At 61.1% G+C, this 115077-nt stretch carries 104 protein-coding genes and 1 tRNA gene (2 of these 105 cut by a window edge); 52 read left to right on the plus strand and 53 right to left on the minus strand.

Annotated features, from left to right (window positions below; translation table 11 throughout):
- From ACXYMO_RS01980 to guaB, 3 genes are all read right to left on the minus strand, one after another.
- A protein-coding gene (locus ACXYMO_RS01980) for a two-component system sensor histidine kinase NtrB (RefSeq protein ID WP_458876968.1) crosses the window boundary here: on the minus strand, positions 1–1983 show its 5' portion. Its footprint begins 324 nt before the window's first position; the window shows 1983 of its 2307 coding nt (coding positions 1–1983); its start codon is at positions 1981–1983; its stop codon lies off the left edge, out of view.
- 81 nt (positions 1984–2064) lie between these two features.
- The gene (locus ACXYMO_RS01985) at positions 2065–3252 is read right to left on the minus strand and encodes an RsmB/NOP family class I SAM-dependent RNA methyltransferase (protein ID WP_458876969.1); all 1188 of its coding nucleotides are present in this window, start codon (positions 3250–3252) and stop codon (positions 2065–2067) included.
- A gap of 30 nt (positions 3253–3282) precedes the next feature.
- On the minus strand, positions 3283–4731 hold the full coding sequence (gene guaB, locus ACXYMO_RS01990; RefSeq protein WP_458876970.1) for an IMP dehydrogenase: 1449 nt from the start codon (positions 4729–4731) through the stop codon (positions 3283–3285).
- Positions 4732–4950: 219 nt separating this feature from the next.
- Here guaB and ACXYMO_RS01995 point away from each other — a divergent pair, with 219 nt between their 5' ends.
- The 4 genes from ACXYMO_RS01995 to ACXYMO_RS02010 all read left to right on the plus strand — a co-directional run bounded on the left by ACXYMO_RS01995 (position 4951) and on the right by ACXYMO_RS02010 (position 9153).
- Complete coding sequence (locus tag ACXYMO_RS01995) at positions 4951–6993, plus strand: ASKHA domain-containing protein (protein ID WP_458876971.1); 2043 nt, start codon at positions 4951–4953, stop codon at positions 6991–6993.
- A gap of 80 nt (positions 6994–7073) precedes the next feature.
- Positions 7074–8474, plus strand: coding sequence for a T6SS phospholipase effector Tle1-like catalytic domain-containing protein (locus ACXYMO_RS02000; RefSeq protein WP_458876972.1), 1401 nt, complete (start codon positions 7074–7076; stop codon positions 8472–8474).
- A 52-nt stretch (positions 8475–8526) separates the two neighbouring features.
- Positions 8527–8600 (plus strand) — tRNA-Gly (locus tag ACXYMO_RS02005).
- Between the two features lie 142 nt (positions 8601–8742).
- Positions 8743–9153: a hypothetical protein gene (locus tag ACXYMO_RS02010; RefSeq protein ID WP_458876973.1), complete on the plus strand. Its 411-nt coding sequence runs from the start codon at positions 8743–8745 to the stop codon at positions 9151–9153.
- Between the two features lie 61 nt (positions 9154–9214).
- Here ACXYMO_RS02010 and ACXYMO_RS02015 read toward each other — a convergent pair whose 3' ends face one another.
- The gene (locus ACXYMO_RS02015) at positions 9215–10837 is read right to left on the minus strand and encodes a long-chain-fatty-acid--CoA ligase (RefSeq protein WP_458876974.1); all 1623 of its coding nucleotides are present in this window, start codon (positions 10835–10837) and stop codon (positions 9215–9217) included.
- A 189-nt stretch (positions 10838–11026) separates the two neighbouring features.
- On the opposite strand from ACXYMO_RS02015, the gene ACXYMO_RS02020 reads away from it, so the two are divergent.
- The gene (locus ACXYMO_RS02020) at positions 11027–11515 is read left to right on the plus strand and encodes an acyl-CoA thioesterase (protein ID WP_458876975.1); all 489 of its coding nucleotides are present in this window, start codon (positions 11027–11029) and stop codon (positions 11513–11515) included.
- Positions 11516–11586: 71 nt separating this feature from the next.
- Here the strand turns inward: ACXYMO_RS02020 and ACXYMO_RS02025 are convergent, their stop codons facing one another.
- The 4 genes from ACXYMO_RS02025 to zwf all read right to left on the minus strand — a co-directional run bounded on the left by ACXYMO_RS02025 (position 11587) and on the right by zwf (position 16135).
- Entirely contained in the window at positions 11587–12111 is a 525-nt protein-coding gene (locus tag ACXYMO_RS02025) for a PEP-CTERM sorting domain-containing protein (RefSeq protein ID WP_458876976.1), read from the minus strand.
- Between the two features lie 272 nt (positions 12112–12383).
- Positions 12384–13997, minus strand: coding sequence for a glucose-6-phosphate isomerase (pgi, locus tag ACXYMO_RS02030; protein ID WP_458876977.1), 1614 nt, complete (start codon positions 13995–13997; stop codon positions 12384–12386).
- Between the two features lie 3 nt (positions 13998–14000).
- The gene (gene pgl / locus ACXYMO_RS02035; RefSeq protein ID WP_458876978.1) at positions 14001–14672 is read right to left on the minus strand and encodes a 6-phosphogluconolactonase; all 672 of its coding nucleotides are present in this window, start codon (positions 14670–14672) and stop codon (positions 14001–14003) included.
- Positions 14669–16135 (minus strand): glucose-6-phosphate dehydrogenase, encoded by a 1467-nt coding sequence (gene zwf, locus ACXYMO_RS02040; RefSeq protein ID WP_458876979.1) that lies wholly within the window; start codon positions 16133–16135, stop codon positions 14669–14671. The genes pgl and zwf overlap by 4 nt, the downstream gene beginning before the upstream one ends.
- 194 nt (positions 16136–16329) lie before the next feature.
- Here zwf and ACXYMO_RS02045 point away from each other — a divergent pair, with 194 nt between their 5' ends.
- A complete protein-coding gene (locus tag ACXYMO_RS02045) occupies positions 16330–17283 on the plus strand; it encodes a radical SAM protein (RefSeq protein WP_458876980.1) in 954 nt (317 codons plus the stop codon).
- A gap of 6 nt (positions 17284–17289) precedes the next feature.
- Here ACXYMO_RS02045 and ACXYMO_RS02050 read toward each other — a convergent pair whose 3' ends face one another.
- Positions 17290–17559: an usg protein gene (locus tag ACXYMO_RS02050; protein ID WP_458876981.1), complete on the minus strand. Its 270-nt coding sequence runs from the start codon at positions 17557–17559 to the stop codon at positions 17290–17292.
- Positions 17560–17780: 221 nt separating this feature from the next.
- Between ACXYMO_RS02050 and gyrA the strand changes: the two genes are divergently transcribed.
- Both gyrA and ACXYMO_RS02060 read left to right on the plus strand, forming a co-directional pair.
- Positions 17781–20510 carry a DNA gyrase subunit A gene (gene gyrA, locus ACXYMO_RS02055; RefSeq protein WP_458877873.1) on the plus strand — a complete coding sequence of 910 codons (2730 nt, stop codon included), beginning with the start codon at positions 17781–17783 and terminating at the stop codon, positions 20508–20510.
- Positions 20511–20756: 246 nt separating this feature from the next.
- A complete protein-coding gene (locus ACXYMO_RS02060; RefSeq protein ID WP_458876982.1) occupies positions 20757–22781 on the plus strand; it encodes an amidohydrolase in 2025 nt (674 codons plus the stop codon).
- Positions 22782–23121: 340 nt separating this feature from the next.
- Here ACXYMO_RS02060 and ACXYMO_RS02065 read toward each other — a convergent pair whose 3' ends face one another.
- From ACXYMO_RS02065 to ACXYMO_RS02075, 3 genes are all read right to left on the minus strand, one after another.
- Positions 23122–24591 (minus strand): carboxypeptidase M32, encoded by a 1470-nt coding sequence (locus ACXYMO_RS02065; RefSeq protein ID WP_458876983.1) that lies wholly within the window; start codon positions 24589–24591, stop codon positions 23122–23124.
- Positions 24588–25742, minus strand: coding sequence for a heme A synthase (gene ctaA, locus ACXYMO_RS02070; protein WP_458876984.1), 1155 nt, complete (start codon positions 25740–25742; stop codon positions 24588–24590). The genes ACXYMO_RS02065 and ctaA overlap by 4 nt, the downstream gene beginning before the upstream one ends.
- A 64-nt stretch (positions 25743–25806) precedes the next feature.
- Positions 25807–26553 (minus strand): RNA methyltransferase, encoded by a 747-nt coding sequence (locus tag ACXYMO_RS02075; RefSeq protein ID WP_458876985.1) that lies wholly within the window; start codon positions 26551–26553, stop codon positions 25807–25809.
- Between the two features lie 139 nt (positions 26554–26692).
- On the opposite strand from ACXYMO_RS02075, the gene ACXYMO_RS02080 reads away from it, so the two are divergent.
- Positions 26693–27313, plus strand: a complete 621-nt coding sequence (locus ACXYMO_RS02080) for a thiamine phosphate synthase (RefSeq protein ID WP_458876986.1) — start codon at positions 26693–26695, stop codon at positions 27311–27313.
- Here ACXYMO_RS02080 and ACXYMO_RS02085 read toward each other — a convergent pair.
- Positions 27310–28458, minus strand: coding sequence for a HupE/UreJ family protein (locus ACXYMO_RS02085; RefSeq protein ID WP_458876987.1), 1149 nt, complete (start codon positions 28456–28458; stop codon positions 27310–27312). The genes ACXYMO_RS02080 and ACXYMO_RS02085 overlap by 4 nt on opposite strands.
- Here ACXYMO_RS02085 and ACXYMO_RS02090 point away from each other — a divergent pair.
- The 4 genes from ACXYMO_RS02090 (at position 28457) to ACXYMO_RS02105 (ending at position 31880) form a co-directional block, all read left to right on the plus strand.
- The gene (locus ACXYMO_RS02090; protein ID WP_458876988.1) at positions 28457–29260 is read left to right on the plus strand and encodes a DUF4198 domain-containing protein; all 804 of its coding nucleotides are present in this window, start codon (positions 28457–28459) and stop codon (positions 29258–29260) included. The genes ACXYMO_RS02085 and ACXYMO_RS02090 overlap by 2 nt on opposite strands.
- 45 nt (positions 29261–29305) lie before the next feature.
- On the plus strand, positions 29306–30199 hold the full coding sequence (locus ACXYMO_RS02095; protein ID WP_458876989.1) for a PfkB family carbohydrate kinase: 894 nt from the start codon (positions 29306–29308) through the stop codon (positions 30197–30199).
- Positions 30196–31110: a pseudouridine-5'-phosphate glycosidase gene (locus tag ACXYMO_RS02100; RefSeq protein ID WP_458876990.1), complete on the plus strand. Its 915-nt coding sequence runs from the start codon at positions 30196–30198 to the stop codon at positions 31108–31110. The genes ACXYMO_RS02095 and ACXYMO_RS02100 overlap by 4 nt, the downstream gene beginning before the upstream one ends.
- Positions 31111–31187: 77 nt before the next feature.
- Entirely contained in the window at positions 31188–31880 is a 693-nt protein-coding gene (locus tag ACXYMO_RS02105; protein WP_458876991.1) for a DUF502 domain-containing protein, read from the plus strand.
- On the opposite strand, the gene ACXYMO_RS02110 is transcribed toward ACXYMO_RS02105, so the two are convergent.
- Positions 31873–32904 (minus strand): patatin-like phospholipase family protein, encoded by a 1032-nt coding sequence (locus tag ACXYMO_RS02110; RefSeq protein ID WP_458876993.1) that lies wholly within the window; start codon positions 32902–32904, stop codon positions 31873–31875. The two genes, ACXYMO_RS02105 and ACXYMO_RS02110, sit on opposite strands and share 8 nt — an antisense overlap.
- Before the next feature lie 170 nt (positions 32905–33074).
- Between ACXYMO_RS02110 and ACXYMO_RS02115 the strand changes: the two genes are divergently transcribed.
- A complete protein-coding gene (locus ACXYMO_RS02115) occupies positions 33075–33641 on the plus strand; it encodes a L,D-transpeptidase (RefSeq protein WP_458876994.1) in 567 nt (188 codons plus the stop codon).
- Between the two features lie 8 nt (positions 33642–33649).
- Here ACXYMO_RS02115 and ACXYMO_RS02120 read toward each other — a convergent pair whose 3' ends face one another.
- Positions 33650–34423 carry a 3-hydroxybutyrate dehydrogenase gene (locus ACXYMO_RS02120; RefSeq protein ID WP_458876995.1) on the minus strand — a complete coding sequence of 258 codons (774 nt, stop codon included), beginning with the start codon at positions 34421–34423 and terminating at the stop codon, positions 33650–33652.
- Between the two features lie 511 nt (positions 34424–34934).
- Here ACXYMO_RS02120 and ACXYMO_RS02125 point away from each other — a divergent pair.
- Positions 34935–36653: an extracellular solute-binding protein gene (locus ACXYMO_RS02125; RefSeq protein ID WP_458876996.1), complete on the plus strand. Its 1719-nt coding sequence runs from the start codon at positions 34935–34937 to the stop codon at positions 36651–36653.
- Positions 36654–36656: 3 nt separating this feature from the next.
- On the opposite strand, the gene ACXYMO_RS02130 is transcribed toward ACXYMO_RS02125, so the two are convergent.
- Positions 36657–37280, minus strand: coding sequence for a helix-turn-helix domain-containing protein (locus ACXYMO_RS02130; protein WP_458876997.1), 624 nt, complete (start codon positions 37278–37280; stop codon positions 36657–36659).
- Positions 37281–37345: 65 nt separating this feature from the next.
- Here ACXYMO_RS02130 and ACXYMO_RS02135 point away from each other — a divergent pair, with 65 nt between their 5' ends.
- From ACXYMO_RS02135 to ACXYMO_RS02155, 5 genes are all read left to right on the plus strand, one after another.
- Complete coding sequence (locus ACXYMO_RS02135) at positions 37346–38863, plus strand: class I adenylate-forming enzyme family protein (RefSeq protein WP_458876998.1); 1518 nt, start codon at positions 37346–37348, stop codon at positions 38861–38863.
- Positions 38860–39510, plus strand: a complete 651-nt coding sequence (locus ACXYMO_RS02140; protein ID WP_458876999.1) for a DsbA family oxidoreductase — start codon at positions 38860–38862, stop codon at positions 39508–39510. Before ACXYMO_RS02135 ends, ACXYMO_RS02140 begins: the two co-directional genes overlap by 4 nt.
- Positions 39507–39872 (plus strand): potassium channel family protein, encoded by a 366-nt coding sequence (locus ACXYMO_RS02145; protein WP_458877000.1) that lies wholly within the window; start codon positions 39507–39509, stop codon positions 39870–39872. The genes ACXYMO_RS02140 and ACXYMO_RS02145 overlap by 4 nt, the downstream gene beginning before the upstream one ends.
- Before the next feature lie 69 nt (positions 39873–39941).
- Complete coding sequence (locus ACXYMO_RS02150) at positions 39942–41141, plus strand: multidrug effflux MFS transporter (RefSeq protein WP_458877001.1); 1200 nt, start codon at positions 39942–39944, stop codon at positions 41139–41141.
- Positions 41142–41198: 57 nt separating this feature from the next.
- Positions 41199–42881 (plus strand): hypothetical protein, encoded by a 1683-nt coding sequence (locus ACXYMO_RS02155; RefSeq protein ID WP_458877002.1) that lies wholly within the window; start codon positions 41199–41201, stop codon positions 42879–42881.
- 90 nt (positions 42882–42971) lie between these two features.
- Here the strand turns inward: ACXYMO_RS02155 and mfd are convergent, their stop codons facing one another.
- Together mfd and ACXYMO_RS02165 are read right to left on the minus strand one after the other, a co-directional pair.
- Complete coding sequence (gene mfd, locus ACXYMO_RS02160) at positions 42972–46433, minus strand: transcription-repair coupling factor (protein ID WP_458877003.1); 3462 nt, start codon at positions 46431–46433, stop codon at positions 42972–42974.
- A gap of 31 nt (positions 46434–46464) precedes the next feature.
- A complete protein-coding gene (locus ACXYMO_RS02165) occupies positions 46465–46986 on the minus strand; it encodes a component of SufBCD complex (protein WP_458877004.1) in 522 nt (173 codons plus the stop codon).
- A 118-nt stretch (positions 46987–47104) separates the two neighbouring features.
- Here ACXYMO_RS02165 and hemB point away from each other — a divergent pair, with 118 nt between their 5' ends.
- From hemB to ACXYMO_RS02180, 3 genes are all read left to right on the plus strand, one after another.
- The gene (hemB, locus tag ACXYMO_RS02170; RefSeq protein ID WP_458877005.1) at positions 47105–48103 is read left to right on the plus strand and encodes a porphobilinogen synthase; all 999 of its coding nucleotides are present in this window, start codon (positions 47105–47107) and stop codon (positions 48101–48103) included.
- Between the two features lie 186 nt (positions 48104–48289).
- Entirely contained in the window at positions 48290–50176 is a 1887-nt protein-coding gene (locus ACXYMO_RS02175; protein WP_458877006.1) for a M10 family metallopeptidase, read from the plus strand.
- A 163-nt stretch (positions 50177–50339) separates the two neighbouring features.
- Entirely contained in the window at positions 50340–50915 is a 576-nt protein-coding gene (locus tag ACXYMO_RS02180) for a lipid-binding SYLF domain-containing protein (protein ID WP_458877007.1), read from the plus strand.
- 65 nt (positions 50916–50980) lie between these two features.
- Here the strand turns inward: ACXYMO_RS02180 and ACXYMO_RS02185 are convergent, their stop codons facing one another.
- A complete protein-coding gene (locus tag ACXYMO_RS02185; protein WP_458877008.1) occupies positions 50981–51304 on the minus strand; it encodes a hypothetical protein in 324 nt (107 codons plus the stop codon).
- A gap of 347 nt (positions 51305–51651) precedes the next feature.
- On the opposite strand from ACXYMO_RS02185, the gene ACXYMO_RS02190 reads away from it, so the two are divergent.
- Together ACXYMO_RS02190 and ACXYMO_RS02195 are read left to right on the plus strand one after the other, a co-directional pair.
- A complete protein-coding gene (locus ACXYMO_RS02190; RefSeq protein ID WP_458877009.1) occupies positions 51652–54117 on the plus strand; it encodes a penicillin acylase family protein in 2466 nt (821 codons plus the stop codon).
- 9 nt (positions 54118–54126) lie between these two features.
- Complete coding sequence (locus tag ACXYMO_RS02195) at positions 54127–55320, plus strand: cation:proton antiporter (RefSeq protein ID WP_458877010.1); 1194 nt, start codon at positions 54127–54129, stop codon at positions 55318–55320.
- Here the strand turns inward: ACXYMO_RS02195 and hflX are convergent.
- The 4 genes from hflX to trkA form a co-directional block, all read right to left on the minus strand.
- On the minus strand, positions 55305–56579 hold the full coding sequence (gene hflX, locus ACXYMO_RS02200; RefSeq protein ID WP_458877011.1) for a GTPase HflX: 1275 nt from the start codon (positions 56577–56579) through the stop codon (positions 55305–55307). The genes ACXYMO_RS02195 and hflX overlap by 16 nt on opposite strands.
- Complete coding sequence (gene hfq, locus ACXYMO_RS02205; protein WP_008204623.1) at positions 56579–56818, minus strand: RNA chaperone Hfq; 240 nt, start codon at positions 56816–56818, stop codon at positions 56579–56581. Before hfq ends, hflX begins: the two co-directional genes overlap by 1 nt.
- A gap of 133 nt (positions 56819–56951) precedes the next feature.
- The gene (locus tag ACXYMO_RS02210) at positions 56952–58481 is read right to left on the minus strand and encodes a TrkH family potassium uptake protein (RefSeq protein WP_458877012.1); all 1530 of its coding nucleotides are present in this window, start codon (positions 58479–58481) and stop codon (positions 56952–56954) included.
- Positions 58482–58484: 3 nt separating this feature from the next.
- Entirely contained in the window at positions 58485–59876 is a 1392-nt protein-coding gene (gene trkA, locus ACXYMO_RS02215) for a Trk system potassium transporter TrkA (protein WP_458877874.1), read from the minus strand.
- A gap of 90 nt (positions 59877–59966) precedes the next feature.
- On the opposite strand from trkA, the gene ACXYMO_RS02220 reads away from it, so the two are divergent.
- On the plus strand, positions 59967–60455 hold the full coding sequence (locus ACXYMO_RS02220; protein WP_458877013.1) for a hypothetical protein: 489 nt from the start codon (positions 59967–59969) through the stop codon (positions 60453–60455).
- Between the two features lie 24 nt (positions 60456–60479).
- Here the strand turns inward: ACXYMO_RS02220 and ntrX are convergent, their stop codons facing one another.
- The 5 genes from ntrX to dusB all read right to left on the minus strand — a co-directional run bounded on the left by ntrX (position 60480) and on the right by dusB (position 67712).
- The gene (gene ntrX / locus ACXYMO_RS02225; protein ID WP_458877014.1) at positions 60480–61892 is read right to left on the minus strand and encodes a nitrogen assimilation response regulator NtrX; all 1413 of its coding nucleotides are present in this window, start codon (positions 61890–61892) and stop codon (positions 60480–60482) included.
- Complete coding sequence (locus tag ACXYMO_RS02230) at positions 61885–64086, minus strand: sensor histidine kinase NtrY-like (protein ID WP_458877875.1); 2202 nt, start codon at positions 64084–64086, stop codon at positions 61885–61887. The genes ntrX and ACXYMO_RS02230 overlap by 8 nt, the downstream gene beginning before the upstream one ends.
- 196 nt (positions 64087–64282) lie before the next feature.
- Positions 64283–65650 (minus strand): response regulator, encoded by a 1368-nt coding sequence (locus ACXYMO_RS02235; protein WP_458877015.1) that lies wholly within the window; start codon positions 65648–65650, stop codon positions 64283–64285.
- On the minus strand, positions 65650–66732 hold the full coding sequence (locus ACXYMO_RS02240; protein WP_458877016.1) for a two-component system sensor histidine kinase NtrB: 1083 nt from the start codon (positions 66730–66732) through the stop codon (positions 65650–65652). Before ACXYMO_RS02240 ends, ACXYMO_RS02235 begins: the two co-directional genes overlap by 1 nt.
- Positions 66729–67712, minus strand: coding sequence for a tRNA dihydrouridine synthase DusB (gene dusB, locus ACXYMO_RS02245; protein ID WP_458877017.1), 984 nt, complete (start codon positions 67710–67712; stop codon positions 66729–66731). Before dusB ends, ACXYMO_RS02240 begins: the two co-directional genes overlap by 4 nt.
- Positions 67713–67907: 195 nt before the next feature.
- On the opposite strand from dusB, the gene ACXYMO_RS02250 reads away from it, so the two are divergent.
- From ACXYMO_RS02250 to ACXYMO_RS02265, 4 genes are all read left to right on the plus strand, one after another.
- A complete protein-coding gene (locus ACXYMO_RS02250; RefSeq protein WP_458877018.1) occupies positions 67908–69044 on the plus strand; it encodes a bifunctional 2-C-methyl-D-erythritol 4-phosphate cytidylyltransferase/2-C-methyl-D-erythritol 2,4-cyclodiphosphate synthase in 1137 nt (378 codons plus the stop codon).
- Positions 69041–69541, plus strand: a complete 501-nt coding sequence (locus tag ACXYMO_RS02255) for a phosphatidylglycerophosphatase A family protein (protein WP_458877019.1) — start codon at positions 69041–69043, stop codon at positions 69539–69541. Before ACXYMO_RS02250 ends, ACXYMO_RS02255 begins: the two co-directional genes overlap by 4 nt.
- Positions 69538–70017, plus strand: coding sequence for a CinA family protein (locus ACXYMO_RS02260; protein ID WP_458877020.1), 480 nt, complete (start codon positions 69538–69540; stop codon positions 70015–70017). Before ACXYMO_RS02255 ends, ACXYMO_RS02260 begins: the two co-directional genes overlap by 4 nt.
- Positions 70018–70162: 145 nt before the next feature.
- The gene (locus ACXYMO_RS02265; RefSeq protein WP_458877021.1) at positions 70163–71344 is read left to right on the plus strand and encodes an ammonium transporter; all 1182 of its coding nucleotides are present in this window, start codon (positions 70163–70165) and stop codon (positions 71342–71344) included.
- 53 nt (positions 71345–71397) lie between these two features.
- Here ACXYMO_RS02265 and ACXYMO_RS02270 read toward each other — a convergent pair whose 3' ends face one another.
- On the minus strand, positions 71398–72699 hold the full coding sequence (locus ACXYMO_RS02270) for an MmgE/PrpD family protein (protein WP_458877022.1): 1302 nt from the start codon (positions 72697–72699) through the stop codon (positions 71398–71400).
- An 18-nt stretch (positions 72700–72717) separates the two neighbouring features.
- A complete protein-coding gene (locus tag ACXYMO_RS02275) occupies positions 72718–73167 on the minus strand; it encodes a type II toxin-antitoxin system RatA family toxin (protein WP_458877023.1) in 450 nt (149 codons plus the stop codon).
- Positions 73168–73241: 74 nt separating this feature from the next.
- On the opposite strand from ACXYMO_RS02275, the gene hpt reads away from it, so the two are divergent.
- Positions 73242–73814 carry a hypoxanthine phosphoribosyltransferase gene (hpt, locus tag ACXYMO_RS02280; RefSeq protein ID WP_458877024.1) on the plus strand — a complete coding sequence of 191 codons (573 nt, stop codon included), beginning with the start codon at positions 73242–73244 and terminating at the stop codon, positions 73812–73814.
- Positions 73815–73817: 3 nt separating this feature from the next.
- Positions 73818–73994, plus strand: coding sequence for a hypothetical protein (locus tag ACXYMO_RS02285; RefSeq protein WP_458877025.1), 177 nt, complete (start codon positions 73818–73820; stop codon positions 73992–73994).
- Here the strand turns inward: ACXYMO_RS02285 and ACXYMO_RS02290 are convergent.
- Positions 73991–74860 (minus strand): LysR family transcriptional regulator, encoded by an 870-nt coding sequence (locus ACXYMO_RS02290; protein WP_458877026.1) that lies wholly within the window; start codon positions 74858–74860, stop codon positions 73991–73993. The two genes, ACXYMO_RS02285 and ACXYMO_RS02290, sit on opposite strands and share 4 nt — an antisense overlap.
- Positions 74861–74943: 83 nt before the next feature.
- On the opposite strand from ACXYMO_RS02290, the gene ACXYMO_RS02295 reads away from it, so the two are divergent.
- Together ACXYMO_RS02295 and ACXYMO_RS02300 are read left to right on the plus strand one after the other, a co-directional pair.
- Positions 74944–75426, plus strand: coding sequence for a c-type cytochrome (locus ACXYMO_RS02295; RefSeq protein WP_458877027.1), 483 nt, complete (start codon positions 74944–74946; stop codon positions 75424–75426).
- A gap of 36 nt (positions 75427–75462) precedes the next feature.
- Complete coding sequence (locus tag ACXYMO_RS02300; protein ID WP_458877876.1) at positions 75463–76377, plus strand: c-type cytochrome; 915 nt, start codon at positions 75463–75465, stop codon at positions 76375–76377.
- 2 nt (positions 76378–76379) lie between these two features.
- Here ACXYMO_RS02300 and lipA read toward each other — a convergent pair whose 3' ends face one another.
- Complete coding sequence (gene lipA, locus ACXYMO_RS02305) at positions 76380–77333, minus strand: lipoyl synthase (protein ID WP_458877028.1); 954 nt, start codon at positions 77331–77333, stop codon at positions 76380–76382.
- Positions 77334–77513: 180 nt separating this feature from the next.
- Positions 77514–78674, minus strand: a complete 1161-nt coding sequence (locus ACXYMO_RS02310) for a DUF6456 domain-containing protein (RefSeq protein WP_458877029.1) — start codon at positions 78672–78674, stop codon at positions 77514–77516.
- Between the two features lie 238 nt (positions 78675–78912).
- Between ACXYMO_RS02310 and ACXYMO_RS02315 the strand changes: the two genes are divergently transcribed.
- Positions 78913–79212, plus strand: coding sequence for a DUF6477 family protein (locus ACXYMO_RS02315; protein ID WP_458877030.1), 300 nt, complete (start codon positions 78913–78915; stop codon positions 79210–79212).
- 7 nt (positions 79213–79219) lie between these two features.
- Here the strand turns inward: ACXYMO_RS02315 and ACXYMO_RS02320 are convergent, their stop codons facing one another.
- Positions 79220–80764: a trimethylamine methyltransferase family protein gene (locus ACXYMO_RS02320; protein WP_458877031.1), complete on the minus strand. Its 1545-nt coding sequence runs from the start codon at positions 80762–80764 to the stop codon at positions 79220–79222.
- A gap of 341 nt (positions 80765–81105) precedes the next feature.
- Between ACXYMO_RS02320 and ACXYMO_RS02325 the strand changes: the two genes are divergently transcribed.
- From ACXYMO_RS02325 to ACXYMO_RS02370, 10 genes are all read left to right on the plus strand, one after another.
- The gene (locus tag ACXYMO_RS02325) at positions 81106–82320 is read left to right on the plus strand and encodes an OmpP1/FadL family transporter (RefSeq protein WP_458877032.1); all 1215 of its coding nucleotides are present in this window, start codon (positions 81106–81108) and stop codon (positions 82318–82320) included.
- A 73-nt stretch (positions 82321–82393) separates the two neighbouring features.
- A complete protein-coding gene (guaA, locus tag ACXYMO_RS02330) occupies positions 82394–83956 on the plus strand; it encodes a glutamine-hydrolyzing GMP synthase (protein ID WP_458877033.1) in 1563 nt (520 codons plus the stop codon).
- A gap of 48 nt (positions 83957–84004) precedes the next feature.
- Positions 84005–84874 (plus strand): DMT family transporter, encoded by an 870-nt coding sequence (locus ACXYMO_RS02335; RefSeq protein WP_458877034.1) that lies wholly within the window; start codon positions 84005–84007, stop codon positions 84872–84874.
- 28 nt (positions 84875–84902) lie between these two features.
- Complete coding sequence (locus ACXYMO_RS02340) at positions 84903–85811, plus strand: DMT family transporter (protein ID WP_458877035.1); 909 nt, start codon at positions 84903–84905, stop codon at positions 85809–85811.
- 53 nt (positions 85812–85864) lie between these two features.
- Positions 85865–86725 carry an ATPase gene (locus tag ACXYMO_RS02345; RefSeq protein WP_458877036.1) on the plus strand — a complete coding sequence of 287 codons (861 nt, stop codon included), beginning with the start codon at positions 85865–85867 and terminating at the stop codon, positions 86723–86725.
- A 49-nt stretch (positions 86726–86774) separates the two neighbouring features.
- Positions 86775–87698, plus strand: coding sequence for a homoserine O-acetyltransferase MetA (gene metA, locus ACXYMO_RS02350; RefSeq protein ID WP_458877037.1), 924 nt, complete (start codon positions 86775–86777; stop codon positions 87696–87698).
- On the plus strand, positions 87682–88641 hold the full coding sequence (locus ACXYMO_RS02355; RefSeq protein ID WP_458877038.1) for an alpha/beta fold hydrolase: 960 nt from the start codon (positions 87682–87684) through the stop codon (positions 88639–88641). Before metA ends, ACXYMO_RS02355 begins: the two co-directional genes overlap by 17 nt.
- A gap of 41 nt (positions 88642–88682) precedes the next feature.
- Positions 88683–89552 (plus strand): polyphosphate kinase 2, encoded by an 870-nt coding sequence (ppk2, locus tag ACXYMO_RS02360; RefSeq protein ID WP_458877039.1) that lies wholly within the window; start codon positions 88683–88685, stop codon positions 89550–89552.
- Complete coding sequence (locus tag ACXYMO_RS02365) at positions 89545–90162, plus strand: TetR/AcrR family transcriptional regulator (protein ID WP_458877040.1); 618 nt, start codon at positions 89545–89547, stop codon at positions 90160–90162. Before ppk2 ends, ACXYMO_RS02365 begins: the two co-directional genes overlap by 8 nt.
- Before the next feature lie 88 nt (positions 90163–90250).
- Positions 90251–90994 (plus strand): FkbM family methyltransferase, encoded by a 744-nt coding sequence (locus ACXYMO_RS02370; protein WP_458877041.1) that lies wholly within the window; start codon positions 90251–90253, stop codon positions 90992–90994.
- Positions 90995–91090: 96 nt separating this feature from the next.
- Here the strand turns inward: ACXYMO_RS02370 and rpsI are convergent, their stop codons facing one another.
- The 3 genes from rpsI to ACXYMO_RS02385 all read right to left on the minus strand — a co-directional run bounded on the left by rpsI (position 91091) and on the right by ACXYMO_RS02385 (position 93605).
- Positions 91091–91588, minus strand: coding sequence for a 30S ribosomal protein S9 (rpsI, locus tag ACXYMO_RS02375; RefSeq protein WP_458877042.1), 498 nt, complete (start codon positions 91586–91588; stop codon positions 91091–91093).
- Positions 91589–91592: 4 nt separating this feature from the next.
- Positions 91593–92051: a 50S ribosomal protein L13 gene (gene rplM, locus ACXYMO_RS02380; RefSeq protein WP_458877043.1), complete on the minus strand. Its 459-nt coding sequence runs from the start codon at positions 92049–92051 to the stop codon at positions 91593–91595.
- A 159-nt stretch (positions 92052–92210) separates the two neighbouring features.
- Complete coding sequence (locus tag ACXYMO_RS02385) at positions 92211–93605, minus strand: aminotransferase-like domain-containing protein (protein ID WP_458877044.1); 1395 nt, start codon at positions 93603–93605, stop codon at positions 92211–92213.
- Between the two features lie 97 nt (positions 93606–93702).
- Here ACXYMO_RS02385 and ACXYMO_RS02390 point away from each other — a divergent pair, with 97 nt between their 5' ends.
- The gene (locus ACXYMO_RS02390; protein ID WP_458877045.1) at positions 93703–93930 is read left to right on the plus strand and encodes a DUF1127 domain-containing protein; all 228 of its coding nucleotides are present in this window, start codon (positions 93703–93705) and stop codon (positions 93928–93930) included.
- Between the two features lie 66 nt (positions 93931–93996).
- On the opposite strand, the gene ACXYMO_RS02395 is transcribed toward ACXYMO_RS02390, so the two are convergent.
- Entirely contained in the window at positions 93997–94419 is a 423-nt protein-coding gene (locus ACXYMO_RS02395) for a PaaI family thioesterase (protein ID WP_458877046.1), read from the minus strand.
- Positions 94420–94477: 58 nt separating this feature from the next.
- On the opposite strand from ACXYMO_RS02395, the gene ACXYMO_RS02400 reads away from it, so the two are divergent.
- The 3 genes from ACXYMO_RS02400 to gluQRS all read left to right on the plus strand — a co-directional run bounded on the left by ACXYMO_RS02400 (position 94478) and on the right by gluQRS (position 97770).
- Positions 94478–95263: an enoyl-CoA hydratase gene (locus tag ACXYMO_RS02400; RefSeq protein ID WP_458877047.1), complete on the plus strand. Its 786-nt coding sequence runs from the start codon at positions 94478–94480 to the stop codon at positions 95261–95263.
- 253 nt (positions 95264–95516) lie between these two features.
- Complete coding sequence (gene trmFO / locus ACXYMO_RS02405; protein ID WP_458877048.1) at positions 95517–96872, plus strand: methylenetetrahydrofolate--tRNA-(uracil(54)-C(5))-methyltransferase (FADH(2)-oxidizing) TrmFO; 1356 nt, start codon at positions 95517–95519, stop codon at positions 96870–96872.
- Positions 96873–96897: 25 nt separating this feature from the next.
- Positions 96898–97770, plus strand: a complete 873-nt coding sequence (gene gluQRS / locus ACXYMO_RS02410; RefSeq protein ID WP_458877049.1) for a tRNA glutamyl-Q(34) synthetase GluQRS — start codon at positions 96898–96900, stop codon at positions 97768–97770.
- A 3-nt stretch (positions 97771–97773) separates the two neighbouring features.
- Here gluQRS and hisI read toward each other — a convergent pair whose 3' ends face one another.
- Positions 97774–98136 carry a phosphoribosyl-AMP cyclohydrolase gene (gene hisI / locus ACXYMO_RS02415; protein ID WP_458877050.1) on the minus strand — a complete coding sequence of 121 codons (363 nt, stop codon included), beginning with the start codon at positions 98134–98136 and terminating at the stop codon, positions 97774–97776.
- A 67-nt stretch (positions 98137–98203) separates the two neighbouring features.
- Here hisI and ACXYMO_RS02420 point away from each other — a divergent pair, with 67 nt between their 5' ends.
- Positions 98204–98656, plus strand: a complete 453-nt coding sequence (locus tag ACXYMO_RS02420; RefSeq protein ID WP_458877051.1) for an iron-sulfur cluster assembly scaffold protein — start codon at positions 98204–98206, stop codon at positions 98654–98656.
- Between the two features lie 190 nt (positions 98657–98846).
- On the opposite strand, the gene ACXYMO_RS02425 is transcribed toward ACXYMO_RS02420, so the two are convergent.
- The 5 genes from ACXYMO_RS02425 to sciP form a co-directional block, all read right to left on the minus strand.
- Positions 98847–98969, minus strand: coding sequence for a hypothetical protein (locus tag ACXYMO_RS02425; RefSeq protein ID WP_458877052.1), 123 nt, complete (start codon positions 98967–98969; stop codon positions 98847–98849).
- Positions 98970–99079: 110 nt separating this feature from the next.
- Positions 99080–101170 (minus strand): ATP-dependent DNA helicase RecG, encoded by a 2091-nt coding sequence (gene recG / locus ACXYMO_RS02430; protein ID WP_458877053.1) that lies wholly within the window; start codon positions 101168–101170, stop codon positions 99080–99082.
- A complete protein-coding gene (gene ligA, locus ACXYMO_RS02435) occupies positions 101167–103287 on the minus strand; it encodes an NAD-dependent DNA ligase LigA (protein ID WP_458877054.1) in 2121 nt (706 codons plus the stop codon). Before ligA ends, recG begins: the two co-directional genes overlap by 4 nt.
- 157 nt (positions 103288–103444) lie before the next feature.
- Positions 103445–104161, minus strand: a complete 717-nt coding sequence (ctrA, locus tag ACXYMO_RS02440) for a response regulator transcription factor CtrA (protein ID WP_458877055.1) — start codon at positions 104159–104161, stop codon at positions 103445–103447.
- 99 nt (positions 104162–104260) lie between these two features.
- A complete protein-coding gene (gene sciP, locus ACXYMO_RS02445) occupies positions 104261–104539 on the minus strand; it encodes a CtrA inhibitor SciP (RefSeq protein ID WP_458877056.1) in 279 nt (92 codons plus the stop codon).
- Between the two features lie 129 nt (positions 104540–104668).
- On the opposite strand from sciP, the gene mnmA reads away from it, so the two are divergent.
- Both mnmA and ACXYMO_RS02455 read left to right on the plus strand, forming a co-directional pair.
- Positions 104669–105814, plus strand: a complete 1146-nt coding sequence (gene mnmA, locus ACXYMO_RS02450) for a tRNA 2-thiouridine(34) synthase MnmA (protein WP_458877057.1) — start codon at positions 104669–104671, stop codon at positions 105812–105814.
- Positions 105807–106334: a GNAT family N-acetyltransferase gene (locus tag ACXYMO_RS02455; protein WP_458877058.1), complete on the plus strand. Its 528-nt coding sequence runs from the start codon at positions 105807–105809 to the stop codon at positions 106332–106334. Before mnmA ends, ACXYMO_RS02455 begins: the two co-directional genes overlap by 8 nt.
- On the opposite strand, the gene lpxB is transcribed toward ACXYMO_RS02455, so the two are convergent.
- The 9 genes from lpxB to dxr form a co-directional block, all read right to left on the minus strand.
- The gene (lpxB, locus tag ACXYMO_RS02460; RefSeq protein ID WP_458877059.1) at positions 106303–107475 is read right to left on the minus strand and encodes a lipid-A-disaccharide synthase; all 1173 of its coding nucleotides are present in this window, start codon (positions 107473–107475) and stop codon (positions 106303–106305) included. The two genes, ACXYMO_RS02455 and lpxB, sit on opposite strands and share 32 nt — an antisense overlap.
- Complete coding sequence (locus ACXYMO_RS02465; RefSeq protein ID WP_458877060.1) at positions 107475–108275, minus strand: LpxI family protein; 801 nt, start codon at positions 108273–108275, stop codon at positions 107475–107477. Before ACXYMO_RS02465 ends, lpxB begins: the two co-directional genes overlap by 1 nt.
- A gap of 3 nt (positions 108276–108278) precedes the next feature.
- Positions 108279–109064: an acyl-ACP--UDP-N-acetylglucosamine O-acyltransferase gene (gene lpxA, locus ACXYMO_RS02470; protein WP_458877062.1), complete on the minus strand. Its 786-nt coding sequence runs from the start codon at positions 109062–109064 to the stop codon at positions 108279–108281.
- A gap of 4 nt (positions 109065–109068) precedes the next feature.
- Positions 109069–109533 (minus strand): 3-hydroxyacyl-ACP dehydratase FabZ, encoded by a 465-nt coding sequence (fabZ, locus tag ACXYMO_RS02475; protein WP_458877063.1) that lies wholly within the window; start codon positions 109531–109533, stop codon positions 109069–109071.
- Between the two features lie 69 nt (positions 109534–109602).
- Positions 109603–110190: an OmpH/Skp family outer membrane protein gene (locus tag ACXYMO_RS02480; protein WP_458877064.1), complete on the minus strand. Its 588-nt coding sequence runs from the start codon at positions 110188–110190 to the stop codon at positions 109603–109605.
- An 8-nt stretch (positions 110191–110198) separates the two neighbouring features.
- Positions 110199–112520, minus strand: coding sequence for an outer membrane protein assembly factor BamA (gene bamA, locus ACXYMO_RS02485; RefSeq protein WP_458877065.1), 2322 nt, complete (start codon positions 112518–112520; stop codon positions 110199–110201).
- A gap of 168 nt (positions 112521–112688) precedes the next feature.
- A complete protein-coding gene (locus tag ACXYMO_RS02490; protein WP_458877066.1) occupies positions 112689–112814 on the minus strand; it encodes a hypothetical protein in 126 nt (41 codons plus the stop codon).
- A 97-nt stretch (positions 112815–112911) separates the two neighbouring features.
- Positions 112912–114270 (minus strand): RIP metalloprotease RseP, encoded by a 1359-nt coding sequence (gene rseP / locus ACXYMO_RS02495; RefSeq protein ID WP_458877067.1) that lies wholly within the window; start codon positions 114268–114270, stop codon positions 112912–112914.
- 5 nt (positions 114271–114275) lie between these two features.
- Positions 114276–115077 carry the 3' portion of a 1-deoxy-D-xylulose-5-phosphate reductoisomerase gene (dxr, locus tag ACXYMO_RS02500; RefSeq protein WP_458877068.1) on the minus strand. It continues 371 nt past the right edge of the window, so the window shows 802 of its 1173 coding nt (coding positions 372–1173); its start codon lies off the right edge, out of view; its stop codon occupies positions 114276–114278.

Genomic DNA, 115077 nt, shown 5'->3' on the forward strand with positions numbered 1-115077 from the left:
CACCGGTGCTTCGTCCTCAACCAGCAGCACAACACCTTCGCCATGCAACGGGGCGCTGACCTTGGTGGGGACCGGCGCGGCGGGAACATTCTCATCGCGGCCCTCATACACGGGGAAATACAGCGTAAAGGCCGTGCCGGAGCCGGGAACACTGTCGACAAAGATGTAACCCCCGGTCTGCTTGATGATACCGTAAGCCGTCGACAGGCCCAGACCTGTCCCCTCGCCGGTACGTTTGGTCGTGTAGAAGGGTTCAAACACCTTGGGCAGCTTGTCCGAGTCGATGCCGATGCCTTCATCCGTCACCTTGACGGTCACGTAATCGCCCGCCGGCACGGTGGCGCGGTCGCGTGTCAGTGTTTCGCGCAACGTGGTGACCTCGGTTTCGATCCGGATCTCGCCGCCCTGGGGCATTGCATCACGCGCATTGACCACGAGATTCATCAAGACCTGTTCCAGTTGCCTCTTGTCGGCCCGGATCGAGCGCAGCACCGGATCGTGGCTGAGGGTCAGGGTGACCTTTTCCCCCACCAGCCGGTTCAGCAGGTGTGTCAGGTCCGACAGGGTATCGCGCAGGTCCAGAACCTCGGGGCGCAGCGTTTGCTTGCGGGAAAAGGCCAGAAGCTGGCTGACCAGCGCGGCGGCCCGGTTTGCGTTCTGGTTGATCTGGACCAGATCCCCGTAGTCCTGATCGCCCTGATCATGGCGCAGCAGCAGCAGGTCGCAATGGCCTGAAATGGCCGTCAGAAGATTGTTGAAATCATGCGCAACCCCGCCCGCCAACTGGCCGATGGCCTGCATTTTCTGGCTTTGCACGAACTGGGCCTCTAGCGTTTTCAACTCGGTTGCGTCGTTCAGAACGGCGATCAGCATCTTTTCACCGTCTTCGGTCACGGGGCTGAGCGTGACCTGTACGAATACTTCCTTGTCCTTGCGGGTCAGGCGCAGAAATTCCGAATGATGGGCAGTCTGACCGGTCATCGTATCGCTCAACCAGTCTGCAATCGGGCGGCCCAGCCCCTGCATCACCTGGCCCAACGTCGTTTCATGCGAGATTTCGACACCGAGAAGGCGCGCCGCCAGATGATTGACGTTGAGGATGCGCCCGTTCGCGTCCATCTTGATCATGGGAACGGGAAGCGTGTCGAAAACCGGTCCCTGACAGGGGTCGGCTCCGGGTTCCACCGGCAGGAAATAAAGCTCTCTCCGCCCGGTCGAGCCGTTGTTTTCGGCGACGGTCACCTTGACGGGACCTTGTGTTGTATTGATCGTGTTGACCGCGCCGGGTTGCACCGGGGGCGAGACCATCAACCGTTCCAGGCCTTTGACGCGTTCGCCAACAAGGCTGCGCGCGGCGTCATTCATGAACAGGACCGCGCCCGAGCGGCCCACGGTGATCATCGGCACCGGGAGGCTTTCCGAGTTGCGCCCGCCCTGGGTGCGATCGGGCATATCCTCAATCCGCCACAGATACCCCTGCCCCGCCATCAGATGCACGGCGACCCGCACGTGACCGCGCCGTGTGACCATATCCTCGCGGGCGGAACCGTCCAGTTTGGCCCGGCATTGCAGGCGATAAAGAACGGCAGAGGGGTTGGCAAACACGCTCCGCAAGGTGCCTGCCAGCGTTTCGCTGGTCGCGTCGGAGAACCGGGTTGCAGCCGCCGAGTTGCGCGCATGGACGGCCCCGTCTTCGTCGGTCACGAAACTTGGGGTGGAATCCTTCTCGATGAACCCGCCCAGCAGGCCGGTGGCAATGTCACGGGCACGCAATTGCATGCGCGTGCGCAGCACCAGACCCGCGGCCACCAGAACCAGCGTCAGGCCGATGACGACAGCAACCTTGCTTAACAGTCCGGCCGGAAGGAACAGCCATGCGATGACGAACATGCCCACCGCAAGAACGACAATCGCCAACAGGCGGGTCTGTTCAGGCGGAGAGACCCGCAGGTCAGGAATGATTGTATTTTGCTGGTCGAACACGCGCACCGCTCCGTCAGGGATTCGCTGTGCCAATGTCGCGGCACAGGGGTTAAATCCGGCTTAACGGGCACAAATACCCGTTCAGGTTGTGTTGCTGCTGTTTCTAACGCGCGTCAAGTGTGCCGCGTAAAAACCGTCCGATCCGTTCTCCACGGACCATGATTGTTGCCAAATTGCGGTGTAATTTTCATGATTTTTAGTGAACTGTTGAATTTGCTCGCCGTTTTCGGCGGCCAGTACGGAACAGGTGGCATAGGCCAGCAGGCCGGATGGGGCCGTCAATGTGCTGGCGGTGTCCAGAATGCTGCGCTGGAGTCCGATCAGGTCGTCCAGACGGTTTTGGGTCAGTTGCCACTTGCCGTCGGGCGCCCGGCGCCAGGCGCCGCTGCCCGAACAAGGCACATCAATCAGAACGATGTCGAACGGGGCCGCCACCGCGATTTGATCCGTGTCGAGAAGGGTCACATTCGCCCCGGCCCGGCGCGCCCTTTCGGGCAGGTCGCGCATGCGCTGGGGGGCGGCATCATGGGCAAAGACCTCAACCCCGCCATGCGCGGCGATGGCCAGAGTCTTGCCGCCGCCACCGGCGCAGTAATCCAGCACGCGCAGACCCGGCCGCAAAGGCAGGGCTTCGATCACTGCTTGTGATGCGGCGTCCTGCAATTCGACCATCCCGGTCTGATAGGCGCGGCTGTTTCTGATTTTGCGCGCCCCCTCGACCACTTCCAGCGCGGTCGATGCTGCGGGGTGAGGTTTGCAGGTGATCCCCTCGCCCGCCAGCGCCGCCTGCGCGGCAGCAAGGTCGGTTTTCAACAGGTTGACCCTTAGATGCACCGGCGCGCGCGACTGCAAGGCGCGGGCGCTGTCCGGGGCCGTGTCGCCAAGGCTGGCGCAAAAGGCAGGCCACAGCCATTCGGGGATATCCAGCGCCTCGGCGCCATCTTCGGGCGCGCGCCCGCCGGCACGTTCCTCATCATTCAGCGGGTCGGGCGCATAGGGAGGTCCGATGAACAGGGTTTCCGGGTCCTGCCCCTCGGCGCGCAGGGCGCCGAGCATGATCAGACGGCCGGTTTCCCCGCCGCCCAGAGCGGCAAAGGATCGTTTGCAGCGTAGCGCGCCGAACACATGGTCGCGCACGGCGGCACGGTCCTTGGACCCCGCATACCGGCTGCGCCGGGCCCAGCCGGTCAGCGCCTTTTCGGCAGGCGTGCCCGACAGGATGTCATCCAGCACCTCGATTGCCGCCTGAACGCGGGCGGCGGGGGTCATGTCAGCCCCATGGAAAGAAAGATACCCACCTTACATGACGCGGTAGTTCGGGCTTTCGCGGGTGATCTGAACGTCATGCACATGGCTTTCCTTCAGGCCCGCGCCGGTGATTTTGACAAACTGGCAGTTCTGGCGCATCTCATCGATGGTAGCACATCCGGTGTATCCCATCGCGGCGCGCAGACCGCCGACCAGTTGGTGAATGACCGCAGTGGCCGTGCCCTTGTAGGGCACCTGCCCTTCGATCCCTTCGGGCACCAGTTTGTCGCTGGCGGCGTCTTTCTGGAAATACCGGTCTGCCGAGCCGTTGGCCATGGCCCCGAGGCTGCCCATGCCGCGATAGGATTTGAAGCTGCGGCCCTGGTAGAGGATCACCTCGCCCGGGGATTCATCGGTGCCCGCTATCATGCTGCCGACCATGGCACAGGATGCGCCCGCGGCGATCGCCTTGGCAAAATCGCCCGAGAACTTGATGCCGCCGTCGGCAATCACCGGCACGTCGCCCGAGGCCGCCGCGCAATCCATGATCGCGGTCAGTTGCGGCACGCCGACACCGGCGACCATGCGGGTGGTGCAGATGCTGCCCGGCCCGATGCCGACCTTGATCGCATCCGCCCCGGCGCCGATCAGCGCGCGGGTCGCTTCGCCGGTCGCGACGTTGCCCGCCACGACCTGAACCTCGTTCGACAGTTTCTTGGCGCGCTCGACGGCGATGGCCACGCCTTCGGAATGGCCATGTGCCGTGTCGATCACGATCATGTCCACACCGGCATCTACCAGCGCCTGGGACCGTTCAAAACCGGTATCGCCCACGGTGCTGGCCGCGGCCACGCGCAACCGACCCAGGTTGTCCTTGCAGGCGGTGGGGTTCAGAACCGCCTGTTCCGTATCCTTGAGGGTCAGCAGACCGGTCAGCTTGCCCTTGCCATCGGTCACCAGCAATTTCTCGATCCGGCGGGCCTTCATCAGGCTGATTGCTTCTTCGCGGTCGGCCGGTTCGTGCAGGATGGCAAGGTTGTCGGTGCTCATCATGGCGCGCACGGGGGTCTTGTCGTCGCTGGCAAAGCGCATGTCGCGGTTGGTCACGATGCCAACAACCCGGCCCGTTTCATCCACGACCGGAAACCCGGTGACGTTATAGCGTTCGCGCAGCGCCTTGGCATCGGCCAGTGTCTGATCGGCGGTCAGGGTAATCGGATTATAGACGATCCCACTTTCGAACCGTTTGACCCGGCGGATTTCCTGGGCCTGCGCTTCGATATCCAGATTGCGGTGCACCACGCCGATGCCCCCGGCCTGGGCCATGGCAATGGCCATGCGCGCCTCGGTCACTGTATCCATGGCGCTGGACAACAGAGGAATGTTCATCGTGATCGAACGCGTCACATGCGTGCGCGTATCCGCCGTGCTTGGCAGGACCGAACTGGCCCCCGGAACCAGTAGAACATCATCAAAGGTGAGTGCCTCACGAATCTGCATTGCTATTCCCCATGCAAAAGCCCGTTTGACGGCCACCCTATGGCACGGTTCTTCCGAAGGGGAAAGACCCCGCACAAGATATTGGGGGCGTTATTGCCGCATCCTGCCCGGTATTGCGCCCGAATGACGCCCCCGCGCCAGAATTTGCCGCGGATTGCCTTTCCCTTTGCCCGCATATGCCTATTTTGACGCAAAACCCTGAAACAGGCAGATTCTGGCATGAGCAGTGATCCCCTTGTCGTCTTTACCCCGTCCGGCAAACGCGGCCGGTTTCCGGTGGGCACCCCGGTTCTGACGGCGGCGCGCCAGTTGGGGGTCGATCTCGACAGTGTCTGCGGCGGGCGCGGCATCTGTTCCAAATGCCAGATCACGCCGAGCTATGGCGAATTTCCCAAGCACGGGGTGAGCGTGGAACAGGGCGCGCTCTCGGACTGGAACGCAGTCGAGGAACGCTATAAATCCAAGCGCGGGCTGATCGAGGGGCGGCGCCTGGGATGTCAGGCGCAGATCTTGAACGACGTGGTGATCGACGTCCCGCCCGAAAGCCAGGTGCACAAACAGGTCGTGCGCAAACGGGCCGAAGCGCGCGATATCGTCATGAACCCGTCGGTGAAACTGTTCTATGTCGAGGTTGTCGAACCCGACATGCACGACCCGTCCGGCGATCTGGAACGGTTGCGCGATGCGCTGACCCAGCAATGGCAGCTTGAGAATGTTCAGATCGATCTGCCGGTTCTGAAAACCCTGCAGAAAATCCTGCGCAAGGGCGACTGGAAGGTGACCTGCGCGGTGCATCTGGGCACCAAGTTCGCGCCGCCCTGCATCCTTGAACTCTGGCCCGGCTTTCACGAAGGCTCGGTCTTTGGCCTTGCGGTTGATCTGGGATCGACCACTATTGCGGCGCATCTGTGTGACCTGCAATCGGGCGAGGTTGTCGCCTCGTCTGGTCTGATGAACCCGCAAATCCGCTTTGGCGAGGATTTGATGAGCCGGGTCAGCTATTCCATGATGAACGAAAACGGCGCGGCGGAAATGACCGCTGCGGTACGCGCGGGCATGAACCAGCTGTTCGATCAGATCGCGGATGAGGCCAAGATCACCAAGTCCGACATTCTGGATGCGGTGTTCGTCTGCAACCCGGTGATGCACCATCTGTTCCTGGGCATCGATCCGTTCGAACTGGGCCAGGCGCCCTTTGCGCTGGCCACGTCGGATGCGCTGAACCTGACAGCGGCGGATCTGGATCTGACGCTGCACCCGGCGGCGCGGGTTTATCTGTTGCCGTGTATCGCCGGGCACGTGGGGGCCGATGCTGCCGCCGTGGCCCTGTCCGAGGCACCGGACAAATCGGATGATCTGGTTCTTGTGGTGGACGTGGGCACCAATGCCGAAATCCTTCTGGGCAACCGGGAAAAGGTTCTGGCCTGTTCCTCGCCCACGGGTCCGGCGTTCGAAGGGGCGCAGATCTCCTCGGGCCAACGCGCCGCACCCGGCGCGATCGAGCGGGTCGAGATTGATCCCGACACCAAAACCCCCCGGTTCAAGGTCATCGGGTCCGAGCGGTGGTCGGACGAGGACGGGTTCCTGACCGATATCGCCACCACGGGCATCACCGGCATTTGCGGATCCGGCATCATCGAGATGGTGGCCGAAATGCGCCTTGCCGGGATCGTCGATGCCCAGGGGCTGATCGGGTCCCCTGAACAGACCGGAACGGACCGCTGCATTCTGGAGGGGCGGACCTACAGCTATCTGGTCTGGGACGGCTCTGCCGATGGCGGGCCGCGCATCACCGTGACCAACCGCGATATCCGCGAAATCCAGATGGCCAAGGCCGCACTCTATTCCGGGGCGCGCCTGCTGATGGACAAGTTCGGCGTTGATGCGGTGGACCGGGTTGTTCTGGCCGGCGCCTTTGGCGCGCATATCAGCCCGAAACACGCGATGGTGCTGGGCATGATCCCCGACGCGCCGCTGGACAAGGTGACATCAGCGGGCAACGCCGCCGGAACCGGCGCGCGTATTGCCCTGCTGAACCGCGATGCGCGGGACGAGATCGAACAGACCGTGCGCGAAATCCACAAGATCGAAACCGCGATCGAACCACGGTTCCAGGAACATTTCGTCAATGCCTCGGCCATACCCAACGCGGTTGAGCCCTTTCCCATTCTCAACAGCATCGTCACCCTGCCCCAGTTGAACTTCAATCAGGGCGGTGGCGAAACCGAGGGCGGCGGGCGGCGTCGCCGGCGACGCGGCTGAGGGTCAGGAAACCCGGACTTGCCAGAGGCGCCCGCGCGGTGGATGCTGAATGCATAGTCAACGCATTGCGAGGGCAGACCATGCGCGCCCGTAAAATCATTATCTGCATCGACGGCACCGGAAACGAGGTCGGAGATAACGAAAGCAACATTCTCAAGCTCTACAAGGGGCTTGTGCAATCGGACGACCAGATTGCTCATTACGTGCCCGGCGTGGGCACGATGGACGGGCCGCGCCTGTTTGGCTCGACCATCCGGCGCAAGACCAGGGCGCTGGCCGGGCTGGCATTCGGCATGGGGCTGGAAGACGATGTTCTGGATGCCTACCGGTTTCTGTGCCGCACCTACCAAAGCGGCGCGGCCAAGAAGCGCGCCGCGCGACGGGCCCACAGCGAATTGAAACAAACCGCCCGGCAATTGGGCCTGACCCCGCCAAAGTTCGACAAGACGGCCGTCTATGAGGATGATCACATCTATATTTTCGGCTTTTCCCGCGGCGCCTATGCGGCGCGCATTCTGGCCGGGTTCATCCACAATTTCGGGCTGGTGCCGCCGGAACGTCTCCACATGATCACCGAGGCGTTTCGCGCCTATCGCTCGGTCACGGCCAGCGACCGCGGCACGCCTGTCGAGATCGTGTTCAAGGCCCTGCGCCAGTTCGATCAGGCGATGGCCCCGAACGCGAACGTGCCGATCCGCGGATTGGGACTGTTTGATACGGTGGCTTCGATGGTCCGGTTCAACCGCCCGTTTCGCACCTTCCTGCGGGAACGCAGCCCGATGGAACTGTCCACCCACGCCAATGTCATGCGCAACCGCTCGGTCCGGATCGTGGCGCATGCCATGGCCGTGGATGAGCGGCGCAGCATGTTCCGCGCCCTGCCCTGGATTCCCAGCGAATTTTACGGCAATCGGTTCAAACAGCTCCGCGACCAGCGCACCCAATACGTCGAACAGCGCTGGTTCCCCGGCTATCATTCTGATGTGGGCGGCAGCCCCCGCGAATATTTCAGCGGCATCGGCAAGATCACCCTGTGCTGGATGCTTGATGAAATCGCCCGCGCCGACCACATGGCGGATGCCGAGGATCAGCGCCTTCACCCGCCGCCGCCGGGTTCGCGCCGCCGCAGGCCCAACTACGGCGTGCGGCTGAAATCGAAATACCGCGAGCGGTACCTGGAGGGGCACGATACCACGGCGCGCACCCCTTCGGGTCAGCGCTATGCCGGCCCCGATGCGATGGCGCCAACCCATAATTCGATGAAACTGGCCTGGCTTCCGCTTGAGGTGTTTCCCAAGACCACCAAGCGGCGCACATGGCGCCCCGGACGGCCCGGTTTCCTGTGGTATCTGCCGCTCTGTGAGCCGCGCCTGATCCCGGAAGGGCACAGCATCGACGACAGTGTTTATGACCGCATGCGCCGCTGGAAATTCTACCGGCCGGTCAATGTGTCCCTGCCCCCCGATTTACAGGGCCGCTAGGCGCACGAGCCCTTGACCTTGCCCGCGCGCCCAATTACCTCACAGGGCGAGCGCGGGTATGGTGAAAAGGTATCACGCGAGCTTCCCAAGCTTAAGTTACGGGTTCAATTCCCGTTACCCGCTCCAATCTCTCAAAATACTTCTCTTCAGGGTTGCCATTCTGCAACGCCGCACATCCTTCGGGCGACGAAGGCGCGATTGCTATGGCGCGCATCCGCGTCATTTCTATTCTGCAGGTCCAAAAAAATTCAAACAAACGGAATGTGAAATGAAACGCAAAATGACTGCGGCTCTGGTTGCCGCTGTTGCCCTGTCCGGCTGTGCGCAATCGCCTGACAAGATCGAAGCCAGCTATGTCAGCCCCAACCAGTTCAAGGGCCGCAGCTGCAACCAGCTGATGGGCGAACGCAATGAAATCGCGTCGCGCGTGAACACCCTGAACAAGGAACAACAGCAGGCGGCCACCAATGACGCCGTTGCAACCGGTGTCGCGCTGGTCATCTTCTGGCCGGCTGCCCTTGCGCTGGCCGCGTCCAAGGACAATGCCACTGCCCTGTCGGCGGCCAAGGGCAATTATGATGCCATCACCACGCAGATGCGCACCCAGGGCTGCAAACTGCCGCCCGAACCGGTTCAGGCAGAACCGGAACCGGCCGAGAAAAAACGGTCCTGGGAATAAGACCCGTTTCTTGCGGGTTCAAGAACGGCGGCCGGGGTAACCTGGCCGCCGTTTTCGTTTGTCAGGCGGTCAGAACATCGTTGAACTGATCGCGCAGGTCACGTTTCAGGACCTTGCCGGTGGCGTTCAGCGGCAATGCGTCGATGAACACCACCTTGTCCGGCACCTGCCAACTGGCGATCTTGCCGTCAAAAAATTTCAGTAGTTCCTCTTCGCTCGGGCTTTCGCCATCCTGCGCCACGGCGACCAAAACGGGGCGCTCGTCCCACTTGGGGTGCGACACACCGATCACCGCCGCATTGGCCAGCTTGGGATGTGCCATGGCGATGTTTTCCAACTCGACCGAACTGATCCATTCACCGCCCGATTTGATGATATCCTTTGAGCGGTCCTTGATCGTCAGATACCCGTCCGGGTCCAGCGTGGCGACGTCGCCGGTCGCGAACCAGCCATCTTGCAACAGGTCTTCGCCGTCCTGCATGAAATAGCTGTCCAGAACCCAGTGCCCGCGCACCATCAGATCGCCCTGCGCCTTTCCATCGTTGGGCAGGGTGTTGCCCTCGTCATCGACGATTTTCAACTCGACCCCAAACGGCGGGCGGCCCTGGTTTTCACGCAGCTTGCGTTGCTCTTCCGGCGGCAGTTTGGAATGCTTGGCCAGCGGCTGGTTGGTTGACCCCAGCGGGCTCATCTCGCTCATCCCCCAGGCGTGCACCGTATCCACCCCGTAAGTGTCGCGGAAGGTGTCGATCATCGACGGCGGACAGGCCGAGCCGCCAATGACCGTGCGCTTGAGCGATGTGAGCTTGGAGCCCGATTGCTTGGCATAGCCCAGCAGGCCCAGCCAGATGGTCGGCACGCCCATGGCCAGCGTCACATCGTATTTGTCGATCAGCTTGACCAGGCTTTCGCCGTCCAGCCCGGGACCGGGCAAAACCATCCGCGCGCCTGACATCGCACAGCCATAGGGCGACCCCCAGGCATTGACGTGGAACATCGGGACCACTGGCAGAACCACGTCAATCGCCGAATAGCCGACGCAATCCAGCGTGTTGGACGCAAAGCTGTGCAGCATTGTCGAGCGGTGGGAATACAGCACGCCCTTGGGGTTGCCCGTCGTGCCCGAGGTGTAACACAGGCTTGACGCGGTGTTTTCATCGAACACGGGCCATTCAAAGTTTTCGTCGCCGGTTTCCAGCAGTTCATCATAGAACATCAAACCCGGCAGCTGGGCGGCGGCCTCTTCGTTGCGCGGGCCCATAAGCACCACGTGCTTCAGATCGGGCAGTTGGTCGCGCAGTTTGACCGCGATGGGCAGGAAGGTTTCCTCAAGAAACAGAACCCGGTCCTTGGCGTGGTTAATGATATAGACCAGCTGTTCGGGAAACAGGCGCGGGTTGATCGTGTGGCAGACCAGACCGGCGCCCGACACGCCATAGTAAATCTCAAGGTGTCGCCGGTTGTTCCAGGCGATGGTCCCGATACGGGCCTGATCCTCGAACCCCATCTTGGCCAGCGCCGAACCCAGGCGGCGCGCATTGCGGGCCACCTCAGCCCATGTGGTTTGCTCGACCCCGCCGCCGGTGGTGTTGACCGAATAAATCTCAGTCCCGCCGTGATAGCGTTCGGCATGATCGATCAAAGACGAGATCAGCAAAGGGGCGTTCATCATCTGGCCAAGCATGGCAGACTCCTTGTTTATTTCTGATGCGGGCGTGCGCCCGTAATACGTTTTTTGAAACATAGCCCGCCCCTGCGCCCTGTCAGGCCGCAGTTTCGGGTCTGTCTCCTCCCGGCGGGCAAATTGCCAATGTTTGGAACGAGGCGCAAGAATGCCCTTGCGACAGTTTTTCCACGCGGCTAGCTGGTGGGGATGGAATTGCGTTATCACACCCCGCTGAGTGCCGAAGAACAGACAGCCCAGGGGCTTGATACGCCCCAGCCTCTCGCGATGGCCGACAAGGTGCGGTATGCCGAACTGGATGTGAACAACCACGTCAACAACAAGGCCTATGTCGCCTGGTTCGAAAGCCTGCGGGTGTCCTATTTTGACCTGTTCCTGGATCCGCATTACCCGGGCACACAGCGCCCGCGCACGGTGGTTCATAGTCTGAATGTCCGGTTCATCCGCGAAATGCTGCGCGATGAATCCTATATCGCCACGGCCCGCATCAGCGCGTTCCGCAATTCCTCATTCACCATGGAACAACAGCTTTGGTCGGGCGGGCAGCTGCGCGCCACGGCCAATGTCGTCATGGTGATGCTGGAACGCGACCGGTCGGGGCGCGCCGCGCTGCCCGATGACGTGCGTCAGTGTCTCATGTCCCGCGACGGGGCCGAGGATCACTCGGGCGCGCAATAAAAAAGCGGCCCGGAAAGAACCGCTTTTTCCTGTCTTGGTGCCGGACGTGTCCGGGCCGGATCGAACCGGTCTCAGGTGCGCTTGCGACGACGGGCAACAAAGCCCATCAGGCCCAGACCGCCAACAATCAGGGGCAGCGAAGCCGGAACCGGAACGGCGGCAACGCGGACGACGAACACTTCATCGTAATATGCGTTCGCGTCGATCACGTTTGCGCTGTAGTTGTAGATGTCGCCATTGGTCGCCTGGGAGTAGTCGCAGTGCGAGTACGAGGAGCTGAAGTATTCAGCCGCACAAGCGCCGATGTTCTGGAACATTGCTGTCCATGCAGCTGCACCGCCGGCGGCGGCGATCGCGGCATCCATTTGGGCAATGGACGGCAATGCCCAACCCAGACCACCCTGGTAAGACAGGTCGATCACACCACAGCTGGGTGCGAACGGAGCACAGGGGCTTGCATAAGCCCAATCAGCGCCGCCAAAGGTGATATAGTCGCTGGCCGCCACAGGTGCGTCGACAAGTGCCGCTTCGGCGTCTGTTGCGTAGAACTGTAAGCCAAGAACCAAGGCTACCAGCAGTGAGAAAATTCGGGACATTCTCTTCCCCTTCCAAATTTGTTGCTGTCGATGTGATAAACAGAAATTAACCGTCACACACCTTACTCTGTCCGGCATATTTCCGCTCAGAGCAACGCTTGTTTTTCCTGGAGCTTGATCTTTTTGTAAATTCATTAATTACGTGAACGATTGGCGGATTTGCGTCAGACTGTTTGCACATCAAGCACAATTAGTTGATCAATTTTTGGGCGGTTTTTTGCATACTTAGCGGTTCGGCGTCTGCTGGATACCAAGGATCGATTGACCCTGCGTTACTCAGCGTGATCGCGCAAAAATGAAACCAGCGCCGCGGTTGACCCGTCTTTTCCTTTGGTGCCTTGTTCGCCATCGACAATCGGACCCAAGGACGTGGCCAGTTCCTTGCCAAGTTCAACGCCCCACTGGTCAAACGAATTGATGCCCAGAATGACCCCTTCGACAAAGACGCGGTGTTCATAAAGGGCGATGATCTGGCCCAGAACGAACGGCGTCAGCAAGGGATACGCCAGCGTGACGGACGGGCGGTTTCCGGTAAAGACGCGGTGGCGGGCCTGACGCTCCAGCTCATCCCCGGTCAGCCCCTTTTCGGCCATGCGCGCGCGCGCCTCTTCCAGGGGGCGGCCGCGCATCAGCGCCTCGGACTGTGCAAGGCAGTTGGCCACAAGCAACCGGTGGTGATGGGCCAGATCGGGTTCGTGGCCCTGCGCCGCGATCATGAATTCACAAGGCACAACCGGTGTGCCCTGATGGATCAGTTGGTAAAAGGCATGTTGCCCGTTCGTGCCGGGTTCCCCCCACACCACGGGACCTGACGGACCATCCAAGGTGCTGCCGTCCATGGCGACGCTCTTGCCGTTGGATTCCATTTCGAGCTGCTGGAAATAGGCCGGCAGCCGCGCCAGGCGGTTGTCATACGGCAAAACGGCCCGTGTCGGATAGCCACAGACCTGATGATGCCACAGCCCCACAAGCGCCAGCATCACGGGTATGTTCTCATGCCAGTCCGCGGCGCGGAAATGGGTGTCCATCGCCTGCCCGCCGCGCAGGAAGGCGTCAAAGGCGCGCGGTCCGATCGCCAGCATCAGGCTCAGCCCGATGGGCCCCCAGACGGAATAGCGCCCGCCGACCCAATCCTCGAACCCGAACACATGCGTCGGATCAATGCCGAAATTGCCGGTCTTGTCCTCGGCCGTGGACAGGGCAGCGAACTGGCGTCGCGGATCGCCGCCGCCTTCGGTCATCCAGGCGCGCGCGGTGCGGGCGTTGGTCATGGTTTCGATGGTGGTAAAGGTTTTCGAGGCGACGATGATCAGCGTGGTTTTCGGGTCCAGCCCGCGCAGGGTGTCGGCGATATCGGCCCCGTCCACGTTGGATACGTAATGGCAGCGGGGCCCGTCGTGATAGGGCGCGAGCGCCCGCACGGCCATGACCGGGCCCAGATCGGACCCGCCGATGCCTATATTCACCACATCGGTAAAGGCGCCCCCGGCCCCGACCTTGTTGCCGTCGCGCACGCCATCGCAAAAGGCGCGCATTCGCGCCAGCGTGTCCAGAACGCCGGGCATCACATCCTGCCCGTCCACCAGAACCGGTCCCCCGTCGAGATTGCGCAGCGCGGTATGCAGGACGGCGCGCCCTTCGGTCTCGTTTATGGGTGCCCCGGTGAACATCGCCTCGCGCCGCGCGGCGACCGCATGGGTGTTGCACAACTCGATCAGGACCGCGCGGGTGGCGTCGTCGATATTGGTCTTGGAATAATCCAGACGCATGTCCCCGGTCTGGACCATGAACCTGTTCGCCCGGTCGGGATCAGCCGCGAACAGGTCCAGGATATGCCTGTCGTCCGCCGCGTCGAGAAGGTTTTTGAAGGCCGCCCATCGTGACATGAATTACTCCGCCCAATGCACTGTTATTACACTGGAAACAGCTTGAATGGGAGCCTCTTCCGGTGGCAGTGTCATGGCCCGTTCAAAAGCGGCGCGTTTTTCGGCGCCATAGATCACCAGATGCTTGGACAAGGCGCCGTTCAGAACCCAGGCACTCAGGCTCACGCGGGGTTCGGGCTGTGTTTCGGGGTGCAACAGCGACAACACCGGCGCATTCGGCGCCAGCGCGTCGGCCAGACCCGGCGCACCGGGAAACAGCGAGGCCGTGTGCATATCCGCCCCCATGCCCAGAACCAGCACCGAGATCGGCAGGTCCTCGGCGAGCGATTCGGCTAGCTGCGGCACCATCTCCTCAGGGGGGCCGCCATCAGAATAGAGCGGCACAAGTGTTGCCGCCGCCGCCCGGTGCACCATCAGTCGTTGACGAATCTGACGGGCGTTCGACCGCTCGTTCGTCTCGGGAACCCAGCGTTCGTCGGTCGGGACGATCCGCACCCGATCCCAATCCAGTTCGGCGGCGCAGAGCGCGTCAAAGATCGGCCCGGGCGTCGATCCGCCAGGCACCGCAAGCGAGACATGGTCATGCGTCATCAACGCGCCCTTCAACTCGCCCGCGATGATATTGGCCATGTCGATGGCCAGCATGTCACGGTCAGCATATTCCTGAATTCTCATGGGTTTATCCCCCGCCATTCACGGTTGTCGCGCCGCATCAACAGGTCCGCGTCGCCCGGTCCCGCGCTGCCGCTTTCATAGGGTTTTGGCACTTCTCCGCGTGCTGTCCACCCGGCGATGATCGGATCGGTCCAGGCCCAGGCGGCTTCGACCTCGTCGCCGCGCATGAACAGGGTCTGGTTGCCACGGATCACGTCCATGATCAGCCGTTCATAGGCATCGGGCGGGGCGCCGCCTTCGGGGCCCAGGGCCTCGGCGAATGTCATGTCCAGCGGCACGTCGATCAGCCGCATGCCCCCCGGTCCGGGTTCCTTGATCGTCACCTGCAGGGTGATGCCTTCGTTCGGCTGCAGGCGGATCGACAGCACATTGGCGTGCCGCCCCGCATCGGCCCCGAAAATCGAATGGGGCGTGTCCTTGAACATCACGTTGATCACGGAGGAGCGCGCCTTGAGCCGTTTGCCGGTGCGCAGATAGAACGGCGTGCCGGCCCATCGCCAGTTGCTGATATGGGTCTTGAGCGCGATGTAGCTTTCGGTGGTGCTGCGCGGGTGTTCCACCGCCTCGCGATAGCTGGGATGCGCGTCCTCGTCCCCATGCAGCGCATCGTATTGGCCGCGCACGATATGGTGGGGCCGTACGTCATCCAGCGCGCGGATCACTTTCAGCTTTTCGTCGCGCACAGCGTCGGGGTCGAATTTCGCGGGCGGCTCCATCGCGATCAGGCACAGCAGCTGCATCAGGTGGTTCTGCATCATGTCGCGCATTGCCCCCGCACGATCGTAATACTCCCCGCGCCCGCCGACGCCGACGGTTTCGGCCACGGTGATCTGGATATGATCGACATACTGGCTGTTCCAGAGCGGTTCGAACAGCATATTGCCGAACCGGACGGCCATGAGGTTCTGAACCGTTTCCTTGCCCAGATAGTGGTCGATCCGGTAAATCTGACCTTCGTCGAAATGGGCCGCCAGCGTCCTGTTCAGCGCCCGCGCGCTCTCCAGATCGTGGCCAAACGGCTTTTCCACCACGATCCGGGCCTTGTCGCTGGCCATGCCATAGGTGTGGATCCGCTCGGCCAGATCCCCGAACAATCCCGGCCCCACCGAGAAATAGAAGGCGCGCACGCGGTCCTGCGTCATCATCGCGGCCAGTTCCCGCCATCCGTCTTCGCCGCGCGCGTCGGTGGTGACATATTCCAGACGTTTTAGGAAATCGTCCAGCGTCCCATCCTCGCAGGACCGCCCGCCGGAAAATTCGCGAATGGCGTCGGCCGCGAACTGTCGGTATTCCTCGGTGTCGTGGTGCGAGCGTGCCGCGCCAATGATCTTGGCCTCGCCCGGGATTTGCCCCGCGCAATAGCGTCGGAACAGGGCCGGCAGAATTTTCCGGCGGGCCAGATCGCCAGTGCCGCCGAAAATGACCAGATCGAAAGGGTCAACCGGAATGACGCGTGATACCATGATATCCCTGTCCTTTGGGCTGCCATGCTGCCCGATAAATTTGACCGGCTTTTAACAGTCCTGTAAATGTTAGCGCAAACATTATTTCAGAGCGCGCGCGTATCACTTCTGTGTCAAACTCGTCGGGTCGGCCTTTTACTTTAACAAATCCTTAGGCTAGATCAGGGCATCACGCCACCATTTGGGTACTGGAAATGAAAGATATCGCCGCGCAAACCGCAAATTCGGGCAAATTCAAGGATCGGTTTGTTACGGCGGATGGGCAAACGCGGGCGTCAGTGGCGCTCAGCCATCCCGAGACCCTGTGGTTCAATACAGGCACGCTTTGCAACATCACCTGTGCCAATTGCTATATCGAAAGCAGCCCGACCAACGATGCCCTGGTCTATATCACGACGGATGAGGTGCGCGAATATCTCGACCAGATTACGGCACGGAACTGGCCGATCCGGGAAATCGGGTTTACCGGCGGTGAACCCTTCATGAACCCCGACATGATCGACATGGCGCGCTTGGCGCTGGAGCGCGGGTTCGAGGTTCTGATCCTGACCAATGCCATGCAGCCGATGATGCGCAAAAAGATGAAGGCGGGTCTGATCGACCTGCAACAGGCGTTTGGTGACAGGCTCACGCTGCGAATTTCGGTCGATCATTTCGACCCTGCCCGCCATGATGAAGAGCGTGGTGCGGGAAGCTTTGCACGCACCATCGATGGTATGGAATGGCTGCGCGATGCGGGGATCCGCATGGCCGTCGCCGGGCGCACCGTCTGGGCCGAGAGCGAGGCCGAGAGCCGCACGGGGTTTGCCGCGCTATTTGCGCGTCACGGGTTCGACATCGATGCGATGAACCCCGGCGCGACGGTCCTGTTTCCGGAAATGGACGAAAGTGTCGAGGTACCGGAAATCACCACCGCCTGCTGGGGCATCCTGAACAAATCGCCCGATGCGGTGATGTGTTCGTCCTCGCGGATGGTGGTCAAACGCAAGGGCGCGGACCGCCCTGCCGTACTGGCCTGTACCCTGTTGCCCTATGCGCCCGAATTCGAACTGGGTAAAACCCTGGCCGAGGCCGAGCGCGACGTGCAGCTGAACCACCCGCATTGCGCCAAGTTCTGCGTTCTGGGCGGGGCCAGTTGTTCGGCGTGATCGGGCCTAGTGCAGGGTAAATTCACCGACCATGTTCTGCCATTCCCCGGGGGCGATCATCTTGCGATGGGTAAAGCGGACCGAATGCAGCGGTCCTTCGATCTCGCGCCCCCAGAACTCCACGAATTCGAACAGTTTCGGATGATCGGGCGCCAGATCATACTCCTGCCAGACAAAGCTGTTCAGAACGTTCTGGTAATCGGGCATCCGATAGAAGAATTCCGCCGTCGTCAGCCCATATCCTTTCAGCATCAATTCGGTTTCACGCGTATCCATACTCACCTCACGTTTTGCCTGTATGGGTCCATCTTGAAGTGAGATTCTTAAATTACAACAAAAACAGTGTGTTAGCACTTATGCGCCGTGGCTGCTTATCTCATTCCAGTCTGGGCATTGCACCTTATGTGCCGGGTCTGATAAAGTGGGGCCACAACATATAGTTCTCGCACAAAAAACGGGCAGCCCAAGTGAGCGATACGCCAGAACCCCCTGAAAACATGGACGAAACTCCCCCCGAAAAGCCCGCGTACAGCGGTCCTTCGGTGTCCATCGAATCCGAAATGCGCACGTCCTATCTGGACTATGCCATGTCGGTCATCGTCAGCCGGGCCATCCCGGACTTGCGTGACGGTCTGAAACCGGTGCACCGGCGCATCCTGTATGCGATGCACGAAACCGGGAATACGCACGACAAATCCTATCGCAAGTCGGCCCGCCCTGTTGGTGATGTCATGGGTAAATACCACCCGCATGGCGACAGCGCGATCTATGATGCCCTCGTGCGGATGGCACAGGATTTCTCGATGTCGTTGCCGCTGCTTGACGGTCAGGGCAACTTTGGCTCGATGGACGGGGATAACCCGGCGGCCATGCGCTATACCGAGGTGCGGATGGACAAGCCAGCCGCCTATCTGCTGGCCGATATCGACAAGGAAACCGTCGATTTTCAGGATAACTATGATGGCAAGGACCGTGAACCAACGGTTCTGCCAGCCCGTTTTCCCAACATGCTGGTCAATGGCGCGGGCGGCATCGCCGTCGGCATGGCGACCAACATTCCGCCCCATAACCTGGGCGAAGTGGTCGATGCCTGTCTGGCCCTGATCGAAGACCCGGATCTGACCAGCGAACAGCTGATCGAATACGTGCCGGGACCCGATTTTCCGACCGGGGCCCTGATGCTGGGCCGCACCGGGGCGCGCAAGGCCTATCTCGAAGGGCGCGGCAGCGTGATCATCCGCGCAAAAACCCGCGTCGAGGAGATCAGGAAAGACCGTTATGCCATTGTTGTGGATGAGATTCCCTATCAGGTCAACAAGGCGTCGATGATCGAAAAGATCGCCGAGGCCGTGCGCGAAAAACGCATCGAAGGTGTCAGCCACGTTCAGGACGAATCCGACCGCAACGGTGTGCGTGTCGTGGTCGAGTTGAAACGCGACGCTACGGCCGAGGTTGTTCTGAACCAGCTTTACCGCTTCTCGCCGATGCAGACGCATTTCGGCTGTAACATGCTGGCCCTGAACGGCGGCCGCCCCGAACAGCTGACCCTGCGGCGGTTTCTGACCTGTTTCATCGACTTCCGCGAGGATGTCGTGGCGCGGCGCACCGCGTACAACCTGCGCAAGGCCCGCGAACGCAGCCATATCCTGTGCGGTCTGGCCGTCGCCGTCAGCAACGTGGACGAGGTGGTCGCCACCATCCGTTCCAGCGCCGATGCAGCCGAAGCGCGTGAAAAGCTGATGACGCGCCGCTGGCCGGCGAAGGATATCGCCGGCTATATCCAGTTGATCGACGATCCGACCCACCGGATGAACGAGGATGGCACCTATAACCTGTCCGAAACGCAGGCCCGCGCCATTCTGGAACTGCGCCTGCAGCGTCTGACCCAGATCGGGGTGAAAGAAGTCACCGACGAGCTGGAAGAACTGGCTGGTAAGATCAAGGAATACCTGGAAATTCTGGGATCGCGCGAACGCATCATGGGCATCATTGCCGATGAGCTGCGCGAGGTGCGGGAACTGTTCGCCGTGCCGCGCCGGACCGAGATTGTCGACTGGTCGGGCGATATGGAAGACGAGGATCTGATCGAACGCGCCGACATGGTCGTGACGGTCACCTCGGGCGGGTATATCAAACGCACGCCGCTGGCCGATTTCCGGGCACAGCGACGCGGCGGCAAGGGTCTCGCCGGGATGCAGACCAAGGAAGAGGACGTGGTGACCACGCTCTTTGTGGCCAATACGCATACCCAGCTGCTGTTCTTCACGACCGAGGGCATGGTCTACAAGCTCAAGACGTGGCGCCTGCCCCAAGGCGGACGCACGTCCAAGGGCAAGGCCGTGGTCAACATCCTGCCGATCCCGCCGGGGGTCTCGGTGGCCGCGATCATGCCGGTCGACGTGCCCGAGGAAGAATGGGAAAACCTGCAGATCGTGTTTGCCACCAGCGCGGGCGACGTGCGCCGCAATGCGCTGAGCGACTTCACCAACGTCAAGCGCAACGGCAAGATCGCCATGAAACTGCCCGAGGGGGTGGAGCTGGTGAATGCGCGGATCGCATCTGAAGACGACGACATGATGCTGTTCACCAATTCGGGTCGGGCGATCCGGTTCCCGACGACGGATGTGCGCGTGTTCAAGGGCCGCGACAGCACCGGCGTCCGGGGCATCCGCCTCAGCGGCAAGGATCGCGTCGTGTCGATGTCCGTGATCAGCCATTTTGAGGCCACGGCGGACGAACGCTCGGCCTATCTCAAGATGCGCCGTGCGGTTGCCGGGCTGGCCGACGATGCCGAGGTGGATGTCGCCGAAGACTATGGTGCAAGCGCAATGGCCACGATCAGCCAGGAACGCTATGCGGAAATGTCCGCCGCTGAAAACCTGATCCTGACCATCACGGCCGGTGGGTCGGGCAAGCTGAGCTCCAGCCACGATTACCCGGTCCGCGGACGCGGCGGCATGGGGGTTGCGGCGATGGACAAGGCGATGCGCGGTGGTGATATTGTCGCGTCCTTCCCGGTCGAGATGGATGACCAGATCATGCTTGCCACGTCCAAGGGGCAGTCGATCCGGGTCCCGGTCGAGGGTATCTCGTTCCGCTCGCGCAGCGCCGGTGGGGTCAAGGTGTTCGACACGTCAAAGGGCGAAGAGGTCGTCAGCGTAGCCTGGATCGCGGATCAGAGCGATGCCGAAGGTGACGAAGAGGCAGGCGGCGGCGAAGAGGCCTGAATCGCCCTGTAAGGTCAAACGGTAAAGGCCGCGCCGGTTCTGGCGCGGCCTTTACCGTATGTAGCAGACCGATTGGTTGCGCGGCCCGGTGCGAGTGGGTTTCTTACGAACATCGTTCTCGCAAAATTCCGCGTGGGCGTTGTGATCTTGGATGTCCGCTATGCGGACAAAGCCGACCTTGGCCTGTGCGAGGTCAATGACCGCTTTCTTTGAGCTGCATACACAGATTTTGCATCGCTGCCACAGATGCATCGCACAGCATTTTTTGATGACCGCAAGGCGGTCGAAACAGACATGTCCCCATTATCGCTAAAAAAAAGTGTATCGACCTCACCGTATACATACAGCAGGATGGGCGATGACAATAAAATAAGTTGCGAAGTTTTGCTTGAGTTCAAAGTCGAATCTAAGGGAGCCGTCGAAATGAAAAAACACGTGTATGGTTGTGCTTGTTGCAGCGCAGACTTCGGACAGTTGTTCCGTTCGAATGCTAAGGTCAGCGAACTCAAGGAAAAGAGCGCCGAGGGCAATGGTTGGTCCTGCAATTGGGGTCTCAACCTGGGCAGCCTCGGACGCCGCGACTTCCTGAAAGGCGGGGCGGCAACAGCGGGCCTCGCAGCCATGCTGCCAACAAACGCGAAGGCTCAGTCCGACACAACGATAGTCTTCACCGGGGGCACTGTCCTGACCGTCGACAATGACTTTTCCGAAGCCGAAGCGATCGCCATTCGTGGCAACCGAATTCTTTCTGTCGGCACAGATGGTGAGGTCCGTGCCACCGCAGGCAAAGACGCGTTCGTGGTGGATCTTGCTGGAAAGACCGTGCTGCCGGGTTTCATCGACGCGCATACCCACGTGATTGCCGGTTCTGTTGTCGATGCAGTCATGGACTACGTCGGCATGGCAAAATATTCCACTGTGGCAGAAGTGCTGGAGCATATCGCCGGGCGCGCGGCCGAAACGCCCGCTGGCGAATGGCTCGTGTTTCGGAACTTCGACCCGGCAGTGCAAGAAGGCCTGGACGAACTGACCTTTGCGGACCTCGACCCGATCTCAACCGATCATCCGATCTTCGTCTTCAATGCGTCCGGGCATCTGGCTTATGCCAACTCCAAGGCCTTTGAGGTCGCAGGCGTGCCCGACGATGTGGAGAACCCTCCGGGCGCTGAATTTGTACGGGATGACGAAAATAACCTGACTGGCGTTATGAAGAACAACGTGGCCTTCCTGCAGGTTCTCGGGGCCTATCCCGCGCTTGGTACGACGGAACCGGTGGATGCCGTGGTGGGCCTGTTGTCGAAGTGGAGCCAGCATGGCCTGACAACGGTCAGCGAGTTGAGCTTGGGCGGCCTGTCGCAATCACCTGCAGATACGGAGGTGATGCTGGGCGCGGCGGCATCCGGGCGTCTTCCGGCGCGCATCCGCGCCTATCCTTTCTACACCATAGGTGCGGAAGCGTGGGATGCGGCAAGCGTCGGCCCCGGCACAGGCAACGCAATCGGCCGCATTGCAGGATATAAGCTGGTTGCGGACGGCTCGAACCAAGGCTTCACCGGCCTGCAACGTGAGCCCTACATCGACTCCGACAATTACGGCCTTGCTTACACACCGCGTGAGGAGCTCATTGATATTGCCGTCGATCGGGCGAGCAAAGGCTGGCAACTCGCAATACACGGCAATGGGGATGCGGCCATCGACAACGTGCTCGACGCCTGCGAGGCGGTGCGCGACGCAGGCATCGACATGTCTCAGGTCCGCGCGCGGATCGAGCATTGCTCGATCCTGCATGATGACCAGATTGCGCGCATGAAGGAGTTGGGCGTCTCGGCCAGCTTCCTCATCGGCCATGTGCATTACTGGGGCGTGGCCATGCGCGATGAGGTTTTCGGCGAGGAAAAAGCCCAGCTTCTCGACCGCTGCAAGAGCGTCGAGGACGCGGGCGTGGGCTTTACACTGCACTCGGACTTTATGGTGACTGATCCGGTGCCACTGCACATGATCGAAATGGCGGTAACTCGAAAGACTTGGAAGGAGCCTGATTACGTGCTGGCCCCGCAAGAACGGATATCGGTAGAGACGGCGATCCGCGCGGTGACATCTGAGGCCGCATGGCAGCTGTTCTCTGATCACGAGGTCGGCACCCTGGAACCGGGCAAGTTTGCAGATATGGTAATCCTCGATCAGGACCCGCGTTCTGTCGATCCGGACGCGCTGAAGGAAATAAAAGTGCTCGAGACTTGGATGGACGGTCGGCAAGTATACAAGGCCTGAAGCGTGAGGGGCATGTCGCAAATTTGTTGCAACATGCCGCCATTTCACGCAAGGCTCGGAGCGGTCATGAAATTCGTACAGTCCGAATTTCTGGGCTGAAACCCTGCTTTCAGGATATTCGTTGTTTCATTTCGGGCAGGCGGAGAACGCCCGGAAAGCGCGCTCATGATGAACAGATGCAAGAGGTTGTCTCGGCGTGGGAGCACATCAAGCAAAGCCGGTTCTTCAAAGACTGATTTCGCCTGCTATGCGGACCAATGCTGTCATTGGTAGCGATTGCAACATCAGACACTTTGGGCTCAAAACGGCCATTACGGAGTGTCCGATCCTGCCTGCCCCCTCACAGTCCGTAAAGCGCGCTGAACTTCCTTTCGAGATACCCCAGCAGCGGATCGACCGAGACCGGTTCGCCGCAGGCCTGTTCGATGGTTTCGCGCGGTTCGCGTAGTCCGCCATGCTGTTGCAGGTTGGCGCGCAGCCAGCCGGTTGCGCCAAAGGTGTCTCCGGCGGCCAGTTGGTTGTCGAGCCCCGGCACGGCGCGGCGCAGCGCCTCGTAGAGACAGCCGGCATAGACATTGCCCAGCGAATAGGTCGGGAAATAGCCAAACAGACCGACCGACCAATGCACGTCCTGCATGCAGCCGTTCGACGGCTTGTCTACATCGTACCCGAAATCGGTTTTGAACCGGTCGTTCCATGCCGCGTTCAGGTCACCCGGCTGCAGGTCATCGGCCATCATGGCGCGTTCCAGATCGAACCGCAGCATGATATGCAGGTTGTATTGCACCTCGTCCGCCTCGGTCCGGATATAGCCGCGGTTCACACGGTTCACCGCGCCATAGAACGTGTCGGCATCGGCAATCCCGAAATCGCCGTAGAGATAGCGCATTTCCTCGAACAGCCATCCGGTGAAGGCGCGGCTGCGGCCCAACTGATTTTCGTAGATGCGGCTTTGGCTTTCGTGCACGCCCATGGAGGCGCCCTGCCCCAACGGGGTCAGCGCATAGTCGGGGCTGATCCCCTGTTCATAGGCGGCGTGGCCGACCTCGTGGATGGTGGAATAGATACAGTTGAACGGATCCTCGGGGTTGGTGCGCGTGGTGATGCGCACGTCCGATCCGCTGCCCGAACTGAACGGGTGCACGGCCTTGTCCACGCGGCCCCGGTTCAGGTCATAGCCAAAGGTCTGGGCCAGTTTGCGCGCCAGACGCATCTGGTTGATTTCGTCATAGGTGCCGGTCAGGCCTTGGGGCGCGGGTTTGTCCAGGATGGCGGCGCGCAGCGCCACCAGGCGCGGGCGCATGGCGTCGAACAGAGCGGCGATTTCGGCCCCGGTGATGCCGGGTTCGTAATCCTCGAGCATGGCGTCATAGACATCGCCTCCGGCGGCCAGCGCGGCCCCCTCTTCGCGCTTCAGGGCGACAACCTCGGCCAGGACCGGTTCAAAGGCCGTGATGTCTTCATCCGCGCGGGCGGCGGCCCATTTTCCCTGCGCCTCGGACGTGACCCGGGCAATGCGCTTGGCCAGGTCGGCGGGCACCTTGTTGGCCCGCTCATAGGCGCGACGAATCTCGCGCAGCTGGGCGGTGCCTGCGGCATCGGGCGCAACGGCCTGGTCCAGCCAGTCACCCACCTGTGGGGCGGACCGGCGGGCGTGCAGGACAGATTCCATCGCGGCCATTTCCGCGCCGCGCTGTTGTGCGGCGCCACGGGGCATCATGGTTTCCTGATCCCAGCCAAGGCGTCCGGCAATCTGCCCCAGTGCGGATGTTTCCCGCTGATAGGCCATCAATTCGTCAAATGCGGTCATGCCGCGCCCCTCCTGACAGATGTGGCTGCCGGATAGGCGGCCATGAAACGGGCCCGCAGGATCAGCACCCACAGACCAACGGCAAGCAACTGGTGCACGATGGCGATGTGCACCGGCGCGCCATAAAGAACGGTGAAGATACCCAGCACCACCTGCAAGGCCAGCGCGGCAAACATGGCGTTGAAGGCAAAGACCGTGTTCGGGTGCGCGCTGCGCCGTCCGCGCAGCCAGACGACGACCCCGAACGCGAACAAAAGGTATCCGGTGACGCGGTGGATGAACTGTACCAGGCCGGGGTTTTCAAACAAGTTGCGCCAGGCCGGTTCGATCATGAACGGATCGGGCGGCAGGATTTGCCCGCCCATCAGCGGCCAGTCGGTATAGCTGCGCCCGGCGTCAATGCCCGCGACCAAGGCGCCGATCAGGATCTGCAGAAAGGCAAAGTGCAACAGCCCGGTGCCCATGCCGAACAGTTTGTCCTCGCGCGTGCGGCGGGCCTGCATCAGGTCGCGTTCCTCGCGCCCCAGCAGGAATACGTACCAGGCGATGAACCCGAGGATGACAAAGGCCAGTCCCAGATGGGTGGCAAGCCGGTAACTGGCGACGCTGGTCATGCCCTCGCCCTGTGTCACGCCCGAGGCGACCATCCACCAGCCAATCGCGCCCTGCACGCCGCCGAGCACCCCAAGAAGAAGCAGCCGCCCGGTCCAGCCGGTGGGGATTTGGCGCGCCGCCAGAAAGCCGAAGAACCCGATCGCCCAGACAAGGCCGATGACCCGGCCCAGTTGGCGGTGACCCCATTCCCACCAGTAGATGGATTTGAAATCGTCCAGCTCCATCCAGCGGTTGGCGATCTGGAACTGGTCGATCTGTTTGTACTTGTCGAATTCCGACTGCCAGTCGGCCTCGTTCATCGGCGGGAGTGCGCCGGTGATGGGGCGCCATTCGGTGATCGACAGGCCCGAATCCGTCAATCGGGTCAGGCCGCCGACAAAGATCATCGCGACCACAAGCGCAAAGAGAAGAAACAGCCACAGCCGGATGCCGCGCCGCGCGCCACCCCTGCCCTTGTCGATCAGGCCGGGTTGCACCGCTGCCTGCTGTGGGCTGTCGTCGCTGACCTCTTCGAAAATGCTGCGTTTTCCGCTCATGCCTGCCTCTTGTCCGGTTGTTCGATGCAAACCTAGGTCTGTGCCCGCGCGGCGTCCAGCGCGATCAGTCGTCGCGTTCCTTCCAGCGGACCATCTGCCGCAGAATACCATGCAACATGCGCACGTCGGCCTGCGTCAGTGGCAGGCGCGACCACAGGTTGCGCAGGTTGGTTTTCATGCTGTCGGCCTTGTCGGGCGGAAAAAAGAACCCCGCCTGATCCAGCCGTGTTTCATAGTGATCGGCCAGCGCGTCCATTTCGACCCCCGTGGCCCAGTCGGTTTTGCCAAGCGGGATCGTCTCATGCTGGATGTCGGCCGCTGCGCGCATCCATTCATAGCTGTTCAGAAGAACACATTGGCCGAGGTTGAGCGAGGCGAACTCCGGGTTCACGGGCACCGAGATGATCGCATTGGCGCGCGCGATTTCCTCGTTCTCAAGACCGGCGCGTTCGGGGCCGAACAGTACGGCCACCTTTTCCCCGGCGGTGATTTTCTCGGCCGCCATCTGCATCGCCTTTTCGGGGCTCAACACCGGTTTTGTCAGGCCCCGGGGCCGTGCGGTGGTGGCCAGCACATAGGTGCAGTCACTGACTGCGTCGGCCAGGGTCTCGCTCAGCATCGCTTCGTCCAGCAGGCGGCCCGCGCCGCTGGCCATGACGGTGGCCTTTTCGTTGGGCCAGCCGTCGCGCGGATTGACGATGCGCATCCGGTCGAGCCCGAAATTCCACATCGCGCGCGCAGCGGCGCCGATGTTTTCCCCCATCTGGGGACGGACCAGCACAAAGGCCGGTTGAGGTTGATCACTTGGCATGCTGCCCCCGAAAATTCGCTTTCGTCTAGTCCACCGGACCGGACAGGGCAAGAAGCCTGCACAGAAATGCGGGTAAAAGCGTTTTCAACGGCGAGGCAATTGGGTAGATGAGCGGGACGTCAGTGCAAGGACAGCCAAAATGACCAGCCCCGAGCAGCCCCAGATTTACCTGATCACGCCGCCCAGCTTTGAGCTGAGCCGCTTTCCCGATCAATTGGCCCGCATTCTGGACGGGGCCGAGATTGCCTGTGTCCGCATGGCGCTGGTCAGCCAGGACGAGGATGACCTGTCGCGCGCGGGTGATGCCCTGCGCGAGGTGGCCCATGCGCGCGATGTGGCGCTGGTGCTGACGGATCACGTGTTGCTGGCACAGCGTTTGGGGTTGGATGGGGTGCACCTGAGTGATGCGGCGCGCTCGGTCCGCTCTGCGCGCAAGACATTGGGACCGGATGCGATCGTGGGCAGTTTCTGCGGCACCTCGCGTCATGACGGGATCAGCGCGGGCGAAGCCGGCGCCGATTACGTCAGCTTTGGCCCTGTCGGAGAAAGCGTGTTGAACGATGGCAGCCGGGCCGAACCGGAGCTGTTTCAGTGGTGGTCGGAAATGATTGAGGTTCCGGTCGTCGCCGAGGGCGCACTCAGCCTTGAGGATATCCGCGCGATCGCGCCCTTTACCGACTTTTTCGGCATCGGGACCGAAATCTGGGAGACCGAAGACCCGCTGGCCACGCTGAACGACATGATCGCGGCGATGGGTTAAAGGAACACCCGTTCCACGAACCAATAACCGCCGATCAGCGCAATCACGACCGAGGCCGGAACCGCGATGGCGCGGCGGTACCAGGGTTTGCTGCGAAAACACAGGCCGACAGCCAGAAAGGCCAGCGCGATCACGGTCAGCTGGCCGATTTCCACGCCGACGTTGAACCCCAGCAGCGCCGGGATGAACTGATCCTGTGGTAGGCCGAATTCGCCCAGCACGCTGGCAAACCCCAGACCGTGCAGCAGGCCAAAGCCGAATATCACCACCGGGCGCCAGCGGTGCAACGTGCTGGTCAGGATGTTTTCCACCGCGACATAGGTGATCGAGGCGGCAATCAGCGGCTCGACGATGCTGGCCGGAACCGAAACCCACCCCAGCGCCCCAAGGGCAAGGGTGATGGTATGGGCGAGCGTAAAGGCGCTGACTTGCCAGAGCAGCGGGCGCAGGTGTGTGCTGAGGAAAAACAGGCCCAGAACGAACAGGATGTGATCTAGCCCCTTGGGAAGGATGTGGTCAAACCCGACGGGAATATAGCTGCCAAACGCCTGCCAGCCGGTCTGTGCACCGCCGCCGGCCAATGTGATCGGCTCGCTGGTGCTGCCGCCTTCGATATAGCCGGTATAGGGGTCATCGACGCCCTGTTGACGCAGCACCAGATCGCCCGCGCCATCGGGCCAGGTCAGGGTGAGCAACGGGGTCCCCGGCGGCACCTGACCCACCAGAACCAGATGGCTTGCGCGGGGAAGGTCGGCATCGCCAACGGGGGGAATGGTCAACTCCCGAACCTCCAGCGCCACTTGTCCGCCGACATCGACGATCAGCTCGGGCAGCCAGCGGTGCGCAAAATCCCGCCCCAGCGGAATCAGGTCCTTGGGCGCCATTGCGCGAAGGGCATCGTAGCGGTCGGATTTGTCCGACGCGTTGGTGTCGGTCATACCATCCAGGTCAATCCCGGCAACAAAGGATTCGATGTTGAGCCGCAGATCAAGCGTCAGAAGGTCATTTTCAACCTTCAGATCACCAATCGTCGGGGTAACCTCATGCGCGCGGACCTGAGGCGATGCGGTCAGAACGCCAAGGGTTGACAGGAACGCGATAAAGACCAGCTTTACGAAAATCACGCTGAAAGGTTTGCCGATCATGTTGCCCCGTTCCTTTCTGGCCGCTCTGGCGGCATCGATTTTGGCCGCGGGTTCCGTGGCCTCCCATGAGTTTTGGATCGAACCTGTTGAATTTCAAGTTGAAAGCGCCGCGCCTTTGGTCGCGGACCTGCGTAACGGGCAGGAATTTCGCGGATCTGCCCTGGCCTATTTCGATAAACGCACAGCGCGATTTGACCTTGTGATCGGCGGGCAGACGCGCCCGGTCGAGGGACGGATGGGCGATATCCCGGCCTTGCAGGGCACGGCGGGCGATACGGGCCTTGTGGTGATCGTGCATGAAACCTCGCCCTCGACCCTGAAATACACCAAGTGGGAAAAATTCGTCGCCTTTGCCGAACACAAGGATTTTCCCGATATCGAGGCGCGGCACAAGGCGCGCGGCCTGCCCGACACCGGCTTTACGGAAACCTATCGCCGCTTTGCCAAGGCGCTGGTGGCCGTTGGGGACGGTCAAGGCGCGGATGCGGTGACCGGGATGGAGACCGAATTCGTCGCCGTGACCAACCCCTACACCGACGATCTGGGCGATGGGGCCGTGTTCGATCTCTATTATCAGGATGACTTGCGCGGCGATGCGCAGGTCGAAGTCTTTGACCGGGCCCCCGATGGCACTGTGGCGATCACGCTCTTGCGCACGGATGCAAACGGTCGGGTCCGCGTTCCGGTGATGGCGGGGCACGATTATCTGCTGGATGCAGTGGTGCTGCGCCCTGCCCCCGCGGAGGCGCCCGAGGTGTGGGAAACCCTGTGGGCGGCGATGACGTTTTCAGTGCCTGGCTAGCGGCGCCGCTTGCGCCGGGGCGGGATTGTCGGCACAAGTCGATCCATGAGTGAACGTTCAGAAATCCTGTGTGTCGGCAGCGTCTTGTGGGACGTGATCGGGCGATCGGCCAGCCATATGCGGCAGGGATCTGACGTGCCGGGGCGGATCACGCGCCTGCCCGGCGGTGTGGCGATGAACATTGCAGTGACGCTGGCCCGGTTCGGGCTTCGCCCGACATTGCTGAGCGCGGTGGGCCGCGATGCCGAAGGCGATGAACTGGTGCATGCCTGCCTGCACCTGGGGCTGGACACCGATCACATCTATCGGTCGCAGGACCTGCCAACCGACCGCTACATGGCCGTCGAAGGGGCCAACGGGCTGATTGCTGCAATTGCCGATGCCCATTCGCTTGAGGCGGCGGGCGACAAAATCCTGCGCCCCCTGACACAGGGCCCGTTGGGAACGCCGGATGCACCGTTTACCGGGTGTGTGGCGCTGGACGGAAACCTGACCCAACCCCTGTTGGAAACCATCGCCCAAAGCCCGGCCTTTGCGCGGGCCGACCTGCGGGTCGCGCCAGCCTCGCCCGGCAAAGCGACGCGGTTGCTGCCGTTTCTCACGCATGGGCGCGCAACGCTCTATGTGAACCTCGAAGAGGCCGGGCTGTTGTGCCAGGCCGAGTTTGCGGACACCGCCGAGGCGGGTCAGGCGCTTGTGTCTCGGGGCGCGCAGCGGGCACTGGTGACGGATGGTGGGCGCGCGGCGACCGAGGCCAGCGCAGACGGGATCGTCACGCAGGAACCGCCACAGGTTCTGGTCACGCGGGTGACCGGGGCGGGCGACACGTTCATGGCCGCGCATATTGCGGCGGAACTTGATGGCGCGGGGCGCGTTGATGCCTTGGGCCGCGCGCTGGGTGCCGCCGCGCGTTATGTGTCCGGGGAGACAGCTTTGTGATTGACTTGACCTTTTCCGGCGAAGTCGCCGACGCTCGCGCCAGTGGCCAGCCCATTGTCGCGCTGGAAAGCACGATTATCACCCATGGGATGCCGCATCCGCAGAACGTGCAGGTGGCCGCCCAGGTCGAGGACGATATTCGCGCGGCGGGTGCCGTGCCTGCCACGATTGCGGTTCTTGAGGGTCAATTGCACGTCGGCCTTGAGACGGAGCAACTGGAACAGTTGGGCCAGTCGCGCAATGTCGCGAAACTGTCGCGGGCGGATCTGGCGGCCTGTATCGCCACGGGCGGAACCGGGGCCACCACGGTCGCGGCCACGATGATCGCCGCCCGACTTGCCGGCATCGGCGTTTTTGCCACCGGCGGGATTGGCGGGGTGCATCGCGGCGCCGAGCAGAGTTTCGACATTTCTGCAGACCTGCAGGAACTGGCGCAGACGCCGGTGACGGTGGTCGCCGCCGGGGCCAAGGCCATTCTGGACATCGCCAAGACGCTTGAAGTTCTGGAAACGCTGGGCGTGCCGGTCATTGCCTTTGGTCAGGACGATATCCCGGCCTTCTGGTCGGCCGGGTCCGGCTTCAAGGCTCCGCTGCGCATGGACAGCCCCGGCGACATAGCGCGCGCGCACCACCTGCGCGGGCAAATGAACATTCCCGGCGGGCAACTGGTCGCCAACCCGATCCCGTCCGGGGATGAAATCCCGGCGGCGACCCTCGCCCCGATCATTGAGGCCGCCCAGAAGGATGCGGACAAGCACCGGATCACCGGCAAGGCGGTGACGCCATACCTGTTGCAGCGGATTTTCGAGGAAACCGGGGGCCGGTCCCTGACCGCGAATATCGCGCTGGTGCGCAACAATGCCCGGCTGGCGGCGCGCATCGCCCATGCATTGACCAATTTGGCGCAATGAGTGTCTTGCAATCAGCCAATACCATTGTAGGGGGGGAACAAAGTGCCTAACTTGTTTTCGGAATTGACGGAATTGTGATGAACACCCCATTCGAGGAAGAGCCGAACCGGCGCTCGGGACGTTTTGCAGGGCTGCGGGCCTCGTTTCTGACGGGGCTTGTGGTCATCGCGCCCGTGGGCCTGACCATCTGGTTGATCTGGACCGTTATCGGCTGGATCGACGGCGTCGTGCTGCCGTTCGTGCCCAGCACCTTCCGCCCCGAGAAATACATCGGGATCAACCTGCGTGGCGTGGGTGTGATCATCTTTCTGGTCTTCACCATCCTGGTCGGCTGGGTCGCCAAGGGGCTGATCGGCCGGTCGCTGATCCGCTATGGCGAAAGCCTGGTCAACCGTATGCCGGTCGTGCGGTCGGTCTATTCCGGGATCAAGCAGATTTCCGAGACGGTGTTCGCACAATCCGAACGGTCTTTTGAGAAGGCCTGTCTGATCCAGTATCCGCGCAAAGGCATCTGGGCCATCGGCTTTGTCTCGACCACCGCCAAGGGCGAAGTGTCCAAGCGGGCCGAAACCGGCGGCCGATTGATGAGCGTGTTCGTCCCGACCACGCCGAACCCGACCTCGGGGTTTTTGCTGTTCTTTCCGGCCGAAGACATCATCGAACTTGATATGAGCGTCGAGGAAGCAGCCAAGCTGGTGATTTCCGCCGGGCTTGTCTATCCCAACGGTAAGGACCCGACGCAGCCACCCGAAGAAGCGGCCTCTAGCTGAAGGTCGCTTCCAGATCGACGGTGCTGTTCTGGTTCAGATCTGATTTGTGGTCGCTCAGGAACTGATGCGCCGCGGCGCGCCCGGCCTCTTTCAGACGGTTCAGGACAATGGCATTCGGCACCATCTTGGTGGCGACGGATAGATCGTTCATCAACACGTCATCGGCGATCATGTGGACCAGCACTTGTTTCATCTGGCCCTGTTCCATTTTCCCGGTCTCAAGCAGGCGTTGCACAAAGGCGATGGCCCGCAATTCGCGAAACAGAGATGAATTGAAGCTGATTTCGTTGATCCGGTTCTGAATTTGCTGGGCGGTGATCGGAACGGCGTCGCGTTCCAGCGGGTTGATGTTGATGATCACGATATCGTCAGGCAATTCCGGCGCGAACAGCGGAAACAGCGCCGGGTTGCCGGTGTACCCGCCGTCCCAATAGGGTTCGCGCCGTCCGGTCACCGGATCGTCTATTTCAACCGCCTTGAACAGCGTCGGCAGACAGGCCGAAGCGAGAATGGCATCGGTACTGATTTCCTCGCCCGAAAATACCCGGATCTTGCCGGTGCGCACGCGGGTGGCACAGATGAAAAGCTCGGGTCCGTCATGGGCGCAGACCTTGTCGAAATCGAACTCTTCGACCACCCGGCGCAGCGGGTTGGTGTAAAACGGCCCATAGCTGTAGGGCGAGATCAGCCGCGCCCAGGCGTCGGCCCAGGCGAACCCCGGCGAATATTCGATGCTGCGCGCCACATGCGCCGGGTCGATCCCGACCATCCAGCCGCTGAGACCCATCCCGTCGGAGGCCCCGATCCGCGCCCAGAGCCAGTCGAGATTGTCGCGCGCGCCCTGGCGCCCGCCAGTAATCATCCCGGCCTTGAGCGCGGCCCCGTTCAGCGCCCCGGCCGAGGTGCCGGACATGGCTGAGATTTCGATCTCGTCGTCTTCGAGGATGCGGTCGAGCACACCCCAGGTAAAGGCGCCATGCGCGCCCCCGCCCTGAAGTGCCAGATTGATCCGTTTCACGGGCATGCCGGCTCCTGTTCTGTGGTTTGGATGGGCGGCCGTGAATTTCTGCCGCAGTTTTGGGCAATATGGTGCTGCTGTCGTCGGGTTACATGCCAAATCTCGGATATGTTACTTTCCAACGGAACCGAGTCTGATAAGCGTTCGAAAAAACGAACCCAGACAGAGGCCGATCGATGCAAAACCTGACCCGCCGCCGTATTCTGACACTGACCGCCGCGCAGCTTGCGGTTCTTCCCGCCGCATCTGTTCTGGCGGCCGAGGCGGAACGCCCCGACGGCGTGCGCCACAACATTTCGTCCTTTGTGGCACAAGACTGGCGCGATCATTTCGACGATCTGGGCAAAGGCACGATCGTGGCCGACACGACATCGCGCGCCCTGCACTACTGGAACGCGGATGGCAGCGACTACCGGATTTATCCGACCTCGGTCCCGATCAGCGATGAGCTGACCAAACGTGGCTATACCAAGATCGTGCGCAAAAAGGTCGGCCCCGACTGGACCCCGACCCCGTCGATGGTCGAGCGTAATCCCGACCTGAAATACATGCCCCCCGGTCCGGGCAACCCGCTGGGCACCCATGCGATGTACCTGGGCTGGCCCGCCTATCTGATCCACGGCACGCACGATACGCGCAAGATCGGGCGCCGGTCCTCGGACGGGTGTATTGGGCTCTACAATCACCTGATCGCCGAACTGTTCGAAATCACACCGGTTGGCACGCAGGTGCGCATTCTCTGATCCGCGCCTTACAGGGCAGTCCAGCCGCCATCGACACTGATCGTGGTTCCGGTGATCTGGGCCGCGGCCTCGGAACACAGGAAAACGACCGTGCCGCCCAGTTGCTCGACAGTGGCGAACTCCTTTGAGGGCTGACGTTCGAGCATGACCTTCTTGATCACGTCTTCGCGGCTCATGTCGTATTTTTCCATAGTGTCGGGGATTTGCGCCTCGACCAGGGGCGTCAGAACGTAGCCCGGGCAGATGGCGTTGGCAGTGATCGGTTCCTGCGCGGTTTCCAGGGCGACGGTCTTGGTCATGCCGACGATTCCGTGCTTGGCCGCGACATAGGCCGATTTATAGGGCGACGCCGTCAGACCATGGGCCGAGGCGATGTTGACCACCCTGCCCCAACCGGCCTTGCGCATGACCGGCAGCGCGGCGGCGGTGGTGTGAAAGGCCGAGTTCAGGTTGATGGCGATGATCGCGTCCCATTTTTCGACCGGAAATTCGTCGATCGGGGCAACATGCTGGATCCCGGCGTTGTTGACGAGGATGTCGCATTTGCCGGCCTTTTCGATCAGGGCGCGGCAGTCGTCGCCCTTGGACATGTCAGCCTGGATGTAGCGGGCGGTCACACCGGTTTCCTTGGCGATTTCGGCGGCAAGGTCGTGGTCTTCGGCATTGTCCGTGAACGAGTTCAGAACCACATCCGCCCCGGCGCGGGCCAGTTCCCAGGCGACCCCCAGGCCGATGCCTGAATTCGATCCGGTGATGATGGCGGTTTTTCCTGATACGGACATGGTGCACCTCGTGTTGATTGATCTGCGGGCAACCTGACATGCTGCACCTGCAAAGAAAACGGGAAATCGGGCTGCCTCCCGGATTGTGAACGCCCGACACCGGTATGAGTTCCGTTATCTGACCCGCGCCGCCCTGCGACCTTTTGACGATACCCGCGCAGACCGGATTTGGCGGTCGTCTCTGGACGGCGTGTCATGCTACTGCGCAGGTGCGGCGCAAAAAAAAACGCCCGCGCAAGGCGGGCGTAAAGTTATTGAGGCAGGTTTCATACAGGCAAGAAACCTATCGAGCAGTGATCCCTTTATAAGCAATTCCTGTCAGGCATCCAAGCTAAAAGTTTGAAAAGACGTGAATCCCTCGTTAGCGTGATCGCCAAGAATAAAAGGCCAGAGCGGGATTGTTGCCAAAGTGGGTTCAGTATTTTTCCAACGCGCTTGCGCGCTGATAGCCGGATTCGCGGCTGTTTTTTGTGCCGATTTCGCGGCTGCGGAATCACGCCATGGCATAGCTATGTATGGCGACCCGGCCCTGCCACCGGATTTTGTGTCCCTGCCCTACGCCAACCCCGACGCCCCCAAGGGCGGGCGCATCGTGTTCGGCAACACCGGGGGGTTTGATTCCCTCAATCCATTCGTCACCAAAGGCACCGTTCCCTGGCAGATGCGGTTCTGGGGATACGAGTCCCTGATGGGGCGTTCCTGGGACGAACCTTTCACGCTTTACGGTCTTTTGGCCGAATCGGTCGAGACGGCGCCGGACCGGTCCTGGGTGGAATTCACCCTGCGCCCCGAGGCGCGGTTTTCCGACGGCAGCCCGGTCACGATCGAGGATGTGCTCTGGTCTTACGAGACCCTGGGCACCGAGGGTCACCTGCGCTATCGCGGGTTCTGGAGCAAGGTCAGCGACATACGCGCCACCGGGCCGCGCAGCGTGCGGTTGGATTTTGTCGGCAATGACCGGGAACTGGCCCTTATTGCCGGGCTGCGTCCGATCCTGAAAAAAGCGCAATGGGACGGCAAGGATTTTGCCAGTTCCGGGCTGGACGCGGCGCCCATCGGCACCGGCCCTTATGTCGTGGATGATTTCGAGGCCGGACGCCATGTCGTATTCCGGCGCAACCCGGACTATTGGGCCAAGGATCTGCCGCTGCGCCGGGGCACCAACAATTTCGATGAAATGCGGGTAGAGTTCTTTGCCGACGGAACTGTCCTGTTCGAGGCGTTCAAGGCGGGTCTTCTGACCGCGATGCGTGAAAACAACGCCGACAAGTGGGATACCCAGTATGATTTTCCCGCCGTGACGCGCGGCGATGTGATCAAGTCCGAGGTCGAGCACCAGCGCCCCACGGGCATGACCGGGTTCGTGATGAACAGCCGCCGTGCCCTGTTTCAGGATTGGCGCGTGCGCGAGGCGATGTTGCTGGCGTTCAACTTTGAATATGTGAACGACACGCTGACGGGGGGCGCGCAACCGCGCATTGCCTCGTATTTCGATAATTCGTTCCTGGGCATGCAGCCCGGCCCGGCAACGGGCCAGGTGCGCGCCCTGCTGGAACCGTTTGCGGATCAGCTGCTGCCAGGCGCGCTCGATGGCTATGCCCTGCCGGTTTCGGATGGCACCGCGCGCAACCGCAAGAACCTGCGCCGGGCCGCAGGGTTGCTTGCCGATGCCGGATGGAGCGTGGTTGACGGTGTCCTGCGCAACGGCGATGGCCAGCCCTTCGTTCTGACAGTGGTTCTGCGCCAGGGGGACAAGGACAGCCAGAGCATCATCGAGATGTACACCCGCGCGCTTGAGCGGTTGGGGATCGAGGTCCGCGTCGACCGGGTGGACAATGCCCAATATGCCGCGCGCGAGGCCGAGCAGGATTTCGACATGACCAGTTTCCGGCGCGATCTGTCCCTGTCACCGGGAAATGAACAGCGACTGTACTGGGGCAGCGGCGGTGTCGGTGTCCCCGGCACCCGCAACCTGATGGGGATGGCGTCGCCCGCGGCGGATGCGATGATCGACGCCATGTTGGAGTCGAAAACGCGCGAAGATTTCATTGCCGCGACTCGTGCGCTGGACCGGGTTCTGATCACCGGGCGATATGTCATTCCGCTGTGGCAGTATGACGTGGACCGCATCGCGCATCTCAAAGAACTGAAGTTTCCGCAAGCCACGCCGATGTATGGTGACCGTTTGGGGTTCTTGCCGGATGTCTGGTGGTATGAGAGCGGCGACTGACCGTCAGTTGAGCGATGTGACCCAGAGGATCGTTGCATCCTCTTCGCTGATCGAAATCACGTTATGCCCCATGGCCGCGTCGTAATAGGCGCTGTCGCCCCGGCGCATTTCCACGGGTTCGTAGAATTCGGTAAAAAGCTTCACCACCCCGGTCAGCACATAGAGAAACTCTTCGCCGTCGTGGCGCACCCAGCCGTCGAATTCCTCCATCGAGCGGGCGCGCACGCGCGCACGATAAGGCAGCATCTGTTTCTTGGTCAGGGTTTCGCCCAAAAGCGTGTGTTCATAGGTCGCCGTGGCCAGCGGTGCGCCGTCATCGGCGCGGGTCACGGCCATGCGGCCGTTGACCTGATCGCGCTGGGGCTGGGTGAACAGCTGAGGCACTGAAATCTGCAAGCCTGTGGCCAGCTTTTTCAGCGCGTCATAGGTGGGCGACATCTGACCGTTTTCGATCTTGGACAGGGTTGAGCGCGCCAATCCTGCCTTGTTGGCGGCCTGTTCCAGCGTCCAGTCACGTTCCTTACGCAGTTCGCGCACGCGGGCGCCCAAATCGAGCGGTTCAAGTTCGGATTCGACACCCGAATTATGGGCGATCCGGATCAGGTTTTTGGGGTCGCGCGTTGTCATGCGAAACCTATAAGCGTCGCCCGACCTGCTTGCAACGTCTGTCCCGTCAGGCTAGCCAACGGGCCATGTTGTCGATTTTTGATCAGGGCCCGCCGCCGCCCTGCCCCGCCCCGTTTAATCTGGCCGCCCATGTGTTGGGACGGGCCGACGCGTTGGCCGATAAAACGGCTCTTTCCGTGCTGATCCTCGGGGCGCCCGAGGACTGGACCTATGGGGCGCTGGCCGCGGCGGTGCGCGGCACCGGGACCGGATTGCTTGAGGCGGGTATCAAGCCGGGCGAAACGGTCCTGATGCGGCTGGGGAACACGGTTGATTTCCCGATTGCGTACCTTGGGGCGATTGCTGCCGGGATTGTCCCGGTGCCGACATCCTCGCAGCTGACCGAGCGGGAAACCCAAACCATGATCGACGATCTGTCCCCCGCCGCCGTGCTGCGGGATCCGGGCGTGGAGTGCGCGCCGCATGATCGCCAGATCGGTCTGGAAGAGCTGCGCGCCATGCGCGATTTGCCGCCCTGCGCCTATGACCTAGGCGATCCTGACCGGCTGGCCTATGTGGTCTATACCTCTGGCACCTCGGGCAAACCGCGGGCCGTGGGCCACGCCCATCGCGCCATCTGGGCGCGCCAGATGATGTTCGACGGCTGGTATGGGCTGCGCGAGGATGACCGGCTGTTGCACGCGGGGGCGTTCAACTGGACTTATACGCTGGGCACCGGGTTGATGGATCCCTGGACCATGGGGGCGACGGCGCTGATCCCGGAGCCGGGCACCGATCCGGCCGAATTGCCAGCGCTGCTCAGGGCGCGCAGCGCCACGATTTTCGCCGCAGCCCCGGGGGTTTATCGCAAAGTCCTGCAGCATCACGGTGTACTGGAATTGCCGAAACTGCGCCACGGGCTGTGTGCGGGCGAAAAATTGTCCCGCGATCTGCACGGGGCTTGGCGCGCGGCAAGCGGCACGGAACTCTATGAAGCATACGGGATGTCGGAATGTTCGACGTTCATTTCCTCCAGCCCGGCCAATCCGGCGCGGGGCGATGCGCTGGGGGCCCCGCAGAAGGGCCGCAAGATCGCCATTCTGGGCGCCGATGGCCCTGTGCCGCAGGGTGAGGAAGGCACGATTGCCGTGCACCGCAGCGATCCGGGGCTGATGCTGGGCTATCTCAACGCGCCCGAAGAAACCGAGGCGCGGATGCAGGGCGACTGGTTCGTCACAGGCGACCAAGGTGCCATGGCGGTAGATGGGCAGATCACCTATCTCGGACGCAACGACGACATGATGAACGCCGGCGGATATCGCGTTTCGCCTCTTGAGGTCGAGGCGGCGCTGAGCGATCACCCGGGGATCGAGATGGTCGGGGCCGCAGATGTCGAAATCAAGGCCGATGCCCGCATCATTGTGGCCTTTTACACCGGGCCTGCAAAACTGGACGATGTGGAACTGACGTCTTATGTGGATAAAAGGCTGGCGCGCTATAAACAACCGCGCGCCTTTGTGCATCTGCCCGCCTTGCCGACAGGTGCAAATGGTAAACTGCTTCGGCGTGCGCTGAGAGCTTATTTTGGAGAGCAACGCCCATGACCGAGAAAACCGTATCTCTGGACATCCTGTCGGATCCGATCTGCCCGTGGTGCTACATCGGCAAAACGCAGCTGGACAAGGCGCTGGCCGAGGTGCCGTCGCACCCGTTTGTCATCCAGTGGCACCCGTTTCAGCTGAATCCGGACATGCCCGCAGGTGGCATGGACCGACGTGCCTATCTTGAGGCCAAATTCGGCGGCAAGGAGGGCGCGGTCAAGGCCTATGCCCCGGTGGTCGAACATGCGGCGGCCCTGGGTTTGCAGATCAATTTCGAGGCGATGGAACGCACCCCCAACACGCTGGATGCGCATCGCCTGATCCATTGGGCCGGGATTGAACGCAAACAGTATGACGTGGTGGATGCCCTGTTCCACGCCTATTTCGTCGAGGCGCGCGATATCGGCGATCACGAGGTTCTGGGTGACATCGCCGATGGCGTCGGTATGGATGCGTCGGTCGTGCTGCGCCTGCTGGGATCGGATGCGGACCGCGACGATATCATCGCGCGCGACAAAAAGGCCCGCGAGATGGGGGTAACCTCGGTCCCGACATTCATCGTGGCGGGCAAACATGCAGTGCCCGGCGCGCAGCCGCCCGAATTGTGGAAAAAGGTCATCGCCGAACTGCAGGAGCAGGTCGGGGCGTGAGGCAATTCAAGGCACATACCGTCATCATCAGCCTGATGGGCATCGTCTTCGGCGGGACGGTCTTTTTCCGTCTGGTCGAAGGGTGGAGCTGGCTGGATTCCTATTTCTTCACCGTGGTGACGATCTCGACCGTTGGATATGGATCGCTGGTGCCTGCCACCGCCCTGGGCAAGATCGGGACAACGGCGTTCATCTTTGTCGGTCTGGGAATTTTCGCTGTCGCGATCCAGCAATTTGCGCTCTATCACATGCAAAAGCGCGAAGAGCATACCGAATGGCTGATCGGACGGCTGGGCAACAAGAAGGGCGCCGATCAGATGGATGCCGCTAATGAGGATGACCGCCCCCGCGAGGAGGCCTGAGTTCTCCGGGCCAGGTCCTCTGGCATCACGTTGAGAGCTATGGTAGGGCGCGGACATCCAAGGATTTCCATGATGCCCAGACTGCACAAGGCTGAATTCATCGCATTGATGGCGATGATGTTCGCCACCATCGCCTTTTCGATCGATTCCATGTTGCCGGCCCTGCCCGAGATCGGCGCCGAACTGAGCCCCGATGCGCCCAACCGTGCGCAGCTGATCCTCACCTCCTTTGTGGCCGGGATCGGAATTGGCACGTTTTTTGTCGGTCCCCTGTCGGACAGGTTCGGGCGTAAACCTGTGATCATCGCCGGATCGGCGGTCTATATCGCGGCCTCGGTCCTGGCCTGGGCCAGCAATTCGCTGGAAATCGTTCTGGCCGCGCGGGTGGTTCAGGGGCTGGGCGCCGCAGCGCCGCGCATCGTGTCCGTGGCCATCATGCGCGACATGTATTCGGGGCGGGAAATGGCGCGCATGATGTCGATCGCGATGATGATCTTCACTATCTTTCCCGCCTTTGCCCCGTTGATGGGGGCCGGCGTGATCGCACTCCTTGGCTGGCGCGGCATTTTCCTGGCCTTCATTCTGTTCTCGCTGGTGTCGGTCGGTTGGCTGATGCTGCGCCTGCCCGAACCGTTGCCGGTCAGCGCCCGGCGCCCGCTGAGGTTCGCGACGATGTTGGACGGGGTGCGGGACATGTTCGCCGATCCCACCGTGCGCCTGTCCATTCTGGTCCAGACCCTGTGCATGGGCATGCTGTTCACGATGCTGATCATGGTCCAACCCGTCTATGACATCGTGTACGACCGCGCGGACGAATTTCCGGTCTGGTTTGCCGGCGTCGCCCTGGTCGCCGGCAGCGCCAGCCTGTTGAACGCGGCGCTTGTCGTACGGGTTGGCATGCGGCGCATGGTGACGTGGTCGCTGGCAGCGCAGATCGCGCTGTCGGGGGGGATGACCTTTCTGGGCGTGCTGGACAGCGCCGGGTTCGGCCCGTTCGTCGTCTGGCAATGCTGCGTGTTCTTCATGGCCGGAACGACGATTGGCAATCTCAACGCGATCGCGATGGAACCGATGGGCCATATCGCGGGCATGGCGGCCTCGGTGATCGGATCGGTCGCGACGGTTCTGGCCGCGGTGATTGCCGCCCCCGTGGGGCTGCTGTTTGACGGCTCGCCCCTGCCGTTGACGGGCGGTATCCTTGCCATGTCCGTGGTGGGGTACGCGCTGATGGTGCATATGGGCCGGATCGAAGAGCGACTGCCTGTTTGACCCCGGGACGCATCCGTCTAAGCTGCGGTGCACCTGATGTGAGGGGACACGACCGGGATGGACGACTACAGATCCTATTATGATCTGGGCACGCACACGTGGAAGATCACGACCACCTCCGCCCGGGCGCAGGTCTGGTTCGATCGCGGTCTGAACTGGCTTTACGGGTTCAACCACGAAGAGGCCGTCGCCTGTTTCGAGCGCGCTTTGGAGCACGACCGCAATTGCGCCATGGCCTATTGGGGCGTGGCCTATGCCCTGGGCCCCAATTACAACATGCCCTGGGACCTCTATGATGATCGCGGCCGGGCCAAGGCGCTGGGTGACGCCTTTGATGCCCTGCAGCGGGCGGTGGAATGCATTCGCGGTGTCACGCCGGTTGAACGGTCCCTGATCGAAGCCTTGCAGGCGCGGTACCCACAGGCCGAGCCCGCCAGCGATGAGGTGATGAAAGGCTGGGACCGGGATTTTGCCGACGCGATGCGCACGGCGTTCGAACGCTATCCCGAGAGCCTTGATCTGCGCGCGCTTTTTGTTGAATCCCTGATGGACCTGACACCCTGGCAGATGTGGGAACTGCGCACGGGCCGTCCGGCCGAAGGCGCCGCGACCCAAGAGGCGCAGAGCGTTCTGGAAGAGGCGCTGAACCATCAGTCCGGGGCGATGAAGCACCCCGGGTTGCTGCACCTTTACGTGCATCTGATGGAAATGTCGCCCTTTCCAGAAAAGGCGTTGAAAGCGGCGGATGTTCTGCGCACGCTGGTCCCGGACGCCGGGCATCTGGTGCATATGCCAACCCATCTCGACGTGCTCTGCGGTCATTATCACAACGTGGTGCACTGGAATGAACGCGCAATCGAGGCGGACCTGAAATATTATCGGCGCGAAGGCGCGTTCAATTTCTATACCGGGTATCGCCAGCACAATTATCATTTCGTGATCTACGGCGCGTTGTTCCTCGGGCAGATGGAACCGGCACTGGCCGCCGTGCGCGGCATGGCCGACACCGTCCCCGAGGACATGTTGCGCATCTCGAGCCCGCCAATGGCAGACTATTTCGAAAGCTACATGGCGATGGAACCGCATGTTCTGATCCGGTTCGGCAAGTGGGATGATCTGATCGCGATGCGCCCCCCCGATGACGCCGATCTCTATCGTACGCTGACGGCAACGGTGCATTACGCCCGGGCGCTGGCCTTTGCGGCCCTGGGCCGCGTCGCCGAGGCCGAGGCCGAGGAAAAGGTGTTTCTGAAGGCCCGTGGACGGGTGCCCGAGGAACGCTTACTGCACAATAACAAGGTGGACGATCTTCTAGAAATCGCTTCAGAAATGCTGCGCGGAGAGATCGAATACCGCAAGGGTAATTTCGAGGTCGCCTTTGACCATCTGCGCCGCTCGGCTCACCTGGAAGACACGCTGCCCTATGACGAACCCTGGGGCTGGATGCAGCCCACGCGCCATGCGCTGGGGGCGCTGCTGTTCGAACAGGGCCGCGTGGACGAGGCCGAGACCGTGTACCGCGAGGATCTGGGACTGGGAGGACAGCTGAGCCGCGCGACGGTGCACCCCGACAACGTCTGGAGCCTCAAGGGGTTACATGATTGCCTGAAGGCGCGCGGCGAGGACGTTGAAATCCACCAGATCAAACAGCGGCTGGACCTGGCGCTGGCACGGGCGGATGCGGCCGTGGGTGCCTCCTGTTTCTGTGCGCAGGCGGCGATGCGGGCGGCGGCCCGCTGAGGCCGAAGGCCACATTTGGTTTCCAAATCCGGAACAAAGAGCAACTCAAAACCCAATTGTCCCCAGAAATATGGCCAATTACGCCCTAATTCAGGCCTTGGCCTTTTTCTTCTTCTTTTCTGCGACCACTTTTTCGGCCAGATCGCGGGCAATGGCAAAGGCGCCCTTGATCTTGTCGGCCTCGCTGCGCCAGTCGCGGCGCACGACGATCTTGTTGTCCTTGACCTTGGCCATGCCGCGCTGATCCTGGATGAATTGGACCAGCCCCTCGGGCGAGGCAAATTTGTCATTGTGGAACTGGATCGTCGCGCCCTTGGGCCCGCCGTCAAGCTTGGCAATGCCGGCGCGTTTGCACATCGCCTTGATCCGCACGACCAGCAGCAATGTGTTCACCTCGCGCGGGAGCTTGCCGAACCGGTCGATCAGTTCGGCGGCAAACCCTTCGAGTTCGACCTTGCTGGTGAGGGAGGACAACCGGCGATACAGCCCAAGGCGCACGTCCAGATCGGGCACGTACTCTTCGGGAATCAATACGGCGACGCCCAGGTTGATCTGGGGCGCCCATTGATCGTCGGCTTCTGACAGGCCTTCCATCTCGCCGGCGCGGATTTTGGCGATCGCCTCTTCCAGCATGGATTGATAAAGTTCATAGCCCACATCGCGCATCTGGCCCGACTGTTCCTCTCCCAGCAGGTTCCCTGCCCCGCGAATGTCGAGATCCTGGCTGGCCAGCGTGAATCCGGCGCCAAGGGTGTCGAGGCTGCCCAGCACGCGCAGACGTTTTTCCGCCGTGGCGGTCAGTTTCGCGCGCGGTTTTGTGGTCAGATAGGCATAGGCGCGGGTCTTGCTGCGCCCCACGCGGCCCCGGATCTGATAGAGCTGGGCCAGACCGAACATGTCGGCCCGATGCACGATCATCGTGTTGGCCGTCGGGATATCGAGCCCGGATTCAACGATGGTCGTGGCCAGCAGCACGTCATATTTGCCGTCGTAAAAGGCGTTCATCCGGTCATCAAGCTCACCCGCCGCCATTTGACCATGGGCCACGACGAAGGTGATTTCCGGCACCTGTTCACGCAGGAAGGTTTCAATCTCCGGCAGATCGGTGATGCGCGGCACCACGTAAAAGCTCTGCCCGCCGCGATAATGTTCGCGCAATAGCGCCTCGCGGACGGTGACCGCGTCAAATTCGCTGACATAGGTGCGGATGGCAAGGCGGTCGACCGGCGGGGTGCCGATGATCGACAGATCGCGCACGCCCGACAGCGACAGTTGCAAGGTGCGCGGAATCGGGGTGGCGGTCAGGGTTAGCACGTGAATGTCGGTGCGCATCTGTTTCAGGCGCTCCTTGTGCGACACGCCGAAATGCTGTTCCTCGTCGATGATCAACAGGCCGAGGTTCTTGAACTTGACCCCCTTGGCCAGCAACGCATGGGTGCCGATCACGATATCGACGGTGCCCTTGGCCATGCCATCGCGGGTCAATTGCGCATCCTTGGCCGACACGAACCGGCTCAGTTGGCGAACGGCGACGGGAAAGCCCCGGAACCGTTCGGCAAAGCTGGCATAGTGCTGGCGGGCCAACAATGTGGTGGGCGCGATGATGGCCACCTGAACGCCCGACATGGCGGCGATAAAGGCGGCGCGCATCGCCACCTCGGTCTTGCCGAATCCCACGTCGCCGCAGATCAGCCGGTCCATCGGCGCGCCGGATGTCATGTCGGCCACCACGTCCGAAATGGCGCGCAGCTGGTCGTCGGTTTCCTCATAGGGGAAGCGGGCCGAAAAGGCCTCCCACGCGTGGTGATCGGGTTCCAGAACCGGGGCCTTGCGCAGGGCGCGTTCGGCGGCAACGCGGATCAGCCGGTCGGCCATTTCGCGAATGCGTTCTTTCAGCTTGGCCTTTTTCGCCTGCCATGCGCCGCCGCCCAGTCGGTCAAGCAGCCCCTCTTCGTGGCCGTATTTCGACAGCAGTTCGATGTTTTCGACCGGCAGGTACAGCCGCGCGTTTTCGGCATATTCCAGCAGCAGGCATTCATGCGCGGCCCCGGCGGCGGTGATCACCTCAAGCCCGTGATAACGCCCGATCCCGTGATCCACATGCACGACCAGATCGCCGGGCGACAGCGATTGCGCCTCGGTCAGAAAGTTTTCCGCCTTGCGTCGTTTCTTGGGCGCGCGGATCAGCCGGTCGCCCAGAACGTCCTGTTCCGAAATCACCGTCAGGCTGTCGGTCTGAAATCCGTGTTCCAGCGCCCAGACGGCAAGATGCAGACCGCGTTTTCCCATACGGGTGGCATTGGGGATCGGGATCGCCTCGCCCAGGCCTTCGTCCTCGATCAGGCCGGACAGGCGCTCGCGCGCCCCTTCGGAATAGGAGGCCACGACAACCGGCCCTTTATCAAGTCGCGCCGTGATGTGATCGGCAAGGGCCCCGAACAGGCTGATGGCCTCCTGCTGGCGTTCGGGGGCAAAGTTGCGCCCGATGCGCCCGCCCGCGTCGATGACGCCGGGACCGGAGGCTTGCGGCAACGGGTGAAATTGCAGGTTGCGCAGCGGGTCGGTCGCGCCGTGCCATGCGGCGTCGTCCAGATACAGCAGGTCCGGGGGCGTGGGTTTATAGACACTGTCGATGCGCGATTTCTGCGCCATCGCGATTTTGCGGGTTTCGTACTGATCGGCAATACTGTTCCACCGCGCCAGACGTGTCGGCGTGGTCTGATCGTCCAGCGTGACGGTGGCACCGGGCAGATAATCGAACAGGGTTTCCAGTTTTTCGTGGAAAAACGGCAACCAGTGTTCGATCCCCCGATGTTTGCGCCCGGCGCTGACGGCCTCATAGAGCGGATCGTCGGTGCCGGCCGCCCCGAATTCGATCCGGTAATTCTGGCGAAAGCGGGTGATCGCGGCCTCGTCCAGGATCACTTCGGACACCGGGGCCAGTTCGATCAGGTCAAGCTTTTCGGTGGTGCGCTGGGTCGCCGGGTCAAACCGGCGCGCCCCGTCAAGCACATCGCCGAAAAGGTCGAGGCGGACCGGACCGCCCTCGCCCGGCGGAAAGATGTCGATGATGCCGCCGCGGACGGCGTAATCGCCCGGCTCCATCACCGTAGGACTTTGGGAAAAGCCCATTCGAACAAGAAAGGTGCGCAAGGCGCTTTCGTCGATGCGGTCCCCGACGCGGGCGGTGAACGCGGCCTCGCGCAGAACCTCACGGGCCGGAACCCGCTGGGTTGCGGCGTTCAGCGTTGTCAAAAGCACGAATTCCGACGGCACCTGATGTACCAGCGCGGCCAGCGTGGCCATGCGGGCAGCCGAAATGTCGGCGTTTGGCGACACCCGGTCATACGGCAGGCAATCCCAACCGGGAAAGGTCAGAACCGGCATCTCAGGCGCAAAGAAGGCCAGCGCCGATTGGGTGGCAACCAGGCGTTTGTCATCGCGCGCGACATGGATCACCGGTTTGCCGGTGCGGGTGATCTCATCCAGGATCAGGCGTGCATCGTACCCCTCGGGGGCGCCGCCGACTGTGATATGTTCCGCTGCGGTCATGAATGCCTGGTCGGTTTTTGGTGAAGCGGCGTCAGAGTACGCCGATGTTGAGGTTCTGCCACATGCCCCAGAGGGCGGTGATGAAAATGGAGAGGGTGCCGATCAGCTGGGTGACAACCCTGTGGCGCGCCAGCCGTTTGCACAAAGCCTCGCCCTGGGTGTCTTCGGTTTCGATCTTGTAAGCGGTGCGCAGGCTGAGAAGGCCAACGATCGACATCGGAAAGCCCAGTAGGAACAGCGCTTGCGCGAATTCGACTTTGTAGACGAAGCCCAGCGTCGCCAGCATGGTCAGGATGAAACAGGTAAAGGCCATGATCCACAGCCCCGACATCCGCGCGATATAGAGCATCCGATTGACGTTGACGCGGGTGATGTCCTGGAGGTCTGTTTCGGCCTGACCGTGGTTGCGCCGGGCCCGCAGAACCATGTCAAACGGGACACCAAGAACCCAATGGCTGGCCGATGACCAGAACACGGCCAGCGCAATCCAGAACCACAGGTTTGAGAAGGACCGCATGTCGATCAGCTCGAAAATCGAGGTGTACCAATCCAAATTCAGCTGCCCTTTTCTTTAGTCGGCTTGCGGTTTCACCCTGACGGGTCAAAGAGCGCCCTTGTGAGTATCGGCTTTCCATGCCACCCAATGTGAAAATGTGCAAGGAGACCGTGGTATGAAACCGACAGTTGCGCCCTTTCCTTTGGCCCGCCTGCGCCGTGCGCGCCAGTCCCCGGCGATCCGATCGCTGGTACAGGAAAATTACCTATCGGTCGGCGATCTGATCTGGCCGGTCTTTGTGCGCGACGGCGCCGATATCGAGGAACCGGTACCGTCCATGCCCGGTGTCATGCGGCGCAGCGTGGACAGGATTGCCGGCGCCGCGCGCGAAGCGGCCGATCTTGGCATCCCGGCGATCTGCATTTTTCCCTATACCGATGCCAGTCTCAAGACCGAGGATTGCGCCGAGGCCTGGAACCCGGACAACCTCAGCAACCGGGCCATCCGCGCGATCAAGGATGCGGTGCCCGAGATTGCGGTGATGACCGACGTGGCGCTGGACCCTTACAACATCAACGGCCATGACGGGTATGTGGTGGATGGCGAAATCGTCAATGACGCCACGGTCGAGGCGCTGGTCAAGATGACGCTGGCGCAGGCCAAGGCGGGCGCCGATATCATCGGGCCAAGCGACATGATGGATGGGCGCATCGGCGCGATGCGCGCCGCGCTGGAGGCCGAAGGGCACCAGAACGTGATGATCCTGAGCTATGCTGCCAAATACGCCAGCGCCTTTTACGGCCCCTTCCGGGATGCCGTGGGGGCGTCCGGCGCGCTGACCGGTGACAAGAAAACCTATCAGATGGATCCGGCCAATTCGAACGAGGCGCTGCGCCTTGTCGAGCGTGATCTGCGCGAAGGCGCGGATATGGTCATGATCAAACCCGGCATGCCTTATCTGGATATCTGCCAGCGGGTGAAGGACACCTTTGGGGCGCCCACTTTTGCCTATCAGGTTAGCGGTGAATACGCGATGATCCAGGCCGCCGCCCAGAACGGGTGGATTGATGGCGAAAAGATCATGCTGGAAAGCCTGATGTCCTTTAAACGCGCAGGTTGCGACGGCATCCTGACATATTTCGCGCCAGCGGTTGCGCGCCTGTTGAACGGCTGATCCCGGAGTACCTCAAACGGGTGTCGGGCGGCATTGTTGTTGCTCGGCAACGCGCGCGGTTAACACACAAAGATTAATTATTCATTAACGCTCACTCTTTGGCTATATTCCAGATAAGCAGTCGGTCAAACCATGGCCGTTTTCGCGTGTTAATTTGCGATTTTATTAATGTATTGAGGTATTTGAATGAGCGGAACTGGGCATTCCACCTTCTTCGTGCTGCCAAGCGGTGATCCGGCGATTGACGGAATTCTCCATGAAAAAGGCTGGAACGACAGCACGATCACCTATGCGTTTCCAACCTCGAATCTGGAGTACGGCAGCTATGGTGCAAACGAAGACGTAAGATTTTTCCCGGTCACTGCCCTGGCTCAGGATACAGTGCATTTTGCCCTGAGCGAGACCGAGGGACCTGCCGCCGACGCCGGTTTTTCGGTCGAGGGTTTCACCGAACTGGATTTTGAGTTTGTCACCGACATGCTGGCCCATGTGCGGGTCGCCCAAACGACGCTGGATCCTTATGGCCTTGACACGGCGTGGTCCTATTATCCGTCTTCGGGCCAGACGGGGGGCGATGTGTGGCTGACCACTCAGGCCCAGGATTTCAGCGCGCCTCAGGCTGGAAATTATGCCAATTACACCATTCTGCATGAACTGGGCCATTCGCTGGGGTTAAAGCACGCCCATGAAGACGGGATCTATGGCGCCCTGCCCGCTGCCTATGACGCGATGGAATACACGGTAATGACCTATCGGTCCTACGTGAATGCCGGGACCAGTTCCTTTTCGAACGAGACCTGGGGCTATGCCCAGACATACATGATGCTCGACATCGCGGCGTTCCAGTATCTGTACGGCGCTGATTTTTCGAGCAATTCGGGCGATACCGTTTATTCCTGGTCGCCGGATACCGGCGAAACCTTTATCGATGGCGTTGCCGCGATTACTCCGGGCGACAACCGCATTTTCGCGACCATATGGGACGGAGACGGTGAGGATACCTATGATCTGAGCGCGTATTCCAACGGGGTCACTGTCGATCTGAAACCGGGACAGTTTTCGCTGTTCAGCGACCTGCAACAGGCATCCCTGGGCAATGGCCAGATGGCCAGCGGCAATATCTACAATGCCCTGCTCTATGAGGACGATTATCGCTCGATGATCGAAAACGCCGTGGGCGGAACGGGAGGCGACTTACTCAAGGGTAACGCCGTGGGCAACATGCTGGATGGTCTGAGCGGCGATGACGACCTGCACGGCAGACAGGGCAATGATCATCTTTACGGACGAAAGGGCAATGACGACCTGCGCGGTGGGGCCGGCAGTGACATGTTGTTTGGCGGTAGCGAGGATGACACCCTTGACGGTGGAAAGAATGACGATGAGCTTTTTGGCGGGCGCGGATCGGACGTAATGAGCGGAGGGACCGGTTCAGACAACATGGCCGGCGGTCTTGGTGATGATACGCTAAACGGTGGCGACGACGATGACATCCTGACCGGCGGGGACGGCGAAGATGACTTGTCGGGCGGCAGCGGGAATGACTGGATCAGAGGCGGTCGGATGAATGACCTTCTGAACGGTGGATCGGGATCCGACATCCTTTCGGGGGGGGACGGACATGACATTCTTCATGGCGGTGAAGACCGGGACGTTCTGAACGGCAAAGAAGGCCAGGATACCCTTTATGGAGATGAGGGCGACGACGTTCTGAACGGCGGCGATGGCGACGACATACTGACGGGCGGATTGGGGTTTGACCGTCTGATTGGCGGTGACGATTGCGATGTCTTCCGATTCGAGAGCAGCAATGACAGCTTGGCCAACGGCAGGGCGGATCAGATCCGCGACTTCCAGGCGGGCATGGACCTGATCGACCTTGCTGGGCTGTCCACGACCGAGTTCACGGTTGGGATCGAAAACGGCTTTGCCGGGTCCGGGTGCAGCGGATACACGCAAGAGACGTCCGAGGACACGCTGATCTTTGTTGATGTCGATGGCGACGGGAACGCGGATTTCGAAGTGGAAGTCATCGGCGTGACGGGCCTGAGCCTCGACGATTTCCTGTTGTGACGCGTCTTCAGGCGCAACCTTGGGTCGCGAAAGTCGTTCAGGAAGGCGGGAACCTGCCGAAAAACCCGGCAGGAAGCGTGACAGAGCGCAAAAATCCGCGTATATGTAGTGGCAAGGTCGGTCAAACCGACCACATCAAGCAGCATTACAGGCAGACAAATTCATGAGCATTATGACCTCTTCGCGGCTTACACGCCGTGGTTTCACATTGGGCGGTCTGGCGGGGCTTACCGTGACGGCCGCGTGCAGCAATGGCGTCGGAAGCAGTGGCGGCGCAACAATCGACGCGCGTGTCGATGCCACCCTCAATGAAATGTACAGCGTTTACCCCAACACCATCGGGCTGGCTGAAAAGGCCAGCGGTATGCTTGTCATGCCTCTGGTGACCGAGGCCGGTTTCTGGGTTGGCGGCGCCTATGGGCGCGGTGCCTTGCGGGTGAACGGTGTGACGGTGGATTACTACTCTACCACTAAGGCCAGCGCGGGTTTGCAGATTGGTGCGCAGCAATACGCGCATGTCCTCTTCTTCATGACCGACGCGGCGCTGGCTGATTTCCGGCGCTCGTCCGGTTGGGCCGCGGGCGCGGATCTGGAATATGTGATAAGCGATCGCGGCGATTCAGTCGCTGCGGATTCCACCACCCTGCGGTCGCCGGTTCTGGCGGCGGTCTTCGGCCGGGCCGGTCTGCGCATCGGTGCGACGCTCGAAGGAACCAAATATACCCGTATCATCCCCTGATAGCGGACCCTCAAAGCAAAAGCGCCGGACTTATGCCCGGCGCTTTTTGTAATGATATCAAAGAATTAGTAGCCTTTCTTCTCGTCCTTTGCGGTCACTTCGGCCCCCGAAAGGTTGCCTTCGCCGCGTGACTGGTTATCGACGCCATTCTCGATCCCTTCAACTTCTTCATTCGCGATCAGCGGGCTGTTGGCGGCTTCTTCAGCTGTGATGTTATCAGCGCCGCGCGATGCCTGATTGGCTTCGACCTGCTCGCCAATTGTCAGTTTCGCGTTGGGGTCAACGACTTCGGCGCCGCTCTGGTTGTCGTCGCCGCGCGATGCGGTTTCAGCCATGGCACCCGTGGAGATCAGAGCAGCAGCGATAGCGGTTGTCAGTGTCAGTTTCATATTGTTCCCTTTCTTTTCCATACAGCGTCATGCGCTGCATTGTGTGACGACCAAACACGCACCCCGACAGAAGGTTCCCCGCCGAAAATAACAGTTTCTTGAGAGGACTTTATTCGCCTCTGCCCCAAAAGCCCGCGCCGCCGGAGTGATCAACACTGGCTTTTGGTCTCCTTGGGGCTGGAGATGTTTGAGATGGCACCGCACCGGGCCCTGTCGCGGACACGTCGGTTTGGTGATGTGCTTTCCCGCGGTTCGCTCTTAACTTACCATCGAATTCTCAGTATCAGGCAATCCGGTCTGGTCGAAACGCAGGGCCTGAAACATCCGATCCGGGTCAAAGGTACAGAATGGCACTTGTTTTTCGCTGGTTGTTGCGTCTTTCGGGCGGTCTGGTCCTGCTGGTCTTGTGCGCCGTTGCGCTGATCTATTACCTGGCCAGCCAATCCCTGCCCGACTACGACCGGAAGGTTCAGGTGCGCGGGGTCTTGGCCCCGGTCGAAGTGGTCCGCGACAATGCAAATGTCCCTCATATTTTTGGTGAGGCCGATGCCGATGTGTTTTTCGGGCTAGGATATGCCCACGCGCAGGACCGCCTGTGGCAGATGACGATGTTGCGGCGCACCGCGCAGGGGCGGTTGTCCGAGGTTTTTGGCGCCAGCACGGTCAGCATCGACCGGTTGATGCGGCGCTTGGACATCTATCGTCTGGCGGTGGCATCGGTCGATTCCCAGGACGAGGCGACGCGCACCGCGCTGAGCGCCTATTCCGCCGGGGTCAACGCGCGACTGGATGAGATCAATGAACGCGCCCTGGGCCGGGGCGCGCCCGAGATGTTCCTGTTCAACGCCCCCGTCGCGCCCTGGCAACCCGGCGATTCCCTGGCGATCGTGAAACTGATGGCGCTGCAATCCTCGGAGCATCTTCAGCACGAGGTTCTGCGCGCGCGCAGCTCGCTGATGTTGGATGACGCGGCGCGTCTGGCCGATATCCTGCCCGATGTGCCCGGCACCGGCACTGCGGCCCTGCCCGAATACGCCAGCCTGTTCCCCGACCTGCCCCGCTATGCCCAAGGCACGGCAGTGCCGCGCCACCCCCTGTCGCCGGTGAAACGGTCAGGCTTTGGCGGGGCGTCGAATGCCTGGGCGGCGGCGCCCAGCCGTTCGGCCTCGGGCGGAACGCTGCTGGCCAATGATCCGCATATGGGGTTCAGCGCCCCGGCGATCTGGTATCTGGCCCGGCTCGAACTGGATTCGGGCGGTGTGATCGGCGGGACGATTCCGGGCCTGCCCGTGGTTCTCAGCGGGCGCAGCGCGCGTCTGGGTTGGGGCATTACGTCCTCATATCTGGACGATCAGGATCTCTTTATCGAACGTCTGAACCCGGACAACCCCGAACAATACCTGACCCCGGACGGGTACAAGGAATTCCAGACGCGCCCGTCCATCATCGAGATCAAGGACGCACAGCCCATCACGCTGACGCTGCGCTGGACCGAAAATGGGCCGGTCCTGCCCGGGAGTCATTTTGATCTGGAAACGATCACGCCGCCGGGGCACGTGGTGTCGCTGGCCTGGACCGTGCTCAGTCCGAAAGATACCTCGCTCACGGCCATGATGAATGTGATGGGGGCCCAAACCGTTCAGGACGCGATTGCCTTGGCCGAACCCTTTATCGCCCCCTCACAAAACATGCTGCTGGCGGACCAGACCACGATTGCGATGAAGACGATCGGTGCGGTGCCGCGCCGCGATCCGCGCCATCAAAGCAAGGGGCGCATGCCGTCGCAGGGATGGCGGGCCGAAAACCGGTGGCTGGGCCGCGCGCCCTACGCGTCCAACCCCGAATTCGTCGCGCCCCGGGGCGGCATACTGGGCAACACAAACAACAAGATACTGGAACGCCCCTTTCCCAATCACGTCTCCTATTTCTGGGGCGATTCACAGCGGGTGAACCGGTGGCAGCGCCTGATGCAATCCCGGCAGGTTCACACGCGCGACAGTTTCATCGAGGCACAGCTGGACCCGATCAGTTTCACGGCCCGCTCGCTTTTGCCGCTGATCGGGGCCGATCTGTGGTTCACCGAACAGGCCGCCCCCGAAGGCACGCCCGAACGGCAGCGCCAGATCGCGCTGTCGCTGCTGGCCGACTGGAACGGCGAGATGAACGAGCATCTGCCCGAACCGTTAATTTACGCGGCTTGGGTCCGGGCCTTGCAGGCCCGGCTGATCCGCGACGAACTGGGGCCGCTGGCAGACACCTATGACCAGGTGCAGCCGCTGTTCATCGAGCGGGTGTATCGAAACATCGACGGCGCGGGCGTCTGGTGCGACGTCCGCCAAAGCGCCCCGGTCGAAACCTGTTCCGAAATGGCGCGGCTGGCACTGGATGATGCACTGGTCTGGATCGGCGAGCATTACGGCACCGCGCTGGAATCCCTGCGCTGGGGCGATGCGCATCAGGCAACGCATGATCATCAGGTTCTGGGCGAGGTTCCGGTGTTGCGGTATTTCGTCAACATCCGGCAGTCGACCAGTGGTGGCGACAATACCCTGCAGCGCGGTCTGACATCCGGTGTCGGCCCCGATCCCTACCAAAACGTCCACGGCGCGGGGTATCGCGGAGTGTATGACTTCACCGACCCGGACAGTTCGGTCTTTGTGATCTCGACCGGGCAATCGGGGCATTTCCTGAGCCGGCATTATGATGACATGGCCCAGCTGTGGCGACGGGGGGAATATATCCCGATGTCGCTGGACGCCGATCTGGCGCGGGCGGCCTCGGTCGGGGTAACCACGCTTGTCCCGCGTGAATAGGGGAAGACGATGCACGAGAATGCCATAGCGTTGATGTCGCTGGGGGGGCTGTTTCTGGCCGGGCTTGCCGCCGATCAGCTGGGTCACAAGACCCGCCTGCCCCGTGTCACGCTGTTGCTGTGTTGTGGCTTGCTGGCCGGGGGCGCGGGGTTTGACCTGCTGCCGCAAACCGTGACGGAGCTTTACAATATCGTGTCGATCATCGCGCTGACCATGGTGGCGTTCCTGTTGGGCGGAGCGCTGTCGCTGGGCACGCTGCGCGAACACGGGCGGGCGATCATCTATATCTCACTGGCGATCGTGATCTTCACTCAGATCATCGTTGCGACCGGTCTTTGGCTGCTGGGCTTGCCATTGACCCCGGCGCTGGTTCTGGGGGCAATTGCGGGGGCAACGGCCCCGGCGACAACCTATGATGTGATCCGCCAACTTGGCGTGAAAAACGGATTTACCCGCACGCTGAAGGGGATCGTTGCGATTGACGATGCCTGGGGCCTTATCTTGTTCAGTCTCGCGATTGTCGCGGTGCAATCCTGGGAGGGTGTGGGCGGCGAACACTCGGTTCTGCTCAATTCGCTGATGGAAATTGCAGGGTCGGTTGCCCTTGGACTTGTCATTGGCCTGCCAGCCGCCTTTCTGACCGGGCGGCTGTCGGATGGTGAGCCTTTGCGGATCGAGGCGTTGGGCCTCGTGTTCTTTACCGCGGGTCTGTCGCTGTGGCTGGACCTGTCCTATCTGATCAGCGGCATGACCGTGGGGGTGGTGATCGTGAACGTTGCGCGCCATCACACCCGCGCCTTTCACGAAATCGAAAATATCCAGTGGCCGTTCATGGTGATCTTTTTCATCCTGGCGGGTGCGACGCTGGATGCCGAAAGCCTGTGGGTCATCGGGCCGATGGGCGCCGCTTATGTGCTGCTGCGCGTGCTGGCGCGGGGATTGGGCGGCTGGATCGGATCGGCCTTGGCCGGAAGCCCGGCACATGAACGCCCCTGGTTTGGCCCGGCCCTGATTCCCCAGGCGGGGGTGGCCATCGGCATGGCCCTGATCGCGGCCGAACAATTGCCGGACCAGGGGGCCTTTATCATGGCACTGACGGTGGGTTCCACGGTGGTTTTTGAATTGGTCGGTCCGCTGGCGACGTCGTTTGCCATCCGCCGGGTTGCCGCGGCCGAGGCAACGGGCGATCAGAGCGCGTCGTAACGCGCCTTTTGCCGAGCACTCCACCGGACGTTCAGGCGGAACCCGTTTTCGGTCTGTTCTTCGTCTTCGACAACACCCTGATCGTGCAGCCAGGCCCGTTTGCGCCCTTCGGAAAAAGGCAGCATCAGCGTCTCTTCGAGGCGGATGCCGACCAGACGGGCGGCAATGGCGTCCATCAAGGAGTCCATCCCCTGCCCGGTCACGGCTGACAGCGCGATGATGTCCTCACTGCGGGCCGCGGCGTTTACGGTTGCCTCGCAGTCTGCGGAGGCAAGCAGGTCGATCTTGTTCCAGACCTCGATTTGCGGCGTGTTCTCATCGACGCCAAGTGAGGCCATGATCGTGCGGACGTCTTCGGCCTGTTCCTCGGACTCGTCGTGCGAAATATCGCGCACATGCACGATGAGATCGGCGGCAAGCACCTCTTCCAGCGTGGCGCGAAAGGCGGCGACAAGCTCGGTGGGCAGATCGCTGATGAAACCCACGGTGTCGGACAGGATCACTTCGGGGCCGCCATCAGGCAGCTGCACGCGCCGCATGGTGGGATCCAGCGTGGCAAACAGCATGTCCTTGGCCATCACCTTGGCCCCGGTCACCCGGTTGAACAGCGTTGACTTGCCCGCATTGGTATAGCCTACCAGCGCCACGATGGGGAACGGCACCTTGGCCCGCGCCGACCGGTGCAGCGATCGGGTCTTGACCACCTTTTCCAGCTGGCGGCGCAGGCGTACGATCTGCGTGTCAATGGCGCGGCGGTCGGCCTCGATCTGGGTTTCGCCGGGTCCGCCGACAAACCCAAGGCCGCCCCGTTGACGTTCCAGGTGCGTCCAGGCGCGCACCAGCCGCGTGCGCTGATAACTGAGCGCGGCCATTTCCACCTGAAGCACACCTTCGCGGGTGCGGGCGCGATCGGAAAAGATTTCCAGGATCAGACCGGTTCGGTCGAGGATTTTGACGTTCCACGCCTTTTCCAGGTTGCGCTGCTGAACCGGGGTGACGGGTCCGTCGATCAGGACAAGTTCAATTTCATTGGCCGCGAAAATGTCGGCCAGCTCCTTGATCTTGCCCGACCCGAACAGATATCCTGCCTGCGCCTTTGGCAGGGGCACGATGTTTGATCCGATCACGTCGAGATCGGGCAAGGCCGCGGCCAATGCCACGCCTTCCTCGAGCGCGGGCTGGGCCGCGCGTCTTTCGGTATCGGATTTGATGTCCGGATGCAGCACCCATGCGCGGGTCTGCGTCCTGTCATGCTCCATCAAGAGGCGTCTTCGCCCTCATAAAGACTGATTGGTTGTGCCGGCATGATCGTCGAAATGGCGTGTTTATACACCAGTTGCGACTGACCATCACGGCGAAGAAGAACACAAAAATTGTCAAACCAGGTGATGACACCCTGCAATTTTACACCGTTAATCAAAAATATTGTAACTGGAACTTTGGTTTTGCGAACGTGATTCAGGAACGCATCCTGAAGATTCTGTCTGTCTGAAGCCATTTTATTTAAATCTCGCCTTTGTTCTTGCTACGCGCTGCGGATCAACGCGTCCCTCAACATCAAGTATGAAGCGACACAGTGGGAGATTCCACCCAAAAAATCAGCTTGTTAATTACCCATTCGGGTAGGTTGACTAACTGCGCCACAAATCGGGTGTGAAAAGCGCGATAATGGCAAGGGTTTCCAGCCTTCCCAGTACCATTGCAGCGCATAATACGCTCTTGGCCCAGGGGCTGAGTTCGACCAGCTTGATCGGGGTTTCGGCTGCAATATCGATCAGCGGTCCGGTGGTCGAAAGTGTCGCCACGCTCAGCACCAGTGCCTGATCAAAGCTTACATGCATGGCCGTCAGCGTGACGGTGACCAGCGACAGCGACAGCGCGAAAAGCATGAAGAAGATCCAGGCAATGAAGGCGCCGTTCTTTTGGATGCGCTTGCCGCCGTTTTCACGGCTGACAGAGGACGGATGAACCAGCTTTTCCATTTCGCGCATTCCGTTGAGGTAGAGCGCATAAACCCGAAGCAGTTTGACCCCGCCCGCGGTCGTGGCCACGCCTCCCCCGATCAGGGCCAGCCCCATCAGAATCAGGCCCGGAGTGCCCAGCCCGGACCAGTTGCGCGCCTGTTCCCAATCGACGCTTTCGAACCCGGTCGTGGTCAGAAAGGACAGGACGGTGAACATAGCCCCCCAAAAGGCCAGCAGGGCCGAGGCGGTGTTTTCCACCGCGTCGATATCATAGGCGGCCAGCCAGTGACGGATGAACAGCAGAACGGGCAGAACGATGACCAGCAGCAGACCGATGCGAAATTCGGGGTCGCGGTCCAGCCGCCCCTGCCCGCGTGCGGCGGTATCGCTGGAAAAGGTCAGGCGCGACAGGGCGAAGAACATGAACAGGAACATGATTGCCTCGCCCGGGACACCGGCCTGCGCATTGGGCAGACCGCCCACCGGCGAGATGCCCGACGTCGCCATCACCGACATCGCATGACACACCGCCGTCAGGGCGTTTTCGCCGATGATCATCAGCAGCACCCAGAGAACCAGCGTCAAACCCGTGTAAACCGGCACCAGCGCGAGCGAGATCCGCGCCAGCCGTTTGCGCGGATCGGCGCGTTGCATGCGAATGGAAACATCCGCCGAGCGCCCGGGCTGCCCCTGTGCAGTCACCTCGAAACCGCCCAGTGACAGAGGCGCCAGAATGGCCGAGGCCGCAACCCACATCAGCATTCCACCCATCCAGCCGACCTGCGCGCGCCACAGGTGCAGCGTGGGCGCCAGGCGGGTCGGATCGGCAAACAGGTCCGCCCCGGTGGTGGTGATGGCGCTGACCATATCGAAATAGGCGTTCAGAAAGCCGGTCGTTTTCAGAGCATCGTGAAACGGCACCGCCAGGAACACCGGCAGCACGAGGAACGTGGCCAGAAGCGACAGCAAATGGCTGATCGTGCCGTGGCGCGATGGTCGCCCGGCCAGCGCGAGCGCAATCAAGGTCACCCCGATCAGGCCCAGCGTGCCCGCATAAAAGAACGATTGGGAAATTGGGTGATTGTTCAGTGTGACCGCGTGAATTGCCGGAATGTACATCGACAGGGAAGCAATGCCCCAGATCAGCAGAAAAAGCGGCATCCGCATAAGGAAACTGGGTTGGGGGCGCCGTGCCATGGATCAGAAGAAGTCGATCGAGACCTGAAGCAGTCTCTCGACCTCGGGAACGTCATCGGTCATGGAAAAGATGGTGATGACATCGCCCGCGTCGATGCGCAGGCTGCCGACGGGGCGGATCAACTCTCCGTTTTTCATCACTCCGCCGATCAACACGCCTTCGGGGAAATCGATGTCGCGAATGGCCTGACCGGCCAGGGGCGAGGTGCTCATCACCTCGGCCTCGATCATTTCGGCTTCGGCGTCGCCGATGGAATAGACCTGGCGCACGCGCCCGTGGCGAATGTGGCGCAGGATCGAACTGACCGTCGTGGCGCGCGGGTTGATATAGGCGTCGATGCCCAGCGGCCCCATCAGCGGCACAAGGGTGGGATCGTTGATCAGGGCGATGGCAAAGGGACAGCCTTCGGCCTTGGCGCGCACGGCGGCCAGCATGTTTGTCTTGTCGTCATCGGTGATGGCCAGCATGGCATCGGCCCGCGAAATCCCCGCCTCGTTCAGCAGCGCGGTATCGAGCCCGTCACCATGCAGGACAATCGTGCGTTCCAGTGCCTCGGCGGCAAGTTCGGCATTGGCCCGGTTCTTTTCGATGACCTTCGTGCGGATGCGGCTTTGCTTTTCTTCAAGTGCCTTTGCCACGGTCAGCCCGACGTTGCCGCCACCGACGATGACAACCCTTTCCTGTTTCTTTTGCGTTTTCCCGAACACTTCCAGGGTGCGGGCCATGTCGTCGGTATGGGCAAAGACATAGCAATCATCGCCCACGAACAGCTGGTCGTCAGCCTCGGGCGCGAACAATGTCCCATCGCGGCGCACGCCCACCACGACCGAGCGCAGGGTCGAAAACAGATCCGTCAGCTGTCGCAGTGGTGTGTTGACGACCGGGCATTCCTCTTCGATGGAGAGCCCGACCAGTTGTGCCGTGCCGTCCAGAAAGGTTTCGGTGTCAAAAGCGGCTGGTGCCGAAAGTCGCTGCATGGCGGCGGCGGCGACCTCGCGCTCGGGTGAAATGACCACGTCGATCGGCAAGTGATCGCGGCGGTACAGATCGGAATAGATTGCGGTCAGATAGGACTGTGCCCGCAGGCGGGCGATCTTGCGGTTGATCGAAAACACCGAATGGGCCACCTGGCAGGTGACCATGTTCACCTCGTCTGAATGAGTGGCGGCGATGATCATGTCCGCATCGCGCGCGCCGGCCCGTTCCAGAACATCAGGGTAGCTGGCAAAGCCGGCGATGCCCTGCACATCCAGCGTGTCGGTCGCACGGCGTACCAGGTCAGGGTTGTTGTCCACGACGGTCACATCGTTCATTTCGCCGGACAGATGTCGCGCAATTTGCCACCCAACCTGCCCTGCGCCGCAAATGATGACCTTCATGCCTTCTCGCCTTATGGCCCATTTTATCAAGCCATTTGAATGACAGAAGGCCCCGACCCGGTCAATTCAATTGTCACCGGGAAAAGGTTGAGTCAGAATGGAGCGATGAGAATATACATCCCTCTTCTTGCCCTTGTGGTCCTTGTGACGGCCTGTGCGCCCTGGACGATCTATTACCGCGAAGGCGTGAGCGTCGGCAAACTGGAAACGGACAGGATCGAATGTGAGGTCAAGGCCCTGCGCGATGCGCCGGTGGCCAATCAGATCCGCCAGCATCCGCCGGTCTATTACCCGGGGCGAACCATCTGCGATGCGAGCGGGCGCTGTGTGGAACGGCCCGGTTATTGGGTTCCGGGCGGGTATTATACGGTGGACGTGAATTCGGGTCTGCGCCAGCGCGTGGAAACCCTGTGCATGGCGAGAAAAGGGTATGAACCTGTCGAACTGCCGCGCTGTTCACCGGCGGTGCGCCAGGCGGCCCCGGTGCGGGCCACGTTACGGCTGCCGCCGCTGACCAGTTCGGCCTGCGTCATTCGCTATGACGACGGGACCTGGCAGATCGTCAATCCGATACTGGCCACGAAGCCGAACTGACGCGGTGGCCCGGATTCGGGCAGGTCAGTCCACCTCTTCGGTCGTCTGATCCACATGGGCAACGCGCGCCCCGGCCTTGGTCGACGTGACGACGCCCAGCGATTTCAATTTGCGGTGCAGCGCGCTGCGCTCCATTCCGACAAAGGATGCGGTGCGGCTGATATTGCCGCCAAACCGGTTGATCTGGGTCAGCAGGTATTCGCGTTCAAACGCTTCGCGCGCATCGCGCAGCGGCAAGGTGGCCAGAGCGCCGGACAGGACGACACGGCCTTCGTCGGCCTGTTTCTCTTCGTCACTGGGCAGTTCGCGGGCTTCGATCGGGCCGTTGCCCTCGCCCAGGATCAGAACCCGTTCGATCAGGTTCTTCAACTGACGCACGTTGCCCGGCCAGACCATCGTTTGCATCAGGGCGATCGCCTCGTCGGTAAGCGGACGCAGCGGCAGACCCTGTGAGGAATTGCAGTTCGAAATGAACTGTTCCGCCAGAAGCGGGATATCCTCGCGCCGTTCCTCAAGCGAGGGTACCTCGATCGGCACGACGTTCAGACGGTGATACAACTCCTGACGAAAGCGCTCTGCCATGATTTCGTCTTCGAGGTTCTTGTTCGTGCTTGAGATCACGCGCAGATCGACGCGCACCTTGTCGCTGCCGCCGACGCGCTGGAATTGCTGATCGACCAGAACCCGCAGGATTTTCGACTGCGTACCGACGGGCATGTCGCCCACTTCGTCGAAATAGATCACCCCGCCATGGGCCTGTTCCAAAAGGCCCGATTCAACACCCCGGTCGCTGGATTCGCGTCCGAATAGGACCTCTTCCATCCGGTCGGGTTCAACCCCGGCGCAGTTGACGGTGACAAAGGGCGCGCTGGCGCGGTTGGAATGAGCGTGGATATAGCGCGCAGCGATTTCCTTGCCCGATCCCGCAGGACCGCTCAGCATCACGCGGCCATTGGATTTGGTGACTTTGTCCAACTGGCTGACAAGCGCCCGAAACGCTGCGCTGGCTCCGATCATGTCCGAACTGGTCACTTCTCGCCGCTTGAGCGAGCTGTTTTCGCGGCGCAGCCGCGAGGCCTCCATCGCACGGCGGATGACCACCATCAACTGGTCGATGTTGAACGGTTTCTCGATGAAATCATACGCGCCCTGCTTGATCGCGGCGACGGCGATTTCGATATTCCCGTGACCTGAAATGATTACGACCGGCACATCCGGGTTGTCGCGTTTGACGGTCTTGAGAATATCGATCCCGTCCATGCGGCTGTCTTTCAGCCAGATATCGAGAATCAACAAGGCTGGCGGTTCGGCGTTGATCGCCGACATGCATTCGTCGGAATTTCCGGCCAGCCGCGTGGCATATCCTTCATCCTCGAGAATGTCGGAAACCAGTTCGCGGATGTCCCGCTCGTCATCAACAATCAGAATATCACTCATATCGGTCCTGCTTTTGGTTGTCGTGCTCTGCCCGTGCGGTCGGGCTGCTCTCTTTGGTGGTGTTGCCCGTGTCCGGGCCGGCGGACAGCCGGATCACGGCCATCGCGCCAAAATGGGTTTGTCCGGGAAACACCGGCGCATCCTCAAGGGTAAGGGTGCCGCCGTGTTCCTCGATGATCTTCTTGACGATGGGCAACCCAAGACCGGTGCCGGCATCGCGTGTGGTGACATAAGGTTCAAACAGGCGTGCGCGATCCTCGGGCAGGCCGATACCGTTGTCGGCGATGGTTATCTCACAGCCGTTGGTCGTTGGCCTGAGTGCAACATGAATTTGCGGTTTCAGGTCGTCAGGTGCGCCTTTTTCCTTAAGTGTTTCAATCGCTTCACCTGCATTCTTAATGAGGTTGGTCAACGCCTGAGAGATCATGGTGGCATCGATCTGCGCTGTAATCGGCGTATCCGGAAGATCGGCGGTTACCTCGACATCAGGCTGACCGCTTTGCTGCAACAGGATGACGTCGCGCACCAGTTTCGTCACATCCTCATCGCGTCGATCGGGTTCGGGCATGCGGGCGAATTTCGAAAACTCATCCACGATGCGGCGCAGATCGTTGGTCTGACGCACGATCACGTCGGTCATCGCTTCAAGACGTTCGCGGTCTTCGCCGACCATGGGCGAAAACTTGCGTTTGATCCGCTCGGCGCTGAGCTGGATGGGCGTCAGCGGGTTCTTGATTTCATGGGCAATGCGGCGGGCGACGTCGCCCCAGGCGGCCATCCGCTGGGCGCTGACCAGATCGGTCACATCGTCAAAGGATACAACATAGCCTTCCAGGCGCCCATCCTCGTTGCGCCGGGTGGCCATGCGCACCAGAAGGTTTTCCAGCCGCCCCTGACGCAGCACCTTGACTTCGCCCTGCGAGACTTCCGAATTGTTGGAGGTCATCGCTTCGAACAGCGGCCCGAATTCGGGAACGGCCACCGTCAGCGATAGCGCGTGTTCGTCGCCCGACCAGTTGAGCAACCGTTCGGCTGACCGGTTCACAAACGAGACTTTCCCGTCCGGATCAAGACCGACCACTCCGGATGTGACCGAGGACAGAACCGAGTCAAACAGCCGGCGGCGGCGTTCGATCTGGCGGGTATTGTCCAGCAGGGTGTCGCGCTGCCCTTTGAGCTGGCGGGTCATCTGGTTGAAATACCGCCCCAGCATGCCGATTTCGTCGTCGCTGTCGCCTTCGATGACCTGCACGTCCAGATCCCCTGCCCCGACCTGCTGTGCGGCCATGGTCAGGCGCCCGACCGGGCGCGACAGGCGTTCGGCAAACCACAGGCCCAGCCAGATGGCCGCCAGGATCAGGATCACAGCAAAGCCAAGATAGAGAAGCCCGAATTCGAACACGACGCGCCCGCGCTCGTTTTCAAGCTGCTGATACAGCCGGATGGTCTCCTTGGTTTCATCCAGCAGGCTCAGAATCTGGCCATCGACCTCGCGGCTGACATAGAGGAACCGGTCGACAAAGGCGTCGAGCCGCACGAGGGCGCGGAATTCATTGTTGTCCCAGTCCTGAATGATGCTCAGACCCTGTTCGCTGGCCTCGGTGATCTGATCTGCGGTCGGGTGTTCGAAATCGAACAGGTAGGACCGCTCGCCCCGGGCGCGGATGTCGCCGGTGCCGTCGATCACGAAGGCCTCGCGCAGGCCGCGCTGAATTTGGGGCTGGGCCTGGGTCAGAACCTGGCGCAATTCGGCATCGTTCATGAACACGGTGACCCGGCGACTGCTGTCCAGGTATCGCGCCAGAACGACCGCGTCCTCGGCCAGGTCTTCGCGTTGTTCGGATTCATAGGCCTGTGCCGCGGCGAGTGAGGACCCGACCACCTTGCTGACCCGGTCCGAGAACCAGCCCTCAAGCCCCATGTTGACGGTCAGCCCGGCAAAAACCGCAACCGTGACCGTCGGAATCAGCGCCAGAAGGGAAAAGACCCCGATCAGCCGAAGGTGCAGGCGGGATCCTGCCGATTGGGCCCGGCGCGCCGCGATCAGGCGGCCAAGCTGGCCCAGAACAAGGGCAGCCACGATCAGGACATAGACCAGATCCGCCAGCAGGATGAATCGCAGAGACCGCGCCGACGGACTTTGGTCAAACGTTCCCAATGCAAGGAAGGTGGCCATAGCCAGCGCCGGCCCCATCAGGACCAGTCCCAATGTCACGAAATTCTGGGCGCGCTTTGTCTTGCGCCATTGATTCAGCGCAAAAATCGGCCGCTGTTGTGACCGGGATACCACCTGCTACCCTCGTATTGATGTGTCGCTTGCGCGACGTACCGCCATATGTCGTGGTCTTGCGCGGGCACTGACACCCGGCCGCCACGGTTCTGTGGCTATTTTACATCAATTTGCGGCGGCGTGTCACCTGAATATCGAGGTCGGAAATTTTCTTTCTCAGGGTGTTCCGGTTGATCCCCAGAAGATCGGCGCATTTCGCCTGATTTCCGCCTGTCGCCTCAAGCGCGATTTCGATCAGGGGCGCTTCGACCTCGCGCAGGATTCGGGCATAGAGACCGGGGGGCGGCAGCATGTTCCCGTGCAGGTCAAAGTACCGGCGCAGATGGCGCGAGACGGAGGCGGCCAGTTTTTCGCTGTCCCCACCGCCCAGAACCGGTTCCATCTCGGGTTGGCTGCCCAGGATCTGTTCGACTTCGGGGCGGGTGATCTCGTCCCCGCGGCTGGTCAGAACAAGACGGCGGATGGCGTTTTCCAACTGGCGCACATTGCCCGGCCAGCTATAGGCGCGAAACAGCTCTTCGGCGTCTGCGCTGAGCCAGCGTTTGGGCGCGCCATCGCGTTCCGCCCGGGCCAGGAAATGCTGGGCCAGCAAGGGCACGTCATCGACGCGTTCGCGCAGCGACGGCACATGGATGCTGGCGCCGCTGAGACGATAATAGAGGTCCTGACGCACCTTGCCGGTTTCCATGGCCTCGGTCAGATTGCTTTGGCTGGTGGCCATGAACCGCGGGACATGATCGCCTGGCGCATCCATCATCCGAACGATGCGCGCCTGGATTTCGTCATCGATGTCGGCGATCTCATCAATCAGGACAGTGCCGCCCTTGACCCGTGCCAGAACCCGGGCGGGCCCCTCAAGTTCGCTCAGATCGGCCGCGGTCACCGTGACAAAGGGCAAGGTCCGCCGGTCTGAAAAATCGTGGATCGCGCGGGCAATCAGGGATTTGCCCGTGCCGCTTTCGCCCGAGATCAGGACCGGCAGGTCGGTGTTCATCACCCGTGCCACCAGACGGTAAAGCGACTGCATGACCTGCGTGCGCCCGACCAGCGGCAAATCGTCGGGCCGTTCGGGCGTGTCATCTGGGGCCTCGGACGGCGCGTGGCGCTTCAACTCCAGCGCCCGCGCCGTGCGCTTCATCAGATCCGGCAGGTCAAAGGGTTTGGGCAGATAATCATAGGCCTCGGCCTCGGCCGCCTGAATGGCGGTCATGATGGTGTTCTGGGCCGAGATCACGATCACCGGCAGACCGGGGCGGTCCTCGGCGATCTTGGGCAGCATTTCCAGACCGTTGCCATCGGGCATGACGACGTCGGAAATCACCACGTCGCCCTTGCCCTCGCCCACCCAGCGCATCAGCGTGGTCAGCGAACTTGTCGCGTGCACCTTGCACCCGGCGCGTGTCAAAGCCTGAGTCAGAACCGTCCGGATCGTGCGGTCATCGTCAGCAACCAGAATTGTGCCGTCCATCAGCTGCTCTCCTTTGGTTGTTTTTCTCGTGGGGCCCGGGGCAACGACAGCCGGAACACCGTTCGCCCGGGAACGGACGTGACCGAAATCCACCCGTCATGGTCGGAAATGATCTTGCTGACCAGAGCAAGCCCCAGACCGGTCCCGTTTTCACGGCCCGAAACGAAGGGATCGAAAATATCCGATTTGATCTTTTCCGGCAGGCCTGGGCCATCGTCGATGATTTCGATCTGCAATGGCAGGGAATGTCCCGACCCGTCACTGCGGCGCAGGCGGAATGAATGTTCGAAATAACTGTGCATGCGGATCATGCCACCCTTGGGATCGGCGGCCTCGGACGCGTTGCGCAGCAGGTTCAGCACCACCTGCAACAATTGATCCGGGTCCCCATAGGCCAGCGGCAGCGAGGGATCGTAATCCTCGATGATCTTCATATGCGCGCCAAAACCCAACAGGGCCGAGCGGCGCGCGCGATCCAGAACATCGTGGATATTGACCGGTTTCCGATCTGGCGGGCTGAGGTTGCCGAACTGTTCAACCTGTTCCAGAAGCTTCACGATCCGACGGCTTTCGGCGACGATCAGATCCGTCAATTCAAGATCGTCGGCGCTCAGGTTCATGCTGAGCAGTTGCGCCGCTCCGGTGATCCCGGCCAGCGGGTTCTTGATCTCATGGGCCAGCATCTCGGCCATTCCGATGGCGGATTGCGCGGCGGATTTGACCGAATGGCTTTGCGTCATGCGCCCGGCCAGTTCGCGCGGGGTGATCATCAGGATCATCCGCCCGGGATGGCCGACCAGCGGCGCGATCTGCAGCGCGCATTGCAGGGGCGCGCGATTGCCCGACCCGACATCGACATCATTGACGAACAGCGGTGTGCCGTTGCGGCGGGCCTTGTCAAAGGCCTCTTCGATGGGCGCATCGATGGCGATCATGTCCCAGACCGGCTGAGACGCTGCGGATTTGGCCGAGGTATTGAGAAACCCTTCACCGGCCGAGTTCACGTCGACGATCAGGTTGGTGTCGTCGATCAGGAAGGCCGGTACAGGAAGCGAGGCCCAGATGGCGGCGTCCGAAATCATGCCGCCACCTCGTGACTTGGCGTTAGGGCATCCTGCAGCAGGCGCAGGACCTGTTCGGGGGAGGTTTCGGTCAGGACCGCACGGCGCAGGGGCGCCGGTGTCCGGGCCATGTCCATGTACCACCCCAGATGTTTGCGCGCGACGCGCAGACCCAGCGGAACGCCATAAAACCCGAGCATGGCCTGATAATGCGCCGACACCATATCGGCCAGCGCCGCGCCGGTGGGAATGTCCGGCGCAGGCGTTCCCCACAGATCATGGGCGATGCGCGCCAGTTGCCAGGGCTGACCCTGCGCACCCCGCCCCACCATGACTCCATCGGCGCCGGATTGCGCCAGCGCCTGATGGGCCGAACCTGTATCGACAATGTCGCCATTGGCGATGACCGGGATGTCCACCGCGTCCTTGACGGCGCGGATGGCGGCCCAGTCGGCGGACCCCTTGTAGAACTGGCACCGAGTGCGCCCGTGGATCGTGACCATCTGGACGCCTGCGGATTGGGCACGGCGGGCGATGTCGGGGGCATTCAGCAGATCGTCATCCCAGCCCAGGCGCGTCTTCAGCGTGACCGGCACGGATACGGCGCCAACCACCGCATCGATCAGCCGCAACGCATGATCGGGCGTTTTCAGCAGGGCCGAGCCGGAATAGCCATTTGTGACCTTCTTGGCTGGACACCCCATGTTGATGTCAATCACGGCGGCCCCGCTGTCGGCAACCCGGCGCGCGGCCTCGGCCATCCAGTGTTCTTCGCGTCCGGCCAGTTGCACGGCGGTGTTTTCTACATCGGCGCTCAGTTCGGCCCGTTCGCGCACGCCGGGCTTGGCCTGTACCATTTCCTGGCTGGCCACCATTTCACTTACCACCAGCCCTGCACCAAACCGCTGAACCAGATCGCGAAACGGGCGATCGGTGATTCCAGCCATTGGAGCGAGAACGATGGGCGGAGACAGTGATTTCTGGCCGAGTCGTAACGTCAAGTGATTAAACCTTGTGCATTTGTAGGTTATCTAGCCAAATTGCTGCAAATGCACAATGATCGGGTCGTTTTGAGGCCTTCACAAATGGTAGAGTGCCTAAAAATTAGGCGCTTGCGCAGGGCAATTGCGTCGTCCTGCAGGTCCGCATAGACAGGCGCAGTAAAAACCGGGGCCCGCCCGAAGGAGACAGACGCCATGAGCACCGCCGCGCTGATCGTGGCCGCCGGACGCGGAGAACGCGCAGGTGGCGACAGCCCCAAGCAATGGCAGCCCCTTGCCGGACGCCGGATGCTGGATCACACGATATCGGCGTTTCGGACCTGTCCCGGCATCGACCGGATTGTCGTCGTCCTGCATCCGGATGACATGGGTCAAGACGCCGGTCTTGCGGCGCTTGGCCTGTTGGTGGTCAGTGGCGGTGCCGATCGGGCAGGCTCGGTGCGCAACGGGTTGCGGGCCCTGGCCGATCAGCCGCCGAAGAACGTCCTGATCCACGATGCGGCTCGCCCCTGCGTCAGCCATGCGGTCATCGGACGCGTGATTGCAGCGCTTGAAACAACGTCCGGCGCGGCGCCCGCCGTGCCTGTCGTCGATGCTCTGTGGACCGGCGCGGCGGGCATCGTGACCGGCACGCAGGATCGGACCGGTCTGTTCCGCGCCCAGACACCGCAAGGGTTTGACTACGCAGCCATTTGCGCGGCTCATACGGCCCACCCCGGCGGCGCGGCGGACGATGTCGAAGTTGCCCGCGAGCATGGCATTGCGGTTGCAATCGTGCCCGGCGACTCGGACAATCTGAAAGTCACCCTGCCCGAGGATTTCACCCGGGCAGACCGCATATTGAGAGGGTCAATGGACATACGGTTGGGCAACGGGTTTGACGTGCACCGGTTTGGGCCGGGCGATCATGTGACCCTGTGCGGCGTGAATGTCCCGCACGCGCGGGGCCTGCAGGGGCATTCGGATGCGGATGTGGGCATGCACGCGGTGACGGATGCGATCTATGGGGCCCTGGCCGAGGGTGACATCGGGCAGCATTTCCCACCCAGCGATCCGCAATGGAAAGGGGCTGCCAGCGACATCTTTCTGCGCCATGCCGTCGATCTGGCCCGGGACAAGGGGTTTCGTATCAGCAACGTGGATTGCACCCTGATCTGTGAACTCCCCAAGATCGGGCCGCATGCGGCGGCGATGCGCAGCGCGATGGCAGACATTCTGGGCCTCGACGAGGGCGCGGTGTCGGTCAAGGCGACCACGTCCGAGCAACTGGGCTTTACCGGCCGGGGTGAAGGCATTGCCGCGCTGGCCACCGCAACGTTGGTGTCGGCATGAAGCGGTTTGCGCGCGCCGTTGCAACGGTTGGCGGCGTCGGCTTGTTGCGCCCTGCCCCGGGCACCTGGGGGTCGGCGGTCGCCTTGCCGATGGCTTATGGCCTGCACCTGATCGGCGGCTTTCCGGTCCTGCTGGTGGCAACCATCGCCGTCTTTTTCCTGGGGGTCTGGGCCACGGCGACCGCCACTGCCGGTGAGGCCGATCACGACCCGGGCGAAATCGTCATTGATGAGGTGGCCGGACAATTCATCGCCCTGATGCCCCTCTCTTATCCGGCATGGTCCATGGGGATCGAGATTACCGCGCTCTGGCCCGGCTGGATCGCCGGGTTTATCCTGTTTCGCCTGTTCGACATTACCAAACCCGGTCCCGTCGGCTGGGCCGACCGGCGCCACGATGCGGTCGGCGTCATGCTGGACGATGTGATCGCCGGGATATTCGCCGCGCTTGGCGTGATGGCCCTGGCGGGGCTGTATCACGGGGTTCTCATGTCATGAGCGTGTATGAACTGCTGAACAAGGCGCGCGCCGACGGGGTGAAAATCGTTGCCGCGGAAAGTTGCACAGGCGGGATGGTCAGCGCCGCACTGACGGATATTCCCGGATCGTCCGATGTGGTTGAACGCGGCTATGTCACCTACTCCAACGAGGCCAAGCAAGACCTGTTGGGGGTCAGTGCGGCGACATTGCAGAACTTCGGCGCCGTGTCCGAGGAAGTGGCGCGGGAAATGGCGGACGGGGCGTTGGCGGCCTCGCATTCCCAGCTTGCCGTGGCGATTACCGGCATCGCAGGCCCGGGCGGAAGCGAATTCAAGCCCGAGGGGCGCGTGTGTTTCGGATTGGCAGCGCAAGGCAGGCCGACCCGGACCGAAACGGTCGAATTCGGGGCCCCGGGACGCGACCGGGTGCGCATGGCCGCCCGGGACCATGCCCTGGATCTGCTGTGGCAGGCGCTTTCAGAAAACGACGCCTAATTGGGCGGCCCCCTGGTTTGGGCGCACAATTTTTGTGCAGTTTCAAAATAGCCCGAAATATGCACCCCCGATAACCGGATTGCCTCTTTTTTCTGCGTTTGGGATTCGGTTCATGACCGGAAACCCACAAGAAGGAATACCCAATATGAACGGTGCGGATACAGCTTGGATCATCGTGGCGACGGCCCTGGTCCTATTTATGACATTGCCAGGGCTGGCCCTGTTTTACGGTGGACTGGTGCGGGCGCGAAATGTCCTGAGCGTGTTCATGCATTGCTATGCCATTGCCTGCCTGATGAGCGTGCTTTGGTTCGTCGCCGGGTATTCCATCGCCTTCGGCGGCGGCACGTCGGGCCTGTGGGGCGGGTTGGACAAGGTGTTCCTGAGCGGGATCGACGCCGAAACCCTGTCGGGCACATTGCCTGAAATCCTGTTCTTTGCCTTCCAGATGACCTTTGCGATCATCACCCCTGCCCTGATCGTCGGCGCCTATGTTGAGCGTATCGGATTTGGCTTTGTCATGCTGTTTTCGGCCCTGTGGATGCTGCTGTGCTATGCGCCGGTGGTGCACTGGGTCTGGGGCGGCGGCATGCTGGCCGATGGCGGTATTTTCGGCGAAACCGGCGTCAGGGATTTTGCCGGCGGTATCGTCGTGCATGAAACCGCTGGTCTGGCCGCGCTGATCATTGCGGTGTTCCTGGGGGCGCGCAGAAACCAGACGACGCCGCCGCACAATCCGGGGTTCGTCATGATCGGTGCCGCGATGCTGTGGGTGGGCTGGTTCGGCTTCAATGGCGGTTCGCAACTGGCCGCCGATGGCGGCGCGGCCATGGCGCTGACCGTCACGCATCTTTCTGCGGCGACCGCATCGCTGACATGGGCCCTTTGGGAGCGGATCAAATTCGGCAAAGCCTCGCTTGTGGGGATCGTCACGGGGACCATTGCCGGTCTCGCCTCGATCACCCCGGCCAGCGGGTTTGTCGGCCCCATCGAGGCGCTGATCATCGGCGCGATTGCCGGTGTGCTGTGTCAGGAGGCCGTCAACCTGATCCGCAATACGCTGAAAATCGACGACACGCTGGACGTGTTCGCCGTGCACGGTGTTGGCGGTATCTTTGGGACCATCATGATTGCCGCCTTTGGCGCGGGCAGCTGGGCCGCGCAGCTGGGCAGCCTGGCCATCGTCGGGGTTTACACCGCAGTTGTGACCGTGGTGCTGGTCAAGGTCATCGGGATCTTCACACCGCTGCGCGTGGACGCCGAGACGGAAACCAACGGTCTGGACCTGTCTGTCCATGGCGAGCGCGCCTATGACATGAGCAGCTGATCAGGCTGCCAGGAACAGACAAAACGGGCCTTTCGGGGCCCGTTTTTTTGTGCTTAGCCCCGGATCATCGCCGCAAGGTCGTCCGCTTTGGCGCTGGCCTGCAAAAGGTGCCACAGGCTGTTTGCGCGGTCGGCGCCGATCAGGGCCTTTGCCTTGTCGCGCACGCGCACCTCGCGGTCCGCCAGCGTCATCGGGGCCTGCAGGTCATGTGTCGCGGTCAAGGTTTCTCCGTCGCGGCGCAGAACGTCCAGGCGGGCGGCGGTTTCGCTCAAAGCGTCGTCCGAGGACACGGTGATCCTGTGGCGCAACTCCTGCAGACGTGGATCGGCACAGGTGTCTTCGGAAAAACTGTTCAACTGGGCGGTGTCATAGCCCAGGGCGGACATCGCTAGAACCGTCTTGTAACTGAATTTCGCCCCCAGCCCGGTGGCCGGTTCGGATTGATTGCAGACACTCATCCAGCGGGGATGGGTTGTTACCTTCATTTCCGCGATTTCCGGCGCGGCCATGTCCAGCATTCGCGCCGCCTCGAGCGCGGCATGCAGACCGTGGCAACAGGCGTGAAACTTGTGGCTGACCTGTTCGAACAGCCAAGTCTCGCCCAGCCCGTCGAGTGCCGCATCAATCAGACCTTCGCCATGATGGGTGGCGCCAAACCCGAACGCCCCTTCCATCGCGCCCGGATTGGCGCGAAACCCCGCGGCGACCAGCAGGGCGCATTCCACGCCCGTGGTGGCCGCAAGGCCCGCGTTATAGGGTTTTCCCATCGTGCCGAACTGGGTCTTCAACCCGGCGGCACGCGTTGCCGCAAGACCCAAGCCATGTTCCATCTGTTCAGCCGTCAGCCCGGTCAGCCGGCCCGCCGCCGCCGCCGCGCCAAAGGCACCGGCCGTGGCGGTCTGATGAAATCCGGTCTGGTAATGGGTCCGGCCCAGCCACAGCCCGACCCGCACCGATAATTCCATACCGATCAGGGCCGCCTCCAGAACGCGGTCCAGCGGGGCGTCGTGATGTTCGCCCATGGCAAGGGCGGCGGGAAAGACCGCAACCGACGGATGCCCGATATGGGCAAAATGGGTGTCGTCATAGTCAAGCGCATGGGACGTTGTGCCATTGACCAGCGCCGCCGCCCGTGCCGGCAGGCGATCGGACGCGCCAAAAACGCTGGCCTGCGCGGCGCCGCCGTCGGCCAGTGCCATGTCACGGACGATGCCCGCCACGGGTTCCTGCGCCCCGGCCAGCCCAACGGCCAGCCAGTCGAGCGCGGACATGCGCGCAACGTGGCGCGCCGCCGATGTCGGGGTTGCGGGGGCCGTGGCAAAAGCGGAAAGACGGGTGGTCAGATCATGGGTCATGCCCGGCAATCTAACGTGTTATCGACGGGCGTAAAGCGCGTTGGCGCGATCCTCGAAGGCGCGGACGATCCGTTGCATCGCCTCGTTGAAAACAAGGCCGATAACCTTTTGCAGGATCGCGTTCTTGAATTCGAAGTCGACGAAAAAGGACACGTCGCAGCCCTCCCCGGCATCGGCGAACTGCCAATTGGATTTCAGGTATTTGAACGGCCCGTCCAGATATTCGGTGTCGATGCGCATTATATCGGGATGCAGAGTTACGCGGCTTCCAAAGCGTTCGCGAAAGACCTTGAAGCTGATCACCAGGTCCGCCTCCATCACCTCGGCCGTCCCCTGGGCATAGGTTTTGCGGATGCGGGCCGCCGCGCACCACGGCAAAAACTCGGGGTATTTCGCGACATCGGCCACCAGATCGTACATTTGCTGCGCTGTGTACGGCAGATGGCGGGTTTCGGAATGTGTAGGCATGCGCGAGAGGTGTTTCCGTGGTGACAGTGGCGCGTCATGTCGTATGTTGAGCCCGAAAGATCAAGGGGGGCGGCATGCCACAGCGGCCATATGTCATTGACCAGATGATTTCCGCCAAGGCAATTGCCGCGCGGATCGAGGAGTTGTGTGACGAGATCACCGCCGAATATGCGGGCACCGACAAGCTGGTCGTTGTCGGGTTGTTGCGGGGCAGTTTCGTGTTCATCGCCGATCTGGTGCGCGAACTGGATTTGCCGATCGAGGTCGATTTCCTGGAAGCCTCTTCATACGGGGATGCCATGGAAAGCAGCCGCGAGGTGCGCATTCTCAAGGATTTGCGCGGCGCCATCGAGGGGCGCGATGTTCTGGTGGTCGAGGACATCGTCGATACCGGCCACACGCTGAACCACGTGGTGAACCTGTTGAAAAGCCGCAAACCCGCGCGGCTGCATTCCATCGCGCTGCTGGACAAGCCGTCGCGCCGCGAGGTCGATTTCAGGGCCGACTGGACCGGCTTTGAAATCCCGGATGAATTCGTGGTCGGGTATGGCATCGACTTTGCCCAGCGAAACCGGAACCTGCCCTTTATCGGCAAGGTCCGGTTCATCGGTGAGAGCGAACCGACCGCGTCCGATACAGTGGAGTGATCCGTGAAGCCGCTCAATATCCGACATTTTCTGCGCATGGCCCGGTGGGCGCGCAATCCGCCGTCTGAAAAGCGGGTCAAGCTGGTGTTCGGAATCCTTTTGGTGTGCCTGGTCCTGTTCGGAATCGAAAGGCTGGGCTATTGGCCCGACTGGGCCACAACGCAGCGACTGGGCCGTTAGACACGACCGGCCAGAACGTCGGCCCGTTCGGCAAGATAGTCCAGAATGCGGTCGCGAACCACGCGGATCCGTGGAACATCCCGCAACTCCAGCGAGGTTGCGACCCAGATCGGCACCTCTATTTCGGGGATTGCCCCGTCAACACGGTCCAGCCCCTGCGCGCAGTCCCCAAGAAAAGCGGGCAACACGGCGATACCTGTGCCCAACAGGGCCATTTCGCGCAGAACCATGAAACTGTCCGCCCCGCCCGACATCTGGCCCGAGGGGATATTGTCCGCAATCCATTTGGCTGGCGCAGATCGCGCAAGTGCACCGGTCAGGCTCAGCCAGGCCTGTCCGGCGCCGGGGGCCGCATAGGCGCGAAAGACCAGGGTTGCGCTGGTGTCGCCGGCCATCTCATCCGGCAAGCCCAAGGCCGGACGCACCGAAATATCCGCCTGAAGACGCGAGAAATCGAGGTGATTGTTGCTGCTCAGGACATCGACCTGCAATTCGGACGAGGCCGCATGCAGACGCGCAATCAGCGGCGGCAGAACAATCTGGCTGAGCGAGTCGGTCGAGGAAACCCGTACCGTTCCGCGCAGGGGCGCGCGGGCGCCATGCATCAGGCGATTGACTGAAAAGACCGCATTTTCGACTTCGCGTGCGGCGTTGATCACCTGAACACGGTCCGGCAAGACGTTGTAACCGCTCGGTGTTTTTTCGAACACGGCGCCGCCATGCTCTTGTTCGAACGCTGCGACCCTGCGCAGGACCGTGGCATGATTGACCCCCAGAATGCGGGCCGCGGCGCTGACCGACCCGTTGTCGGCCACGCAGAGCACAAAGCGCAGGTTATCCCAATTCTGGCTGTGCAAAAATCGCAACCCCTTCTGCAATATTCGCGAATATATAAGAAAAATCTCACATGTATACTGCGGTCGTGAAATCCATTTTCGGGAGAACGATTATGAAGACCAGACTGACTCTGATTGCCGGCGCAATTATCGCGGGCCTGGCAAGCACCGCAGCCATTGGCGAAGGCCACGCGGACAAGGCCGCACTGGCCGCGATAAAGGCGCGCAAGGCCAACATGCAGCTCTATGCATTCAACATCGGTCTGCTGGGCGGCATGGCCAAGGGCGAAATCGATTATGACGCGGCTGCGGCCAGCGCGGCTGCGGGCAACCTTGCTGCGCTGACGCAGCTGGATCAATCGCGCTATTGGATTCCGGGAACCGACAATGCGGCCCTCGGGGATGCCACTGACGCCCTGCCCGCCATCTGGGAAAGCGGCAGCAAGGTCGGCGAAAGTGCCAAGGCGCTGGTCGATGCCGCAGCCGCGCTGGACGCGGTGGCCGGTGATGGGCTGGAGGCGTTGCGCGGGGCCATCGGGCCGGTTGGCAAATCCTGCGGCGGCTGTCACGAAACCTATCGCAAGCCAAAATCCTGATCGATCTGGTATAAGGGCGCGGGCGGTTTCGGCCGCCTGGCCAAATCAGGGCACGCGGGCATGGCGAAACTTTTGCGATACATCGGGGTATCAGGTGTCGCGGTTGCGATCATCCTGTGGACTCTGTCACGCACTGTCGCAGTGGACCAGACCGCGTTGGACGGGATTGAAGGCAATGCTGCGCGGGGGGAAACCGTGTTCTGGGCGGGCGGATGTGCCTCGTGCCACGCCGCGCCCGAAAGTGACGGCGACGCGAGGTTGATCCTGGCCGGTGGCTATCGGATCAAAAGCCCGTTCGGCACCTTCGTGGCCCCCAATATTTCGCCGTCGGACAAGGGAATCGCCGGTTGGAGCCTGCAGGATCTGGCAAATGCGCTGATTGCGGGGGTATCCCCCGACGGGCAGCATTATTATCCGTCCCTGCCCTATGCCAGTTATGCGCGGATGACCCTGCAGGACGTTGCCGACCTCAAGGCGTTCATGGACGGTTTGCCGGCTTCAGATGCGGACAATCAACCGCATGAGTTGGGCTTTCCGTTCACGGTACGGCGGGGGCTGGGCCTGTGGAAGCGGCTGTTCCTTTCAGACGACTGGATTGTGCAACTGGACAGCGATGCCCCGGACGACGTGCTGCGGGGCCGGTATCTGGTCGAGGCACTGGGCCATTGCGGTGAATGCCACACGCCGCGCGATGTGCTGGGCGGACTGGAGTATGACAAATGGCTTCAGGGGGCGCCGAACCCGACAGGCAAAGGGCGCATTCCTGGCATCGCGCCGGGCACCCTGTTGTGGAGCGCTGCCGACATTGCCTATTACCTGGAAACCGGATTCACCCCGGATTACGACAGCGCAGGCGGCGAAATGGCCCATGTCGTGGCCAACCTTGCGCATCTGACCGGTCAGGATCGCGCGGCGATTGCCGCTTATCTAAAGGCGATCCCGGCGCCCTAAGGTCAGCCGCGTCCGATCTTGGCTTGCCGCGCCTCGCGCAACCGGGCGAAATCATCCCCCGCATGATAGCTGGAGCGGGTCAGCGGCGTGGCCGACACCATCAGGAACCCCTTGCCATAGGCGGCTTTTTCATAGGCGGCGAATTCCTCGGGCGTGACGAAACGGTCGACGCGATGGTGTTTGGGTGTGGGTTGCAGGTACTGACCGATGGTCAGGAAATCGATATCGGCGGCGCGCATGTCCTCCATGACCTGCATCACGGCCTGCTTGTCCTCGCCCAGCCCGACCATGATGCCGGATTTGGTGAACATCATCGGGTCCAGTTCCTTGACCCGCTGCAGCAGGCGCAGGCTGTGGAAATAACGCGCGCCGGGGCGGACCTCGGGGTAGAGGCCCGGCACGGTTTCAAGGTTGTGATTGAATACGTCGGGCCGCGCCTCGACAACGGTTTCCAGAACCGATGGATCACAGCGGATGAAGTCCGGGGTCAGAATTTCGATCGTGGTGTTTGGGCTGCGGTGGCGCACGGCGCGGATGGTCTGGGCGAAATGCTCGGCCCCGCCGTCTTCGACATCGTCGCGGTCAACGCTGGTGATCACCACGTGGTTCAGCCCCAGCTTTTCCACCGCATGGGCCACGCGGCCCGGTTCGAATGCATCCAGATCCTCGGGCGGTTTACCGGTAGCAATGTTGCAGAAGGTACAGGCGCGCGTGCACACCTCGCCCATGATCATCATGGTGGCGTGCCCCTGTGACCAGCATTCCCCGACGTTGGGGCATCCGGCCTCTTCGCAGACGGTGACAAGGTTGTTTTCGCGCATGATCTTGTGGGTGTCGGCATATCCCTTGCCGCCCGGCGCCTTGACCCTGATCCAGTCGGGTTTCTTGGGCTGGGCATTGTCGGGGCGATGCGCCTTTTCGGGATGGCGCTGTTCGGGGATTTTCAGATCACGCATGAGCTACCTCGCAGTCTGACTTCTATTTACGCAGAACTGGCGGGAATGTAACGGCCCTTTTTGCATAGCCGCCTTGCAGGGCGCACGCGATCCCGAGGTCTCACCACAACCGCTCTGGGTGAGCGTGCAAGGTAATATCGTGGCCCTGAACCGGGCCACGGTTTTTCATGGCGGGGATGGTTATCCGATCATCCGGCTGGGTTCGGATTGTTCTTCATAATGGCGGTTCAATCGTTGCAGCGCGATCCGCAGAACGATCTTGCCCGAGCGCGCGGACCACCCCAGCTGCTTTTCGGCCGTTTCCAGCCCTTCCAGAAAACAACAGCAGCGCAGGGCAACGTCGCTGAGCCCGGGGCCAAGATCGCTCAGCGCCCGGGCGACGCGATCGCGCGCGGCGGAGGGGCCGTTGCAAACCGCACTGTCAGGAGCAAATCCCCCGCGTGCGCCCCCTGTCAGGAACCTGTCCCAGTTCTGGGCGATGCGGGTCCCCATCTGGGACAGTTCGAAATCTTCGCGCAATCGTTCGCCCGCGTGCACAAGGCTGTCGTCCAGAAACGGCTTGCCGTCCTTGTCCTTGCGTCGGGCCAGGGCGATCAGCGGGCTTTCGGCCATGTTATATCGCATCTTGCGCTGACGCCCGGACACTGGGTCATCCATTGTCTTTTCACCCCAGTTGCCGCGCTGACCGCCGAACGGGGTTTGTGCCTCGGCAAACCCGTGTTCGGAGTCCTTGCGCATCCGGTTTTCCTGCTCGGCCAGCATCCGGCTGAGCGCGGACCGCCCGGCGGCCGTGATGTGATAACGGCTGATGCGACCGGGTTTGACGCAGGCGATCCAGTCTTTGAGCGCCATGGCCTGGGCAACCGAGGTATCCACCACCGCCGTGCGCGCACTGGGCCCGGCGTCGTCATCGCGCACCACAACCGCCTTTTCCATGTTTTCAGCAACTGCCAGCACGGCCCCGGATTCGCACAGACGGCGCAAGATGCGGCTGGCTTCGCGGCTCAGTTCGGAGGCGTTCAGGGTGTCAGGTCCGGAATGTTCTGACGATGTCATCGGGAATGGTTCCTTTACAGTTGCACGCATGCCACCGGGCGCAGTCAGGCGGGATGCAGGCGACGCAAACAGGGTCTGGGCCAGCTTTTTCAGGGCCGCATCAACCAGCGGGTCGTCACGTCGCGTTTCAATTCGCCGGATCTGGCGCAGCACGGTCGAGGCATAGCATCCGGCCTCGCGGGCGAGGTCGCGAATGGTGTGCCCGAGTTCCGTGTGCAGCAGGTATCGCTGGACCGTGTCCGGCACCCAAATCGGCAAAGAAGAACCGGATGCATCCCGAGTCATTTCTAATTCTGAACGCAAAATTCCAGTGTCCCTTCGCCGATAGCTTCAGAAATTATTAACCACAACCTAGGGGCGAATCTGTTACACGATAGTTAATATCCGCCTTGCCGGATCAACATTGTAAAATTTGTCTAAACAGTTATGAAACCATCGCTCGCAGAAACATTGGATCGGGCAACACCCGTTTAGGTTGTGGCAAAACCATGGCACTTGAAATGAAAACAAGCGGGATATCCAAATGAAGGATCTGATGAGTATGCTGAATTCGCTGTGCCGTCCGCGGCTTTTGATCCGTGCGGCGCGGATCGGAGCACGGGACTACGCACGCGACCGGCATTTGCGGCGCTTGCTGGGATATGGCGCTCTGCCCCGATCTGCCGAGGCATTGATGCGGTTGATGGAGATTGAGCGCGGTCTGGATGATCAGCGCCGTGCAGATGACGCGGGGTATTCCCTGCCGCGTCATCTGGATGTGTTGATCGCCATGGTCGGCGAAGCGCAGCTATTGGCCGCGTCGCGCATTCAGGCAGTGTCCTGAATTCGTCTTACATGAAGGCGTCCGGCATCGAGGCCTTTTTCTCTTCGATATAGCTGACCAAGGCCCCGGCGATGGCCGGATCCAGTTCGGGTTGCTGATAGGTTCCAAGCAGGTGTTCGACGCGCCGCGCCGCAAGGGTTTGCGTGTCCCGTCCACCTTCTTCTTCCCAGGTTTCAAAGGGCTTGTAATCCATCACGTCAGACCGCCAGAACGCCTCTTTGAAGTTGGCCTGGGTATGGGCGCAGCCCAGGTAATGGCCGCCCGGGCCAACCTCGGCAATGGCGTCCATCGCCTGATCGTTTTCGGTCACGCCGACACCCTGGGCCAGCTTGTGCAGGATGCCAAGCTGGTCGGCGTCCATGACAAATTTCTCAAAGCTGCTGACAAGCCCGCCTTCCAGCCACCCGCATGAGTGCAGCATGAAATTCACTCCGCCCATCAAGGCCGCGTTCAACGTGTTGGTGGTTTCATATGCGGCTTGCGCATCGGGGAGTTTTGACGCGCACAGTCCACCACCCGACCGGAACGGCAACCCCATACGCCGGGCCAGCTGACCAGCACCATAGAGGATCTGTGAGGCCTCGGGCGTGCCAAAGGTGGGCGCGCCGCTGTTCATGTCGATGGACGTCACGAAGGCGCCAAAGATCACGGGCGCGCCGGGGCGAATGAGCTGGGAATAGGCGATGCCGGCCAGAACCTCGGCCAGAACCTGGGTCAGCGTCCCTGCAACCGATACCGGCGCCATGGCGCCACCGACGATAAAGGGCGAAATGATGCAGGCCTGGTTGTTGCGGGCATAAACCTCAAGCGCGCCCATCATCACCTCATCAAAGGTCAGGGGCGAGTTGATGTTGATGAGCGATGTCATCACCGTGTTTTCCTGAACGAACTCCTTGCCGAACAGGATTTCGCACATTTCTACCGAATCCTGCGCGCGGGACGGCTCGGTGACCGACCCCATAAAGGGTTTGTCCGACAGGGTCATATGGGCATGCAGCATGTCCAGATGGCGCTTGTTGACCGGCACATCGGTGGGTTCACACACCGTCCCGCCCGAATGGTGCAGCCATTTGGACATATAGCCAAGTTTCACGAACTTGCGGAAATCATCCATCGTCGCATAACGGCGTCCGCCCGAGATGTCGCGCACGAAAGGCGGTCCGTAAACCGGCGCGCAGACCAGTGTGTTGCCACCGATTTCAACATTTCGGGCCGGATTGCGGGCGTGCTGCACAAATTTCGACGGTGCAGTGGCGCAGAGCTTGCGCGCAAGACCACGCGGTATTCGCACCCGTTCCCCTTCAATCTCGGCACCGGCCTCGCGCCAGCGTTCGATCGCTTTGGGGTTGTCGATGAAATTGACCCCGATTTCGGCCAGCACCGTTTCGGCATTGGCTTCGATGATCTCAAGCGCCTCGGGCGTCAGGATTTCAAAGTTGGGGATATTGCGCTCAATATATTTGGCGGTCTCGAAAGACACGGCGCTGCGGGCGGCACGCCGGGCATTCCCGCCGCCACCACGTCGCCGTTTTTGTATGTCTGCTTCTGTCATGTTCCGCGTCCTTCACAGCATGGCAGGGGCGGATTTCTGGTTTCACGCCCGTTTGCGAGTATTTAGTCCCAACCCTGACCCGATGCAGTGTTGAATTTCGGCACATTGCCAACATCTGCGACATTTTGAAGTTTTTGGTGGAAATATACATATCAATCTCAGAATATGTTTTGATCCGCTCTGCAAAATGTACCCGAGGAGCACTGCAAGTAGCGCGGAGACTATAAAACAAGGGGCAATCAACAGCCCCGCGCTCAGGGAGAGAGAAAATAATGATCCGATGTACGAATCGGCGGCGCGCCATCGCGCACGCCACTGGCGGAGCTTTGTCTGCGGCATGGATGACACTGGCCCTTACAAGCCCGGCCATGGCCACAAACGGCTATATTGCCAATGGCTATGGCGGCAGTTCCAAGGGGATGGCCGGTGCCGGTGTCGCCGTGCCCGCGGGTGTTCTGGGACTGGCCCAGAACCCTGCGATGGGCAACAAGGTCGGCAACAAGGCCGGGCTGTGCCTGACCACCTTTGCGCCGTCCCGGTCTGTCACCGTGGGCCCGGGTGGCCCGTTGACCGTAGGCACGTTCAAAAGCGAAAACCCGCTATTCCTGATTCCGTGCGGAGGCGTCAATTTCCGCCTGAATGACCGCAGTTCCCTTGGGATTTTCACCTTTGGCAACGGCGGCATGAACACCGAATATACCACCAACTTCCTGGCCGGTCTGGGTGCGGGCACCGCGCCTCTGGGCGTCAATCTGGAACAGCTGTTCCTGAGCGTGAACTATTCTTATTCCGTCAACGAGCGCCTGACCCTTGGTATTGCCCCGGTCCTTGCCATTCAGCGGTTCAGCGCCACGGGGCTGGAGGCGTTCGAAGGCATGACCTCGGCGCCTGGCCTTGTGACCAACAACGGCAGCGACTGGTCCACCGGTCTGGGCCTCAATCTGGGCATGGTCTGGGAACCGACCTCCGAATGGGCCGTCGGGGCGTCCTACCGCAGCAAGATCAAGATGCAGAGCTTTGACAAATATGCCGGGCTTTTTGCCGAAGGCGGCAGCTTTGATGTTCCCGCAGCGGCCACGATCGGCGCGGCCTTTACCCCGGCCAAGTCGCCCGAGTGGACATTTACTGCCGAATTCCAGCGGTTGTTTTACGGCGACATTCCCGCGTTGGCCAACCCGAACGCCCCGCCACAGGGACCGCTTGGTGCCGATAATGGCGTCGGGTTTGGGTGGAAGGACGTGGATGTCGTGCGCTTGGCCGCGATCTATCGGATGAACCCGCGCTGGACCCTGCGGGGCGGCCTGAGCTATGCGACGGAATTCATCGACCCGCCTTCGACCGTGATCAATACGCTCGCCCCCGCAACGCCGCAATGGCATGCCTCGGCCGGCGCGAGTTACAAGATCAACGACAGTTGGGGGCTGACCATGTCCTATACCCATGCCTTCGAGAATTCGATCACCGGGGCGAATCCCGCCCTGACCGGCGTGGCCCAGCCGGTAACCATCGGCATGTCCCAACATGAATTTGCAATCGGAATGACCTATAAATGGTAATACCCTGCCCCGCGCGACGCCGTTGTTGCGCGGGGCCTCTTGTGCAAATCGCGCGCCCGCAATATCAGGCCTCATGAGCCAGATTTCCCACGACCGCCTTCTCATCATCGACTTCGGCAGCCAGGTGACGCAGCTTATCGCGCGCCGCTTGCGCGAACTGAACGTCTATTGCGAAATCCACCCCTATCAGAACGTGACCAAAGCCTTTCTTGAAGAGTTCTCGCCAAAGGCCGTGATCTTTTCGGGCGGGCCTGCATCTGTGATCGACGAAGGGTCACCGCGGCCACCGGCCAGCGTGTTCGAGTTGGGCGTGCCGATCCTGGGGATCTGTTATGGCCAGCAGGTGATGATGCAGATGCTGGGCGGCCAGGTCGAGCGCGGCCATGGCACCGCCGAGTTCGGGCGCGCCTATGTCACCCCGACGGCCGAGTCCCTGCCTCTTTTGACCGGTTGGTTCACCGCCGAAAAAGAACAGGTCTGGATGAGCCACGGCGATCACGTGTCAAAGATCGCGCCGGGGTTCAAGGTCTACGGCACCTCGCCCAATGCGCCCTTTGCGATCACCGCCGATACCGAACGCAATTTCTTTGCCGTCCAGTTCCACCCCGAGGTGCATCACACACCCAACGGCGCGCGCCTTTATGAAAACTTTGTTCAGCTGGCCGGGTTCACCGGCGACTGGACCATGGGCGCCTATCGCGAGGAAGCGATCCGCAAGATCCGCGAGCAGGTCGGCGATGACAAGGTTATCTGCGGCTTGTCGGGCGGCGTCGATTCGTCTGTCGCCGCGGTTCTCATTCACGAGGCGATCGGCGATCAGTTGACCTGTGTGTTCGTCGATCACGGGTTGCTGCGTCAGGGGGAGGCCGAAGAGGTCGTCACCATGTTCCGCGACCATTACAACATGCCGCTGATCCATGCTGATGAACAGGAACTGTTCCTTGGCGAACTGGACGGTCAGAGTGATCCTGAAACCAAACGCAAGATCATCGGCAAGCTGTTCATCGACGTGTTCCAGAAACATGCGGGCGATGTCGGCGGTGCCAAGTTCCTGGCCCAAGGCACGCTGTACCCGGACGTGATCGAAAGCGTCAGCTTTTCCGGCGGGCCGTCGGTGACGATCAAATCGCACCACAATGTCGGCGGATTGCCCGAAAAGATGGGCCTGAAACTGGTTGAACCCCTCCGCGAGCTGTTCAAGGACGAGGTGCGCGAACTGGGTCGCGAACTGGGTCTTCCCCCCAGTTTCATTGGGCGCCACCCCTTCCCCGGTCCCGGTCTCGCAATCCGCTGCCCCGGCGAAATCACCCGTGAAAAGCTGGAAATCCTGCGCAAGGCGGATGCGGTCTATATCGACCAGATCCGCAAGCATGGCCTGTATGATGAAATCTGGCAGGCCTTTGTTGCCATCCTTCCGGTGCGCACCGTGGGGGTCATGGGCGACGGGCGCACCTATGACTATGCCTGCGCACTGCGCGCGGTGACCTCGGTCGATGGGATGACGGCAGATTACTATCCGTTCACGCATGACTTCTTGGGCGAAACCGCAACCCGCATCATCAACGAGGTTCAGGGCATCAATCGCGTCACCTATGACGTGACCTCAAAACCGCCCGGAACGATCGAGTGGGAATGATGTTCCCTCTCGTTTCCGGACCGCGCCGCGACTGATGGCGGCCTCAGGGTGAACCCGACGCTGAAAGCCGCGCTCTGGATGATTGGCTCCATCGTGTCCTTTTCCTCCATGGCCGTTGCCGGGCGCGAGGTGAGCGCGCAGCTCGACACCTTTGAGATCATGATGTACCGCAGTCTGGTCGGCGTCATTATCGTGGCGGTCGTTCTGACCGTCACCGGACGATGGGCTGTGGTGCGGCCCGATGCCTTTGGCACGCACCTGGTGCGAAATGCCGCGCATTTTACCGGACAGAACCTGTGGTTTTTTGCCATTACGGCGGCACCGCTGGCCCAGGTTTTCGCGTTGGAGTTCACCACGCCCCTCTGGGTGATCATCCTGTCGCCCCTGTTTCTGGGCGAACGCCTGACCCGTGTGCGCGCCTTGGCGGCGTTGCTTGGGTTCATCGGTATCCTGATCGTGGCCCGCCCCAGCCCGTCGACCATGAACATCGGCATTGTCACCGCCGCAGGGGCCGCGATCTTTTTTGCCATCACGATGATGGTCACAAAACGACTGACCCGCCGCGAAACCATTGGCGGCATCATGTTCTGGCTGACCCTGATGCAACTGGTGTTTGGGTGCATTGCCGCCGGGTTTGACGGCGACGTTGCATTGCCGGACGCGTCGGGCATTCCGTTTGTGATCGTCATCGCACTGGGCGGGTTGCTGGCGCATTTCTGCATCACCAACGCGCTGTCCATCGCCCCCGCCTCGGTCGTGGTTCCGTTCGACTTCGTGCGCCTGCCCACCATTTCGGTGGTCGGAATGCTGCTTTACGATGAGCCGCTGGTGATCTGGGTGCTGGTTGGCGCGGTGATCATCTTTGCCGCGAATTACATCAATATCCTTGCCGAAACCCGCAAGAACCGGATCGCGTGACGCCCCGCCGGCGGTCTAGGGTCGCGCCATGACCATGCAGAAAACCATATCGCGGCGGGCCTGGGGCGAATTGCTTTTGCTGGGGCTGATCTGGGGCGGATCCTTTCTGTCGATCCGGATCGCCCTGGACGAAGTGCCGGTGGTGACCACGGTCCTGCACCGCACCTTCTGGGCAATGCTTGTCTTGTGGGGTTTTGTGATGGCCCAGCGGTTGCCACTGCCCCGAGAGGCGCGCACATGGGGCGCCTTTCTGGTGATGGGGCTGGCCAACAACGTCATTCCCTTTGGCCTGCTCACATGGGGGCAGTTGCACATTGAAACCGGTCTGACGGCGATTCTGAACGGGGCCACAGCGATTTTTGGCGTGATCATCGCGGCCATCGTGTTTTCCGACGAACGGCTGACGGCCCCCAGGATTATCGGGGTGACCCTTGGGTTTATAGGTGTCGCAACGGCCGTCGGGCTGGAGTCCCTCGCCCGGTTCGATCTGCAAAGCACCTCGCAACTGGCGGTTCTCGGGGCGACCCTCAGCTATGGCATCGCGGCAAGCTGGGCACGCGCGCGTCTTGGGCATCTTGCCCCACAGGTCGCCGCGGCGGGCATGTTGACGGCATCCACGCTGATCCTGATCCCGCTGGCCCTGTTGATCGACGGCCCCGTCTCATTCAATCTTAAGGCCGAAACCTGGGCGGCCATTGTCTATTACTCGCTCTTTGCCACGGCCGGGGCTTATCTGCTCTACTACCGTGTCCTGGGCATGGCCGGCAGCGGCAACCTGATGCTGGTCACGCTGGTTATTCCCCCTGTGGCGATCATCCTCGGGGCGATTGTTCTGAACGAAGAACTGAAACCAAACGCCTATGGCGGATTTGCGGTGCTGGCGTTGGGCCTGCTGATCCTGAATGGCACCATTCGCCTGCCATCAAAACGCGCCTGATTGACCCTGCCCTGCTGCCTGAGTAGCAAGAGCAAAAAGGAACAGGGTCGATAATGCTGTATTCAACCGCTCAGGACTGGCGCGATGCCCCGCACAAACGGGTGCTGTTTTTCGGGATGTCGGGGCTGGGCAAGACCTACCTGTCCAACATGTTGCGCGAATCCGGTGGCTGGTTTCACTACAGCATCGATTATCGCATCGGCACCCGGTACATGGGCGAATACATCGCTGACAACGCCAAGGCCGAGGCGATGAAGGTGCCGTTCCTACGCGACTTGCTGTTGTCGGATTCCATTTATATCGGCTCCAACCTGACATTCGACAATCTGACCCCGGTATCCTCGTATCTGGGCAAGCCCGGCGATCCGTCCAAGGGCGGCCTGCCGATGGAAGAATATCGGCGCCGTCAGGAACAGTTCCGCCTGTCCGAAATCCACGCCCTTCTGGATACCGAATATTTCATCGACCGGGCCGAGCGGCTATATGGCTATCCCCATTTCATCTGCGACACCGGCGGGTCGATCTGTGAATGGGTCGATGCCGAGGATCCCGACGATCCGATCCTGAGCGAATTGCAGAAACACACGCTGATGATCTGGCTCAAGGGGGACGAGGCCCACACCCAGGAATTGATCCGCCGGTTCGACCGCGCACCCAAACCGATGGCCTATCAGCCCGAATTCCTGACACGGGTCTGGGAGGAATACCTGGCCGAACACGCGTGCAACGAGACCGATGTCGATCCCGATGCCTTCATCCGCTGGACCTATGCCAAGGCCCTCGCCCATCGCCAGCCCCGGTACGAGGCGATGGCGAAATGGGGCCTGACCCTGACCGCCGAGCAGGTTGGGCAGGTGAAAGATGCCGCCACTTTCAATGACTTGATCGCCGACGCCCTTGAGATACATGGGTAAAGACCGTATTTGCACATCTCCGACTGTCTGAAACTGGCCCGAGCGCGTTATGCCCATCAAGATACCTGAAAACCTGCCTGCCTTTGATGTTCTCACCCGTGAGGGCGTCATGGTCCTGTCCGAGGATCAGGCCGCCCGTCAGGATATCCGGCCGCTACGCATCGGGCTTTTGAACCTGATGCCCAAGAAAATTCAGACGGAAACACAGTTCGCCCGCCTGATCGGCGCCACGCCTCTGCAGATCGAATTCAGCCTGATCCGGATGAGCGAACACCAGTCGCGCAACACCGCGGCCGAGCATATGGAAAGCTTTTACCGTACCTTCTCCGAGGTTCAGGCCACGGGTGAAAAATTCGACGGGCTGATCATCACCGGCACCCCGGTTGAACACCTTGCCTTCGAAGACGTCACATATTGGGATGAAATGCTGCGGGTGATGGACTGGACCCAAAGCCATGTGCATTCCACCTTTGGGGTGTGCTGGGGTGCGATGGCGATGATCGATCATTTCCACGGCGTGCCCAAACATATCCTGCCGCATAAATTGTTTGGCTGTTATCCGCAGACCAACCTGAAACCGAACTCGCCCTATCTGCGCGGGTTTTCGGATGTCTGCGTCGTTCCGGTCAGCCGCTGGACGGAAAACCGCCAAGACGACATTGATGCCACGGGCTCCCTTGTGACCCTGTTGGGCAATGACGAAACCGGCCCTTGCCTGGTGCAGGATCTCGACCACCGTGCGCTCTATGTCTTCAACCACTTTGAATACGACAGCGACACGCTGAAACAGGAATATGACCGTGATGTCGACCAGGGGACCGCGATCAATGTGCCGATCAATTACTATCCCGATGATGACCCCAGCAGGCCGCCGTTGAACCGCTGGCGCAGCCACGCGCATCTTTTGTACGGCAACTGGATCAACGAAATTTACCAAACGACCCCGTTCGAGATTGATGACATTGGCAGATAACCTGTTGATTGCACTCGCAATCGTTATCATCCTTGGGGGGGCTGCCACTTACTTGCGCAGTCGACGCCGACAACGCCAGGCCGAACGCGCCTTTCCCCCCGAAGGCCAGTTTGTTGATGTCGGCGGGCACCAGGTGCATGTCGTGGTTCAGGGCAGCGGTCCCGACCTCGTGCTGTTGCACGGGGCGTCGGGCAACACGCGGGACATGACCTTTTCACTGGTTGAAAAACTCTCCCCCCGATACCGGGTTATCGTGTTCGACCGCCCCGGCCTGGGGCACACACCGCCGCTGGCGGCCAATGACGTCCATCTCAGGGATCAGGTGGATCTGCTGGTTGGCGCGTCCAAGTCCCTTGGCGCGGACCGTCCGATTGTCGCCGGTCAGAGCTTTGGCGGGGCTGTGACAATGGCCTGGGCGGTGTATCACCCCGAAAATATCGCCGCGGCGGTGTCGATCGCCGGGGCCACTCACCCCTGGCCCGGCAAACTGGATCGCCTTTATGGATGGCTGTCGCGCCCGCGGATTGGCCCGGTTCTGGCCCACCTGCTCTCGGCCTGGGTCAGCGACGGATATATCCGCAAAGCGGTGGACGAGGTGTTCAGCCCGCAAAAGGCCCCGCCGGGATATGCCGACGCAATCGGCACACCGCTGGTTCTGCGGCCGCATTCGCTGCTGGCCAATGCGCAACAACGGCACCAGCTGCGCCAGCATCTGCGCGACATGGTCCCCGGCTATGACCGGATAACAATCCCGGTCGAGGCGGTGCACGGGACCTCGGATTCAATCGTGTCCCACAGCATCCATTCCGAGGCCCTGATGCGCGACATCGAAGGCGCCACGCTGACGCTGTTGCCGGGAATAGGTCACATGCCGCACCACGTGACCGAGGACGAAGTCATCGCCGCAATCGACGCGGCCGCCCAGCGTGCCGGATTGCGCTAGTCGGTTGTGACCGCCATAGTGGATTGAAAAGGGAATAAAGAATGGACCTTCCTTTTGACGGAGCCATCAGCGAGTTTTACAGGACGCACGCCCCTGACGCGGTCAGGAACGCGATTGCCCGTGCCGATAAAAGCGAGATCCTGAATAAGGATTATCCGCATTCCGACCGATTGGCGCGTAAGGTGTACGAAAAAGAACTCGCCGCGCTGCAGATTGAGCTGGTCAAGTTGCAGTCCTGGGTCAAGGAAACCGGACAGCGCGTCGTCATTGTCTTTGAAGGACGCGATGCCGCCGGCAAAGGCGGCACGATCAAGCGGTTTCGCGAAAACCTTAACCCGCGCGGCGCGCGTGTGGTCGCCCTGCCCAAACCATCGGATGCAGAACGCAGCCAATGGTATTTCCAGCGCTATATCGACCATCTGCCAGCGGGCGGTGAAATCGCGTTTTTTGACCGCAGCTGGTACAATCGCGGCGTTGTCGAACAGGTCTTCGGGTTTTGTACGGATGAGGAACGCGAACGGTTTTTCCATCAGGTCGACCCGTTCGAGGAATCGCTGGTCGATGACGGAATTCACCTGTTCAAATTCTGGCTCAATGTCGGACGTGCCGAACAGTTGCGCCGCTTCCTGGCGCGGGAAAAGGACCCGTTAAAACAGTGGAAGCTCAGCTGGATCGACGTTGAAGGTCTCAAGAAATGGGATGCCTATTCGGCGGCGATCAGCGAAACGCTGACCCGCAGCCATACGGATCTCACGCCCTGGACGATCATCCGCTCGGATGACAAGCGCCGCGCGCGTCTGGGCGCCATCCGTACAGTGCTGCATGCGCTGGAGTATGACCGCAAGGACGCAAAGGCGATTGGCCACATCGATTCCGAAATCTGCGGTGGCCCGGATATCTGGGATGGCTAAACGCGGCTATCATCATGGCAACCTGCGACAGGCTCTGATCGATGCGGCGTTGGAGCTGATCGAAACCAAGGGGCCAACCGGGTTCACCCTGTCGGAGGCGGCGAAAACCGCCGGTGTGACGCCGGCAGCCGTCTATCGCCATTTCGAGGGGCGCGAGGATCTGATCGCCGAAGCGGCACGGCAGGGGTATGAGATATTTGCCGATCTCATGCAACACGCCTATGACACGGGGCAGCCGTCCGCCCTGGCCGCGTTCGAGGCGACGGGACGCGCCTATCTCGCCTTTGCCCGAAAACATCCCGGCCACTACATCGCCATGTTCGAAAGCGGCATTTCGGTGAACCGGACACCGGAACTGGCCGCCATCGCCAAAAAGGCGCGCGATGTGCTGGAAAAAGCCGCAACCGATCTGAGCCAGCACATCCCGCCGGACAAACGCCCTCCCGCCTCGATGTTCAGCGCCCATATCTGGGCAATGAGCCATGGAGTTGTGGAACTGTTCGCGCGTAATTCGCCCGGCACCCAGAGCCCGTTTCCCCCCGAAGACCTGCTTGAAACCGGGATCGGAATCTATTTACGCGGTCTGGGGCTGATCGACCCGGACGAGTGATCGCCCTTGCCCGGGCTTGGGGCCAGCGGTAAGAAGATTTGAATTTGCGTCGACTTGGGCGCGTACAACAACAAAAAAGCGCAGTGCCGTGTCCCATTTACTGACAAACACCAGGTTGATCCGCCGGTCCCGGCTCAGAGAGCTGAAAGAGCGGGAAAAGGCCTATTTCGATCTTGAGTTCATCAAGGCCATGCCGCCTGAAAAACGCAGCGCCTGTATCGATGCGCTTGAAACCTCGCATTCCCAGGTGCGCCAGGACATTTTCGCCCTGGCACAGCTCGACTTCAAAACGGGCGGGTTCTTCGTTGAATTCGGCGCCACGAACGGTGACGAACTGTCCAACACGATGATGATGGAGCGCGACTATGGCTGGACCGGGATTCTGGCCGAACCTGCCGTGGGCTGGCACGAGGCGCTCAAGCGCAATCGCAAGGCGGCCATCGATACCCGCTGTGTCTGGAAAGAAAGCGGTCAGACCGTGCATTTCACCGAAACCGCCAGCGCGGTCAATTCCGCCATTTCGACCTTTGTCAAAACCTCGCGCAAGATGCGCGGTCAGGGTTATGACGTGGAAACCGTGTCGCTGAACGATCTGCTGGAACAGCATAAAGCCCCTTCGGTGATCGACTATATCTCGATCGATACCGAAGGCAGCGAGTTTGATATCCTGAACGCTCTTGATTTCGACAAATGGTCCTTCCGCGTCATGACGGTGGAACACAATTACGAACCTCAGCGCGAGGACATTCTGGAACTGCTGACCAGCAAGGGGTACACCCGTGTCCACCCCGAGGTGTCGCGGTTCGATGACTGGTACGTCAAGGCCGACTGAGTTCCCGGCCAGCGTCCCTAAGACGCTCACACAGGTGCCTCAACGCAAAAAAGGCCACGCAAAAGCGTGGCCTTTTCAATAGGTAAGAACCCAAACTTAACGCTTGGAGAACTGGAAGCTCTTGCGGGCCTTGGCCTTGCCGTATTTCTTCCGTTCCACGACGCGGCTGTCGCGGGTGAGGAAGCCAGCGGCCTTGAGCGCGCCACGCAGCGACGGGTCATAAAGCTGCAGAGCCTTGGAAATTCCGTGCTTGACCGCACCGGCCTGACCGGACAGGCCACCGCCCTTGACGGTTGCCATGACGTCGAACTGGTCCTCGACACCGGCAACGGTGAACGGCTGGCGCAGGATCATCTGTAGAACCGGACGCGCGAAATAGCCGGCCATTTCCTTGCCGTTGACAACGACCTTGCCCGAACCGGGTTTGATCCAGACGCGGGCAACCGCATCCTTACGTTTGCCGGTTGCATAGGCGCGGCCCAGTTCGTCACGAACGGGTTCACGTGCGATTTCGGTTTCGACGCCCTGAACACCGCCGACGTTTTCGGTCACGGCCTCTTTCAGGTCTTCGAGTGTGTTGATTTCGTCAGCCATTCAATCAGCTCCGGGTGTTTTTCTTGTTCATGGATTTGACATCCAGAACTTCAGGGCTCTGTGCCTCGTGCGGATGCTCGGCCCCTGCATAGACGCGCAGGTTGGTCATCACCTGACGGCTCAGGCGGTTGCCCGGCAGCATGCGCTTGACCGCTTGGGTCACGACACGCTCGGGGTGCGCCCCTTCCAGGATCTGCTGCTTGGTGCGCGATTTGATCCCGCCGGGGTGGCCAGTGTGCCAGTAGAAATGCTCTTCGCGTTTCTTGCCGGTCATCTGGATTTTTTCAGCGTTGATGACGATGACGTTGTCGCCCATGTCCATGTGCGGAGTGAACGACGCTTTGTGTTTGCCACGCAGACGCATGGCAATGATCGATGCAAGACGACCCAGAACGATGCCTTCGGCGTCGATCAGGATCCATTTCTTGTCGATCTCTGCTGGTGTTGCAGAAAAGGTTTTCATGACGGATGTTCCCGTTTGGCGTTGACGGCAGGCATTTCACGGCCTGCGCGAATTCGATGGACGGGGTTTACTGGTCACCCCTGCCCCCGTCAAGTGCATCATGTTCCTTTAAATGGAATAAAAACAATACCTTAGAAATACGGTATTAAAATACCCCAACTAAACGCTGATTTGTTCCGGCGGATTGTCCAGTAGCATGCGCAACCGTTGCATCGCCTGTTCAAACGAGTCGAGCGAGACCTGTCCGTTCATCGCAATCCGCACCGCATGGGGTGCACGCCCGTCGCGGAGGGCAAATTCGTCGGCGGATCGGATTTGCACGCCTTCGTTTTCCGCCGCCCGGCAAAAGGCAGCGGCGCGCCAGCCCGGCGGCAACCTGAGCCAGACAAAGGGAACTTCGGGATTCCAGGTCAGGTCAAAACCGCCCAGGGCATTGACCGCGACACGGACATAGTCGGCCAGCCGGGCCCGCACCTTGCGCATCAGCTCAGGGGTATTGGGATCGCTCAGCAGGATCCGGGTGACCTCTGCGATGGGCTGCGCCACGCCAAAATAGCTATATTCGGCCACCCGCCGCAGATCGCCCCCCCGATCCGTCGGCCCCAGCGCAAAGCCGACACGCAAGGCCGGTGTCAGCGATTTGGAGATCGACGCCACATACCACGTGCGCGTCGGGGCCAACGCCCGATAGAAATGCGCCCGTGGTTCGCTGATCCTGTAACAGTCGTCTTCGAGGATCTGGATGTCGTGGCGGTTGATCACCTCGACCAGCGCCTTGCGTCGCTCCAGCGGCGTGAAACATCCCGTCGGATTGTGCACTTCGGGTGATGTGCAGAAAACCTGGGCACCGGACCGCCGAATGGCTGCGTCCAGCGCCTCGGGGATGACTCCGTATTCGTCCATTTCAACCCCGACAACATCGGCGCGCATCAGTTCGGCGGCCCGGCGAAACCCGGCATACGAAAGGTCTTCGACCAGGATGGTGGGTTTGGGGCCGGCCACGACGGCCTGAAGCACAAGGCATATGGCACTTTGCCCCCCGTGGGTCAAAACCACATCCTCGGGGGCGACAGGGCCCAGCGGCGCAGTTGAGAGCCAATCCGCGACAACCTGCCTGATATCGGCAAAGGCTTCGCGGGTCGGATAGTTGAGAAACCTGTGCGGCTCCCCGTCGGCCACCTGCAACAGCGCGTGGCGGATGGCGGCGACCTGCCCCACGTCGGGCAAGCGCGGGCTGAACAGGCTGACAGTGCGGGAATTCCGCGGTTCGACGATCCGGGACCAGACATCATCCTGTAGCTGAGATTTCGGCGGGGCGACAAAGGTGCCGCGCCCGACCTCGGCCAGCAGAAGGCCCTCGTCCGTCAGCAGGGCATATGCTCGTGCCACCGTTCCGGGGGTGATGTTCAATTGATAGGCCAGTTCCCGGACCGGAGGCAGCTTGGCCCCTTGCCTCATCTCACCGCTGTCGATGGCGTTTCGGATCAATTCGGCCACGGCCTTGTATTTGGGGCCTAGGCGATTGGCGAGGGAGGGCTGAGAAATTGTACCCAATACAATGTTTCCTTGGACCGCGCGTGTCAATTTTTGTATCTCTTGTGTATCGGTAAAACGTTACTTTGTGTCAATACAATTTGGAAAGGACACTCCCATGACACAGTCCATGACAGCGCAAACCCTGAACTTTCTCAGCACCAGCCCCCGTCTGCCCCTGGCGGCGACGATCGCAGTGCGCATTGCGGGTGTCGTGGCCACATGGGACCAGCTTTCGCGCACGCGGCGTGACCTTGCACAACTGAGCGACCATATGCTGGACGACATCGGATTGACCTATGCGCAGGCGCGCAGGGAATCCAAACGTTGGTTCTGGCAGGTTTGACGTCCTGAAGTATCCCTGTCTGGCAACAGACACACCTAAGGCCGGGGCATGCCCCGGCCCTTTTTGTCAGCCCTTGGGCGGTATCGCGTAGGTCAGCGTGGCACGGGCAACAATGTTGTCCGACCCTTCGGAGCGCATCAGGATATCGCCGACGGCCAGCAACTTGCCCAGTTTCAACAGACGTCCCTCGGCAATCAGATCGGCGCCCGCCACCGGTTTGCGCATGAAATCGATGGAACAATTCGTCGTCACGGTCAGTGCCTTGCGCCCGATCATGCCCAGAACCATCACATAGACCGCCACATCCGCCAGCCCGAACATCGAAGGTCCCGAAACCGTACCACCGGGGCGCAGATGGCGATCCGCAGTCAGCAGGCGCATGGTGACGGCCATTTGCTCAAGGTGATCGATCGCGAAATCGTCCTTCACCTGTGGAAAGACCTCGGTCAGGTAATCCATCACCTCGTCTTTATTCAGTGCCAATGCCATGCTTTTCCTTCTCTTCGATCGCCACTAGACTTGGCCCATCTGGCAAGGGGAGAGCAAGATGGGAATTCTGGAACGCAACGACACCGGGGCAATTGCGCATCTGCAAATGAACGCGCCCGAGCGGCTGAATGCGCTGTCGGATGAAATGATTGCCGCCTTGCAGGCACAGTTTGATGCGCTGCGCGAGGATAGGACCATTCGCGCCGTGATCCTGTCGGGGGCGGGCAAGGCGTTTTGCGCCGGCCATGATCTGAAACAGATGACCCAGGGCCGTCAGGCCGAAGATGGCGGACGGGCCTATTTCAAGGACCTGTTCGATCGCTGCGCCCACATGATGCAATCCGTTCAATCCCTGCCGCAGCCGGTCATCGCACAGGTGCACGGGATCGCAACGGCAGCAGGGTGCCAACTGGTGGCCACCTGTGATTTGGCCATTGCCGACCGGGACACCCGGTTCGGTGTGAATGGAGTCAACATCGGGCTGTTCTGCTCGACCCCGATGGTCGCCCTGTCGCGTAATATTCCCCGCAAGAAGGCTTTTGAAATGCTGACCACCGGTCAGTTCATCCCGGCCAACGAAGCAGAACGCTTGGGCCTGATCAATCGCGCGGTGCCAGGTGAGGTGCTGGAAAGCGAAACGCGCGCCATGGCCGAGACATTGGCAGCCAAGCTGGGCGCGGCGGTCAAGATCGGCAAACGGGCGTTCTATGAGCAGATCCAGATGCCGGTCGATCAGGCCTATGACTACACCGGGCAGGTGATGGTCGAGAACATGATGATTCGGGACACGCAAGAGGGAATTTCGGCGTTTATCGACAAAAGATCCCCTGATTGGGAGCAGTAAATCAACTGTTTCTGCGGGTTTTTGCAATTGTTTCGAAATTCGCGCTTTTAATGTAGGCAAGAGTGTGGCAATGATTTGTCACGCGTTACGAGTAACGCATTTTGGGTCGCCGTGGGCGGAAGGTCCCTCCAGACCGGTTCTCTCACCGGTTCGACATTCCCGCAGCGGCGACCCCAAAAATTCCCACACTGATATTCAGGCTCCGGGTTAGTTGTCGTTGCGCCATGTGCGCTGCTGCCCTAAATGGCATGACATGAGCGAAACACTTCATATCGTGGGCGGCGGCATGGCCGGGTCCGAGGCAGCCTGGCAGGCGGCGAACATGGGCGTGGACGTGGTCATTCACGAAATGCGCCCGAAGGTGAAAACATTTGCCCACAAGACCGGCAATCTGGGCGAAATGGTCTGCTCCAATTCGTTCAGGTCCGACGATGACGAACAGAACGCCGTTGGCCTGTTGCATTGGGAAATGCGGGCCGCAAACGGGCTGATCATGGCGACGGCCGACAAACACCGTCTCCCCGCCGGTGGTGCGCTGGCGGTGGATCGCGATCCCTTTGCCGAAACGGTCACGGCGCAACTGATGGCGCATCCACGCATCTCTGTCTCATATGACGAAATTACCACCCTGCCCGACACCGGCCGCTGGATCATCGCGACGGGTCCGCTGACCTCGTCGGCACTGGGCGCGGCGATCCAGGCGGAAACCGGCGCCGAGGCCTTGGCCTTTTTCGACGCCATCGCGCCGATCATCTATTTCGAAAGCATCGACATGTCTCGCGCCTGGATGCAGTCGCGCTATGACAAGGGCGAAACCGAGGCCGAGCGCACCGCCTATCTGAACTGCCCGATGGACAAGGCCCAGTACGAGGCGTTCATCGATGCCCTTCTTGCGGCGGACAAGACCGAATTCCACGACGGCGAAACCGCCGGGTATTTCGACGGCTGCCTGCCCATCGAGGTGATGGCGGAACGCGGGCGCGAAACCCTGCGTCACGGGCCGATGAAACCCGTCGGCCTGACCAACCCGCACCAGCCCGACATCAAGGCCCATGCGGTGGTGCAGCTGCGCCGCGATAATGCATTGGGCACGCTCTATAATATCGTCGGATTCCAGACCAAGATGAAATACGGTGCCCAGACCGAGGTTCTTCGGATGATCCCGGGGCTGGAAAACGCGCGCTTTGCCCGTCTGGGCGGCATCCACCGCAACACCTTTATCAATTCGCCGACCCTTCTGGACTGCCAGATGCGGCTGAAATCGCGCCCCAATGTGCGCTTTGCCGGTCAGATCACCGGCGTTGAGGGATACGTGGAAAGCGCGGCAATGGGATTGCTGGCCGGACGCATGGCCGCGGCCGAAATCCTGGGCCAGTCTGTCACGGCGCCACCGGGAACCACGGCCATGGGTGCGCTTGTCACCCATATCACCGGCGGGGCCGAGGCCAAGACGTTCCAACCCATGAACGTGAACTTTGGTCTGTTTCCACCGGTTGCCGGTCTGAAAGGCGGGCGGCGTGGGCGCAAGGATCGCTACAAGGCCTATACCGACCGGGCCAAGGCGGATTGGACCACTTGGGTTGAGCAGTCGGCCCTGACCGCGGCCTGATCCATATGGTCCGTCTGGTTGCGCGATGACCTTTACAACCCGCTTTGCCCCGTCCCCGACCGGGCCTTTGCATCTGGGCCATGCCTATTCGGCCCTGCTGGCCCATGACATGGCCCGCGCGGCCGGGGGCCGCTTTCTCTTACGGATCGAAGACATCGACCAATCGCGCGCCCGCGTTGAATGGGAAGAGCAGATTTACGACGACCTGACCTGGCTTGGCCTGACTTGGGACGGGCCCGTTCTGCGCCAATCCGACCGGATCGCACATTACGGTGCTGCGTTGGATCGCTTGTGGGATCAAGGCCTGCTCTTCGCCTGTACCTGCACGCGCAAGGACATTCAGGCCGCCCTGTCCGCCCCTCAGGAGGGCGCGCCCATGGGGCCGGACGGCGTGATCTATCCCGGAACCTGCCGGGCCCGCCCTGCGCCCGCGACCCGCCCAAGCGAGGCACATATCCGATTGAAAATGAACCGCGCGGCGGATGCGCTGGGATTGGGAAACGACACGGACTGCGTGACGTTTCACGAGGACGGCCGCGGCGACCAGGGCCAGCATGGGGAGATTCGCATCACGCGCACCGACCTAGTCGACAGGATTGGCGACGTCGTTTTGGCGCGGCGTGAATTTGGCACCTCTTATCACCTTTCGGTGGTTTTGGATGACGCGGCGCAAGAGGTGACACATGTGGTGCGCGGCCAGGACCTGTTTTCCGCCACCGCCATTCACGTCGTCCTGCAAAAGCTGCTGGGCCTTGAAACGCCAGTCTATCACCATCACCGGCTGATCCGCGACGATCAGGGCAAACGTCTTGCCAAACGCGACGATGCCCGCGCGATTGCCCGATATCGGGCCGAAGGTGCCCGGCCCGAGGACATCCGTGCCATGGTTGGGCTGTAAGGATCAGCCCTCTTCCGGCGTCATCAGCTCAACCTCGGATCCGTCGCGCACCGCCGTGTAGAAACAACTGCGCCGGTTGGTATGACAGGCCGGCCCCGTTTGTTCGATCAGCACCAGCAGGCAATCGCGGTCACAATCCACGCGCAAATCGACCAGCTTTTGAACGTGGCCCGATGTTTCGCCCTTGACCCAAAAGGCGGACCGCGACCGGGACCAGTAGGTGACCTTTCCAGTCTCCAGCGTTTTCCGGACGGATTCGGCATTCATCCAGGCCATCATCAGAACATCCCCGTTTTGCGCGTCCTGTGCGATGGCCGGGATCAACCCCGCCTCGTTATAGACCAAAGTCGAAGTATCAAAGGACATGGGCAAAAACCTTTTGCATTGGCGGGGTGCCTGACTATGTATGAGGAACACCGCCCGAGGAAAAGCCATGTCCGGCGAAACTGATCTGATCAAATTGTATTCGTCGCGCATCCTTGCGCTGGCGGCCGATATTCCACATCTGGGCCGGCTGGATGCGCCCGATGCGACAGTCAAGAAACGCTCGCCCCTGTGCGGGTCCACGGTCACGGTCGATCTGAGTGTCGAAGATGGTCGGATCAGCGAATTCGCACAGGACGTCAAGGCCTGTGCGCTGGGTCAGGCCTCGGCTGCCGTTGTGGGCGGGGCCGTCATCGGGGCCACGCGCAAACAGATTGAAACGGCGCGCGATCAGCTCAAGGCGATGCTGAAGGACGAAGGCCCGGTTCCGGATGCCCCGTTTGACGGGCTCGAGGTTCTGATCCCCGCGCGGGAATACAAGAACCGCCATGCCTCGATCATGCTGGCGCTGGAGGCCACGGCCGAGGCCATGGAAAAGGCCGAACAGGCCAACTGCGCCTGATCCCGATCATCCCCTAAAAAAAACCGCCGCACATCCCGGGCGGATGGCGGCGGCAGGTAATGCGTTTCTCGTGTGGGATGCCGGGGCCACTGACGGGTATGGGACAGGCAAGTCACCCTCGCATCATAAATGGGGACAGAGATGCGTGGCGCCGGGCACGAGATCGCAGGCAGAAAACAGAAAATCGGTGTCAGATCATTCCCGGCAGATGCAGGGCAACCATAAGCATGACCACCAGCGACATGGCCCCGGCGGCATCCTGCAGCAACGTGGGCTGAGCGCGGTGCAGAGCGTTCTTGATCTGAAGGAACATCGGGGCATCTCCCTGGTCATTAAGCTTTTGTTGACCTTTTGTTCTCATTTTCAGGCGGACATGTAAAGAACTTTATGAGAACATTCGTGAACTTTTTGTTCTCTCTTCCGTTAACCCACTGAAATCAAACGAATCGCTTCGTCCTGCCGCATCAGCCACAGAAGAACACGCGCGGCGCGCCCCCTCTCCGAGGACAAATCAGGATCGGCGGCCAGCAAGGCGCGCGCGTCGCTCTGGGCAATGGCCATCAGACCTGCCTGCCGCTCCAGATCGGCGATCTGAAACCGCGGCAGCCCTGATTGCGCGGTTCCAATCATGTCACCTGCCCCGCGCATTTCCAAGTCGGTTTCCGCAATGACAAAGCCATCCTCGCTTTCGCGCAGCACCTCAAGGCGGCGCCGACCCGTTTCGGACAAGGGCGGTTGGTACATCAGCAGACAGGTGGAGTCGGCCGTGCCGCGGCCCACACGGCCCCGCAGCTGGTGCAGCTGAGCAAGGCCAAAGATTTCGGCCCGTTCGATCACCATGATCGACGCATTCGGCACATCGACCCCCACCTCGATCACGGTGGTGGCAACCAGAACCTTGGTGTCCCCCGATTGGAACGCGGCCATGGCGGCGTCTTTTTCTGTCGGGGGCATCTGTCCATGCACAAGGCCAACGACCCCCTCGCCCAGCACCGCCCGCAGCGTCTTGAACCGTTCTTCGGCTGCGGTCAGATCCACGAGTTCGGATTCATCGACCAGCGGGCACACCCAATAGCACTGCCGGCCTTCGTCAATGGCCCGGCGCAGATGGCCGATGACCTCGTCCATGCGTTCGGTACTGACGACAGCGGTTTTGACGGGTTTACGTCCGGGTGGCTTTTCATCCAGAACCGACACGTCCATGTCGCCATATTGCGCCAGGGCAAGGCTGCGCGGGATCGGAGTGGCCGTCATCACCAACACATCGGCGCCCTGCCCCTTTTTGCCCAACTCCATCCGCTGGCGCACGCCGAACCTGTGTTGTTCGTCCACGATGGCAAGGCGCAGATCCGAAAATTCGACATCCGGTTGGAACACCGCATGGGTCCCGACAAGGATCTGGATCTTGCCCTCGGCCAGCGCCGCCAGTTTGGCGCGGCGTTCACTTCCCTTGTCGCGACCTGTCAGGATTTCCAGAACGACGCCCGCCTCTTCGGCCAGCGGGCGCAACCCTTCCAGATGCTGGCGGGCCAGGATTTCGGTCGGGGCCATCATGACGCCCTGCCCGCCCGCCTCGACCGCGACAAGCAGGGCCATGAAGGCAACCAGCGTCTTTCCAGCCCCGACATCGCCCTGCAACAGCCGGTTCATCCGTTCGGGCGCGGCCATATCGGCGGCAATCTCCTCGATGGCGCGGCTTTGGGCGTTGGTGGGGCGATAGGGCAAACTGGCCAGAACCTTGCGCTGTAACTGCCCTGTGGCCACGCTGACGATGCCGCGCGCCTTGCGTTCGCGACGCCGGGCCAGGGCAAGGGTCAGCTGATGCGCCATCAGTTCATCATAGGCCAGCCGTTCCCGTGGCGGGGACGACGGGCTGATATCATCCAATCCGCGCGGCGCATGGGCCTGTTTCACCGCATCGGCCCAATCCGGCCAGGCCTGTTGTGCTTTCTGCGCGGGATCGACCCATTCGGACAGGGCGGGCACCCGTGACAACGCGCTTTGCACGGCCTTGAACATGGTCTTTTGCGTGACGCCCTGTGTCAGGTGATAGACGGGTTCGAAATCGGGAATGTCGTCCGCCTCTTCGGGCGGGAGCAGATGATCGGGATGCACCATCTGCGCCATTCCGTCGAACAGTTCGACCTTGCCCGACACAACCCGGCGTGCGCCGCTGGGGGCGATTTTTTTCAGGTACTCAGCCCGGGCGTGAAAGAACACCAGTTGGAAATCGCCCTCGGAATCCTCGACATGGATGCGATAGGCGCCCCCCTTGTTGCGCGGCGGGCGATGTGCGCCGATGGTCACCTCAACAGTCAGCGTGACCGGCAGATCGACCCCCCGGATCGTGTCCCTGCGGCGTCGATCAACGACCGCGTAAGGCAGTGAAAACAAGACGTCACGCGGCGTTTCGATGCCCAGGTGGCCCATCAGCTGCGCGGTCTTGGGGCCGACACCGTCCAGCGTTTCGAGCCCCGCAAACAGCGGAAACAGGGGTTCGGGACGTCCGCTCATGACTGCCCGATCAGGGCCAGCCACGCGTCTTCGTCCAAGGTTTCAATCCCCAGTTCGGCGGCCTTTTTCGCCTTGGACCCGGCCCCCGGACCGGCGACGAGGATATCGGTCTTGGCGCTGACCGAGCCCGAGACCTTGGCTCCCAGGGCTTCGGCCCGGGCCTTGGCCTCGGCCCGGGTCATGCGTTCGAGTGTTCCCGTGAACACAACGGTCTTGCCGGCCACCGGGCTGCCGGTTGTGTCGGCGCGCGCGGCCTCTTGCACCGTCAGCTGGGCCACCAGCCGGTCAATCGAGGCGCGTTCGCTGTCCTGCGCAAACGCCGTGACCAGCGACGTTGCCATCACGGTGCCCACGCCGTCGATATTCAACAAGTCCGCCCATGCGGGCCCGTCGCGATCCTGCGCTGCCGTCATGGCCGTCTCGAACGCGTCCCATGTGCCGTAATGCGTGGCCAGCAGGTTCGAAGCGGATTCGCCCACATGGCGCAGACCAAGGGCAAATATCAGGCGCCCCAATGGGATAGTGCGTTTTTCGTCAATGGCGGAAAACAGGTTGTTGGCCGATTTCTCGCCCCAGCCTTCGCGGTTTTTCAACTGTTGCAGGCCAGTGCTATAGCGGTCATGCAGGGTGAAAATGTCGGCCGGTTCACGGATCCAGCCATCGTCATGGAACTGCTCCACCTGCTTGTTTCCCAGCCCCTCGATGTCAAAGGCCGCCCGGCTGACAAGATGTTTGAGCTTTTCGACCGCCTGCGCCGGACAGATCACCCCTCCCGTGCAGCGGCGTACGGAATCGCCGTCCTCGCGGATGGCGTCGGATCCGCATTCGGGGCAGGTTTTTGGGAATTCAAAGGGCGCGCTGTCAGCGGGACGTTTGGACAGGTCCACATCGGCCACCTTGGGGATCACGTCACCGGCGCGATAGACCTGCACCCAATCGCCCACGCGGATGTCTTTTCCACCGCGGATTTCGCCCCCCTTGGAATCGCGCCCGGCGATGTAATCCTCGTTGTGGAGCGTGGCATTTGAAACGACGACCCCACCGACGGTCACCGGAGTTAACCGCGCCACCGGGCTGAGCGCGCCGGTGCGGCCGACCTGAATGTCGATCGCCTCCAGCCGGGTCCAGGCCAGTTCGGCGGGGAATTTGTGGGCAATGGCCCATCGCGGCGTGGTCGAGCGAAACCCGAGCCGCGCCTGCAGCGACAGATCGTTCACCTTGTAGACCACGCCATCGATGTCATAGCCGAGCGTCGCGCGCTGTTCTTCGATATTTCGGTAATGGGCAAGCATCTGCGCTGGCCCATCGCACAGCTTGGTCAGCGGATTGGTTGAAAACCCCAGCCGCGCGAGATGTTCGATCGCCCCGTGCTGGGTGTCGGACAGCGGCGCCGACAGTTCGCCCCAGCCATAGGCAAAGAACCGCAGCGGACGTTTGCGGGTGATCTCCGCGTCCAGCTGGCGCAAGGATCCGGCGGCGGCATTACGGGGATTGGCAAAAGGTTTCTGACCGGCCTCTGCCTGCCGATCGTTCAGCGCCGCAAAATCCGCGTGTGACATGTAAACCTCGCCGCGCACCTCAAGGATGTCCGGGGCGCCGGTCAGGGTCTTGGGAACATCCGCAATCGTGCGGGCATTCTGGGTCACGTTCTCGCCCACGGAGCCGTCGCCACGCGTTGCGGCCTGAACCAGATGTCCGTTTTCATAGCGCAGGGACAGCGACAATCCGTCGATCTTGGGTTCGGATGTGTAGGAGAGCGGGCTGTTTCCCGATAGCCCAAGGTATTTGCGAACGCTGGTATCAAAGGCGCGCACATCATCGTCCTCGAACGCGTTGCCAAGGGACAGCATGCGGATGGCATGGACGACCTTTGCGAACCCCTCACCGGGGCGTGCGCCGACCTGATCTGACGGGCTATCGGCGCGTTTCAGTGCGGGGAAACGCGCCTCGATCTCGCTGTTGCGCTGCTTGAGACGATCATATTCCGCATCGGAAATTTCCGGCGCGTCTTCGGCATGATAGGCTAGATTGGCCCGCCCCAGTATCTCCGCCAGACGGGCAAGTTCCTGTTCGGCCTGAGCCTCTGTCAGGTCTTCGACTTTTGTTTTTTCTGTCACGGCCTTGCCCCGCATCTTTTGTGGGACAAGTGATAGGGCGCGGCATGTGTCAGGTCCAGAGCCCTGGCGGTGTGAGTGGTTGCTTTAGCGCCCCCGACGGAAATATGCCGGGGGAATATCAGATTGTAGGCGCCAGTATTTCCGGACGCTGCGGCGGTCAGGCCCCGACGGCGATGCGCTGTCCGCCAAGTTCGTCACCTTGCGGATCGCGCAGCACATATCCGCGGCCCCACACGGTTTCGATATAGTTCGCGCCATCGATTGCATTGCTCAACTTTTTGCGAAGTTTGCAGATGAAGACGTCGATGATCTTCAATTCGGGTTCATCCATGCCCCCGTATAAATGGTTCAGGAACATTTCCTTGGTCAGCGTCGTGCCCTTGCGCAGGCTGAGCAGCTCCAGCATCTGGTATTCCTTTCCCGTCAGGTGCACGGGCTGGCCATCCGCCTCGACTGTCTTGGCATCCAGATTGACCGAAATGCGACCCGTATGAATCACTGATTGCGAATGGCCTTTGGACCGGCGGATAATGGCGTGGATGCGCGCCACCAATTCTTCGCGGTGGAACGGTTTGGTCAGATAGTCGTCGGCCCCAAACCCGAATCCCTTGATCTTGTTTTCGGTGTCGTCCGCGCCGGACAGGATCAGGATCGGAGTTTCCACCCGCGCCATGCGCAGCTGTCGCAGAACTTCGTGCCCGTCCATGTCGGGCAGGTTCAGGTCCAGAAGAATAAGATCGTAATCATATAGTTTCGCCAGATCGATCCCTTCTTCACCCAAATCTGTTGCGTAAACATTCAGATTCGCGTGGGTCAGCATCAATTCAATGCTTTTTGAGGTGGTAGGGTCGTCTTCGACTAACAGAACGCGCATGGTTTATTTCTCCGCCTAATCCCAGCTCCCGATTGGCGTTAACCTTGAAGAAGAAAAGTTAATCACCCGTTACCCTAGTATAAAATTTAAATACACAACTCAAGGTTGTCTATACTTTTTCAAAGCGGTCGCTTTCAATGCATCTTCGCCGTGCTCTGCCACGGCACTGAGCCAGCTTTGAAATTCCTCTTCGCTCAGCCCGTACCGGCGTTGCGCCTCGCTCTGCGTAATAAGGCCGTAAAGCACCCCGCGCACCACGGCGGCCTTGCGCGAGGCAACCCAACGCCCTGTTGTCGCTGGCGGCAGATCGGCCCGCGTCATGACCGAACCATCCGGCAAGGTAACGGCCCTGGGTCCGTCGACTTTTTTCAGAAACATCAGTCCATCCTCATCTTCCCGGTGGCGAGTGTGACCAACCTGCCTTAATGAGGGATGAAACCGCCACTTGTGAGTATCTAGGATTTTCCTATATTCTGCTGGTCTTCTTCACCCCACAGGAGCCTTTTCATGGCGCTGGACACATCACCGCCGCTCAATTCGCTTGGATTTGCCAAGCCGCCTTCGGAAACGCGGGTTGTCGTCGCCATGTCCGGCGGCGTGGACAGTTCTGTTGTCGCAGCCCTGCTGGCCGATCAGGGCTATGACGTGGTGGGCGTCACCTTGCAGCTTTACGATCATGGGGCCGCGCTCGCCAAGAAAGGCGCCTGCTGCGCCGGGGTCGATATTCACGACGCGCGCCGTGTGGCCGAGGAACGGGGATTTCCGCATTACGTTCTGGATTATGAAAACATTTTCCGGGACGCGGTAATTGATGAATTTGCCGACAGTTATCTGGCCGGCGCAACGCCCGTGCCCTGCATTCGCTGCAATGAGCGGGTGAAATTCAAGGATTTGCTGGAAACGGCCAAGGATCTTGAGGCCGATTGCATGGCAACCGGACATTACATTCAGCGTATCATGGGGCCAAACGGGCCGGAATTGCACAGCGCGTCGGATGCCGGGCGCGATCAATCCTATTTCCTGTTTTCAACAACTCCCGAGCAGCTTGAATTCCTGCGTTTTCCGCTGGGACACCTGCCTTCGAAAGAAGCGACCCGCGCTTTGGCCGCGCAATACGGGCTGTCCGTCGCGGACAAACCCGACAGCCAGGACATCTGTTTCGTTCCAAATGGCGATTATGCCAGCGTGATCGAAAAACTGCGTCCCGGGGCCGGAGAACCGGGACAGATCGTTCATGCCGACGGGCGCGTTCTGGGGCAGCATGACGGTGTGCTGCATTACACCATTGGGCAACGGCGCGGTCTGGGGATCGGCGGGCTGGCCGAGCCGCTTTACGTGGTCAAGCTGGATGTCGAGACCAAGCAGGTGATTGTCGGCCCCAAGGACATGCTTGCGACCCGCATTGTTCCGGTGCGCGAAATCAACTGGCTGGCCGATGCGCCCATCGACAGCCAGAAGGAATGGCACATCTCGGTCAAGGTCCGCTCGACCCGCCCGCCGCGCGAAGCCATTCTGCGCCCCCTGCCCGATGGCACGGCCGAAGTTGAGCTTTTGTCCCCCGAAGAAGGTGTTTCCCCCGGACAGGCCTGCGTCTTTTACGAAACCGGTGGCAGTCGCATCTATGGCGGCGGCTGGATCTGGAAAGGTGCCTGAGCGCATCCGCACCCCTCGGCTTGACCTGCGTCCCTTGCAGGCTGACGATGCTGCGGCGTTGTTCGGCATCTTCTCAGACGCAGACGCGATGCAATATTTCGATAGTCTTCATACGTCGCTTGATGAAACCCGCGCCTGGGTCAAGGGAACTTTGGGGCAACCGGCCCGGACAACTCGCGAATTTGCCATTCTCAAGGGCGGTAGCCTGATCGGAAAGGCGGGAATCTGGCGGGCACCGGAACTGGGGTTTGCGTTACACCGGGATCACTGGCGCCAGGGGATCATGCACGAGGCGCTGAGCCATCTCATTCCGTATGTGTTCCGGCAAATGCGCCTGGCCGCGATCACGGCAGATGTGGACCCGCGCAATCAGGCGAGCCTCCGCCTCTTGAAACGTCTTGGGTTCACAGAAACGCATCGTGCAACAGCGACGCTCAAGATTGGCGGTGTCTGGTGTGACAGCGTCTATTTTGCCCTGCCCAACCCGTTCATGGACGACCGTCATCCGCCATCCGCATAAGGATGGCGCGCGCGGCGCGCAGACCGGGGGCATCCCCACCCTGCCCCAGACGTTGCATGGTGGTCTTCATGGCCGCGGTCTGGGCCTCTGGCGCGGCCAGAACATTGTCCAGCGCCTCGGCAATATTGTCGGGGCGGCACGCGGGCCCCAGGCATTCCGGCACCACGCGTGTTTCGCTGACCAGATTGACCAGTGTCACGGTATCGATCAGCGCCATCCCGCGCATGATGTGCCAGCTCAGCCAGTGGAACCGATAGGCCACCACCATGGGGGTGCTGGCCGCAGCCAGTTCCAACGATACCGTGCCCGACGCCGCCAATGCCAGCGAGGCCCCGGCAAAGGCACCCCGCTTGTGCGCCGCCGCCAGATCGGGCGACAGGCGGGTCGGATCGATCATCACAGGATCGCCGGGCCAGCCGGTCATGGCCTCGCGCACCAGACCCGCAACCGGCGCGGCCGCAGGCACCACGATCCGCATGTCGGGATGGCGTTTCAGGAACAGGTACACCGCCTGGCCGAATACCGGGGCCAGCCGCCCCACTTCGGAGCGGCGCGACCCCGGCAGGACCAGAAGCCAGGGCGCATCGCCCAATCCGAACGCGGCGCGGAAATCGGCGATTTCGCGGTCTGTGGCCTGAGGTTCGGCAACCACCGGATGGCCGACAAAGTCGCATTCCATCCCGGCCGCTTGCATCAAGGGCGGCTCAAACGGAAACAAAGCCAGAACGTGATCGATCATCCGGGCCATCTTGGCGGCGCGACCCGGACGCCAGGCCCAGACGGTGGGCGCCACATAATGCACGGTGCGTACCGAACAGGCGTCCTTGACCAGGCGGGCGACCCGCAGGCAGAAATCGGGGCTGTCTATGGTGATCAGAACGTCCGGTTTGGTGTCGATCACCGCCTGCGCCATTTCGGCAATCCGCCGTTTCAAATGGCGATACTTGGGCAGCACCTCGGCAATGCCCATGACACTCAGTTCATCCATGGGAAAGCGGCTGACTAGGCCCTGTGCCGCCATCTGAGCGCCCCCGACGCCGTCAAAACTCACACCTTCAGGGACGAGAGTCTTGAGCCCTTCCATCAACGCGCCGCCCAGCCGGTCGCCCGACGGTTCCCCGGCGATGATGAACACCCGCATCAGCCGTCAGGTCCCCGGACCCACAGGAACAGACCAAGGCGATCACATTCCTCGATGACCTGCGGCCGGTTCAGAACAATGACCCCGTCCCGCGCGATCACGATTCCGGACAGATCGGCCCGGGCGGCGGCCAGCACCGTGTCAGGCCCGATCGTTGGCATATCGATGCGCAGGTCCTGACCTGTTTTGGGCGCCTTTACCAGAACGCCGCCCCCCTCGCTCGCGTCGGGGCGCGATTGCAGGCTGGCCAACATCCAGTCTGTTCCAAACACCCCTTCCAGCGCCAGTGCCTGGCGGTTCTTGACCACGCAGGCCTGACCGATGTCCGCCGCAGACAGCGCGGACAGGATGTCAAACCCGCGCGTCGTATCCGCGCGATCAGCCTCGGCTGGTTCGTGTTCTCCCAGAACGCCTTCTTGCGGCAAAAGATCGGGCGCGATTTGATGGGCACCTTTGACGGTGAAACCGGCCTCTTGAAACAGGTCGATCACAACCCTCAGCGCGCCGTCATCCCCCTGCGCCAATGCCGCCTGAAAACGGGGCACCAGGGGCAGCGTCTTTGCGTCGATGGCGGCAGGGTCAATCCTGGGACGGGCAATTGCACCGGCAAAACAGACGGTTTCGACACCGCGGTCTTTCAGCGTGTCCAGAAAACTGCCCAGCGTTTCCAGACGGAACGTGAGATCGACTTCGACGTCGTCCGGCCCCGACCCGTCATAGGCGCAGATCAGCGGCGGCGAATCCGTTGCGGACACGATGGCGCGGGGAAGGTCCCCGGCTCCGGCAATCAGCGCCAGCATGGCTCAGCTCCCCGGTGTCAGGAAGGACCGGTCCGAGTCGCCCAGCACAAACTCGACGATATCCTGAACATAGGCGCTGTCGGAATCGTCGCCCAATCGCCGGACCCGGTCCTGAAACGTGCCCTCGCCCTGCGCCAGCATCTGAAAGGCGGCGCGCAACGCGGTGATGTCGGCCCGGGCCACGCCGCGGCGTTTCAGACCGACAAGGTTCAGCCCGTCAAGTCCCCCCCGCGGGGCCTGAACCAGACCGTAAGGAATCACGTCATTGGTCACCATCGTGACCGCACCGATGATGGCGCCTTTGCCGACCCGGACCCATTGATGAATGCCAGACAGACCGCCGATGATCACGTCATCCTCGAGAACGCAGTGACCGGCAATTGCCGCCGAATTGACCACGATCACACGGTCGCCGATCTGCGCATCATGCGCGATGTGGCATCCGGCCATGAACAGACCGTCATCCCCAACCCGTGTCACGCCACCGCCACCGTCAGTCCCAGCATTCATGGTCACATGTTCGCGGATGCGATTGCGCGCGCCGATCACAAGACGGCTGTCTTCGCCCTTGAATTTGAGATCCTGGGGGATTTCACCAATGACCGCGAAGGGAAAGACAACCGTATCTTCGCCGATCTCGGTTTGCCCCGTGATGACCACATGGCTTTTCAATTCGACCCGATCGCCCAGCACCACCTGACTGCCGACACAGCAGAACGGGCCGATCACACACCCCTCGCCCAGCTGAGCGCCGTCTTCCACAACTGCCGTAGGATGTATCTGCGCCATGGTATTAGTCCTTGGGAAGGTCGATCATCGCGGTGAATTCCGCCTCGGCCGCCAGGTCGCCCTCGACCGTGGCAGACCCGCCGAACCGCCAGACGCGACCACCAGGTTTGCCGCGCAAGGTCGTCACGGTCATTTCAAGGATATCGCCCGGAATCACCTTGCGGCGGAATTTGCATTTGTCGATGCCCATGAAATAAATCAGCAGATCGCGGTCGGCCATTTCAAGAGTGGCCCCGATCATCACTCCAGCCGTCTGCGCCATCGCCTCGACGATGGTCACGCCGGGCATGATGGGCGCGCCGGGAAAATGACCCTGAAAATGCGGTTCGTTCATCGTGACATTCTTGATCCCGCGCGCTGAACTTGTCCCGTCGATATCGACAACCTTGTCGACCAACAAAAAAGGATAGCGATGCGGAAGAATGCGCTGGATCAACTGGATATCTGCGCTGAGCAATTGCGACTTCATGACAAAGTTCCCTGCTTGGAGGCTTTTGGAGGTCTGAGTAACAACCCACGAAGTGATGAGCAAGCGGCGCTATTCGCTGGGTTCCGGGGCGGTTTGGGTCCCATCACCAATGGCGGCATTGATGCGTGAAATCGCGATGTCGGTGATGTCGGTGGCATTGGCGCTCAGAAAAACGCTGGAGCGTTCAAGGATCACGCCTGCCCCGGCTTCGCGCATCAGGGCGGCCAGCACCGGACGCGCGGCCTGATAAAAGGCGACACGCGCCTCTTCACCGCGCTGGCTCAGAGTGCGCGCCTTGGTATCCTGGGTGCGGCGAATTTCCTGCACTTTCTCATCAAAAGCATCGGCCAGAGCCCTGAATTCATCCGGGCCCATCTGCTCCCGCTTGGTGGTCAGCTCATGTTCCTCGGCGGTGAGTTCGGCCTCGATCTTGCGGTTTTCAGCCGACAGGATCGCGCCATCCGCCTCGATTTCGGCAGCGACGCGGCGGCCGTAATCCGAGCCTGAAAACAGACGGTCCGAGGAAATCGTAAGGATCGCACTTTGCGGCAGGCCCAGTTCCTGCGCGTTTGCGACAGAGACCAGACCGGCACTGCCGACGGCGGCCCAGAGCGACAGAGCAAGGGCCGTCAAACGCCGGATGAACCGGTGCGCCATGGAGTGCCTCAGAACCTTGCCTGAATGGTCAGGTCAAAGGACTGTTCCTTGTCGAAGGATTCCTTGCGAATGGCATTGGAAAAGTTGAACCGCAAAGGCCCGAAGCCGGTTTCCCAAAGCAGCGAAACACCGATCACATGACGATAGGATCCGTCAGCACCGACAATTCCGGCTGCCCCGGCCGTATCCGCATTGTCGAGGTTCCACAAGTTGCCGACGTCATAAAAGACGCCGCCGCGAATACCCAGTTCCTCGGGCAGGCCCAGCGGAAATTCTGCTTCAAACCGGGCAACCGCATAGAGATTGCCGCCAAGGGCATCATCCACACCGTTGGACTGATCGCGCGGGCCGACCCCGGCCGGTTCGAACCCCCGCAACATGTCATTGGACAGAAAGAAACGGTCAACCGCGCGGCTGAAGTTGTCGCCCTGCCACCGCAGAGCGCCCGCCTCAATCGTCGCACGCAAGGTAACTTCCTCGTTCAGGACCTTGGTCTGCGCCACGGCTTTGGCCCTGGTGCGCACGAATTTGTTGTCGCCGCTCAACCCGGCAAAGTCGGCACCCACCTCAAACAGGAACCCGGCGTTCGGGTTCAGGCCCGTAAGACGGGTGTCGAACCTGTAATTCAAGCCAATCGCGCTGGTGGTGCGGCTGCCGGTCGCGATTTCCCGGGTGATGACATCGCCGGTCACCACGTTTTCGCGCGCAATCAGTTTGTTGTCTTCATAAAAGTACCGAACTCTCAACTGGCCATTTTCGCTGACCGGAAAGCTGAGCGCCGGGATGAAGAATTTCTTTTCAGTATCGTAGGTTGCATAGGTCGACGTGGTCGCGGCCAAGCCGAAATCGAGATCCAACCTGAGATCGCGGCCCAGCAGATAGGGCTCGGAAAAGCCGATGATGTATTCTTCGGCATCCTCGGCGGTGGAGGCCGTGAAGCTGAGCCGCTGACCCCGACCGAGGAAGTTGTTTTCACGCAGCCCGATATTGACGCCGAACCCGTTGCTCAGCGAATAGGCCCCGCCCAGCGTGAGAGAGCCGGTTGGCTGTTCTTCGACATTCACGTCGATGATGACCTGATCGCTGGCCGATCCCTGACGCGCATCGATGTCGGCCTTGGAGAAAAAGCCAAGTGCGCGAATACGTTCGGCGCTTTTACGGATCTCGCGCGGGTTGAACGGATCGCCTTCGACGACCTTGAACTGCTGACGCACGACCCGGTCCAGCGTTGTGGTGTTGCCTTCGATATCGATGCGTTCAACAAAAATTCTGGGTCCGCGGGTGAGGACGAATTCGACGTCCAGCGTCAGCTCACGATCATTGCGGGAGATCCGTGGTTCGACCCGCAGAAAATCGATCCCCTTCTTGATCGCCAGACGCTCCTGACGGGCGATCGCGTTTTCAACCAGCGACGGAGAATAGACGACGCCGGGTTTGACCTTGAGAACCGCCTGAAATTCATCCGCATCCACATCGGTGATTTCGCTTGTCGTGGTGATCTGGCCAAAGCGGAATTGCTGCCCTTCTTCGACATTGACCACCAGAAAGAAAGCGTCCCGTTCGCGTGTCAGCTCCACATTGGTGCTGAGCGTGCGGAAATCGACATAGCCCCGCGACAGATAGAAATCGCGCAGCACCTGTTTGTCGAATTCGATACGATCCTCGACCAGGGTGTCCGCCCGGATAAAGGTGCGCAAGAATCCGGCCTGCTTGGTTTCAAGAACACGGCGCAGGCGGCGGTCGGAAAAGACGCGGTTCCCAACAAAACTGACCCGTTCGATTTCGATTGTGTCGCCTTCGGCGATTTCGAACACCAGATCGACCCGGTTGTCGCTGCGCCGGATGATCCGCGGTGTGACGCGGGCCGCGATGCGCCCCTGCTGTGAATAGGCCTCGGCGATCACGGCGGCGTCGCGTTCGGCCTGTCCGGGGCTGAACACGCGGCGCGGCGCGGATTCGATGAATTCGGTCAGGGCCTCATCCTTGATGCGGCGGTTACCTTCAAAGTTGATGCGATTGATGGTCGGGTATTCCTTGACCCGTACAAGCAGGGTGTTGCCACGCGGGACCAGTTCGACGGATTCAAACAGGCCGCTGCCCAGAATCCGCTGATAGGCGTCGTTCAATTCACCGACGCTGACCGGACGCCCACGCTCGATCCCGGAATAGGTGGCGATTGTGCCGGTTTCGATCCGCTGGTTGCCTTCCACCTCAATCGTATTGAAGCGATAGGTCTGGGCCGTGGCTTCGGTCCCCAGGGCGAAAATGAGCATCCCGAAAGAGAGACCAACGACCGCGATCAGGCGACACAACATATCGGCCTTGATCATCTTGCTAACGCAGGATGTACCCACGGCGTTCCCCAAACCCATATCGCATACCCAAATCTTAGAAGACACTGTTCTGTGAGTAGCGAGAATGACGAACGATGTCAAAACCACAAAAAACGGCGCCTGAAATTAACCAGACGCCGCCGAATTGAAAACCTGTAGCGAGAGTTACAGACTGCCCAGATATGCCCCCGCCATCAGAGCAAAGGCAATTGTCGCCACATACAAGATGCGGTCCCAATTCAGCTCCATCATCAGAGAGAGCCCACGATATGACTGCTGAAGTGTCTGCATGTCACCATTCCTTTGCTGCCTGTTAAGCAAAAGTTACCGGCAGAATGTGGCGAGACTTGGGCAGATTGATGGCGCATTTCGCACCCTTCCTGTGTTCCTAGCAGAAGATATCGTTGAACAGGGCAAAGCCCATCAGGCTCAGAATTGCCGCGATACCGATTGTCATCAGAATCCCCAGAACTTTTTCGTTTGGCGGTTTTCCGGTCACGGCCTCATAGGCGTAAAATACCAGATGACCGCCATCCAGCGCCGGCACTGGAAACAGGTTCAGCAAGCCGACAGCCGTCGACAGGACAGCAATGAAAAAGACAAAGCTTTGCGTACCTTGCGAGGCCATCGCGCCGGATGTCTGCGCAATCCCGATGGGACCGGACATGTTGCAGGTGCTGATGGCGCCGGTCGCCATGTGCCACAGACCGGACAGGGATCGCGTGATGACTCGATAGGTCTGGTACAACCCGCCGATAAACGCATCGACCGGGCCGGTCGTGCTGTAGGCCGGCTCGAACGCCATGCCGCTGACGACGCCGATCCGCCATTTCTTGGCAAATCCGCCCGCCTCCTGGGGTTCATCCGTTTCGCGTGGTTTCAGAGTGACCTTGAGCGTCTCGCCCGCGCGCCAGACCTCCAGATCCAATGCCCGGCCGTTGGAGGATTCAACGATGTCCTTGAGCGCATCAAACGCATAGATCGGGGCGCCATCGACCCCCACGATCACGTCGCCCGATTCCAGACCGGCCGTATAGGCGGCACTGCGCGGTGCAACGGAATCTACACGGGGCGGATAGAGAAACGGCCCCGAAACGCTGACCTCGGCCTCGCCGCGGCGCACAACATATTCCAGCGTTTCCTGCCTGGGCAGGGATTCGCGAAAGACCTGCCAATCGACGGATTCGCTCTCTTCGTTGAACTTGGGCATCTTGATACCCCCGACCGACAGGATTTCATCCCCGGCCTGCAGTTCATAGGCGCCCCCGGGCAGCGGCTGAATGTCCCCCACGGCCAGCGGATCGCTGATGGCCCCGCGGAACATGAAAATGCCCGTGAACACGATGATCGACATGGCAAAATTGAACATCGGCCCTGCCGCAACGGTCGCGGCGCGAGCCCACAACGGTGCGCCATGCATTGTTCGGCGCAACTGAACCGGATCTTGCGCGGCCTCGTCCATGGTTTCGGAATCCTTGCCGGACGCGGCATTTGAGTCGCCCAGGAATTTCACGAATCCACCGAAGGGAAGTGCCGCGATCTGCCAGCGGGTGCCGTGGCGATCCTGACGCGAAAAAAGAACCGGACCAAAGCCGAGGGAAAACACCTCGGCATGAATGCCGGACCATCGACCAACGATATAATGACCGTATTCATGCACGGCCACGATGACCGAAAGGGAAACGACAAAGGCCAGAACCATTTGAACTACGCCGCCAAACTGCGGAATCAACGAAAGAATGTCCAAGAAATCTACCCTGTGCTCTCTGCCATCACCTGATCTGCGATCGTTCTTGTCAGATGGTCTGTCTCAACCACGTTATCAAGTGTCATTGCGGCATCAATAAGTCCGGTTTTGGCTTCAAAACGGTCCAAAACCCGCTCGACCACCTGGGCCATTTCAAGAAATCCGATACGCCCCTCGATAAACGCGTCAAGGCAGCGTTCCTTGGCCGCATTAAACGCCGCGCCAGACAGTCCGCCCCGGTTCATCACGTCGCGCGCAAGGCGCAGGGCCGGAAAACGGTCTTCGTCCGGGGCACGAAAGTTCAACTGACCGATACGTGTCAGATCCAGCCTTTCGACCGGCAAAGGGCGGCGTTCGGGATAATGCAGGGCAAAACCGATGGCATGGCGCATATCAGGTGCGCCCACATGCGCCATCAGCGCGCCGTCATTGAACCCCACCAGCGCGTGCACAAGGGATTCGGGGTGCACGACAACCTCGATCTGGTCCGGGGCCACGCCAAAGAACTCACGCGTTTCGATCAGCTCAAGCGCCTTATTGAACATCGAGGCGGAATCGATCGTGATCCGCTGGCCCATGTCCCAATTGGGGTGGCTGGACGCCTGTTCCAGCGTCGCGGTTTTCAGTTTTTCCAGGGGCCAGTCGCGAAACGCCCCGCCGCTGGCTGTCAGGATGATGCGCTCAACCGAGCGGATGTCTTCGCCGATCAACGCCTGAAACACGGCCGAATGTTCGCTGTCCACCGGCAGCAATCGAGCGCCCGTGCGTTTTGCCGTATCCATCACGAGGGCCCCGGCACAGACCAGC

This window comes from Arenibacterium sp. CAU 1754, from assembly GCF_054482635.1.

Bases quoted from the DNA above. Each gene is read 5' to 3' on its own strand.
- ACXYMO_RS02120 (WP_458876995.1), bottom strand. From the start codon at position 34,423: ATGTCCGTATCAGGAAAAACCGCCATCATCACCGGATCGAATTCAGGC.
- ACXYMO_RS02465 (WP_458877060.1), bottom strand. From the start codon at position 108,275: ATGCTGGCGCTGATTGCCGGAGCCGGGGACCTTCCCCGCGCCATCGTG.
- ACXYMO_RS02230 (WP_458877875.1), bottom strand. From the start codon at position 64,086: ATGGGGCCGGCGCTGGCTATGGCCACCTTCCTTGCATTGGGAACGTTT.
- ACXYMO_RS02175 (WP_458877006.1), top strand. From the start codon at position 48,290: ATGAGCGGAACTGGGCATTCCACCTTCTTCGTGCTGCCAAGCGGTGAT.
- guaB (WP_458876970.1), bottom strand. From the start codon at position 4,731: ATGCAGATTCGTGAGGCACTCACCTTTGATGATGTTCTACTGGTTCCG.
- ACXYMO_RS02125 (WP_458876996.1), top strand. From the start codon at position 34,935: ATGTATGGCGACCCGGCCCTGCCACCGGATTTTGTGTCCCTGCCCTAC.
- ACXYMO_RS02115 (WP_458876994.1), top strand. From the start codon at position 33,075: ATGCAAAACCTGACCCGCCGCCGTATTCTGACACTGACCGCCGCGCAG.
- ACXYMO_RS02255 (WP_458877019.1), top strand. From the start codon at position 69,041: ATGAAGCGGTTTGCGCGCGCCGTTGCAACGGTTGGCGGCGTCGGCTTG.
- ACXYMO_RS02315 (WP_458877030.1), top strand. From the start codon at position 78,913: ATGAAGGATCTGATGAGTATGCTGAATTCGCTGTGCCGTCCGCGGCTT.
- ACXYMO_RS02150 (WP_458877001.1), top strand. From the start codon at position 39,942: ATGATGCCCAGACTGCACAAGGCTGAATTCATCGCATTGATGGCGATG.
- ACXYMO_RS02480 (WP_458877064.1), bottom strand. From the start codon at position 110,190: ATGGCGCACCGGTTCATCCGGCGTTTGACGGCCCTTGCTCTGTCGCTC.
- lpxB (WP_458877059.1), bottom strand. From the start codon at position 107,475: ATGCGGGTGTTCATCATCGCCGGGGAACCGTCGGGCGACCGGCTGGGC.
- hemB (WP_458877005.1), top strand. From the start codon at position 47,105: ATGAAACCGACAGTTGCGCCCTTTCCTTTGGCCCGCCTGCGCCGTGCG.
- ACXYMO_RS02490 (WP_458877066.1), bottom strand. From the start codon at position 112,814: ATGCAGACACTTCAGCAGTCATATCGTGGGCTCTCTCTGATGATGGAG.
- ACXYMO_RS02275 (WP_458877023.1), bottom strand. From the start codon at position 73,167: ATGCCTACACATTCCGAAACCCGCCATCTGCCGTACACAGCGCAGCAA.
- ACXYMO_RS02180 (WP_458877007.1), top strand. From the start codon at position 50,340: ATGAGCATTATGACCTCTTCGCGGCTTACACGCCGTGGTTTCACATTG.
- ACXYMO_RS02140 (WP_458876999.1), top strand. From the start codon at position 38,860: ATGACCGAGAAAACCGTATCTCTGGACATCCTGTCGGATCCGATCTGC.
- hpt (WP_458877024.1), top strand. From the start codon at position 73,242: ATGCCACAGCGGCCATATGTCATTGACCAGATGATTTCCGCCAAGGCA.
- ACXYMO_RS02265 (WP_458877021.1), top strand. From the start codon at position 70,163: ATGAACGGTGCGGATACAGCTTGGATCATCGTGGCGACGGCCCTGGTC.
- ACXYMO_RS02185 (WP_458877008.1), bottom strand. From the start codon at position 51,304: ATGAAACTGACACTGACAACCGCTATCGCTGCTGCTCTGATCTCCACG.
- trmFO (WP_458877048.1), top strand. From the start codon at position 95,517: ATGAGCGAAACACTTCATATCGTGGGCGGCGGCATGGCCGGGTCCGAG.
- ACXYMO_RS02045 (WP_458876980.1), top strand. From the start codon at position 16,330: ATGAAAGATATCGCCGCGCAAACCGCAAATTCGGGCAAATTCAAGGAT.
- recG (WP_458877053.1), bottom strand. From the start codon at position 101,170: ATGAGCGGACGTCCCGAACCCCTGTTTCCGCTGTTTGCGGGGCTCGAA.
- ACXYMO_RS02310 (WP_458877029.1), bottom strand. From the start codon at position 78,674: ATGACTCGGGATGCATCCGGTTCTTCTTTGCCGATTTGGGTGCCGGAC.
- ACXYMO_RS02355 (WP_458877038.1), top strand. From the start codon at position 87,682: ATGACATTGGCAGATAACCTGTTGATTGCACTCGCAATCGTTATCATC.
- ACXYMO_RS02155 (WP_458877002.1), top strand. From the start codon at position 41,199: ATGGACGACTACAGATCCTATTATGATCTGGGCACGCACACGTGGAAG.
- ACXYMO_RS01985 (WP_458876969.1), bottom strand. From the start codon at position 3,252: ATGACCCCCGCCGCCCGCGTTCAGGCGGCAATCGAGGTGCTGGATGAC.
- lipA (WP_458877028.1), bottom strand. From the start codon at position 77,333: ATGCGTGATCTGAAAATCCCCGAACAGCGCCATCCCGAAAAGGCGCAT.
- ACXYMO_RS02085 (WP_458876987.1), bottom strand. From the start codon at position 28,458: ATGATCGGCAAACCTTTCAGCGTGATTTTCGTAAAGCTGGTCTTTATC.
- ACXYMO_RS02195 (WP_458877010.1), top strand. From the start codon at position 54,127: ATGCACGAGAATGCCATAGCGTTGATGTCGCTGGGGGGGCTGTTTCTG.
- ctaA (WP_458876984.1), bottom strand. From the start codon at position 25,742: ATGAGCGGAAAACGCAGCATTTTCGAAGAGGTCAGCGACGACAGCCCA.
- metA (WP_458877037.1), top strand. From the start codon at position 86,775: ATGCCCATCAAGATACCTGAAAACCTGCCTGCCTTTGATGTTCTCACC.
- guaA (WP_458877033.1), top strand. From the start codon at position 82,394: ATGAGCCAGATTTCCCACGACCGCCTTCTCATCATCGACTTCGGCAGC.
- ppk2 (WP_458877039.1), top strand. From the start codon at position 88,683: ATGGACCTTCCTTTTGACGGAGCCATCAGCGAGTTTTACAGGACGCAC.
- ACXYMO_RS02095 (WP_458876989.1), top strand. From the start codon at position 29,306: ATGAGTGAACGTTCAGAAATCCTGTGTGTCGGCAGCGTCTTGTGGGAC.
- ACXYMO_RS02050 (WP_458876981.1), bottom strand. From the start codon at position 17,559: ATGGATACGCGTGAAACCGAATTGATGCTGAAAGGATATGGGCTGACG.
- ACXYMO_RS02135 (WP_458876998.1), top strand. From the start codon at position 37,346: ATGTTGTCGATTTTTGATCAGGGCCCGCCGCCGCCCTGCCCCGCCCCG.
- ACXYMO_RS02365 (WP_458877040.1), top strand. From the start codon at position 89,545: ATGGCTAAACGCGGCTATCATCATGGCAACCTGCGACAGGCTCTGATC.
- ctrA (WP_458877055.1), bottom strand. From the start codon at position 104,161: ATGCGCGTTCTGTTAGTCGAAGACGACCCTACCACCTCAAAAAGCATT.
- ACXYMO_RS01995 (WP_458876971.1), top strand. From the start codon at position 4,951: ATGAGCAGTGATCCCCTTGTCGTCTTTACCCCGTCCGGCAAACGCGGC.
- ACXYMO_RS02400 (WP_458877047.1), top strand. From the start codon at position 94,478: ATGGGAATTCTGGAACGCAACGACACCGGGGCAATTGCGCATCTGCAA.
- ACXYMO_RS02270 (WP_458877022.1), bottom strand. From the start codon at position 72,699: ATGACCCATGATCTGACCACCCGTCTTTCCGCTTTTGCCACGGCCCCC.
- hflX (WP_458877011.1), bottom strand. From the start codon at position 56,579: ATGGAGCATGACAGGACGCAGACCCGCGCATGGGTGCTGCATCCGGAC.
- rplM (WP_458877043.1), bottom strand. From the start codon at position 92,051: ATGAAAACCTTTTCTGCAACACCAGCAGAGATCGACAAGAAATGGATC.
- ACXYMO_RS02220 (WP_458877013.1), top strand. From the start codon at position 59,967: ATGAGAATATACATCCCTCTTCTTGCCCTTGTGGTCCTTGTGACGGCC.
- fabZ (WP_458877063.1), bottom strand. From the start codon at position 109,533: ATGAAGTCGCAATTGCTCAGCGCAGATATCCAGTTGATCCAGCGCATT.
- ACXYMO_RS02190 (WP_458877009.1), top strand. From the start codon at position 51,652: ATGGCACTTGTTTTTCGCTGGTTGTTGCGTCTTTCGGGCGGTCTGGTC.
- rpsI (WP_458877042.1), bottom strand. From the start codon at position 91,588: ATGGCTGACGAAATCAACACACTCGAAGACCTGAAAGAGGCCGTGACC.
- ACXYMO_RS02295 (WP_458877027.1), top strand. From the start codon at position 74,944: ATGAAGACCAGACTGACTCTGATTGCCGGCGCAATTATCGCGGGCCTG.
- ACXYMO_RS02250 (WP_458877018.1), top strand. From the start codon at position 67,908: ATGAGCACCGCCGCGCTGATCGTGGCCGCCGGACGCGGAGAACGCGCA.
- ACXYMO_RS02210 (WP_458877012.1), bottom strand. From the start codon at position 58,481: ATGGCACGGCGCCCCCAACCCAGTTTCCTTATGCGGATGCCGCTTTTT.
- ACXYMO_RS02345 (WP_458877036.1), top strand. From the start codon at position 85,865: ATGCTGTATTCAACCGCTCAGGACTGGCGCGATGCCCCGCACAAACGG.
- sciP (WP_458877056.1), bottom strand. From the start codon at position 104,539: ATGTTTCTGAAAAAAGTCGACGGACCCAGGGCCGTTACCTTGCCGGAT.
- ACXYMO_RS02075 (WP_458876985.1), bottom strand. From the start codon at position 26,553: ATGCCAAGTGATCAACCTCAACCGGCCTTTGTGCTGGTCCGTCCCCAG.
- ACXYMO_RS02340 (WP_458877035.1), top strand. From the start codon at position 84,903: ATGACCATGCAGAAAACCATATCGCGGCGGGCCTGGGGCGAATTGCTT.
- ACXYMO_RS02260 (WP_458877020.1), top strand. From the start codon at position 69,538: ATGAGCGTGTATGAACTGCTGAACAAGGCGCGCGCCGACGGGGTGAAA.
- ACXYMO_RS02110 (WP_458876993.1), bottom strand. From the start codon at position 32,904: ATGCCCGTGAAACGGATCAATCTGGCACTTCAGGGCGGGGGCGCGCAT.
- ACXYMO_RS02020 (WP_458876975.1), top strand. From the start codon at position 11,027: ATGGAATTGCGTTATCACACCCCGCTGAGTGCCGAAGAACAGACAGCC.
- bamA (WP_458877065.1), bottom strand. From the start codon at position 112,520: ATGATCAAGGCCGATATGTTGTGTCGCCTGATCGCGGTCGTTGGTCTC.
- ACXYMO_RS02025 (WP_458876976.1), bottom strand. From the start codon at position 12,111: ATGTCCCGAATTTTCTCACTGCTGGTAGCCTTGGTTCTTGGCTTACAG.
- ACXYMO_RS02325 (WP_458877032.1), top strand. From the start codon at position 81,106: ATGACACTGGCCCTTACAAGCCCGGCCATGGCCACAAACGGCTATATT.
- ACXYMO_RS02390 (WP_458877045.1), top strand. From the start codon at position 93,703: ATGACACAGTCCATGACAGCGCAAACCCTGAACTTTCTCAGCACCAGC.
- ACXYMO_RS02015 (WP_458876974.1), bottom strand. From the start codon at position 10,837: ATGCTTGGCCAGATGATGAACGCCCCTTTGCTGATCTCGTCTTTGATC.
- ACXYMO_RS02010 (WP_458876973.1), top strand. From the start codon at position 8,743: ATGAAACGCAAAATGACTGCGGCTCTGGTTGCCGCTGTTGCCCTGTCC.
- zwf (WP_458876979.1), bottom strand. From the start codon at position 16,135: ATGGTATCACGCGTCATTCCGGTTGACCCTTTCGATCTGGTCATTTTC.
- mnmA (WP_458877057.1), top strand. From the start codon at position 104,669: ATGGCGCTGGACACATCACCGCCGCTCAATTCGCTTGGATTTGCCAAG.
- ACXYMO_RS02060 (WP_458876982.1), top strand. From the start codon at position 20,757: ATGCATCGCACAGCATTTTTTGATGACCGCAAGGCGGTCGAAACAGAC.
- ntrX (WP_458877014.1), bottom strand. From the start codon at position 61,892: ATGAGTGATATTCTGATTGTTGATGACGAGCGGGACATCCGCGAACTG.
- ACXYMO_RS02420 (WP_458877051.1), top strand. From the start codon at position 98,204: ATGTCCGGCGAAACTGATCTGATCAAATTGTATTCGTCGCGCATCCTT.
- gyrA (WP_458877873.1), top strand. From the start codon at position 17,781: ATGGACGAAACTCCCCCCGAAAAGCCCGCGTACAGCGGTCCTTCGGTG.
- ACXYMO_RS02105 (WP_458876991.1), top strand. From the start codon at position 31,188: ATGAACACCCCATTCGAGGAAGAGCCGAACCGGCGCTCGGGACGTTTT.
- ACXYMO_RS02240 (WP_458877016.1), bottom strand. From the start codon at position 66,732: ATGATTTCGGACGCCGCCATCTGGGCCTCGCTTCCTGTACCGGCCTTC.
- mfd (WP_458877003.1), bottom strand. From the start codon at position 46,433: ATGACCGCAGCGGAACATATCACAGTCGGCGGCGCCCCCGAGGGGTAC.
- hisI (WP_458877050.1), bottom strand. From the start codon at position 98,136: ATGTCCTTTGATACTTCGACTTTGGTCTATAACGAGGCGGGGTTGATC.
- hfq (WP_008204623.1), bottom strand. From the start codon at position 56,818: ATGGCTTCAGACAGACAGAATCTTCAGGATGCGTTCCTGAATCACGTT.
- pgi (WP_458876977.1), bottom strand. From the start codon at position 13,997: ATGTCACGATGGGCGGCCTTCAAAAACCTTCTCGACGCGGCGGACGAC.
- ACXYMO_RS02235 (WP_458877015.1), bottom strand. From the start codon at position 65,650: ATGGACGGCACAATTCTGGTTGCTGACGATGACCGCACGATCCGGACG.
- lpxA (WP_458877062.1), bottom strand. From the start codon at position 109,064: ATGGCGCAGATACATCCTACGGCAGTTGTGGAAGACGGCGCTCAGCTG.
- ACXYMO_RS02080 (WP_458876986.1), top strand. From the start codon at position 26,693: ATGACCAGCCCCGAGCAGCCCCAGATTTACCTGATCACGCCGCCCAGC.
- ACXYMO_RS02395 (WP_458877046.1), bottom strand. From the start codon at position 94,419: ATGGCATTGGCACTGAATAAAGACGAGGTGATGGATTACCTGACCGAG.
- pgl (WP_458876978.1), bottom strand. From the start codon at position 14,672: ATGAGAATTCAGGAATATGCTGACCGTGACATGCTGGCCATCGACATG.
- gluQRS (WP_458877049.1), top strand. From the start codon at position 96,898: ATGACCTTTACAACCCGCTTTGCCCCGTCCCCGACCGGGCCTTTGCAT.
- ACXYMO_RS02000 (WP_458876972.1), top strand. From the start codon at position 7,074: ATGCGCGCCCGTAAAATCATTATCTGCATCGACGGCACCGGAAACGAG.
- ACXYMO_RS02130 (WP_458876997.1), bottom strand. From the start codon at position 37,280: ATGACAACGCGCGACCCCAAAAACCTGATCCGGATCGCCCATAATTCG.
- ACXYMO_RS02425 (WP_458877052.1), bottom strand. From the start codon at position 98,969: ATGTTCCTTCAGATCAAGAACGCTCTGCACCGCGCTCAGCCCACGTTG.
- ACXYMO_RS02320 (WP_458877031.1), bottom strand. From the start codon at position 80,764: ATGACAGAAGCAGACATACAAAAACGGCGACGTGGTGGCGGCGGGAAT.
- ACXYMO_RS02065 (WP_458876983.1), bottom strand. From the start codon at position 24,591: ATGACCGCATTTGACGAATTGATGGCCTATCAGCGGGAAACATCCGCA.
- ACXYMO_RS02090 (WP_458876988.1), top strand. From the start codon at position 28,457: ATGTTGCCCCGTTCCTTTCTGGCCGCTCTGGCGGCATCGATTTTGGCC.